Origin of the sequence: Citrobacter farmeri, from assembly GCF_019048065.1 — a bacterium.
In the GTDB taxonomy this organism is placed as follows: domain Bacteria; phylum Pseudomonadota; class Gammaproteobacteria; order Enterobacterales; family Enterobacteriaceae; genus Citrobacter_A; species Citrobacter_A farmeri.
Window position 1 is genome coordinate 57,672 of the sequence record NZ_CP077291.1, and the last position, 115,343, is coordinate 173,014.

Below are 115,343 nucleotides of genomic sequence, written 5' to 3' on the forward strand. Positions count from 1 at the left end.
TGCGGCGCATCCGGGGGAACCTTTCCCGGTCTCTGTTGCGCTGGGTGCTGACCCTGCCACCATTCTTGGCGCGGTGACGCCGGTACCGGATACTCTCTCAGAATATGCATTTGCTGGTCTGCTGCGCGGTACAAAAACCGAAGTGGTCAAATGCCTGTCTAACGATCTCGAAGTACCCGCCAGTGCGGAGATTGTGCTGGAAGGGTATATCGACCCGGGTGAAATGGCACCGGAAGGTCCATATGGTGACCATACGGGGTATTACAATGAAGTGGATAGCTTCCCGGTTTTTACCGTCACGCATATTACCCAGCGTGAAGATGCGATTTACCATTCGACCTACACCGGTCGTCCGCCGGATGAGCCCGCCGTGCTCGGCGTCGCGCTAAACGAAGTGTTCGTACCGATTCTGCAAAAACAGTTCCCGGAAATCGTCGATTTTTATCTGCCGCCGGAAGGATGCTCTTATCGCCTGGCCGTCGTCACAATCAAAAAACAGTACGCCGGTCATGCGAAACGCGTCATGATGGGGGTGTGGTCATTTTTACGCCAGTTTATGTACACCAAATTTGTTATCGTTTGTGATGATGACGTCAATGCACGTGACTGGAACGATGTGATTTGGGCGATCACCACCCGTATGGACCCGGCCAGGGATACGGTGCTGGTAGAAAATACGCCAATTGATTATCTGGATTTTGCCTCGCCGGTTTCCGGTCTGGGTTCAAAAATGGGGCTGGATGCCACGAACAAATGGCCAGGTGAAACCCAACGCGAATGGGGACGTCCAATTAAAAAAGATCCTGACGTTACCGCCCGTATCGATGCGATTTGGGATGAGCTGGCCATCTTTAATGACGGTAAAGGCGCCTGAGGCGCTCGTTTTGCCCTACAGACCCATAGAGGGAGCGCATGACAACCTTAAGCTGTAAAGTGACCTCGGTAGAAGCTATTACTGATACCGTATACCGTGTTCGTTTAGTACCCGACGCGGCATTTTCCTTTCGTGCCGGTCAATATTTGATGGTCGTGATGGACGAACGGGATAAACGCCCGTTCTCGATGGCTTCTACGCCGGATGATCAGGGTTTTATTGAGCTCCATATTGGCGCGTCAGAAATTAACCTCTATGCCAAAGCGGTGATGGATCGCATCCTAAAGGACCACGAGATAACGATAGATATTCCACACGGTGACGCATGGCTGCGTGACGATGAAGAGCGTCCGCTGATCCTGATCGCCGGAGGAACTGGCTTTTCCTACGCCCGTTCCATTCTGCTGACGGCGCTGGCGCGTAATCCCAATCGTGAGGTCACGATTTACTGGGGCGGCCGTGAAGAGAAGCACCTTTACGATCTCTCTGAACTTGAAGCGCTCTCTATCAACCATCCTAACCTGCGTGTTGAAGCGGTGGTGGAACAGCCTGAAGCCAGCTGGCGTGGGCGTACAGGAACGGTCTTAACGGCGGTGATGCAGGATCACGGTACGCTGGCTGAGCATGATATCTACATTGCGGGCCGCTTTGAGATGGCGAAAATCGCGCGTGACCTGTTCTGTAATGAGCGCAGCGCGCGGGAAGATCGCCTGTTTGGCGATGCGTTTGCATTTATCTAAGAAGAAAAGTGAAGAAGAAAAAACCCGCCCCTGACAGGCGGGAAGAACGGCAACTAAATCGTTATGCACTGATGTTCTCGTTGTAGGCCGGGTAAGCGAAGCGCCCCCGGCAAACATGCCGGATGACGACGCTGGCGCGTCTTATCCGGCCTACATGAACTTAAACTCGCTCAAACACCGTCGCGATACCCTGACCCAATCCGATACACATTGTCGCCAGACCGAACTGGACATCTTTGCGTTCCATCAGATTCAGCAGCGTGGTGCTGATACGCGCACCGGAGCAGCCCAGCGGGTGACCGAGCGCGATCGCACCGCCGTTAAGGTTGATCTTCTCGTCGATCTGCTCCATCAAACCCAGATCTTTAATGCACGGCAGGATCTGCGCGGCAAACGCTTCGTTCATCTCAAACAAACCGATATCGCTGGCGGAAAGTCCCGCTTTTTTCAGCGCCAGTTTTGATGCCGGAACCGGACCGTATCCCATGATGGAAGGATCGCAGCCTACCACCGCCATTGAGCGCACGCGGGCGCGCGGCTTCAGACCCAGCTCACGTGCACGACTTCCGCTCATCACCAGCATGGCGGCTGCACCATCGGAGAGTGCAGAAGACGTACCTGCCGTAACCGTACCGCTGACCGGATCAAACGCCGGACGCAAGGTGGACAGCGTTTCAACCGTGGTTTCCGGACGGATCACTTCGTCATAAGTAAACTGCTTCAGCACACCATCGGCGTCATGTCCCCCGGTCGGGATTATCTCATTTTTAAACGCGCCGGACTGCGTTGCGGCCCAGGCACGGGCGTGTGAACGTGCGGCAAAGGCATCCTGCATTTCACGACTGATACCGTGCATGCGGGAGAGCATCTCTGCTGTCAGCCCCATCATGCCCGCCGCTTTGGCGACGTTGCGGCTCAGACCTGGGTGGAAATCAACACCGTGGCTCATCGGCACATGACCCATATGTTCCACACCACCTACCAGACAGGCCTGCGCATCACCGGTCATGATCATCCGTGCGGCGTCATGCAATGCCTGCATAGAGGAGCCACACAAACGGTTGACGGTCACCGCCGGTACGGAGTGTGGGACTTCCGCCAGCAGCGCCGCGTTGCGGGCGATGTTAAAGCCCTGCTCCAGCGTCTGCTGCACGCAACCCCAGTAGATATCGTCCAGCGCAGCCGCTTCCAGCGCCGGATTTCGCGCCAGCAGGCTACGCATCAAATGCGCGGAGAGATCTTCCGCGCGCACGTTGCGAAATGCGCCCCCTTTCGAACGGCCCATCGGGGTACGGATCGCATCAACAATTACAACCTGTTCCATTGTGACTCCTTAAGCCGTTTTCAGGTCGCCAACCGGACGGGCAGGCTCAACCGAGGGATAATACGGTTCGTTATGACGCGCTTTATCACGCAGACCTTGCGGAACGTCGTATAACGGACCGAGGTGCTGATACTGTTGCGCCATATCGAGATACTTCGCGCTGCCGATCGTATCCAGCCAGCGGAACGCACCGCCGTGGAACGGAGGGAAGCCCAGACCGTAAACCAGCGCCATATCGGCCTCTGCCGGACTGGCGATAATGCCTTCTTCGAGACAGCGCACCACTTCGTTGACCATCGGGATCATCATGCGGGCGATAATCTCTTCTTCGCTGAAATCACGCTTCGCTTTACTGACGTCAGCCAGCAGGTCGTCAACGGTGGCGTCCTCTTCTTTCTTCGGTTTACCTTTGTTGTCTTCTTTATAGCGCCAGAAGCCCAGACCGTTCTTCTGACCAAAGCGGTTAGCGTCAAACAAGGCGTCGATCGCATCGCGATAATCTTTTTGCATTCGCTGTGGGAAGCCTGCGGCCATTACGGCCTGCGCGTGATGCGCGGTATCAATACCCACGACGTCAAGCAGGTATGCCGGGCCCATCGGCCAGCCGAACTGTTTTTCCATCACCTTGTCGACTTTGCGGAAGTCCGCTCCGTCGCGCAGTAACTGACTAAATCCGGCGAAGTAAGGGAACAGCACGCGGTTAACAAAGAAACCAGGGCAGTCGTTGACCACGATCGGCGTTTTGCCCATTTTGCTGGCCCAGGCGACCACTTTCGCGATGGTTTCATCGGAGCTTTTCTCGCCACGAATGATCTCAACCAGCGGCATCCGGTGAACCGGGTTAAAGAAGTGCATCCCGCAGAAATTTTCCGGACGTTTCAGCACGCTTGCCAGCTCGCTGATGGGAATGGTGGAGGTGTTCGATGCCAGCACGGTATCGGGGCGTACTTTGTCTTCCGTCTCCGCCAGTACCGCTTTTTTCACTTTTGGATTTTCAACGACCGCTTCGACCACCACGTCGACGCGCTCAAAACCGGCGTAGTCCAGCGTAGGATGAATGGTTGAAATCACACCCGCCATCTTCAGACCGTCAATTTTGTTGCGCTCAAGCTGTTTGTTCAGCAGCTTCGCGGCTTCGGTCATCCCGAGGGTCAGGGATTTGTCGTTGATATCTTTCATGATAACCGGCACGCCTTTCCATGCCGACTGATACGCGATACCGCCGCCCATAATGCCTGCGCCCAGCACTGCAGCCTGCTTTGGCGTCTCAACGTCTTTGGTCAGCTTCTTCGCTTTGCCTTTCACATACTGATCGTTAAGAAAGATACCGACCAGTGCGCGGGCTTCATTGGTATGCGCCAGCGGGACAAAGCTTTTGTTTTCCAGATTCAGCGCTTCTTCACGACCAAAGCGCGCAGCGGCTTCAATGGTTTTCACGGCGGTCATCGGCGCGGGATAATGTTTGCCTGCCGTTTGCGCGACCATGCCTTTAGCAATGGTGAAGCTCATGGCGGCTTCAATCTTGCTGAGCTTCAGCGGTTCCAGCTTTGGCTGACGCTTCGCTTTCCAGTCCAGATCGCCGTTGATGGCCTGACGTAATACCGCTTTTGCGCCCTCAATCAGCTTTTCTGCTTTCACTACGCCATCGACCAGACCGATTTTCAGCGCTTGCTCGGCCCCAACGTCTTTACCGGCAGCAATGATCTCCAGGGCGCTATCTGCGCCTAACATGCGCGGCATACGTACGGAACCGCCAAAGCCAGGCATAATGCCCAGCTTTGTTTCTGGCAGACCGATACGCAGATCCGGCGTCGCCAGACGGTAGTCGGTCGCCAGTACACATTCGCAGCCGCCGCCCAGCGCATAGCCGTTAACGGCAGAAAGGGTCGGGACCGGCAGATCTTCCAGACGGTTAAAGACGCTGTTGGCGAAATGCAGCCACTGGCTGAGCTGTTCTTCGGGAACGAGAAACAGCGACAGGAATTCGGTGATATCCGCACCGACAATAAAGGCCGCTTTGTTCGAACGCAGCAGCAGCCCTTTTAAATCTGTTTGTTTTTCCAGTACGTCCAGCGCCTGGCCGAGGCTGGCGACGGTCGCCGTGTCGAGTTTGTTCACTGAGCCTGGGGCATCGAACACCAGTTCGGCAATGCCATCTTCCAGCCAGTCGAGGTACAGGTTGTCGCCTTTGTAAAGCATGTCAGTCTCCTGAATCCGCAAGGTGATCTGGTCATACCAGATGAAGCGAAGTGTGTATTTTATGTTAATAAAATGCAAATGACTGATTAAAGAAATGCCGATCCGATCACACCTGGCAGAAATCACGCTCTCTTGAATCGATGTGCTAAGATGCGGAGACTTGAGGTCGAAAAAACAGAAGGATAGAAAATGGAATCACTGGCCGCACTCTATAAAAATCATATCGTTACCCTACAAGAACGGACGCGTGATGCGCTGGAACGCTTTAAGCTTGATGCCCTACTTATTCACTCCGGCGAGCTGGTTAATGTTTTCCTCGACGATCATCCTTACCCGTTTAAGGTCAATCCGCAGTTTAAAGCCTGGGTGCCGGTGACTCAGGTACCAAATTGTTGGTTGTTGGTTGATGGGGTGAACAAACCCAAACTGTGGTTCTACTTGCCGGTCGACTACTGGCACAACGTTGAGCCGTTGCCGACCTCCTTCTGGACTGAAGAAGTTGAAGTGATTGCTCTGCCGAAAGCGGATGGTATTGGCAGTCAACTGCCTGCCGCCCGCGGCAATATTGGTTATATCGGCCCGGTTCCGGAGCGTGCGTTGCAACTGGAGATCGCGGCCAACAACATCAACCCGAAAGGGGTGATCGACTACCTGCACTATTACCGCGCCTACAAAACGGACTACGAACTGGCCTGCATGCGTGAAGCGCAGAAAATGGCGGTGAACGGGCACCGCGCGGCGGAAGAGGCCTTCCGTTCGGGGATGAGCGAGTTTGACATCAACCTGGCTTATCTGACCGCAACCGGTCATCGCGACACCGATGTGCCGTACAGCAATATTGTGGCGCTGAACGAGCATGCCTCGGTTCTGCATTACACGAAACTGGATCATCAGGCACCGTCTGAAATCCGCAGCTTCCTGCTGGATGCCGGCGCGGAGTACAACGGTTATGCCGCAGACCTGACCCGTACCTGGTCGGCGAAAAGCGACAATGAGTATGCGCAGCTAGTGAAAGATGTGAATGACGAACAGTTGGCGTTGATTGCCACCATGAAAGCGGGCGTCAGCTATGTGGATTACCACGTTCAGTTCCATCAGCGTATTGCGAAACTGCTGCGTAAGCATCAGCTTGTCACCGACATGAGCGAAGAAGCAATGGTCGAAAACGATCTCACTGGACCGTTTATGCCGCACGGTATTGGCCATCCGCTGGGCCTGCAAGTGCATGATGTTGCTGGCTTTATGCAGGATGACTCCGGTACGCATCTCGCCGCGCCGTCTAAATATCCGTATCTGCGCTGCACCCGTGTGCTCCAGCCAGGTATGGTGCTGACGATTGAACCGGGCTTTTACTTCATCGAATCGTTGCTCGCGCCGTGGCGTGAAGGGCAGTTCAGTAAACACTTCAACTGGCAGAAAATTGAAGCGCTGAAACCGTTTGGCGGTATTCGTATTGAAGACAACGTGGTGATCCACGAAAACAACGTTGAGAATATGACGCGGGATCTAAAACTGGCGTAATGGACAGTTGGTTAATCCCTGCGGCGCCGGTCACTGTTGTTGAAGAGATCAAAAAAAGCCGCTTCATTACGCTGTTGGCGCATACCGATGGCGTTGGGGCGGCAAAAGCGTTTGTGGAATCAGTCAGAGCGGAGCACCCGGACGCCCGTCACCATTGCGTGGCGTGGGTGGCGGGAGCGCCAGATGATTCACAGCAACTGGGTTTTTCCGATGACGGTGAACCGGCGGGAACGGCTGGTAAGCCAATGCTGGCGCAGTTAATGGGCAGCGGCGTTGGGGAAATCACCGCCGTTGTGGTGCGCTACTATGGCGGGATCTTGCTCGGCACCGGCGGTCTGGTTAAAGCCTACGGCGGCGGCGTAAACCAGGCATTGCGTCAGTTAACGACGCAGCGCAAGACGCCATTAACCGAATATACTTTGCAGTGTGAGTACGCGCAGTTGGCTGGCGTTGAAGCACTTCTGGGTCAACATGACGGCAAAATCGTCACCAGTGATTACCAGGCATTCGTTCGGTTACGGGTGGCTCTTCCTTATGCGAAAGTGAATGAATTTTCAGCAAAGCTGGCGGATTTTAGTCGAGGTTCATTGCAATTGTTAGCGATTGAAGAATAATCCCCACCTCATTTTGAAGAACTAAGGAAGCGGCAGAGATGCATTTTCGCGCCATTACCCGAATCGTAGGACTACTGGTCATCTTATTTTCGGGCACGATGATCCTCCCGGGGCTGGTAGCGCTTATCTATCGTGATGGGGCGGGACGCGCATTTACGCAAACCTTTTTTGTTGCGCTGGTGATTGGCTCCATGCTGTGGTGGCCGAACCGTCGTGAAAAAGGTGAACTAAAATCCCGCGAGGGGTTTCTGATCGTTGTGCTGTTCTGGACCGTGCTGGGCAGTGTGGGGGCGTTGCCTTTCATCTTTTCTGAAAGCCCGAATCTCACGATTACCGATGCATTCTTCGAATCATTCTCCGGACTGACCACGACCGGTGCCACTACGCTGGTGGGGCTGGATTCGCTTCCACACGCGATCCTCTTTTATCGCCAGATGCTGCAATGGTTTGGCGGGATGGGGATTATTGTGTTGGCCGTCGCGATTCTGCCAATACTCGGCGTCGGTGGGATGCAGCTCTATCGCGCTGAAATGCCCGGCCCGCTGAAAGATAACAAGATGCGTCCGCGTATCGCCGAGACGGCAAAAACGCTGTGGCTGATCTACGTCCTGCTGACGGTGGCCTGCGCGCTGGCGCTATGGTTTGCCGGCATGCCAGCGTTTGATGCCATCGGGCACAGTTTTGCCACTATCGCGATCGGCGGATTTTCCACCCATGATGCCAGCGTGGGCTATTTTGACAGCCCAACGATTAACACCATCATCGCTATCTTCTTATTAATTTCTGGCTGTAACTATGGTCTGCACTTTTCGTTACTGAGTGGCCGCAGCCTGAAGGTTTACTGGCGTGACCCCGAATTTCGCATGTTCATTGGCGTCCAACTGACGCTGGTGGTCATCTGCACATTAGTGCTCTGGTTCCACAATATCTATAGCTCCGCGCTGACGACGCTCAACCAGGCCTTTTTCCAGGTCGTGTCGATGGCCACCACGGCCGGATTTACAACCGACAGTATTGCGCGCTGGCCGCTTTTCCTGCCAGTACTGCTGCTATGCTCCGCGTTTATCGGTGGCTGTGCGGGTTCAACGGGCGGGGGACTGAAGGTTATCCGTATCCTCTTGCTGTTCAAACAGGGGAACCGCGAGCTGAAGCGCCTGGTGCATCCCAATGCGGTCTATAGCATCAAACTGGGGAATCGCGCGCTGCCGGAGCGTATTCTGGAAGCGGTCTGGGGATTTTTCTCGGCGTATGCGCTGGTCTTTATTGTCAGTATGTTAGCGATTATCGCAACCGGTGTGGACGATTTCTCCGCCTTTGCTTCCGTGGTGGCGACGCTGAACAACCTTGGGCCTGGGCTGGGCGTCGTGGCGGATAACTTTGCCAGTATGAATCCGGTGGCGAAATGGATCCTGATTGCCAACATGCTGTTTGGTCGCCTGGAAGTCTTCACTTTGCTGGTACTTTTTACCCCGACTTTCTGGCGTGAATAATGGAGTAACACGTGAAAACACTGATTCTTTTCTCATCTCGTGATGGGCAGACCCGGGAAATCGCCGCTTATCTGGCGTCTGAGCTCAAAGAGCTTGGCATCTGCACGGATGTGGTCAATCTGCATCGTATCGAAGAGCCTGACTGGGAACGCTATGACCGTGTGGTCATTGGCGCATCCATTCGTTATGGACACTATCATTCCGCGTTTCTCGAGTTTGTAAAGAAACATGCGACACGACTGAATCATATGCCAAGTGCGTTTTACTCCGTCAACCTGGTAGCGCGTAAACCGGAAAAGCGGACGCCGCAAACCAACAGCTACGCGCGCAAGTTTTTAATGAACTCACAGTGGCGGCCAGACCGTTCTGCGGTTATCGCCGGGGCGCTGCTGTATCCACGCTATCGCTGGTATGACCGTATGATGATTCAACTCATTATGAAAATGTCGGGTGGTGAAACGGATACGCGTAAAGAAGTTATCTATACCGACTGGGAACAGGTCGCGAGTTTTGCCCGCGAAGTCGCTCAGTTAACCCCCGATTCGTTGGTTAAATAAACGTAAAGAATAAAAAATGCGCACTCGGCAAATTATTTTAAATTTCCCCTTGTCAGCCCGAAATAACTCCCTATAATGCGCCTCCACTGACACGGAACAACGGCATGCAAGCCGCCGGGTCAGCGGGGTTCAGCGATGAATGCCCACAGAGAAAAGCGAAATAAATGCTTGACTCTGAAGCGGGAAAGCGTATTATGCACACCCCGCGCCGCTGAGAAAAAGCGAAGCGGCACTGCTCTTTAACAATTTATCAGACAATCTGTGTGGGCACTCAAAGTGACATGGATTCTTAACGTCGCAAGACGAAAAATGAATACCAAGTCTCTGAGTGAACACGTAATTCATTACGAAGTTTAATTCACGAGCATCAAACTTAAATTGAAGAGTTTGATCATGGCTCAGATTGAACGCTGGCGGCAGGCCTAACACATGCAAGTCGAACGGTAACAGGAAGCAGCTTGCTGCTTCGCTGACGAGTGGCGGACGGGTGAGTAATGTCTGGGAAACTGCCCGATGGAGGGGGATAACTACTGGAAACGGTAGCTAATACCGCATAACGTCGCAAGACCAAAGAGGGGGACCTTCGGGCCTCTTGCCATCGGATGTGCCCAGATGGGATTAGCTTGTTGGTGAGGTAACGGCTCACCAAGGCGACGATCCCTAGCTGGTCTGAGAGGATGACCAGCCACACTGGAACTGAGACACGGTCCAGACTCCTACGGGAGGCAGCAGTGGGGAATATTGCACAATGGGCGCAAGCCTGATGCAGCCATGCCGCGTGTATGAAGAAGGCCTTCGGGTTGTAAAGTACTTTCAGCGGGGAGGAAGGGGTTAAGGTTAATAACCTTAGCCATTGACGTTACCCGCAGAAGAAGCACCGGCTAACTCCGTGCCAGCAGCCGCGGTAATACGGAGGGTGCAAGCGTTAATCGGAATTACTGGGCGTAAAGCGCACGCAGGCGGTCTGTCAAGTCGGATGTGAAATCCCCGGGCTCAACCTGGGAACTGCATTCGAAACTGGCAGGCTTGAGTCTCGTAGAGGGGGGTAGAATTCCAGGTGTAGCGGTGAAATGCGTAGAGATCTGGAGGAATACCGGTGGCGAAGGCGGCCCCCTGGACGAAGACTGACGCTCAGGTGCGAAAGCGTGGGGAGCAAACAGGATTAGATACCCTGGTAGTCCACGCCGTAAACGATGTCTATTTGGAGGTTGTGCCCTTGAGGCGTGGCTTCCGGAGCTAACGCGTTAAATAGACCGCCTGGGGAGTACGGCCGCAAGGTTAAAACTCAAATGAATTGACGGGGGCCCGCACAAGCGGTGGAGCATGTGGTTTAATTCGATGCAACGCGAAGAACCTTACCTGGTCTTGACATCCACAGAACTTGGCAGAGATGCCTTGGTGCCTTCGGGAACTGTGAGACAGGTGCTGCATGGCTGTCGTCAGCTCGTGTTGTGAAATGTTGGGTTAAGTCCCGCAACGAGCGCAACCCTTATCCTTTGTTGCCAGCGGTCCGGCCGGGAACTCAAAGGAGACTGCCAGTGATAAACTGGAGGAAGGTGGGGATGACGTCAAGTCATCATGGCCCTTACGACCAGGGCTACACACGTGCTACAATGGCATATACAAAGAGAAGCGACCTCGCGAGAGCAAGCGGACCTCATAAAGTATGTCGTAGTCCGGATTGGAGTCTGCAACTCGACTCCATGAAGTCGGAATCGCTAGTAATCGTGGATCAGAATGCCACGGTGAATACGTTCCCGGGCCTTGTACACACCGCCCGTCACACCATGGGAGTGGGTTGCAAAAGAAGTAGGTAGCTTAACCTTCGGGAGGGCGCTTACCACTTTGTGATTCATGACTGGGGTGAAGTCGTAACAAGGTAACCGTAGGGGAACCTGCGGTTGGATCACCTCCTTACCTTAAAGAACCTGCCTTTGTAGTGTCCACACAGATTGTCTGATGAAAAACGAGCAGTAAAACCTCTACAGGCTTGTAGCTCAGGTGGTTAGAGCGCACCCCTGATAAGGGTGAGGTCGGTGGTTCAAGTCCACTCAGGCCTACCAAATTCGCTCCCGTGCTTTGTTGTGGCAATGCTCGCATACTTCAGTATGCTTCGCCTCACCACGCCGCGCCCGGAAACGAATTAGGGACGAGGTTTTAACTACACTGTATGGGGCTATAGCTCAGCTGGGAGAGCGCCTGCTTTGCACGCAGGAGGTCTGCGGTTCGATCCCGCATAGCTCCACCATACTGTAGAACGTAATCAAGAAAACTTCAGAGTGTACCTGAAAGGGTTCACTGCGAAGTTTTGCTCTTTAAAAATCTGGATCAAGCTGAAAATTGAAACGACACATCTTTAATGGTGTGTTCGAGTCTCTCAAATTTTCGCAATCATGAAGTGAAACATCTTCGGGTTGTGAGGTTAAGCGACTAAGCGTACACGGTGGATGCCCTGGCAGTCAGAGGCGATGAAGGACGTGCTAATCTGCGAAAAGCGTCGGTAAGGTGATATGAACCGTTATAGCCGGCGATGTCCGAATGGGGAAACCCAGTGCAATCCGTTGCACTATCGTTAAGTGAATACATAGCTTAACGAGGCGAACCGGGGGAACTGAAACATCTAAGTACCCCGAGGAAAAGAAATCAACCGAGATTCCCCCAGTAGCGGCGAGCGAACGGGGAGCAGCCCAGAGCCTGAATCAGCATGTGTGGTAGTGGAACGGTCTGGAAAGGCCGGCGATACAGGGTGACAGCCCCGTACACAAAATTGCACGTGCTGTGAGCTCGATGAGTAGGGCGGGACACGTGGTATCCTGTCTGAATATGGGGGGACCATCCTCCAAGGCTAAATACTCCTGACTGACCGATAGTGAACCAGTACCGTGAGGGAAAGGCGAAAAGAACCCCGGCGAGGGGAGTGAAAAAGAACCTGAAACCGTGTACGTACAAGCAGTGGGAGCCTCTTTTATGGGGTGACTGCGTACCTTTTGTATAATGGGTCAGCGACTTATATTCTGTAGCAAGGTTAACCGAATAGGGGAGCCGAAGGGAAACCGAGTCTTAACTGGGCGTTAAGTTGCAGGGTATAGACCCGAAACCCGGTGATCTAGCCATGGGCAGGTTGAAGGTTGGGTAACACTAACTGGAGGACCGAACCGACTAATGTTGAAAAATTAGCGGATGACTTGTGGCTGGGGGTGAAAGGCCAATCAAACCGGGAGATAGCTGGTTCTCCCCGAAAGCTATTTAGGTAGCGCCTCGTGAACTCATCTTCGGGGGTAGAGCACTGTTTCGGCTAGGGGGTCATCCCGACTTACCAACCCGATGCAAACTGCGAATACCGAAGAATGTTATCACGGGAGACACACGGCGGGTGCTAACGTCCGTCGTGAAGAGGGAAACAACCCAGACCGCCAGCTAAGGTCCCAAAGTCATGGTTAAGTGGGAAACGATGTGGGAAGGCTCAGACAGCCAGGATGTTGGCTTAGAAGCAGCCATCATTTAAAGAAAGCGTAATAGCTCACTGGTCGAGTCGGCCTGCGCGGAAGATGTAACGGGGCTAAACCATGCACCGAAGCTGCGGCAGCGACACTATGTGTTGTTGGGTAGGGGAGCGTTCTGTAAGCCTGCGAAGGTGTGCTGTGAGGCATGCTGGAGGTATCAGAAGTGCGAATGCTGACATAAGTAACGATAAAGCGGGTGAAAAGCCCGCTCGCCGGAAGACCAAGGGTTCCTGTCCAACGTTAATCGGGGCAGGGTGAGTCGACCCCTAAGGCGAGGCCGAAAGGCGTAGTCGATGGGAAACAGGTTAATATTCCTGTACTTGGTGTTACTGCGAAGGGGGGACGGAGAAGGCTATGTTGGCCGGGCGACGGTTGTCCCGGTTTAAGCGTGTAGGTGTGTGTTCCAGGTAAATCCGGTTCACTTTAACACTGAGGCGTGATGACGAGGCACTACGGTGCTGAAGTAACAAATGCCCTGCTTCCAGGAAAAGCCTCTAAGCATCAGGTAACATCAAATCGTACCCCAAACCGACACAGGTGGTCAGGTAGAGAATACCAAGGCGCTTGAGAGAACTCGGGTGAAGGAACTAGGCAAAATGGTGCCGTAACTTCGGGAGAAGGCACGCTGATACGTAGGTGAAGCGATTTACTCGTGGAGCTGAAATCAGTCGAAGATACCAGCTGGCTGCAACTGTTTATTAAAAACACAGCACTGTGCAAACACGAAAGTGGACGTATACGGTGTGACGCCTGCCCGGTGCCGGAAGGTTAATTGATGGGGTTATCCGTAAGGAGAAGCTCTTGATCGAAGCCCCGGTAAACGGCGGCCGTAACTATAACGGTCCTAAGGTAGCGAAATTCCTTGTCGGGTAAGTTCCGACCTGCACGAATGGCGTAATGATGGCCAGGCTGTCTCCACCCGAGACTCAGTGAAATTGAACTCGCTGTGAAGATGCAGTGTACCCGCGGCAAGACGGAAAGACCCCGTGAACCTTTACTATAGCTTGACACTGAACACTGGTCCTTGATGTGTAGGATAGGTGGGAGGCTTTGAAGTGTGGACGCCAGTCTGCATGGAGCCGCCCTTGAAATACCACCCTTTAATGGCTGGTGTTCTAACGTAGGCCCGTTACCCGGGTTGCGGACAGTGTCTGGTGGGTAGTTTGACTGGGGCGGTCTCCTCCTAAAGAGTAACGGAGGAGCACGAAGGTTAGCTAATCCTGGTCGGACATCAGGAGGTTAGTGCAAAGGCATAAGCTAGCTTGACTGCGAGCGTGACGGCGCGAGCAGGTGCGAAAGCAGGTCTTAGTGATCCGGTGGTTCTGAATGGAAGGGCCATCGCTCAACGGATAAAAGGTACTCCGGGGATAACAGGCTGATACCGCCCAAGAGTTCATATCGACGGCGGTGTTTGGCACCTCGATGTCGGCTCATCACATCCTGGGGCTGAAGTAGGTCCCAAGGGTATGGCTGTTCGCCATTTAAAGTGGTACGCGAGCTGGGTTTAGAACGTCGTGAGACAGTTCGGTCCCTATCTGCCGTGGGCGCTGGAGAATTGAGGGGGGCTGCTCCTAGTACGAGAGGACCGGAGTGGACGCATCACTGGTGTTCGGGTTGTCATGCCAATGGCACTGCCCGGTAGCTAAATGCGGAAGAGATAAGTGCTGAAAGCATCTAAGCACGAAACTTGCCCCGAGATGAGTTCTCCCTGACCCTTAAAGGGTCCTGAAGGAACGTTGAAGACGACGACGTTGATAGGCCGGGTGTGTAAGCGCAGCGATGCGTTGAGCTAACCGGTACTAATGAACCGTGAGGCTTAACCTTACAACGCCGAAGATGTTTTGGCGTGAGAGACATCAATATCAGCTTGATAACAGATTATGTCACTTCGTGGAAACGGGGTGATGAAACAGAATTTGCCTGGCGGCAGTAGCGCGGTGGTCCCACCTGACCCCATGCCGAACTCAGAAGTGAAACGCCGTAGCGCCGATGGTAGTGTGGGGTCTCCCCATGTGAGAGTAGGGAACTGCCAGGCATCAAATCAAGCGAAAGGCCCGGTCGAAAGACCGGGCCTTTTTGCGTTTTGAACACGATGAATTGCAGGCGTGCTATCTGGCAGTGCAGGGGAAAACCCACTGGATAACGCTATCCCGCCATAATACAAGCCATACTGCGGCAGATGCGGTAAACTAACCGCGATTTTGCATCAGGAAAGCGTCTATGAATCACTCCCTTAAATCCTGGAATACCTTTGGTATCGATCAAAATGCCAATGAGATTGTTTGTGCCGAAAATGAACAACAGCTACTCAATGCCTGGCAATCGGCGAATGCGTTGCATCAGCCGGTACTGATACTGGGTGAAGGGAGTAATGTCCTGTTTCTTGAAACCTTCCGCGGAACGGTGATCGTCAACCGTATCAAAGGTATTGAGGTGACAGAACAACCAGATGCCTGGCACCTGCATGTCGGCGCGGGTGAAAACTGGCATCGCCTGGTACAACACACGCTACAGCTTGGCATGCCCGGTCTGGAAAACCTGGCGCTGATCCCCGGCTGTGTAGGTTCTTCACCGATCCAGAATATTGGTGCTTACGGTGTGGAGCTCCAGCGAGTTTGTGATTATGTTGACTGCATTGAGCTGGCGACAGGAAAACCGCAGCGAGTCAGTGCGGCAGAGTGTCGATTTGGCTATCGTGACAGTATCTTCAAACATGAATATCAGGATCGCTTCGCGATCGTTGCAGTGGGTCTACGCCTGACTAAGCATTGGCAGCCAGTGTTGACCTATGGTGACCTGACGCGTTTGGATCCGGCCACGGTAACGCCCCAGCAGGTGTTTGATTCAGTTTGCCATATGCGCATGACAAAACTGCCCGATCCAAAAGTGAACGGCAATGCGGGCAGCTTTTTTAAGAATCCCGTGGTGGCGGCTGATGCGGCACAGGCCTTACTGTCGCAATTCCCGAATGCCCCCCATTATCCTCAGCCCGATGGCTCAGTAAAACTGGCGGCCGGTTGGCTCATTGACCAGTGTCAGTTGAAGGGCTGCGGGATCGGAGGAGCAGCAGTGCATCGTCAACAGGCTCTGGTGCTGATCAATGCCGATAATGCGACAAGTGAAGATATTGTCCAGCTGGCGCACCTGGTTCGTACAAAAGTGGGCGAAAAATTTAACGTCTGGCTGGAGCCTGAAGTGCGTTTCATCGGGCAAACAGGCGAAGTCAATGCTGTGGAGATCATTGCATGAAGGATAATACGGTTCCTCTGACGCTTATCTCCTTGCTGGCCGATGGCGACTTTCATTCCGGCGAGCAACTGGGTGAAAAGTTGGGGATGAGTCGGGCAGCCATCAATAAACACATCCAGACCTTACGAGACTGGGGTGTCGACGTCTTTACTGTGCCAGGCAAAGGATACAGTTTGCCGGAACCGATTCAGTTACTGGATGCCAACCGTATTTACAGCCAGTTGGAGCGCGGTACGGTGGCTGTGCTTCCGGTTATCGACTCCACCAATCAATATCTGCTGGACCGTATCGATCTGTTACAGTCAGGTGATGCTTGCGTAGCAGAATATCAACAGGCAGGCCGTGGGCGTCGTGGACGTAAGTGGTTCTCGCCCTTTGGTGCAAACCTTTATCTTTCGATGTTCTGGCGTCTGGAGCAGGGACCGGCCGCAGCGATCGGTTTAAGTCTGGTGATCGGTATTGTGATGGCCGAGGTGCTGCGCGATCTGGGGGCTGATAAAGTACGGGTAAAGTGGCCTAACGATCTCTACCTGCTGGATCGTAAACTGGCGGGGATCCTGGTCGAATTAACGGGTAAGACGGGCGATGCTGCGCAGATCGTTATTGGTGCGGGCATTAACATGGCGATGCGTCGTGTGGAAGAAGGCGTAGTGAATCAGGGATGGATTACGCTGCAGGAAGCCGGGATTACGCTCGATCGTAACACATTGGCGGCAAGGCTCATTCGCGAATTACGTACCGCGCTGGAGTTATTTGAGCAGGAAGGACTGGCTCCTTATCTTTCCCGTTGGGAAAAACTGGATAACTTTATTAATCGTCAGGTGAAACTGATTATCGGCGAAAAAGAAATATACGGTATTTCTCGAGGGATCGACGCGCAGGGGGCATTACTCCTGGAACAGGATGGCATTATAAAACCGTGGGTTGGGGGAGAAATCTCCCTGAGAAGCGCAGAATAATGAAAAGGGAGCTTTTGCTCCCTTTTTTAATTATTTCCGCAGGCGAACCTGTTCGACGGCATGATTCGCACTCTTGGTCATGATAAGACTCGCGCGCTCACGCGTGGGTAAGATGTTCTGCTTTAAATTCAACCAGTTAATTTCTTTCCATAGTGAGGTGGCCGTATTGATTGCCTCCTCTTTTGTCAGTTTCGCATAGTTATGGAAATAAGAGTCGGGGTCGGTAAACGCACCCTCGCGGAATTTAAGAAAGCGATTGATATACCATGTCTGTAGTAATTCTTCCGGCGCATCAACATAAATAGAGAAGTCGACAAAGTCCGAAACAAATACATGATGTGGGTCGTGTGGATAGTCCATCCCACTTTGCAAAACATTGAGCCCTTCGAGAATTAATATATCAGGCTGGGCAACGGTTTTATCTCCGTCTGGGATCACATCATAAATCAGATGTGAATAGACCGGCGCGGTTACGTTTGGCACGCCGGATTTGAGGTCGGAGACAAACTTGACCAGACGGTGCATGTCATACGATTCCGGAAAGCCTTTCTTCTTCATTAACCCGCGGTCTTTTAATACCTGGTTTGGATGAAGAAAGCCATCGGTGGTGATTAGCTCAACGCGGCGATGCTCTGGCCAGCGACTCAGTAACGCCTGTAATACACGCGCCGTGGTACTTTTCCCTACCGCTACGCTGCCAGCAATACTGATGATATAAGGAATGCGCTCACCGTTAGTACCCAGAAACTGTTCGAGAACAGCCTGACGGCGCAGGTTCGAGTTGATATAGAAGTTAAGCAAACGCGACAGGGGTAAATAGATCTCTGCAACTTCTTCCAGCGATAAATCTTCATTAATCCCTTTTAATTGCGCGATCTCTTCTTCAGTGAGGGTCATCGGCACGGAATCACGAAGCGCAGCCCACTGGTTACGGTCAAACTGTAGGTAAGGCGTCATTAACGTTTGCTCTTTTATACTCATAAGCATGTTTCTGGCTGTCATTACACCATCAGGGCAGTGATAAAAAGCGCGTTTTCCCCGGCATGCAATGGCACGTCACATTTCAGTTAATTTGGACAATGGGCAGGAGGGTAACACCAGATGGGGGGGAATAATAAGAAAAAATCTCTTCCTGTTGCCATTACCTGAAAAGTAATGTGACAGATATTCCAGATGTGCAGATGAGGGTTTGACGCGTTGAAGTGCCAGTTGGCGCAGGTGGGAGGAAATGGGTTGCCAGATAATGTCGAAATTTTATGCTGGACTGACTGAAAATACGTCATTTATTGGTCGTATAGTGCAAAATGTGAGCGATAGAACATTTTATGCAATTTTTTAGTTGCATGAGCTCGCAGGTCTCCATAGAATGCGCGCTACTTGATGCCGACTTAGCTCAGTAGGTAGAGCAACTGACTTGTAATCAGTAGGTCACCAGTTCGATTCCGGTAGTCGGCACCATCAAGTCCGGTGGGGTTCCCGAGCGGCCAAAGGGAGCAGACTGTAAATCTGCCGTCACAGACTTCGAAGGTTCGAATCCTTCCCCCACCACCACTTTCTGGCAGCAATTGCTGTCTGGGCTGGTTAAGAAAATAATCGGCTCGAATGAGAAAAGAGACTTGTCTCTTTTTTTGTTACAGAAAGAACTGGGTAGCCGAGTTTCAGGATGCGGGCATCGTATAATGGCTATTACCTCAGCCTTCCAAGCTGATGATGCGGGTTCGATTCCCGCTGCCCGCTCCAAACGTGCTGATATGGCTCAGTTGGTAGAGCGCACCCTTGGTAAGGGTGAGGTCCCCAGTTCGACTCTGGGTATCAGCACCACTTCACTTCTCCTCCCCGTGTTTTCTCTGTAACGACTCAATGATTCAACAGTTCAGGCATATCGCCTGGTTGATGTGGTGATATCACCGATTTATCCGTGTCTTAGAGGGACAATCGATGTCTAAAGAAAAGTTTGAACGTACAAAACCGCACGTTAACGTCGGTACTATCGGCCACGTTGACCATGGTAAAACAACGCTGACCGCTGCCATCACTACCGTACTGGCTAAAACCTACGGCGGTGCTGCTCGCGCATTCGATCAGATCGATAACGCGCCGGAAGAAAAAGCTCGTGGTATCACCATCAACACTTCTCACGTTGAATATGACACCCCGACTCGCCACTACGCGCACGTAGACTGCCCGGGCCACGCCGACTATGTTAAAAACATGATCACCGGTGCTGCGCAGATGGACGGCGCGATCCTGGTTGTTGCTGCGACTGACGGCCCGATGCCGCAGACTCGTGAGCACATCCTGCTGGGTCGTCAGGTAGGCGTTCCGTACATCATCGTGTTCCTGAACAAATGCGACATGGTTGATGACGAAGAGCTGCTGGAACTGGTAGAGATGGAAGTTCGTGAACTGCTGTCTCAGTACGATTTCCCGGGCGACGACACGCCGATCGTTCGTGGTTCTGCTCTGAAAGCGCTGGAAGGCGACGCAGAGTGGGAAGCGAAAATCATCGAACTGGCAGGCTTCCTGGATTCTTACATCCCGGAACCAGAGCGTGCGATTGACAAGCCGTTCCTGCTGCCGATCGAAGACGTATTCTCCATCTCTGGTCGTGGTACCGTTGTTACCGGTCGTGTAGAGCGCGGTATCATCAAAGTGGGTGAAGAAGTTGAAATCGTTGGTATCAAAGAGACTGCCAAGTCTACCTGTACTGGCGTTGAAATGTTCCGCAAACTGCTGGACGAAGGCCGTGCTGGTGAGAACGTAGGTGTTCTGCTGCGTGGTATCAAACGTGAAGAAATCGAACGTGGTCAGGTACTGGCTAAGCCGGGCACCATCAAGCCACACACTATGTTCGAATCTGAAGTGTACATTCTGTCCAAAGACGAAGGCGGCCGTCATACTCCGTTCTTCAAAGGCTACCGTCCGCAGTTCTACTTCCGTACGACTGACGTGACTGGCACCATCGAACTGCCGGAAGGTGTTGAGATGGTTATGCCGGGCGACAACATCAAAATGGTTGTTACCCTGATCCACCCGATCGCGATGGACGACGGTCTGCGTTTCGCAATCCGTGAAGGCGGCCGTACTGTAGGCGCAGGCGTTGTTGCTAAAGTTCTCAGCTAATCGCTGATAACATTTGACGCAATGCGCATTAAAAGGGCATCATTTGATGCCCTTTTTGCACGCTTTCGAAGCAGAACCTGGCTCATCAGTGATTTTATTTGTCATAATCATTGCTGAGACAGGCTCTGAAGAGGGCGTAGAGCACGGAATGCCCCAATGCATTTCGGCACAAGGTTGACAGGTTAGCCTCGCATTCGCGGGGTGAAATTATTTGTAGAATACTTCTGACAGGTTGGTTTATGAGTGCGAATACCGAAGCTCAAGGGAGCGGGCGTGGCCTGGAAGCGATAAAGTGGGTCGTGGTTGTGGCATTGCTGATCGTGGCAATTGTTGGCAACTATCTTTATCGTGACATGATGCTGCCGCTGCGTGCGCTGGCCGTAGTAATTCTGATTGCTGCAGCGGGTGGTGTCGCGCTGTTGACGACAAAAGGTAAAGCTACCGTTGCTTTTGCCCGCGAAGCGCGTACTGAAGTACGTAAGGTCATTTGGCCGACTCGCCAGGAAACATTGCACACCACGCTGATTGTGGCTGCGGTTACCGCAGTAATGTCACTGATCCTGTGGGGACTGGATGGTATTCTGGTTCGCCTGGTTTCCTTTATCACTGGCCTGAGGTTCTGAGATGTCTGAAGCTCCTAAGAAGCGCTGGTACGTCGTTCAGGCGTTTTCCGGTTTTGAAGGCCGCGTAGCAACATCGCTGCGCGAGCATATCAAATTACACAATATGGAAGAGTTGTTTGGCGAAGTCATGGTGCCGACTGAAGAAGTGGTCGAAATCCGTGGTGGTCAGCGCCGTAAGAGCGAGCGTAAATTCTTCCCGGGTTACGTGCTGGTCCAGATGGTCATGAATGACGCGAGCTGGCACCTGGTGCGTAGCGTGCCGCGCGTGATGGGCTTTATTGGCGGTACATCTGACCGTCCGGCGCCGATCAGCGACAAAGAAGTCGATGCGATTATGAACCGCCTGCAGCAGGTCGGTGATAAGCCGCGTCCGAAAACGCTGTTTGAACCGGGTGAAATGGTGCGTGTCAACGATGGTCCGTTTGCTGACTTCAACGGTGTTGTTGAAGAAGTTGACTACGAGAAGTCTCGCCTGAAGGTGTCCGTCTCTATCTTCGGTCGTGCGACCCCGGTAGAACTGGACTTTGCCCAGGTAGAAAAAGCGTAAGTAGCGATCAAAAAAGCGGCGATTTAATCGTTGCACAAGGCGTGAGATTGGAATACAATTTCGCGCCTTTTGTTTTTATGGGCCTGGCCCGTAGAACGAATTTTTATATCACGGGGAGCCTCGCTGAGGCGTTATTACCCAACAGAGGAAATTGAGAATGGCTAAGAAAGTCCAAGCCTATGTCAAGCTGCAGGTTGCAGCTGGTATGGCAAACCCGAGTCCGCCGGTTGGTCCTGCTCTGGGTCAACAGGGTGTTAACATCATGGAATTCTGCAAAGCGTTCAACGCTAAGACTGATTCCATCGAGAAAGGTCTGCCGATTCCGGTTGTTATCACCGTTTACGCTGACCGTTCTTTCACCTTCATTACCAAAACGCCTCCGGCAGCAGTTCTGCTGAAGAAAGCGGCTGGTATTAAGTCTGGTTCCGGTAAGCCGAACAAAGACAAAGTGGGTAAAATTTCCCGCGCTCAGCTGCAGGAAATCGCGCAGACCAAAGCTGCCGACATGACTGGTGCCGACATTGAAGCGATGACTCGCTCCATTGAAGGTACTGCACGTTCCATGGGCCTGGTAGTGGAGGACTAAGAAATGGCTAAACTGACCAAGCGCATGCGTGTGATCCGTGAGAAAGTTGATGCGACCAAACAGTACGACATCAATGAAGCTATCTCTCTGCTGAAAGAACTGGCTACGGCTAAGTTCGTAGAAAGCGTAGACGTTGCCGTTAACCTCGGCATCGACGCGCGTAAATCTGACCAGAACGTACGTGGTGCAACTGTACTGCCGCACGGTACTGGCCGTTCCGTTCGCGTAGCCGTATTTACCCAGGGTGCAAACGCTGAAGCTGCTAAAGCTGCAGGTGCTGAACTGGTAGGTATGGAAGATCTGGCTGACCAGATCAAGAAAGGCGAAATGAACTTTGACGTTGTTATTGCTTCCCCGGATGCAATGCGCGTTGTTGGCCAGCTGGGCCAGGTTCTGGGTCCGCGTGGCCTGATGCCAAACCCGAAAGTGGGTACTGTAACTCCGAACGTTGCTGAAGCAGTTAAGAATGCTAAAGCGGGTCAGGTTCGTTACCGTAACGACAAAAACGGCATCATCCACACTACCATCGGTAAAGTGGATTTTGACGCTGACAAACTGAAAGAAAACCTGGAAGCTCTGCTGGTTGCGCTGAAGAAAGCAAAACCGACTCAGGCGAAAGGCGTGTACATCAAGAAAATCAGCATCTCCACCACCATGGGTGCTGGTGTTGCCGTTGATCAGGCTGGTCTGAGCGCATCTGCGAACTAAGATTAGCTTTACGTGGGCGGTGGATTTGTCTACAATTCTACCCCCACGTTTCTGTTGAAAGATACAGACACTATGCGAATCATTTGAATTGCAGCAACGCAGCAGCAGTTCGAAAGACGAAAACATAGAAAAGATTTGTTCGTTGGAGCCTGGCCTATCCAGGCCTCCGTCGAAGACCGCAGGTGTTTCGTAAGAGACTTAATCCCCTGCGTAGACGGTGACAGAACGCTAAGATTATTTTTGGATACTCTGGCTTGTTTCTGCTCACCGTATTAAGACGCTCTTTTCGTTGGAAAGAGTGAAGTGAGTTCCGGAACATGAGTTCCGGCAAACATCCAGGAGCAAAGCTAATGGCTTTAAATCTTCAAGACAAACAAGCGATTGTTGCTGAAGTCAGCGAAGTAGCCAAAGGCGCGCTGTCTGCAGTAGTTGCGGATTCCCGTGGCGTAACTGTAGATAAAATGACTGAACTGCGTAAAGCAGGTCGTGAAGCTGGCGTTTACATGCGTGTTGTTCGTAACACCCTGCTGCGCCGCGTCGTTGAAGGTACTCCGTTCGAGTGCCTGAAAGACACGTTTGTTGGTCCGACCCTGATTGCATACTCTATGGAACACCCGGGCGCTGCTGCTCGTCTGTTCAAAGAGTTCGCGAAAGCGAATGCAAAATTTGAGGTCAAAGCCGCTGCCTTTGAAGGCGAGCTGATCCCGGCGTCTCAGATCGACCGCCTGGCAACTCTGCCGACCTACGAAGAAGCAATTGCACGCCTGATGGCAACCATGAAAGAAGCTTCGGCTGGCAAACTGGTTCGTACTCTGGCTGCTGTACGCGATGCGAAAGAAGCTGCTTAATCGCAGTTATCTTTTTAAAGCATCTGCTTACGTATAAACTTATTCTGATATTCAGGAACAATTTAAATGTCTATCACTAAAGATCAAATCATTGAAGCAGTATCCGCTATGTCCGTAATGGACGTTGTAGAACTGATCTCTGCAATGGAAGAAAAATTCGGTGTTTCTGCTGCTGCTGCTGTAGCTGTAGCTGCTGGCCCGGTTGAAGCTGCTGAAGAAAAAACTGAATTCGACGTAATTCTGAAAGCTGCTGGCGCTAACAAAGTTGCTGTAATCAAAGCAGTACGTGGCGCAACTGGCCTGGGTCTGAAAGAAGCTAAAGACCTGGTAGAATCTGCTCCGGCTGCGCTGAAAGAAGGCGTAAGCAAAGATGACGCAGAAGCACTGAAAAAATCTCTGGAAGAAGCTGGCGCTGAAGTTGAAGTTAAATAAGCCAACCCTTCCGGTTGCAGCCTGAGAAATTAGGCTGATGGCTGGTGACTTTTTGGTCACCAGCCTTTTTGCGCTGTAAGGCGCCAGTAGCGTTTCACACTGTTTGACTACTGCTGTGCCTTTCAATGCTTGTTTCTATCGACGACTTAATATACTGCGACAGAGCATCCGTTCTGTGTAAATCGCAATGAAATGGTTTAAGCGTGATAGCAACAGGCATTGCGGAAAGTATTCGATTTTCCGGTCAACAAAATAGTGTTGCACAAACTGTCCGCTCAATGGACAGATGGGTCGACTTGTCAGCGAGCTGAGGAACCCTATGGTTTACTCCTATACCGAGAAAAAACGTATTCGTAAGGATTTTGGTAAACGTCCACAAGTTCTGGATGTGCCTTATCTCCTTTCTATCCAGCTTGACTCGTTTCAGAAGTTTATCGAGCAAGATCCTGAGGGGCAGTATGGTCTGGAAGCAGCCTTCCGTTCCGTATTCCCGATTCAGAGCTACAGCGGTAATTCCGAGCTGCAATACGTCAGCTACCGCCTTGGCGAACCGGTGTTTGACGTTCAGGAATGTCAGATCCGTGGCGTGACCTATTCCGCACCGCTGCGCGTAAAACTGCGTCTGGTGATCTACGAGCGCGAAGCGCCGGAAGGCACCGTTAAAGACATTAAAGAACAAGAAGTCTACATGGGCGAAATTCCGCTCATGACCGACAACGGTACCTTTGTCATCAACGGTACTGAGCGTGTTATCGTTTCTCAGCTGCACCGTAGTCCGGGCGTCTTCTTTGACTCCGACAAAGGTAAAACCCACTCTTCGGGTAAAGTGCTGTATAACGCGCGCATCATTCCTTACCGTGGTTCCTGGCTGGACTTCGAATTCGATCCGAAGGACAACCTGTTCGTACGTATCGACCGTCGCCGTAAACTGCCTGCGACCATCATTCTGCGTGCGCTGAACTACACCACAGAGCAGATCCTGGATCTGTTCTTTGAAAAAGTTATTTTCGAGATTCGCGACAACAAGTTGCAGATGGAGTTGGTGCCGGAACGCCTGCGTGGTGAAACCGCCTCCTTCGACATCGAAGCGAACGGCAAAATCTACGTTGAGAAAGGCCGTCGCATCACGGCGCGTCACATCCGCCAACTGGAAAAAGACGATATCAAACATATCGAAGTTCCGGTTGAGTACATTGCGGGCAAAGTGGCTGCGAAAGATTACGTTGACGAATCCACTGGCGAGCTGATCTGCCCGGCGAACATGGAGCTGAGCCTGGATCTGCTGGCGAAGCTGAGCCAGTCTGGCCACAAACGTATTGAAACTCTGTTCACCAACGATCTGGACCACGGCCCGTACATTTCTGAAACCGTACGCGTCGACCCAACCAACGATCGTCTGAGCGCGCTGGTAGAAATCTACCGCATGATGCGCCCGGGTGAACCGCCGACGCGTGAAGCCGCTGAAAGCCTGTTTGAGAACCTGTTCTTCTCTGAAGACCGTTATGACCTGTCTGCGGTCGGTCGTATGAAGTTCAACCGTTCTCTGCTGCGCGACGAAATCGAAGGTTCCGGTATCCTGAGCAAAGACGACATCATTGAAGTGATGAAGAAGCTCATCGATATCCGTAACGGTAAAGGTGAAGTGGATGATATCGACCACCTCGGCAACCGTCGTATCCGTTCCGTAGGCGAAATGGCGGAAAACCAATTCCGCGTTGGCCTGGTGCGTGTTGAGCGTGCGGTGAAAGAGCGTCTGTCTCTGGGCGATCTGGATACCCTGATGCCTCAGGACATGATCAACGCCAAACCGATTTCTGCGGCAGTGAAAGAGTTCTTCGGTTCCAGCCAGCTGTCTCAGTTTATGGACCAGAACAACCCGCTGTCTGAGATTACGCACAAACGTCGTATCTCTGCACTCGGCCCAGGCGGTTTGACGCGTGAACGTGCCGGCTTCGAAGTTCGAGACGTACACCCGACTCACTATGGTCGCGTATGTCCTATCGAAACGCCTGAAGGTCCGAACATCGGTCTGATCAACTCCCTGTCCGTGTACGCACAGACTAACGAATATGGCTTCCTCGAGACGCCGTACCGTCGCGTTGTTGATGGTGTTGTGACTGATGAGATTCATTACCTGTCTGCTATTGAAGAAGGTAACTTCGTTATCGCTCAGGCGAACTCCAACCTGGATGACGATGGCCACTTCGTAGAAGATCTGGTGACCTGCCGTAGTAAAGGCGAATCCAGCTTGTTCAGCCGTGATCAGGTTGACTACATGGACGTTTCCACCCAGCAGGTGGTTTCCGTCGGTGCGTCTCTGATCCCGTTCCTGGAACACGATGACGCCAACCGTGCATTGATGGGTGCGAACATGCAACGTCAGGCGGTTCCGACTCTGCGCGCTGATAAGCCGCTGGTAGGTACCGGTATGGAACGTGCTGTTGCCGTTGACTCCGGTGTAACTGCGGTGGCTAAACGTGGCGGTACCGTTCAGTACGTGGATGCGTCCCGTATCGTTATCAAAGTTAACGAAGACGAGATGTACCCGGGCGAAGCGGGTATCGACATCTACAACCTGACCAAATACACCCGTTCTAACCAGAACACCTGTATCAACCAGATGCCGTGTGTGTCTCTGGGTGAGCCGGTTGAACGTGGCGACGTGCTGGCTGATGGTCCGTCTACCGACCTCGGTGAACTGGCGCTCGGTCAGAACATGCGCGTGGCGTTCATGCCGTGGAATGGTTACAACTTCGAAGACTCCATCCTCGTCTCTGAGCGTGTTGTCCAGGAAGACCGTTTCACGACTATCCACATTCAGGAACTGGCGTGCGTGTCCCGTGATACCAAGCTGGGGCCGGAAGAGATTACCGCTGATATCCCGAACGTGGGTGAAGCTGCGCTCTCCAAACTGGATGAATCCGGTATCGTTTATATCGGTGCGGAAGTGACCGGTGGCGACATTCTGGTTGGTAAGGTAACGCCGAAAGGTGAAACCCAACTGACGCCAGAAGAGAAACTGCTGCGTGCGATCTTCGGTGAGAAAGCGTCTGATGTTAAAGACTCTTCTCTGCGCGTACCAAACGGTGTTTCCGGTACGGTTATCGACGTTCAGGTCTTTACTCGCGATGGCGTAGAAAAAGACAAACGTGCGCTGGAAATCGAAGAGATGCAACTGAAGCAGGCGAAGAAAGACCTGTCTGAAGAACTGCAGATCCTCGAAGCGGGCCTGTTTAGCCGTATCCACGCTGTGCTGGTTTCCGGTGGTGTTGAAGCTGAGAAGCTCGATAAACTGCCGCGTGACCGCTGGCTGGAACTTGGCCTGACCGACGAAGAGAAACAAAATCAGCTGGAACAACTGGCTGAGCAGTATGACGAACTGAAACACGAGTTCGAGAAAAAACTCGAAGCGAAACGCCGCAAAATCACTCAGGGCGACGATCTGGCACCGGGCGTGCTGAAGATTGTTAAGGTATATCTGGCGGTTAAACGCCGTATCCAGCCTGGTGACAAGATGGCAGGTCGTCACGGTAACAAGGGTGTTATTTCTAAGATCAACCCGATCGAAGATATGCCTTACGATGAAAACGGTACGCCGGTAGACATCGTACTGAACCCGCTGGGCGTACCGTCTCGTATGAACATCGGTCAGATTCTGGAAACCCACCTGGGTATGGCTGCGAAAGGTATCGGCGATAAGATCAACGCCATGCTGAAACAGCAGCAGGAAGTCGCGAAACTGCGTGATTTCATCCAGCGTGCGTACGATCTGGGTGCTGACGTTCGTCAGAAAGTTGACCTGAATACCTTCAGCGATGAAGAAGTTCTGCGTCTGGCTGAAAACCTGCGCAAAGGTATGCCAATCGCAACGCCGGTGTTCGACGGTGCGAAAGAAGCGGAAATTAAAGAGCTGCTGAAACTGGGTGACCTGCCGACTTCCGGTCAGATCACCCTGTTCGATGGCCGTACGGGTGAGCAGTTCGAGCGTCCGGTAACCGTAGGTTACATGTACATGCTGAAACTGAATCACCTGGTCGACGACAAGATGCACGCTCGTTCCACCGGTTCCTACAGCCTGGTTACTCAGCAGCCGCTGGGTGGTAAGGCGCAGTTCGGTGGTCAGCGCTTCGGGGAGATGGAAGTGTGGGCGCTGGAAGCATATGGCGCGGCATACACCCTGCAGGAAATGCTCACCGTTAAGTCTGATGACGTGAACGGCCGTACTAAGATGTATAAGAACATCGTAGACGGCAATCATCAGATGGAACCGGGCATGCCAGAATCCTTCAACGTACTGTTGAAAGAGATTCGTTCGCTGGGTATCAACATCGAACTGGAAGACGAGTAATTCTCGCTCAAACAGGTCACTGCTGCCGGGATAATACCCGGCAGCGGAATGTGCTAACTCCGACGGGAGCAAATCCGTGAAAGACTTATTAAAGTTTCTGAAAGCGCAAACTAAAACCGAAGAGTTTGATGCGATCAAAATTGCTCTGGCCTCGCCAGACATGATCCGTTCATGGTCTTTCGGTGAAGTTAAGAAGCCGGAAACCATTAACTACCGTACGTTCAAACCAGAGCGTGACGGCCTTTTCTGTGCCCGTATCTTTGGGCCGGTAAAAGACTACGAGTGCCTGTGCGGTAAGTACAAGCGCCTGAAACACCGTGGTGTGATCTGTGAGAAGTGCGGCGTTGAAGTGACCCAGACTAAAGTACGCCGTGAGCGTATGGGCCACATCGAGCTGGCATCCCCGACGGCGCACATCTGGTTCCTGAAATCACTGCCGTCCCGTATCGGTTTACTGCTTGATATGCCGCTGCGTGATATTGAACGTGTTCTGTACTTCGAATCCTATGTGGTTATCGAAGGCGGCATGACCAATCTGGAACGCCAGCAGATCCTGACTGAAGAACAGTATCTGGATGCGCTGGAAGAGTTCGGTGACGAATTTGACGCGAAGATGGGTGCGGAAGCTATCCAGGCCCTGCTGAAGAGCATGGATCTGGAGCAAGAGTGTGAAACTCTGCGTGAAGAGCTGAACGAAACCAACTCCGAAACCAAGCGTAAGAAGCTGACCAAGCGTATCAAACTGCTGGAAGCGTTCGTACAGTCTGGCAACAAGCCAGAGTGGATGATCCTGACCGTTCTGCCGGTTCTGCCGCCAGATCTGCGTCCGCTGGTTCCGCTGGATGGTGGTCGTTTCGCAACGTCGGATCTGAACGATCTGTATCGTCGCGTGATCAACCGTAACAACCGTCTGAAACGTCTGCTGGATCTGGCGGCTCCCGACATCATCGTACGTAACGAAAAACGTATGCTGCAGGAAGCGGTTGACGCTCTGCTGGATAACGGTCGTCGTGGTCGTGCGATCACCGGTTCTAACAAACGTCCTCTGAAATCTTTGGCCGATATGATCAAAGGTAAACAGGGTCGTTTCCGTCAGAACCTGCTCGGTAAGCGTGTTGACTACTCCGGTCGTTCTGTTATCACCGTAGGTCCATACCTGCGTCTGCATCAGTGCGGTCTGCCGAAGAAAATGGCACTGGAGCTGTTCAAACCGTTCATTTACGGCAAGCTGGAACTGCGAGGACTCGCCACCACCATCAAAGCCGCGAAGAAAATGGTTGAACGCGAAGAAGCTGTCGTTTGGGATATCCTGGACGAAGTGATCCGCGAACACCCGGTACTGTTGAACCGTGCACCAACCCTGCACCGTCTGGGTATCCAGGCCTTTGAACCGGTACTGATCGAAGGTAAAGCCATCCAGCTGCACCCGCTGGTTTGTGCGGCATATAACGCCGACTTCGATGGTGACCAGATGGCTGTTCACGTACCGTTGACGCTGGAAGCCCAGCTCGAAGCGCGTGCGCTGATGATGTCTACCAACAACATCCTGTCTCCTGCGAACGGTGAGCCAATCATTGTTCCTTCTCAGGACGTTGTATTGGGTCTGTACTACATGACCCGTGACTGTGTTAACGCCAAAGGCGAAGGCATGGTGCTGACTGGCCCGAAAGAAGCTGAGCGTATTTATCGCGCTGGCCTGGCCTCTCTGCATGCGCGCGTTAAAGTGCGTATCACTGAATACGAAAAAGATGCTAACGGCGAGTTCGTTGCGCACACCAGCCTGAAAGACACGACTATTGGCCGTGCCATTCTGTGGATGATCGTACCGAAAGGTCTGCCTTTCTCCATCGTCAACCAGGCGCTGGGCAAGAAGGCTATCTCCAAAATGCTGAACACTTGCTACCGTATTCTGGGCCTGAAACCGACCGTTATTTTTGCGGACCAGACGATGTACACCGGCTTTGCTTATGCAGCGCGTTCAGGTGCATCCGTTGGTATCGATGACATGGTCATCCCGGAGAAAAAACACGAGATCATCTCGGAAGCGGAAGCGGAAGTTGCTGAGATCCAGGAGCAGTTCCAGTCTGGTCTGGTAACCGCCGGCGAACGTTACAACAAAGTTATCGATATCTGGGCCGCGGCGAACGATCGTGTATCCAAAGCGATGATGGACAACCTGCAAACTGAAACCGTGATTAACCGTGACGGTCAGGAAGAGCAGCAGGTTTCCTTCAACAGCATTTACATGATGGCCGACTCCGGTGCGCGTGGTTCTGCTGCACAGATTCGTCAGCTTGCCGGTATGCGTGGTCTGATGGCGAAGCCGGATGGCTCCATCATCGAAACGCCTATCACCGCGAACTTCCGTGAAGGTCTGAACGTACTCCAGTACTTCATCTCCACGCACGGTGCGCGTAAAGGTCTGGCGGATACCGCACTGAAAACAGCGAACTCCGGTTACCTGACACGTCGTCTGGTTGACGTTGCACAGGACCTGGTCGTTACTGAAGACGACTGTGGCACCCTGGAAGGCATCACCATGACGCCGGTTATCGAAGGTGGCGATGTGAAAGAGCCGCTGCGCGATCGCGTTCTGGGTCGTGTAACTGCGGAAGATATTCTGAAGCCGGGTACGGCGGACATTCTGGTTCCACGCAACACGTTGCTGCACGAACAGTGGTGTGACCTGCTGGAAGCAAACTCCGTTGACTCTGTGAAAGTCCGCTCTGTTGTATCCTGTGACACCGACTTTGGTGTATGTGCGCACTGCTACGGTCGTGACCTGGCGCGTGGCCACATCATCAACAAAGGTGAAGCTATCGGCGTTATCGCGGCACAGTCCATCGGTGAGCCGGGTACACAGCTGACGATGCGTACGTTCCACATCGGTGGTGCGGCATCTCGTGCGGCTGCTGAATCCAGCATCCAGGTGAAAAACAAAGGTAGCATCCGTCTGAGCAATGCGAAGTCGGTTGTGAACTCCAGCGGTAAACTGGTGATCACCTCCCGTAACACTGAACTGAAACTGATCGACGAATTCGGTCGTACCAAAGAAAGCTATAAAGTGCCTTACGGTTCTGTGATGGCGAAAGGTGATGGCGAGCAGGTTGCCGGCGGTGAAACCGTAGCAAACTGGGATCCGCACACCATGCCGGTTATCACGGAAGTGAGTGGCTTTGTCCGCTTCACTGACATGATCGACGGCCAGACCATTACGCGTCAGACCGACGAGTTAACCGGTCTGTCTTCTCTGGTGGTTCTGGATTCCGCAGAACGTACTACCGGTGGTAAAGATCTGCGTCCTGCACTGAAAATCGTTGATGCTCAGGGTAACGACGTTCTGATCCCGGGTACCGATATGCCTGCGCAGTACTTCCTGCCGGGTAAAGCGATTGTTCAGCTGGAAGATGGCGTACAGATCAGTTCTGGTGACACCCTGGCGCGTGTTCCGCAGGAATCCGGCGGTACCAAGGATATCACCGGTGGTCTGCCGCGCGTTGCGGACCTGTTCGAAGCACGTCGTCCGAAAGAGCCGGCAATCCTGGCTGAAATCAGCGGTATCATTTCCTTCGGTAAAGAAACCAAAGGGAAACGTCGTCTGGTTATCACCCCGGTAGACGGTAGCGATCCGTACGAAGAGATGATTCCGAAATGGCGTCAGCTCAACGTATTCGAAGGTGAACGTGTAGAACGTGGTGATGTGGTTTCCGACGGTCCGGAAGCGCCGCACGACATTCTGCGTCTGCGTGGTGTTCATGCTGTGACGCGTTACATCGTTAACGAAGTTCAGGATGTATACCGTCTGCAGGGCGTTAAGATTAACGATAAACACATCGAAGTTATCGTTCGTCAGATGCTGCGTAAAGCCACCATCGAAAGCGCAGGTAGCTCCGACTTCCTGGAAGGCGAACAGGTTGAATACTCCCGCGTCAAGATCGCTAACCGCGAACTGGAAGCGAACGGCAAAGTGGGCGCAACGTTCTCCCGCGATCTGCTGGGTATCACCAAAGCGTCTCTGGCAACCGAATCGTTCATCTCTGCCGCATCGTTCCAGGAGACCACGCGTGTCCTGACCGAAGCAGCCGTTGCGGGTAAACGCGACGAACTGCGTGGCCTGAAAGAGAACGTAATCGTAGGTCGTCTGATCCCGGCGGGTACCGGTTATGCGTACCATCAGGATCGTATGCGTCGCCGTGCTGCGGGTGAACTCCCGGCTGCACCGCAGGTGACTGCAGAAGACGCCTCTGCCAGCCTGGCAGAACTGCTGAACGCAGGTCTGGGCGGTTCTGACAACGAGTAATCGTTGACTGCCCGGCGGTGAAAATTGCCGGGCAAAGGAAGCGTAGGTCGGGTAAGCGTAGCGCCACCCGACAACAAAAAACCCGCCTCGGCGGGTTTTTTTACGTCTGCATTATTTCAATTAAGCGGCGGCAACCTGCGATACAGTTCAATCATGTCACCTGCCAGATCCTGAATGACCATCGCGTTCATCAGATGGTCCTGCGAATGGACGGTGATCAGATTTACCGGCAGCTTACCGGTTCCCTCATCAATACCTATCAACTGCGTCTGGATTTTATGTGCCAGCTTGACGTAATCGCGCGACTCTTCCATCGCGTGTTCGGCACCGGTAAAGTCGCCCTTACGGGCCAGTTGCAGGGCGGTCAATGCCTGGCTTCGTGCCGCTCCGGCGTTAACCAGTAGTTCCATAATGATGGTTTCCAGCTCTTCCATGTTATGACTCCATCAGCTTCAGGGCTTTTTCCAGAACGGCATCCCCTTTCATCATGCCGTAATCCATCATGTCGATCACGGCGACTTTCTTACCGAGCGGATCAGCCAGCGCCTGCAATTTCGCTTGTTCATACTTGACCTGCGGGCCCAACAGGACGATATCCGCTGTGGCAATATTCTCTTTAAACTCAGCGACAGGTACGGCCTTGATCGTCACCTCGATCCCTTTCTTTTGAGCGGCATCTTTCATTCGTTGTACCAGCATGCTGGTGGACATACCGGCGGCACAGCATAAAACGATATTTTTCATAGTTCGCTCTCACGGTTCGTTGATACTTCATCTTTAGTCGGAGGCTGCGATGAGAACAACCGCCTTACCGTGAATGTGTGTAAAGCATCACAAAGAAATCTCACAAATAATGAAACCGGTTGCGGTTTTCCTCAAAATGAAGAAAAGCCCGTCGTAACGGGCGTTGTAGAGAAGGGGAAATTAGCGATTCGCGGCAATAATCCGGTTTTTTCCTGCCTGTTTGGCTTTGTATAGCGCTTCATCAACGCGCATGATTAGCTGTTCCTGCGCTTCCAGATTCCATTCTCCGAGTCCGGCGCTAAAGGTGACGTGCAGACCCTCTTCACGCCAGGAGCGCTTCGCAACCTCAATGCGCCAGCGCTCCAGCAGGGTATGGGCGTTGCTCAGTTGCTCACCCGGGAACAGCACGGCAAACTCCTCGCCGCCATAGCGATAAACGGAAACAGCGGCGGGTTGCATGATCTGAATCCCTTCGCGCGCAACGTTACGCAGGACGATGTCGCCATTCAGATGTCCCCAGGTATCGTTGATAGACTTAAAGTTATCAATATCCACCAGAGCCAGGGAGAACGGTTGGTGATCGTTTATCAGCGCGGCGATATCGCTGTCAAAAGCGCGGCGATTTTTGCAGCCGGTCAGGGCATCAATGGTCGCCTGTCGGACGTAAGCCAGTTCGCGTTCCTTATTGGACTCGATAGCTTTGCTCAGCATCGCTTCGAGGCGCGGTGCGCGTTTCACATCGCCGGTCTTAATGGCGTTGATGATATTCATCAGCACCATGCGTGAAGCGTGGCGTAGATAGAGACCAAACAGCGCAATGATGATCGCCGCAAGGGCAAATCCCCAGACGACAATGTTGGTCTCATGGCGTGTCAGGTCGACGAGCGTCGTATCTGAAACCCGATAAATCACAAACCAGTCCGGGTTGGTGAACGAATAGTAGTAGTACCAGTCCTGAGTATCCGGGTCGTAGAGGTGTCCTTCACCGCTGGTCATCCGGCTCATGGTTTTTTTACTGACGTATTGTTTAAACAGCGCGCCCGTATCGGGATGCAGCACTACTTTCCCGTCACGGTCGACCACAAAGAACTCCCCCTGGACGGGAGCTACCATCTGACGCAGTGCGTAACCCATTGACGTCAGATCAAGATGAAACGCAATCGTACCTTTCATTTTCCCTTCGGGAGAGATGACCGGTTTGTAGATCGTCACCGTTGGGTGGTGCGTAAAATAGTCAATATAGGGCGCGGTATAGTTGCTGAAGGTGCTGGCCTCAGCCTGCTCCATAAACCAGGGGCGCGATTTCACGTCGAACGTTTTGCTGCGTTCGGTGTTTTGCACCTGAGGCGCGCGCAGGTAATGGCCTTCTGTATCCACCAATGAGATCGAAGAGACTGACGGCATCAGCGTCTGTAACTGCATGATGGTTTTCAGCCCCTCTTCCGGGTCGAGCTTTACCGTGTCGTTCAGGTGGTCATTGCGAGAAAAGTAGGTCGCCGCCCGACCCAGAATATAATCATTTTCGCGCAGCAACGACTCGGTATAGTTCACCGCCAGGTTATGGGTGAAGTTCCGATTAATGCCGTGATAATCTTCAAGAAAATCATTCTTCTGCGTAAAGGTAATGAATATGGCGATCAACACAAAGCTGAGTATGATCCCCGTAAAGCTCACCAATATTGGAGTCGTGAATGAAAGTTTTCTGTTATGACCTGCCATTACTGTACTTATCCAGAAAGTGTAAATCCTGAAGAGAAGTGCGAAGTGAAGCCAGCAACGTGGCTCTGCATATCAGGAAAGAATGAGGCAATTATAATCTCGCTAAGATAATTCGAGATGATTTATCTTAAGAAGTGTACATCCCTGTGACTATTTTGGCTGAATTTGCAGTTTTATATTGCAGGTTGTGGAGAAGGCAGGGCGAAATGAGGAAGACACTTTTCGCCCTGGACAGCGCTACGGCTGACGGTGATACGTTAAAAAAGTGAAAGGCTAACGACAACCTCTCGTTTTCTTTCTTTCGTCGCGGCTCGTAAAAGGATTACCCGTTTGCATGACGGTTCATAGCCTTTGCGAAGCGCGCCCCAGGTATGCATCCCAGTCCTTCCACACCGGCTGTAACCCCTGCGCGAAGAGCGCGTCGGCGATGGTTTCAGGGCGACGATTATCATGCGGCGCAAATTGTTCCAGTTCAGGATGATCGTCTGCATATCCACCCGGCTGGGTTTTCGAGAACGCGCTGACGTTGTTAATCGCCAGCGGGATCACGTGGTCGCGAAACCAGGGCGATTCCCGTGTAGATAGCGACAGCTCAATCTCCGGTGTCAGCAGACGGAACGCGCAAATGGTTTGCACCAGTTGACGCTCATCCATGATCGAGGCGGGTTCAATTCCGCCAGCGCATGGACGCAGGCGCGGGAACGAAATCGAGTAGCGGCTCTGCCAGTAGTGTTGCTGAAGCCACAGCAAATGCTCAGCAACCATATAGCAATCCACTCGCCAGTTATCGGAAAGACCAATCAGCGCGCCGAGGCCGATCTTGTCGATACCTGCACGCCCCAGTCGGTCTGGGGTTTCCAGACGCCAGAAGAAATCCTGTTTCTTCCCCCTCAGATGGTGCTGCGCATACATTGCGTCGTGATACGTCTCCTGATAGACCATCACCCCATCGAGCCCCAGCGCTTTCAGTTCGGCATATTCCGCCTCGGCTAACGGCTGAACCTCCATTTGCAGCGACGAAAACTGCTGGCGAATGGTGGGCAAGTGGCGACGAAAATAGTCCATCCCGACCTTTGCCTGATGCTCGCCGGTGACCAACAGGAGATGTTCGAAGCCCAACTCGCGGATCGCCGCGCACTCCCGGACAATTTCCGTTTCATCCAGCGTTTTGCGCTTGATGCGGTTACTCATCGAAAAACCGCAGTAGGTACAGTCGTTAGCGCACAGATTGGAGAGATACAGCGGGACGTAAAAACTCACCGTATTGCCGAAGCGCTGGCGGGTGAGCGTCTGCGCCCGTTGTGCCAGCGGTTCAAGATATGCGCTCGCGGCAGGTGACAGCAGCGCCATCATATCGTCGCGGCTGGGGCGGGGCGCATTTAGCGCCCGCTCAACGTCAGCTGACGTTTTGCTGTTGATGCGCAGGCGGATGTCGTCCCAGTCGAGTTGCCGCCAGCGGTCGGTGAACGTTTTCATGCCGGAACCTCCAGAAAGCCGGTCAGCGGGCTGGTGGCCTGCGCCTGCCGGCTGCGGCTACCCGGTCCGGCCTGACGCGCCAGAAGACCGGCCTCCACTGCCAGACGGAAAGCGCGGGCCATCATCACCGGATCGTCCGCCACGGCAATCGCCGTATTCACCAGCACTGCATCCGCACCCATTTCCAGCGCCTGCGTAGCGTGGCTGGGCACGCCGATTCCGGCATCCACCACCACCGGAATGGTAGATTGCTGGATAATGATCTCCAGCATGGCCCGGGTTTCCAGTCCCTGGTTAGAGCCAATCGGCGCGCCGAGCGGCATGACGGCCGCACAGCCCACCTCTTCCAGCCGTTTGCACAGCACCGGATCCGCACCGCAATAGGGTAATACCACAAATCCTTGTTTTACCAGCGTGTCGGCGGCTTTCAGCGTTTCAATTGGGTCCGGCAGCAGCCAGCGCGCATCGGGGTGAATTTCCAGCTTCAGCCAATGGGTACCGAGCGCCTCGCGCGCAAGCTGTGCGGCAAAGATGGCTTCTTCCGCCGTTTTCGCCCCAGACGTGTTGGGCAACAGCGTGACGCCCGCGTCGATAAGCGGGGCCAGAATGGCGTCATTGTGCTGGCGCAAATCCACACGCTTCATGGCCAGTGTCACCAGTTGACTGCCGGAGGCGCGGATCGCGTCAATCATTAAGGCCGGTGACGCAAATTTACCCGTGCCGGTGAACAGATGTGAATCAAACGTTTTGTCTGCAATACGTAACATTTCAGCCCCCTGCAATAACCTGAAAAAGCAGGATCTGGTCGCCTTCCTGCACAATATGCTGCTCCCACTGCTCGCGGGGCAGAATCTGTTGATTCAGCGCCAGTGCGGCGCCGGGTTTTAACTGATTCAATTGGGTCAACAGCGTATGCACGGAGAGTCCCTCTGTGCACTGCATCGGCTCATCATTGAACTGGATTCGCATGTCGTCCTCCACATACCGGACACCCGCTGGCACGGTGTAACGCCAGACTGCGCCACTGGCTGGTTTTACCGTCAAACAGACGCAATTCGCTCCCGGGCGTGCCCACGCCGCTGAGGAGTTTGATGGCCTCCAGCGCCTGCAGAGTCCCCATCAACCCGACGACGGGGCCGACAATGCCCGCGGTACGGCAGTTACGTTCGGGTTCTACTTCGTCCGGCCATAAACAGCGGTAGCAGCCTTGCGTCCAGGGCGGCGTCAATACCATTAACTGGCCGCCAAAACCGACCGCGCTGGCGGTGATTAGCGGGGTATCGAGTGCCACGCATGCGGCGTTAATTTCCTGACGCGTCGCCATGTTGTCGGTGCAGTCGAGCACGACATCCGCTTGCGCCACCGCATGGCTGAGCGCCTCTCCACACAGACGCAGTGGTAGCGAGAGCAGGTCGATATCCGGGTTGAGCCGCGCCAGTCGCTGCTGTGCGACCTGCGATTTAGATCGGGCAATGTCATCCGTGGTGAACAGGATCTGCCGTTGCAGATTACTGAGATGGATGTCATCGTCGTCCGCCAGCACCAGCGTGCCGACACCGGCTCCCGCCAGATACAGCGCGGCCGGAGAGCCTAATCCCCCCAACCCGACGATCAGTACGCGGCTGGCGAGCAGCTTTTGCTGGCCATCAATGGCGATATCGTCCAGCAGGATCTGACGGCTATAACGCATAAAATCACGGTCATTCATCGCCTGCTCCTGCTATTGCCAGTAACTGCGCGGTTGCCGCGCGCCAGTCCGCAGCCTGGGTAATGGCGCTGACTACCGCAATGCTCCCTACGCCAGTCGCAAGTACCGCCGGTGCGCGGTCCAGACCGATCCCGCCGATGGCGACAGTAGGGTAATCGTGCAGACGGTTGATATGTCGCGCCAGCTGTTCCAGCCCCTGCGGCGCAGACGGCATCTGCTTGGTTTGCGTCGGGAAGACATGGCCCAGCGCAATGTAGGAGGGACGTGCCGCCAGCGCCACGTCGATCTCCATGTCATCGTGCGTCGAGACGCCCAGGCGTAACCCCGCCGCCTGAATCGCTTTCAGATCGGTGGTTTCCAGATCTTCCTGACCCAGATGCACGCCATAGGCACGGTGTTTAATCGCCAGCCGCCAGTAATCGTTAATAAACAGGCGAGCATTGACGTTTCGCCCCAGCTCGATGGCGGCAACCACGTCGGCTTCCACCTCTTCATCGCGCTTATCTTTGATGCGCAACTGAAGCGTGCGCACGCCAGCGTCAAGCAGACGCGCAATCCACGCCACGCTGTCGACAACCGGGTAGAGGCCTAAGCGAAACGGAACCGTTGGGAAATCAGGCTGATACATCAGGCTTCCTCCCGTTTGAGGTAGATTTCACCGCCTTTGGCGCGGAAATTTTCTGACATATCCGCCATCCCCACTTCGATAGTCTGGGCGGCGGCGTAGTCGCGAACCTCCTGGCTGATTTTCATCGAGCAGAATTTGGGGCCACACATAGAGCAGAAGTGCGCCACTTTGCCGGACTCCTGCGGCAGGGTTTCGTCGTGGTAGGCACGGGCAGTGAAGGGATCGAGTGCCAGATTAAACTGGTCTTCCCAGCGAAATTCGAAGCGCGCTTTAGACATTGCGTTATCACGGATTTGTGCACCCGGATGCCCCTTCGCCAGATCGGCGGCATGGGCGGCAATCTTGTAGGTTATCAGCCCCTGTTTCACATCCTCTTTGTTCGGCAGGCCAAGGTGCTCTTTCGGCGTGACGTAACAGAGCATCGCGCAGCCAAACCAGCCGATCATCGCCGCGCCAATCCCCGAGGTGAAGTGGTCGTAACCCGGTGCGATATCGGTGGTCAGCGGGCCTAAGGTGTAGAACGGTGCTTCGTGACAGTGCTCCAGCTCTTCGGTCATGTTGCGGCGTATCATCTGCATCGGCACGTGGCCTGGGCCTTCAATCATCACCTGCACATCATATTCCCAGGCAATCTTCGTCAGTTCACCCAACGTATGCAGTTCCGAGAACTGCGCCTCGTCGTTGGCATCCTGAATGGAGCCCGGGCGCAGGCCGTCACCGAGCGACAGAGAAACATCATACGCGGCGCAGATTTCGCAAATCTCGCGGAAGTGCTGGTAAAGGAAGTTCTCTTTGTGATGAGAAAGACACCATTTCGCCATGATGGATCCGCCGCGCGAGACAATCCCCGTCAGGCGTTTCGCGGTCATCGGCACATAGCGTAGCAGCACACCGGCATGGATGGTGAAGTAGTCTACTCCCTGTTCAGCCTGCTCCAGCAGCGTATCGCGGAAGGCTTCCCAGGTAAGATCTTCGGCGATCCCGTTGACCTTCTCCAGTGCCTGGTAGATCGGTACGGTGCCGATCGGCACCGGGCTGTTACGCAGGATCCACTCGCGGGTTTCGTGAATATAGCGACCGGTGGAGAGATCCATCACGGTGTCCGCTCCCCAGCGCGTTGACCACACCAGTTTCTCGACTTCTTCTTCGATAGAGGAGGTGACGGCAGAGTTACCGATGTTGGCATTCACTTTCACCAGGAAATTACGGCCAATAATCATCGGCTCCGATTCCGGGTGGTTGATGTTAGCGGGGATGATCGCCCGTCCGGCGGCCACTTCGTCACGCACAAATTCCGGTGTAATGTTTTCCGGCAAACGTGCGCCGAATCCCTCGCCCGGATGCTGCTGGCGTAACACTTCGCTGCGGATGCGCTCACGGCCCATGTTTTCACGGATGGCGATAAACTCCATTTCCGGAGTGACGATGCCCTGGCGGGCGTAGTGCAGTTGGGTGACACATTTGCCCACTTTGGCGCGTTTTGGCGTCAGCAAGCCGGTAAAGCGCAGTTCATCAAGGCCATCATCGGCCAGGCGCGCTTTGGTGTACGCCGAGCTCCGGTCGGTCAGTTCCTCGCTGTCTTCACGCGCCTCAATCCACGGTTGACGCAGCTTCACCAGACCCTGCTGAACGTTAATCGCCACCTCCGGGTCGCCGTAGGGGCCGGATGTGTCGTACACCGGAACCGCTTCGTTCTCTTCAAACTGCGGCTCTTCTTTGCTGCCGCCGATGAGCGTAGGGCTAAGCTGGATCTCACGCATCGGAATGCGGATATCCGCTTGCGAACCCGTAATATAGATCCGTTTTGAGTTCGGGAAAGCGGTGCCTTCCAGGGTGTCGATGAAGTGTTGTGCTTGCGCGCGCTGTTCGCGGCGGGACAATTTAGGTGTAGTTGCAGACATAGCTCATTCCAAAAAGTAAGGAGATGGCTTGTCAGACGACGGAGGAGTAATAGATGTGCGCCGCCCGTTAAGGCTTACGCATAAAGCAGAATTACTCTTGTTCCCTTCGCAGGTTTTAACCTGATCAGGTTCCGCGGATCCCGAATTAACGGTCTCAGCCTTTTCCACTTCAAGCTTTCGTGGAAAATAAGCACTCCGACAAGATAACGCCCCTCAGAAGAGGGGGACGTTTGTAAATTACGCGTTAGTAATGCAAAACTCAAGCAGGACGTTTGATGACGGCGTTCTCGTGCATGGCGTCAAAGACCAGCATAATCAGCTTATCTTCCAGCGCAAATCGGGCTTCCAGCGCTTCGCCGAGATCGGACAAAACCTGTTGAAACTCCAGGCAGTTATCGTGATCTATCGCCGTTTCCAGGCTGGAGTCATAATAGTCCATGATGCGTTGTGTATTCGCTTCCAGTAGCGGCCAAATTTTTGTCGCTTTTAAAAGCTGCCCGTTGCCTTCCAATTTGTGGAGAATACGTTCATAAATACTGAAGTGTCCGGTGGAGAGATAATCGACCAGGCTCTGACAAAAATCATCCAGCGCTTTTTCATTCAGCCGCATGTACGATTCTTTGCCAGGCTTAATGCCAACCAGATTGTAGTAAGCCACGAGCAGGTGCTTACGTATATGTAGCCAGCGATCAACCAGTTTGTTACTTCCTCTGACGCGCTCTGTCAGGTCTTCCAGCTGGTTTAGCATGATTGACTCCGCAAGTGTAGATTTTAAAACTGCTCACGCAGGAATTGTAAAAATAATGTTATCAACATGCCAGTGAAGCAAAGGTAGTGCAAGAGCTATGGATCGTATTATTGAAAAATTAGATCACGGCTGGTGGATCGTCAGTCATGAGCAAAAATTATGGTTGCCTCACGGCGAATTGCCACATGGTGACGCGACACATTTCGATCTTGTCGGGCAGCCTGCGCTGCATATCGGAGAGTGGGAAGGAGAGCCCGTCTGGCTGGTACAACAGCACCGGCGTCACGAGATGGGATCGGTTCGCCAGGTGCTCGATCAGGATGTGGGTCTGTTTCAACTGGCGGGTCGCGGTGTGCAACTGGCCGAGTTTTATCGTTCGCATAAGTTCTGCGGCTACTGCGGACACCCCATGCATCCGAGTAAAACGGAGTGGGCGATGCTCTGTACCCACTGTCGTGAACGTTACTATCCGCAAATCGCCCCCTGTATTATTGTCGCCATTCGCCGCGATGACTCGATCCTGCTTGCTCAACACGTTCGCCACCGCAACGGTGTGCATACTGTGCTCGCCGGATTCGTTGAAGTGGGCGAAACCCTGGAACAGGCGGTGGCGCGCGAAGTGATGGAAGAGAGCGGTATCAAAGTGAAAAACCTGCGCTATGTGACTTCGCAGCCCTGGCCTTTCCCGATGTCGCTGATGACTGCGTTTATGGCGGAGTACGACAGCGGCGAGATCGTCATCGACCCGAAAGAGCTGCTGGAGGCAAACTGGTATCGTTACGATAATTTACCGCTCCTGCCGCCGCCAGGCACCGTCGCACGGCGTCTCATCGAAGATACCGTGGCAATGTGTCGGGCTGAGTATGAGTGAATCACGTGATACACTGACGGCCTGACGCAATAAGGAACTGCAAAAATGACCGAACTGAAGAACGATCGTTATCTGCGTGCGCTGCTGCGCCAGCCCGTTGATGTCACCCCGGTATGGATGATGCGCCAGGCGGGCCGCTATTTACCGGAATATAAAGCCACCCGCGCAGAGGCGGGCGATTTTATGTCGCTGTGCAAAAATGCCGAGCTGGCCTGTGAAGTCACACTCCAGCCGCTGCGCCGTTATCCGCTTGATGCGGCGATCCTCTTCTCGGATATTCTGACTATTCCGGATGCGATGGGGCTGGGCCTCTATTTTGAAGCCGGTGAAGGCCCGCGTTTCACAGCCCCGGTGGCCTGTAAAGCCGATGTCGACAAACTGCCGGTTCCCGATCCGGAAGATGAACTGGGCTACGTGATGAATGCGGTACGTACGATTCGTCGCGAGCTGAAAGGCGACGTGCCGCTGATCGGTTTCTCCGGCAGTCCGTGGACGCTGGCGACCTACATGGTAGAAGGCGGAAGCAGCAAAGCCTTTACCGTGATTAAAAAGATGATGTATGCCGACCCGAAAACGCTGCATGCGCTGCTTGATAAGCTGGCGAAGAGCGTCACGTTGTATCTCAATGCCCAAATCAAAGCGGGTGCGCAGTCGGTGATGATTTTTGACACCTGGGGCGGTGTGCTGACCGGGCGCGATTATCAGCAGTTCTCGCTGTATTACATGCATAAAATCGTCGATGGCCTGCTGCGTGAAAACGACGGTCGCCGCGTGCCGGTAACGCTGTTTACCAAAGGTGGCGGACAATGGCTGGAAGCGATGGCGGAAACGGGTTGCGATGCACTCGGACTCGACTGGACCACCGACATTGCCGATGCGCGTCGTCGTGTCGGCCATAAAGTGGCCTTGCAGGGCAATATGGACCCGTCGATGCTCTATGCGCCTGCGGCGCGTATCGAAGAAGAGGTGGCGACGATCCTCTCTGGTTTTGGCCAGGGTGAGGGGCACGTTTTTAACCTCGGCCATGGTATTCATCAGGACGTGCCGCCTGAACATGCCGGCGTCTTTGTAGAGGCGGTGCACCGCTTATCTGCGCAGTATCATAAGTAGGGGGTCAGTATGGATCTCGCGTCGCTACGCGCTCAACAGCTTGAACTGGCCTCCTCGGTCATCCGTACAGATCGATTTGATCGCGATCCACCGGATCTTATCGCGGGTGCCGATGTCGGGTTTGAGCAGAATGGTGAGGTGACGCGAGCCGCGATGGTGTTGCTGAAATATCCCTCGCTGGAACTGGTTGAATATCAGGTGGCGCGCATCGCCACCACCATGCCCTATATCCCCGGCTTTCTCTCCTTTCGCGAGACGCCCGCGCTGCTTGCCGCGTGGGCGCAATTGTCGCAAAAACCTGATTTGCTGTTTGTGGATGGACACGGTATTTCCCACCCACGCCGTCTCGGCGTGGCCAGCCACTTTGGACTGCTGGTAGAGGTGCCGACCATTGGCGTGGCGAAAAAGCGTTTGTGCGGCAAGTTTGACCCCCTCGGTGCTGAACCTGGCGCGCTGGCACCGCTGATGGACAAAGGCGAACAGCTGGCGTGGGTCTGGCGCAGCAAAGCGCGCTGTAATCCACTGTTTATCGCCACAGGCCATCGCGTTGGGCTGGACAGCGCTCTGGCGTGGGTACAGCGCTGTATGAACGGCTATCGTCTGCCGGAGCCGACCCGCTGGGCGGATGCCGTAGCATCGGAACGTCCGGCGTTTATGCGATGGCAGGAAATTCAACCCTGATTGATGTACACTGCCGCTAATTTCTGATTCGAGAATTCATCATGTTACAAAACCCGATTCATCTGCGTCTGGAACGTCTGGAAAGCTGGCAGCATGTCACTTTTATGGCCTGCCTGTGTGAGCGCATGTACCCGAACTATGCCATGTTCTGCCACCAGACCGGGTTTGGCGACGGCCAGGTGTACCGTCGTATTCTGGACCTGATCTGGGAGACGTTGACGGTCAAAGACGCGAAAGTGAATTTTGACAGCCAACTGGAGAAGTTTGAAGAAGCGATCCCGGCTGCTGATGATTATGACCTGTACGGGGTTTATCCGGCCATTGATGCCTGCGTGGCGTTAAGTGAGTTGGTTCATTCTCGTTTGAGCGGTGAGACGCTGGAACACGCCATTGAAGTCAGCAAGACGTCCATTACTACGGTTGCAATGCTGGAAATGACCCAGGCTGGTCGAGAAATGAGCGATGAAGAGCTCAAAGATAACCCGGCCGTGGAACAAGAGTGGGATATTCAGTGGGAAATATTCCGACTTTTAGCGGACTGCGAAGAACGCGACATTGAGCTGATAAAAGGGCTCAGAGCAGACCTGCGTGAGGCTGGTGAGAGCAATATCGGTATAAATTTGCAGCAGTAAGACACGAAAACGTGATTTAACTTCTGAATTGTCGTACCTGAAGGCTTCCCTTCCGCCCCCCGTCTGGTCTACATTTGGAGGGCGAAAAAAAGTGGCTATCGGTGCGTGTATGCAGGAGAGTGCTTTTCTGGCATTTCCGTCGCACTCGATGCTTAGCAAGCGATAAACACATTGTAAGGATAACTTATGAATAAGACTCAACTGATTGATGTAATTGCAGACAAAGCAGAACTGTCCAAAACCCAGGCTAAAGCTGCTCTGGAATCCACTCTGGCTGCTATTACTGAGTCTCTGAAAGAAGGCGATGCTGTACAACTGGTTGGTTTCGGTACCTTCAAAGTGAACCACCGTGCTGAGCGCACTGGCCGCAACCCGCAGACCGGTAAAGAAATCAAAATCGCCGCAGCTAACGTACCGGCGTTTGTTTCTGGTAAAGCACTGAAAGACGCAGTTAAGTAAGACCGCGTGGCTGTGAACAGTTTTAATGAAGGGGCGGTTTCGCCCCTTTCGTCTGTCTGGCGTCGCATGTTGACGTTAGCAGGCGTACTGTTGCTGACGGCCTGTAGCCATAACACTTCTCTTCCGCCGTTTACGGCCAGCGGCTTTGCTGACAACCAGGGCGCGGTGCGTATCTGGCGTAAAGATGCCGCAGATGGCGTCCATTTGCTTTCGGTATTTAGCCCGTGGCGTAATGGCAGTACCACAACCAGCGAGTACCGCTGGCAGGGTGATACCCTTTCACTGATAGAACTCAATATTTTTGGCGAACCGCCGGAACATATCCGCGTGCGTTTTGACGATCGGGGCGAGCTGAGTTTTATGCAGCGCGAAGTCGATGGTCAAAAACAACAGTTGTCGAACGATCAAATCGAATTATACCGTTATCGTGCCGAGCAGATCCGCCAGACCAGCGATGCATTGCGTCAGGGACGGGTGGTATTGCGCCAGGGACGCTGGCATGCGGCTGAACATGCGGTTACCACCTGCGAAGGTGAGACGATGAAGCCGGATTTAGACGCCCGGGCGATGAGTCATATTGAGCGCCGCCAGAGTCGTTCATCTGTTGATGTCAGCGTGGCATGGCTGGAGGCGCCCGAAGGGTCACAGCTTCTGCTGGTGGCAAATTCCGACTTCTGTCACTGGCAACCAAAAGAAAAAACGTTTTGAATGCCTGATGGCGCTACGCTTATCAGGCCTACAGCGTGTCTGGCGTAGGCCGGATAAGGCAAAGCCGTCATCCGGCCATCAGCGATTACCAGCGCCCCATCCCCATGTGGCCGCCACCGCCACCACATCCGCCGTAGCCCATCCCCATACCGCCAGGGACACCGGCCTGAGCCATTGCGACATCCCGTTTCACTCGTTGTTCATCCAGTGACTGTCTTAAGGATTCCATCTCTTTCGCCACCGCACTGATTTTGGCGGTATCCGGCGGATTAGTTGCTAACAGCGCATTGTACTCATAGCGTTTGGACATCAGTTGCTGGCGCAGGGCGTTAGTCTGGGTGTAAAAGTCATTATGGATTTTTTGCGCGGCAGCCTGCTGCTCTGCGCTCAGTCCACTGCCATTCTGTTGCCACATGCCGCCGCCGTTCCCCCAGTGATGCCGTGCCAGTGCGGGGCTGGAGCCCAACACCATCAAAGAAAGGGCGATCAACGCCAGGCCTGCTTTCGTGTTCCGTTTCATCATTTTTCCTCCTGTGGGTGGTCTTATCTTCCGTATTGCATCTTCCGTGCCAGACCGATTTTTCCCATCCGGCGCGGGCTCTGGCGACACGCGGGGCAGCAAGACGAGTAAAAATGACCCACCGGTAAGATGCAGCGAGTCATTTTTACCCGTCAGCGTCGGCAGTTTGCGTAACAAGACCGGGATACGGGCCGCGAAAAGTGGCATGATTTCTGCTGAAACAACGAAGGGATTGAGCCACAGAGAGCAGATGCGAATGATGCGAGGACATAAGGATACGGTAGCCCGATGGTTGAGCGGGGTGCTCCCCGCCGTCATCCTGACTCTGGTTGGGTTATTTGCCGTGATGGTGATCCGCGATTACGGGCGTGAAAGTGAGGCGGCGCGTCAGACGCTGCTGGAAAAGGGCAGCGTGCTCATCCGCGCGCTGGAGTCGGGGACGCGCGTCGGAATGGGCATGCGGATGCATCATGCCCAGCAGCAAACGCTACTCGAAGAGATGGCGGGGCAGCCTGGCGTACTGTGGTTTGCTGTGACGGATGCTCAGGGCAACGTCGTGATGCACAGCGATCCTGCGCAGGTCGGGAGAACGCTCTACTCGCCAGCAGAAATGCAAACATTAAATCCGGGAGAAGAGACACGCTGGCGTCCGGTTAACGCGACGGATACGCAGGGGGAACCCGTTCCGGCGCTGGAGATTTATCGTCAGTTCCAGCCGCTGTTTTTCCCTGGCCGGCACGGTATGCGCGCGATGTCGCGTGGGAATGGCGGAATGTCTGACTCTGCCCAACAATCTATTTTTATCGCCTTTGATGCCAGCGATTTGGCCGTGACGCAGGCGCGTGAGTGCCGCAATACGCTGATTATGCTTTTCGCGCTGACCACCGTGCTACTGGCGACCCTTATGACGTTTTTCTGGTACCGGCGATACCTGCGTTCTCGCCAGCTTTTGCAGGATGAGATGAACCGCAAAGAGAAGCTGGTGGCGCTCGGGCATCTGGCGGCAGGCGTCGCACATGAGATTCGTAATCCGTTGTCATCTATCAAAGGGCTGGCAAAGTACTTTGCTGAACGCGCGCCAGCGGGCGGTGAAGCGCATGAGCTGGCGCAGGTGATGGCGAAAGAGGCCGACCGTTTAAACCGAGTGGTAAGCGAGTTGCTGGAACTGGTGAAGCCAGCGCATTTATCCCTGCAGCCCGTGGATCTCAATGCGGTGATCGCTCACTCTCTCCAGTTAATTAGCCAGGACGCGCAGAATCGGGCGATCGATCTGCAATTTGCGCCTGACTCTGCGCTACCGCTCATTCAGGCCGATCCGGACAGGCTGACGCAGGTACTGCTGAATCTTTATCTGAATGCAATTCATGCCATCGGGAATCAGGGGACCATTCGTGTTGAGGCAAGCACAAGCGGAACCGATCGCGTTAAAATCGCCGTTGTAGACAGTGGGAAAGGGATTGCGCCAGAACAGTTGGCCGCCATTTTTACCCCTTACTACACAACCAAAGCGGACGGTACGGGACTGGGGTTGGCGGTGGTACAGAACATCATTGAACAGCATGGCGGGACGATTCAGGTGGATAGTCCGGCAGGTAAGGGCGCAACGTTCACCCTCTGGCTCCCGGTGACGTTAACACGTAAGGATTCACAAGGATGATTCGCGCAAAGATCGACATTCTGGTGGTGGATGACGATGTCAGCCACTGCACCATTTTACAGGCATTACTGCGGGGATGGGGTTATGACGTCGCGCTGGTGTACAGCGGTCGAGCCGCACTCGAGCAGGTACGTGAACACGTCTTTGACCTCGTGCTGTGTGACGTGCGCATGGCAGAGATGGACGGCATCGAGACGCTGAAAGAGATCAAGGCGCTGAACCCGGCCATTCCGGTACTGATCATGACCGCATTTTCCAGCGTGGAGACGGCAGTAGAGGCGCTGAAGACCGGCGCGCTGGATTATTTGATCAAACCGCTGGATTTTGACCATCTACAAACGACACTGGAAAACGCGCTGGCGCATTCGCGAGAGCCCGCCAGCGAGTTGCCCTCCGTTTCCGCCTCGCAGTTTGGAATGGTTGGCAAAAGCCCGGCGATGCAACAACTGCTCAGTGAGATTGCGATGGTCGCCCCTTCGGATGCGACAGTGCTGATTCATGGTGACTCCGGCACCGGGAAAGAGCTGGTGGCGCGCGCGTTGCATGCGAGCAGTGCACGGAGCGACAAACCGCTGGTGACACTGAACTGCGCGGCACTCAACGAGTCGTTGCTGGAATCTGAGCTGTTCGGCCATGAAAAAGGGGCATTTACCGGTGCCGACAAACGCCGGGAAGGACGCTTTGTCGAAGCCAACGGCGGCACATTGTTTCTTGATGAAATTGGCGATATCTCGCCGATGATGCAGGTGCGGTTACTCCGGGCGATTCAGGAACGCGAAGTGCAGCGCGTGGGCAGCAATCAGACGCTCTCGGTTGATGTTCGTCTGATTGCCGCGACCCATCGAGATCTGGCGGAAGAGGTGCAGGCCGGTCGATTTCGTCAGGATCTCTACTACCGCCTGAACGTCGTGACGATTGAAACACCGGCGCTGCGTCAACGGCGGGAAGATATCCCTCTGCTGGCGGACCACTTTCTTCAGCGCTTTGCTAAACGCAATCGTAAGGCAGTCAAAGGGTTTACCCCGCGAGCCATGGATCTGCTGATTCACTACGACTGGCCGGGGAATATCCGCGAACTGGAAAATGCAATTGAGCGCTCGGTGGTCCTGCTGACCGGGGAGTATATTTCTGAGCGCGAGTTGCCGCTGGCGATTGCGAATCAGCCGCTGCCATTCGTGGCGGATCGGGCCATTCAGCCGTTGGTGGAAGTCGAAAAAGAGGTGATTCTGGCGGCGCTGGAGAAAACGGGCGGCAACAAAACAGAAGCCGCCCGTCAGTTAGGGATTACGCGAAAGACATTACTGGCGAAACTCTTGCGTTAGTTCTGTTCACGCTCGATGGCGCGCCAGCCGATGTCTTTGCGACAGAAACTGTCATCCCAGTGGATATCAGTCATTAAGGCATAGGCGCGTTTCTGCGCATCGGCCACGGTGTCACCCAGCGCGGTAACGCACAGCACGCGACCACCGCTGGTAACGACCTGCTCGTCATCGGCCAGTTTGGTCCCTGCATGGAACACTTTACCATCTGCCACATCCTCCAACGGCAGACCGTGGATCACGTCACCGGTGCGATAATCGCCAGGATAACCGCCCGCCGCCATCACGACGCCGAGCGAGGCGCGTTCATCCCACTCGGATTTTTGCTCATCCAGTTTGCCTTCGCAGGCGGCCAGGCAGAGCTCAACCAGGTCGGACTTCATGCGCAGCATGATGGGCTGCGTTTCAGGATCGCCAAAACGGCAGTTGAATTCGATTACCTTTGGATTGCCCTGCTTGTCGATCATCAAACCGGCATACAGGAAACCGGTATAGGTGTTACCTTCTGCCGCCATACCCTTCACGGTAGGCCAGATAATGCGTTCCATCGTGCGCTGGTGGACGACATCCGTCACCACTGGTGCCGGAGAGTAGGCGCCCATACCGCCGGTGTTCAGCCCGGTGTCGCCATCACCTACGCGCTTATGATCCTGACTGGTCGCCATTGGCAAGACGTGCTCACCGTCGACCATCACGATAAAGCTGGCTTCTTCGCCATCAAGAAACTCTTCAATCACGATACGATGACCCGCATCGCCAAACGCGTTGCCTGCCAGCATGTCCTGTACGGCGGCTTCGGCTTCTTCCAGCGTCATTGCGACGATCACGCCTTTACCGGCTGCCAGACCGTCAGCTTTAATGACGATCGGGGCACCTTTCTCACGCAGGTAGGCGAGGGCCGGTTCGACTTCGGTAAAGTTCTGGTATTCGGCCGTCGGGATCTGGTGGCGAGCAAGGAAATCTTTGGTGAACGCTTTGGAGCCTTCCAGTTGTGCGGCACCAGCGGTTGGACCGAAGATGTTCAGGCCAGCGGCACGGAAGGTATCAACCACGCCTTTCACCAGCGGCGCTTCCGGGCCTACGATCGTCAGGTCAATCTTTTCACTCTGGGCAAAGCTCAGCAGCGCCGGAATATCGGTCGCGCTAATAGCGACATTTTGCAGCGTCGGTTCCAGCGCGGTACCGGCGTTACCCGGCGCAACAAACACAGTTGTTACTTTCGGTGACTGAGCGGCTTTCCATGCCAGAGCGTGCTCGCGCCCGCCGTTTCCGATAACTAATACTTTCATGTCTCGCTCCATTAATGGCGGAAGTGGCGCATGTCGGTGAAGATCATTGCAATACCGTGTTCATCAGCGGCAGCAATCACTTCATCATCACGGATAGAACCGCCAGGCTGGATCACGCAGCTCACACCGACGGCGGCGGCAGCATCAATACCATCGCGGAAAGGGAAGAAGGCATCGGAGGCCATGGCGGAACCTTTCACTTCCAGGCCTTCATCAGCGGCTTTGATCCCGGCGATTTTGGCGGAGTAGACGCGGCTCATCTGGCCTGCGCCAATGCCGATGGTCATGTTCTCTTTGGCGTAAACAATGGCGTTGGATTTAACGAACTTCGCGACTTTCCAGCAGAACAGCGCGTCACGCAGTTCCTGTTCGGTCGGCTGGCGCTTAGTGACCACGCGCATTTCACCGGCAGTGACCATCCCCAGATCGCGGTCCTGAACCAACAGACCCCCGTTAACACGTTTGAAATCCAGACCCGGCACGCGCTGCGCCCATTGGCCGCAGGTCAGAACGCGAACGTTCTGCTTGGCGGCGGTGATTTTAAGCGCATCTTCGCTGGCGGACGGGACGATAATCACCTCGACAAACTGACGGGAAATAATGGCCTGCGCGGTTTCCGCATCCAGTTCGCGGTTGAAGGCAATAATGCCGCCAAAGGCAGAGGTCGGATCCGTTTTATACGCACGGTCGTATGCATCGAGAATCGAGGTGCTTACCGCTACGCCGCAGGGGTTAGCATGCTTCACAATCACGCAGGCGGGTTCGGCGAACTCTTTGACACACTCCAGCGCTGCGTCGGTATCAGCGATGTTGTTATAAGACAGCGCTTTACCCTGTACCTGGGTCGCGGTAGCAACGGATGCTTCTTTAACATCTTCTTCTATATAGAAGGCAGCCTGCTGGTGGCTGTTCTCGCCATAACGCATATCCTGCTTCTTAATGAAGTTCAGGTTCAGCGTGCGCGGGAAACGACCTGCGGCTTCTTTGCTTTCGCCGTGATAGGCCGGAACCATGCTGCCAAAGTAGTTGGCGATCATGCTGTCGTAAGCGGCGGTGTGTTCGAAGGCTTTAATTGCGAGGTCGAAACGGGTGTCGAGGGTCAGTGAGCCTTCGTTAGCATCCATCTCGTTAATAATGGCGTTGTAGTCGCTGCTCTTCACCACAATGGCGACATCTTTATGGTTCTTCGCGGCGGAGCGCACCATGGTCGGCCCGCCAATATCGATATTCTCTACCGCATCTTCCAGTGAGCAGCCTTCACGGGCAACGGTCTGGGCGAACGGATAAAGGTTAACAACCACCATATCGATTGGCGCGATACCGTGCTGTTCCATAATCCCGTCATCCTGGCCGCGACGACCGAGGATGCCGCCGTGTACCTTAGGATGCAGGGTCTTCACGCGTCCATCCATCATTTCCGGGAAACCGGTGTAATCGGAAACTTCGGTCACCGGCAGACCTTTCTCTGCTAACAGACGGGCAGTGCCCCCTGTCGACAGTAGCTCCACACCACGTGCGGAAAGTGCCTGGGCGAATTCGACGATACCGGCTTTGTCAGAAACACTGAGCAGAGCGCGGCGGACTGGACGACGTTGTTGCATGGTAAATCCCCTGGATTTGACGATTACAGAGAGCGTTAGCTGAATTTTTCGTGAAAAACTTAGCTAACGCCCCTTACGGGGCATCCTTTCTTTTGCGGGGGCATTGTAACGAAAACGTTTGCGCAACGCTCGCGAATTTTTCTTTTTCGATTCTGGCGCTAATTTTCTCTCTATAACGATCCCATGCAGGAGGAAAGATCGGGCAAATGATCCCTGTGATTGTGGATAAGTCTGTGTGTAAAAGGGTATAAGGCGGGGTTTTGCTGGGGAATGCAGCAGTCAGTCATTTTTCTGATATTTTTCTATTGCGGATACTCGGGAACTCCCTATAATGCGCCTCCATCGACACGGCGGATGTGAATCACTTCACACAAACAGCCGGTTCGGTTGAAGAGAAAAATCCTGAAAATCAGGGTTGACTCTGAAAGAGGAAAGCGTAATATACGCCACCTCGCGACAGAGCGCTGAAGCGCGTCGCAACTGCTCTTTAACAATTTATCAGACAATCTGTGTGGGCACTCAAAGTGACATGGATTCTTAACGTCGCAAGACGAAAAATGAATACCAAGTCTCTGAGTGAACACGTAATTCATTACGAAGTTTAATTCACGAGCATCAAACTTAAATTGAAGAGTTTGATCATGGCTCAGATTGAACGCTGGCGGCAGGCCTAACACATGCAAGTCGAACGGTAACAGGAAGCAGCTTGCTGCTTCGCTGACGAGTGGCGGACGGGTGAGTAATGTCTGGGAAACTGCCCGATGGAGGGGGATAACTACTGGAAACGGTAGCTAATACCGCATAATGTCGCAAGACCAAAGAGGGGGACCTTCGGGCCTCTTGCCATCGGATGTGCCCAGATGGGATTAGCTTGTTGGTGAGGTAACGGCTCACCAAGGCGACGATCCCTAGCTGGTCTGAGAGGATGACCAGCCACACTGGAACTGAGACACGGTCCAGACTCCTACGGGAGGCAGCAGTGGGGAATATTGCACAATGGGCGCAAGCCTGATGCAGCCATGCCGCGTGTATGAAGAAGGCCTTCGGGTTGTAAAGTACTTTCAGCGGGGAGGAAGGGGATGTGGTTAATAACCGCATTCATTGACGTTACCCGCAGAAGAAGCACCGGCTAACTCCGTGCCAGCAGCCGCGGTAATACGGAGGGTGCAAGCGTTAATCGGAATTACTGGGCGTAAAGCGCACGCAGGCGGTCTGTCAAGTCGGATGTGAAATCCCCGGGCTCAACCTGGGAACTGCATTCGAAACTGGCAGGCTTGAGTCTCGTAGAGGGGGGTAGAATTCCAGGTGTAGCGGTGAAATGCGTAGAGATCTGGAGGAATACCGGTGGCGAAGGCGGCCCCCTGGACGAAGACTGACGCTCAGGTGCGAAAGCGTGGGGAGCAAACAGGATTAGATACCCTGGTAGTCCACGCCGTAAACGATGTCTATTTGGAGGTTGTGCCCTTGAGGCGTGGCTTCCGGAGCTAACGCGTTAAATAGACCGCCTGGGGAGTACGGCCGCAAGGTTAAAACTCAAATGAATTGACGGGGGCCCGCACAAGCGGTGGAGCATGTGGTTTAATTCGATGCAACGCGAAGAACCTTACCTGGTCTTGACATCCACAGAACTTGGCAGAGATGCCTTGGTGCCTTCGGGAACTGTGAGACAGGTGCTGCATGGCTGTCGTCAGCTCGTGTTGTGAAATGTTGGGTTAAGTCCCGCAACGAGCGCAACCCTTATCCTTTGTTGCCAGCGATTCGGTCGGGAACTCAAAGGAGACTGCCAGTGATAAACTGGAGGAAGGTGGGGATGACGTCAAGTCATCATGGCCCTTACGACCAGGGCTACACACGTGCTACAATGGCATATACAAAGAGAAGCGACCTCGCGAGAGCAAGCGGACCTCATAAAGTATGTCGTAGTCCGGATTGGAGTCTGCAACTCGACTCCATGAAGTCGGAATCGCTAGTAATCGTGGATCAGAATGCCACGGTGAATACGTTCCCGGGCCTTGTACACACCGCCCGTCACACCATGGGAGTGGGTTGCAAAAGAAGTAGGTAGCTTAACCTTCGGGAGGGCGCTTACCACTTTGTGATTCATGACTGGGGTGAAGTCGTAACAAGGTAACCGTAGGGGAACCTGCGGTTGGATCACCTCCTTACCTTAAAGAACCTGCCTTTGTAGTGTCCACACAGATTGTCTGATGAAAAGTAAAAAGCAAGGCGTTTACGCGTTGGGAGTGAGGCTGAACAGAATAAGGCCGCTCGCTTTCTATTAATGAAAGCTCACCCTACACGAAAATATCACGCAGCGCGTGATAAGCAATTTTCGTGTCCCCTTCGTCTAGAGGCCCAGGACACCGCCCTTTCACGGCGGTAACAGGGGTTCGAATCCCCTAGGGGACGCCACTTGCGCGGGAATGTGTGAAAGGCGTTGCCACCGATATCTCAAAACTGACTTCAGAGTCATGTTTGAGATATTTGCTCTTTAAAAATCTGGATCAAGCTGAAAATTGAAACGACACACAGTTAATGTGTGTTCGAGTCTCTCAAATTTTCGCAATCAGAAGTGAAACATCTTCGGGTTGTGAGGTTAAGCGACTAAGCGTACACGGTGGATGCCCTGGCAGTCAGAGGCGATGAAGGACGTGCTAATCTGCGAAAAGCGTCGGTAAGGTGATATGAACCGTTATAACCGGCGATGTCCGAATGGGGAAACCCAGTGCAATCCGTTGCACTATCGTTAAGTGAATACATAGCTTAACGAGGCGAACCGGGGGAACTGAAACATCTAAGTACCCCGAGGAAAAGAAATCAACCGAGATTCCCCCAGTAGCGGCGAGCGAACGGGGAGCAGCCCAGAGCCTGAATCAGCATGTGTGGTAGTGGAACGGTCTGGAAAGGCCGGCGATACAGGGTGACAGCCCCGTACACAAAATTGCACGTGCTGTGAGCTCGATGAGTAGGGCGGGACACGTGGTATCCTGTCTGAATATGGGGGGACCATCCTCCAAGGCTAAATACTCCTGACTGACCGATAGTGAACCAGTACCGTGAGGGAAAGGCGAAAAGAACCCCGGCGAGGGGAGTGAAAAAGAACCTGAAACCGTGTACGTACAAGCAGTGGGAGCCTCTTTTATGGGGTGACTGCGTACCTTTTGTATAATGGGTCAGCGACTTATATTCTGTAGCAAGGTTAACCGAATAGGGGAGCCGAAGGGAAACCGAGTCTTAACTGGGCGTTAAGTTGCAGGGTATAGACCCGAAACCCGGTGATCTAGCCATGGGCAGGTTGAAGGTTGGGTAACACTAACTGGAGGACCGAACCGACTAATGTTGAAAAATTAGCGGATGACTTGTGGCTGGGGGTGAAAGGCCAATCAAACCGGGAGATAGCTGGTTCTCCCCGAAAGCTATTTAGGTAGCGCCTCGTGAATTCATCTTCGGGGGTAGAGCACTGTTTCGGCTAGGGGGTCATCCCGACTTACCAACCCGATGCAAACTGCGAATACCGAAGAATGTTATCACGGGAGACACACGGCGGGTGCTAACGTCCGTCGTGAAGAGGGAAACAACCCAGACCGCCAGCTAAGGTCCCAAAGTCATGGTTAAGTGGGAAACGATGTGGGAAGGCTCAGACAGCCAGGATGTTGGCTTAGAAGCAGCCATCATTTAAAGAAAGCGTAATAGCTCACTGGTCGAGTCGGCCTGCGCGGAAGATGTAACGGGGCTAAACCATGCACCGAAGCTGCGGCAGCGACACTATGTGTTGTTGGGTAGGGGAGCGTTCTGTAAGCCTGTGAAGGTGTGCTGTGAGGCATGCTGGAGGTATCAGAAGTGCGAATGCTGACATAAGTAACGATAAAGCGGGTGAAAAGCCCGCTCGCCGGAAGACCAAGGGTTCCTGTCCAACGTTAATCGGGGCAGGGTGAGTCGACCCCTAAGGCGAGGCCGAAAGGCGTAGTCGATGGGAAACAGGTTAATATTCCTGTACTTGGTGTTACTGCGAAGGGGGGACGGAGAAGGCTATGTTGGCCGGGCGACGGTTGTCCCGGTTTAAGCGTGTAGGTGTGTGTTCCAGGTAAATCCGGTTCACTTTAACACTGAGGCGTGATGACGAGGCACTACGGTGCTGAAGTAACAAATGCCCTGCTTCCAGGAAAAGCCTCTAAGCATCAGGTAACATCAAATCGTACCCCAAACCGACACAGGTGGTCAGGTAGAGAATACCAAGGCGCTTGAGAGAACTCGGGTGAAGGAACTAGGCAAAATGGTGCCGTAACTTCGGGAGAAGGCACGCTGATACGTAGGTGAAGCGATTTACTCGTGGAGCTGAAATCAGTCGAAGATACCAGCTGGCTGCAACTGTTTATTAAAAACACAGCACTGTGCAAACACGAAAGTGGACGTATACGGTGTGACGCCTGCCCGGTGCCGGAAGGTTAATTGATGGGGTTATCCGTAAGGAGAAGCTCTTGATCGAAGCCCCGGTAAACGGCGGCCGTAACTATAACGGTCCTAAGGTAGCGAAATTCCTTGTCGGGTAAGTTCCGACCTGCACGAATGGCGTAATGATGGCCAGGCTGTCTCCACCCGAGACTCAGTGAAATTGAACTCGCTGTGAAGATGCAGTGTACCCGCGGCAAGACGGAAAGACCCCGTGAACCTTTACTATAGCTTGACACTGAACACTGGTCCTTGATGTGTAGGATAGGTGGGAGGCTTTGAAGTGTGGACGCCAGTCTGCATGGAGCCGCCCTTGAAATACCACCCTTTAATGGCTGGTGTTCTAACGTAGGCCCGTTACCCGGGTTGCGGACAGTGTCTGGTGGGTAGTTTGACTGGGGCGGTCTCCTCCTAAAGAGTAACGGAGGAGCACGAAGGTTAGCTAATCCTGGTCGGACATCAGGAGGTTAGTGCAAAGGCATAAGCTAGCTTGACTGCGAGCGTGACGGCGCGAGCAGGTGCGAAAGCAGGTCTTAGTGATCCGGTGGTTCTGAATGGAAGGGCCATCGCTCAACGGATAAAAGGTACTCCGGGGATAACAGGCTGATACCGCCCAAGAGTTCATATCGACGGCGGTGTTTGGCACCTCGATGTCGGCTCATCACATCCTGGGGCTGAAGTAGGTCCCAAGGGTATGGCTGTTCGCCATTTAAAGTGGTACGCGAGCTGGGTTTAGAACGTCGTGAGACAGTTCGGTCCCTATCTGCCGTGGGCGCTGGAGAATTGAGGGGGGCTGCTCCTAGTACGAGAGGACCGGAGTGGACGCATCACTGGTGTTCGGGTTGTCATGCCAATGGCACTGCCCGGTAGCTAAATGCGGAAGAGATAAGTGCTGAAAGCATCTAAGCACGAAACTTGCCCCGAGATGAGTTCTCCCTGACCCTTAAAGGGTCCTGAAGGAACGTTGAAGACGACGACGTTGATAGGCCGGGTGTGTAAGCGCAGCGATGCGTTGAGCTAACCGGTACTAATGAACCGTGAGGCTTAACCTTACAACGCCGAAGATGTTTTGGCGTGAGAGACATCAATATCAGCTTGATAACAGATTATGTCACTTTGTGGAAACGGGGTGATGAAACAGAATTTGCCTGGCGGCAGTAGCGCGGTGGTCCCACCTGACCCCATGCCGAACTCAGAAGTGAAACGCCGTAGCGCCGATGGTAGTGTGGGGTCTCCCCATGTGAGAGTAGGGAACTGCCAGGCATCAAATCAAGCGAAAGGCCCGGTCGAAAGACCGGGCCTTTTTGCGTTTTGAACACGATGAATTGCAGGCGTGCTATCTGGCAGAGCAGGGTACCGAGGCCGGTTTATTGTGTCTTCAGCCAACGCAAAATGAATACTGAAATCTGCTGTATATCATTGATATCTAATTGCGGAATATCCACACTGAGTTGAACATCACTGGCGATTGCAATAACGTGCTCATCGATGGTCAGCTCCTCCACACTGCGACCGTATCCTTGTCGAAACAATAAGATCTTCGCGACGGCTTCGTGCTTAAATCCCTCAACCAGCACCATATCCAGTGTGGAAGTATCCATCCTGCTGACCAGGTACGCTAAATCCAGTTCGGGTGCTTCTGGCGTCTCGGTCATCAATGCCCAACGTTGTTGGCTGGCGACCAGCGTTTGCGCTGCTCCCGCTTTACGCAGTTCGTAACTATCTTTTCCCGGCTTATCCACGTCCATATCATGATGTGTATGCTTAATAAGACCCGGACGGATCCCTGCAGCGCACAGGGCCGGGATTAGCTTCCTGAGCAGCGTCGTTTTTCCCGTTCCACTCCACGCGGCGATAGCCAGTAAAGGGATCATTGTTTTTCCTGCCATTTATCAAGCTCCTCAAGGGTATTCACATTCACAAACGCTTCCTTGCAGTCGCTGAAATCAACGGCATGTCCACCAGCCTGACGCATAAAAACCATCACCCGTCGCTCACCAGACTGCAGATAGGTCTGCAAAAACGGTTGCACCGAGCGGTGAACCAGCGCAATGGTGGGATGATCCCGTTCTCCATCGTGCACCCACACCACCGGTGCCTGATCGCGACTGGTACGTAATCGGGCAACCAGCGTCTGCGGGATAAAAGGGGTGTCACAGGGGCAAAACAGAAACCAGTCTCCGTTTTCCTGTTGGAAAACAGAAAGCATACCCGCCAGCGGACCGGGAAAATCCGCTATTACATCCGAAATGACTTTCAGGCCGCCTGAGCGATAAATCTCCTGATGCCGATTGGCATTCACAACCACCGTATTCAGTTGCGATAACAGCGTATCGGCGACATGTTTCCACAGCGGTTTCCCTTGAAGCTCAAGCAAGCCTTTATCAATGCCCCCCATTCGCCTGGCCTTTCCGCCAGCCAGTACAACCCCTGTTATTGCACTATCCTGATTCACTGATATCGCCTCTTTTATTGTGGGATTGACCCTGCTAACGTGTCTGTCTCAAGAGTAAGGAGCACGACCATGAAATGTAAACGCCTGAATGAAGTTATTGAACTCCTCCAGCCAGCCTGGCAAAAAGAGCCCGACCTTAACCTGATGCAATTTTTGCAGAAACTGGCGAAAGAGTCAGGTTTTGACGGTGAACTGGCGGATTTAACCGACGACATTCTGATCTATCACCTGAAAATGCGCGACTCTGCAAAAGACGCAGTAATTCCCGGTATCCAGAAAGACTACGAGGAAGATTTCAAAACGGCGCTGCTGCGCGCCCGTGGCGTAATTAAAGAGTAAAAGCTTGTAAGCGGGGCCACCGAAGTTGTTATGAAATGATATCCTGAATCATTCGACGTATTTTCCGGATGATGGGATGAACAACAACGCTTTCAATTTCCAGACATTACACCCGGATACCATCATGGATGCGCTGTTTGAGCAGGGGATCCGGGTGGATTCTGGTCTTACCCCGCTTAACAGCTACGAAAACCGTGTTTACCAGTTTCAGGATGAAGATCGCCTGCGTTTTGTCGTCAAATTTTATCGCCCTGAGCGCTGGTCGGTTGACCAGATCCTGGAAGAGCACCAGTTTGCGATTGAACTGCTCGAAGATGACGTCCCGGTTGCCGCGCCGCTGGCTTTTAATGGTCAGACGCTGTTATCGCATCAAGGCTTCCACTACGCGATTTTCCCAAGCGTAGGCGGTCGGCAATTCGAAGCGGACAATATCGATCAAATGGAAGCGGTGGGCCGTTATCTGGGGCGTCTGCATCAGACCGGTCGTAAGCAGCCATTTACCTGGCGACCGACCATTGGGCTGGACGAATACCTCGTTGAGCCGCGTAAACTCTTCGAGCATGCTCAACTCATTCCGTCGGCACAAAAGGCCGCCTTCCTGAAGGCGACGGATGCGCTAATTGTCGCCGTCACTGAGCGGTGGCATACGAATTTTGACAGCCTGCGTCTACATGGTGATTGTCACGCCGGAAATATCCTCTGGCGCGAGGGGCCGCTGTTCGTCGATTTAGATGATTCCCGCAACGGTCCTGCCATTCAGGATCTGTGGATGCTTCTTAATGGTGATAAAGCTGAGCAGCGTATGCAGCTTGAGACGATTATTGAAGCTTATGAAGAAGTTAATGAGTTCGAAACTTCCGAAATTGAACTGATTGAACCTTTACGTGCTATGCGTTTGGTTTATTATCTTGCCTGGCTGATGCGTCGTTGGGACGATCCTGCGTTTCCTAAAAACTTCCCGTGGTTAACCGGGGAAGATTACTGGCAACGACAGACCGCGACATTTATCGAGCAGGCAAAAGTTCTGCAAGAACCCCCATTACAATTAACACCTATGTATTAATCGGAGACGTAATCATGAAAAAGATTTGGCTGGCGCTGGCTGGTATGGTTTTAGCTTTTAGCGCATCGGCTGCGCAATTCGAGGATGGTAAGCAGTATACCACCCTGGAAAAGCCCGTTGCCGGTGAACCGCAGGTGCTGGAGTTTTTCTCATTCTATTGCCCACATTGCTACCAGTTTGAAGAAGTCCTTCATGTTTCTGAGAACGTGAAGAAAAAACTTCCTGAAGGCGTCAAAATGACCAAATACCACGTTGAGTTCCTGGGGCCGTTGGGCAAGGATCTGACGCAGGCGTGGGCCGTCGCGATGGCACTGGGCGTAGAAGATAAAGTGACAGTGCCGATGTTTGAAGGCGTACAGAAAACCCAGACGGTGCAGAGCGTTGCGGATATTCGTAAAGTATTCGTGGATGCTGGCATTAAAGGCGAAGATTACGATGCCGCGTGGAACAGCTTTGTCGTGAAATCACTGGTTGCGCAGCAGGAGAAAGCCGCTGCCGATCTGCAGTTGCAGGGCGTTCCGGCAATGTTTGTTAATGGCAAATATCAGGTGAATCCGCAGGGCATGGATACCAGCAGCATGGATATCTTTGTTCAGCAATATGCGGACACGGTGAAATACCTTGTCGGTAAGAAATAAAAGCAACGCCGGTCACTGACCGGCGTTTTTGTTTGTTGCTTTAATCTCTTCTATTAGCGCATCTTTTTCGTTCCACAGCGTGTTCAGCCACAGCTGGAAACGACGCTTAAATCCTTTATCGTTAACGTAGTCGCCGTGGAGTTCTTCCTTAATGGGTTGCATATCCACGCGAACCACAATGCGCGTCAGTTTCCCGCTTAGCATATGGAAGAATGGCGTGCGGTCATTTTCTGGATAGCACAGCGTAACGTTAAGTAATTTATCGAATTGCGAACCTAACACGTTCAGCGCCATTGCGATGCCTGCGGCTTTTGGCGGCAACAGATGTTTATATGGCGAGCGAGTCTGCTGACGTTTCTCTTCGGTAAAGCGAGAGCCTTCGACGAAATTGACGATTGTGGTGGGATGTGCGCGAAATTTTTCACAGGACCGGCGGGTGGTCTCAACATCCTTACCCCGACGTTCTGGATGGCGCAGGAGATAGGCTCGCGAGTAACGTTTCATAAACGGCATATCCAGCGCCCAGCAGGCGAGACCGATAAAGGGCACCCAGGCCAGTTGTTGTTTGAGGAAATACTTATTCATGGGAATGTGTTTACGGAAGAGTACACACAGCACCACGATATCCGCCCAACTGTGGTGATTACACACCAGCAGATACCAGTTTTTCTTGCTTAGCCCTTCCAGACCTTGTACATCCCATTTCAGCCATGGGTTGAAATGCAGCAGCAGGGCAAGGCCTTCACACCAGCAGTACATCATGAAATTACAAAACAGGGATACCTTGCGCCAGACGAAAGGAACGGGTAGCAGGAGCTTTACCAGGCCGGCAAGAATGATGGGTACAGAGCACAAAATGGTGACCACAATGGTCGATGTGATGCTCAGCAATAGAGTGACTGCAGCGAGCAGTCTCATCATGATTAAATTATTCAAAGGATTAGCCATCAACAGTACGCTAAAGTCGCGCAAGGGGGCTGATTTTATCAGAAAATGACTCAAATGACGGTTCTTCGCGACAGAGAAAAATAGGCAATATCTATCCACATTCCGTAATTCAATGAAAATATAAAGGGTTTATGTTATTATTTTTATAAGTAATTGAAATTTAACAATATAATAAATGATAACGAAAGCATTGCTTTGAAATTAATACGATGAATATTAATTATACACAAAGTTATCCACAGGCGGCTTTGCGAGCGATCCAGAAGATCTACAAAAGAATTACGACAAATGCGGTGAAAAACTCATGTTTTCGTCCCGTCTGTGGCATCCTTTATCCATAATCTGATAAACAGGCACGGACATTATGGTTCAGATCCCAGAAAACCCACTTATCCTTGTAGATGGCTCTTCTTATCTCTATCGCGCATACCATGCGTTTCCGCCGCTGACCAATAGCGCAGGTGAACCGACAGGCGCGATGTACGGTGTCCTCAATATGCTGCGCAGTCTGATCCTCCAGTATCAGCCAACACATGCCGCAGTGGTATTTGATGCCAAGGGTAAAACTTTCCGTGACGAATTATTCGAGCATTACAAATCACATCGCCCACCAATGCCGGACGATCTGCGGGCGCAGATCGAACCGCTGCATGCGATGGTGAAAGCGATGGGGCTGCCGCTTCTGGCCGTATCCGGTGTGGAAGCGGACGATGTAATCGGCACCCTGGCGCGTGAAGCAGAAAAAATGGGACGGCCGGTGCTGATTAGTACCGGTGATAAAGATATGGCCCAGTTGGTCACTCCAAACATCACACTCATCAATACCATGACCAATACCATTCTTGGTCCGGATGAGGTAGTGACAAAATATGGCGTGCCACCCGAACTGATCATCGACTTTCTGGCGCTAATGGGCGATTCCTCCGATAACATTCCCGGTGTGCCAGGCGTTGGGGAAAAGACCGCTCAGGCACTGTTACAGGGACTGGGGAGTCTGGATACGCTTTACGCTGAGTCAGATAAAATTGCCGGGTTGACGTTCCGTGGTGCGAAAACCATGGCGGGCAAACTTGAGCAAAATAAAGAGGTTGCCTATCTCTCCTATAAACTGGCGACGATCAAAACAGACGTTGAGCTGGAACTGACCTGCGAACAGTTGGAAGTGCAACAGCCACAGGCTGACGAACTGGTCGGGCTGTTTAAAAAGTATGAGTTCAAACGCTGGACCGCTGATGTTGAAGCTGGCAAGTGGCTACAGGCGAAAGGGGCGAAACCGGCAGCAAAACCGCAGGAGACGATCGTCGTTGATGAAACCGTGGAAGAAGCCGCAGCCGTGCTTTCCTACGATAACTACGTGACCATTCTCGATGAATCGACGCTGGAAACGTGGATTGCGAAGCTGAAAAAAGCGCCGGTGTTTGCCTTCGATACCGAAACCGACAGTCTGGATAACATCTCAGCCAATCTGGTAGGGCTTTCATTCGCCATTGAACCGGGCGTAGCGGCTTATGTACCCGTGGCGCATGACTATCTGGATGCACCGGATCAAATCTCCCGTGACCGCGCGCTGGCGATGCTCAAACCGCTGCTGGAAGATGAAAACGCGCGTAAGGTCGGACAAAACCTGAAGTACGATCGCGGCATTCTGGCGAATTATGGCATTGAATTGCGGGGTATTGCTTTTGATACCATGCTCGAATCGTACATTCTGAATAGTGTTGCCGGACGCCACGATATGGACAGCCTGTCCGATCGCTGGCTGAAGCACAAAACCATCACCTTCGAAGAAATTGCGGGTAAAGGGAAGAACCAACTGACCTTTAATCAGATTGCGCTGGAAGAGGCCGGGCGTTACGCGGCAGAAGATGCCGATGTTACCTTGCAACTGCATTTGAAAATGTGGCCAGAATTGCAGCAGCACAAAGGACCGTTGAATGTCTTTGAAAACATCGAAATGCCGCTGGTTCCGGTGTTATCTCGTGTAGAGCGTAACGGTGTGAAGATCGACCCTGCGGTACTGCATAAGCACTCCGAGGAGATCACCCTGCGTCTGGCGGAGCTGGAACAGAAGGCTCATGATATCGCAGGAGAAGTGTTTAACCTCTCTTCAACCAAGCAGTTGCAGACGATCCTGTTCGAAAAGCAGGGCATTAAGCCACTGAAGAAAACGCCGGGCGGCGCGCCATCGACGTCTGAAGAGGTGCTGGAAGAGTTGGCGCTGGATTACCCATTACCTAAAGTGATTCTTGAGTATCGTGGCCTGGCGAAGCTGAAATCGACCTACACTGATAAACTGCCGCTGATGATTAACCCGAAAACCGGGCGTGTGCATACGTCATATCATCAGGCCGTGACCGCGACGGGCCGCCTGTCATCAACCGACCCAAACCTGCAAAACATACCGGTACGTAACGAGGAAGGACGTCGTATCCGTCAGGCATTTATCCCGCCGAAGGATTACCTGATTGTTTCTGCGGACTATTCGCAGATTGAGCTGCGAATTATGGCGCACTTGTCACGCGACAAAGGCCTGCTGACGGCGTTTGCCGAAGGGAAAGATATTCACCGCGCCACCGCCGCAGAAGTATTTGGTCTGGCGCTGGAGACCGTGACCAGTGAGCAGCGTCGCAGCGCGAAGGCGATCAACTTTGGCCTGATCTACGGCATGAGCGCATTCGGACTGGCGCGCCAGTTAAACATTCCGCGCAAAGAAGCGCAGAAGTATATGGACCTCTATTTCGAACGCTATCCGGGCGTTCTGGAGTATATGGAACGTACGCGTGCGCAGGCGAAAGAGCAGGGTTATGTTGAAACACTGGAAGGCCGCCGCCTCTATCTTCCGGATATCAAATCCAGCAACGGCGCGCGTCGTGCCGGCGCTGAGCGTGCGGCGATTAACGCCCCAATGCAGGGAACTGCAGCCGATATCATCAAGCGGGCGATGATCGCGGTTGATGGCTGGCTGGAAACGGAAAAACCACGCGTGCGTATGATTATGCAGGTGCACGATGAACTGGTGTTTGAAGTACACAAAGACGACCTGGACGCGGCAGCGAAAAAGATCCATCAGTTGATGGAAAACTGCACGCGCATTGATGTGCCGCTGTTAGTGGAAGTCGGGAGTGGTGAGAACTGGGATCAGGCGCACTAAGTGGTCGCTGGATAACGCGCTTTTTTCGTAATTAAGCAACATAAGCACGCTCGTTTTGTGATGGACATTGGAATTACCTATGTAAAGAATGAAAAAAAATTACAAAAAGTGCTTTCTGAGCTGCTCAAAAAAGAGTAAAGTTATTCGCGTAGGGTACAGAGGTAAGATGTTCTATCTTTCAGACCTTTTACTTCACGTAATCGGATTTGGCTGAATATTTTAGCCGCCCCAGTCAGTTTCTGACTGGGGCGTTTTTTATGGGCGAAAGAAAAATATGGCCGGCGTGCCAGACCGGATAAGACGCACCGCGTCGTTATCCGGTGTCGCGCAGAATTACTCCCCGCTCTGGTTCTCTTCAACCGGTGCCAGTTCGTTAAACCAGCTGTCCAGTTTCTGCCGTAATTTATCCACACCTTGCTTTTTCAGCGATGAAAAGGTCTCAACCTGGACATCGCCGTTAAAAGCTAACACCGCTTCACGGACCATATTCAACTGGGCCTTACGCGCGCCACTCGCCAGTTTGTCGGCTTTCGTCAGCAGCACCAGCACCTGGATGTTGCTCTCAACGGCCCACTGGACCATCTGCTGGTCGAGATCTTTAAGCGGGTGACGAATATCCATCAACACTACCAGTCCCTGCAAGCTCTGGCGTTTTTCCAGATACTCACCCAGTGCGCGTTGCCACTTGCGCTTCATCTCTTCCGGCACTTCGGCGTAACCATAACCGGGTAGGTCAACAAGTCGTTTGCCGTCTACCACTTCAAACAGGTTAATAAGTTGAGTACGGCCAGGCGTTTTTGAGGTCCGCGCCAGGCTCTTCTGATTGGTCAGCGTGTTCAGCGCGCTGGACTTACCTGCGTTGGAACGGCCAGCAAATGCCACTTCGATTCCAGTATCGGAAGGTAAATGGCGAATATCAGGCGCGCTCATTACAAAGTGCGTCTGTTGATAATTCAGGTTAATCAAAGCGGTCGTCTCCGTCAGTCAAAGCTTTGTCGCGATTATACCTGAACAGGAGCAAAAGACGGATTTTTCGACATGAGGTTGTTGTGAGTAAAAACCTTGCTCGTTGTAAGACATTGCCGATCGTTCTTATACGAAATTTAAGAGTAATTGCAGGGCAAATAATTAAATAAATCAACTAAATCATGGTATTAAAAGCATGTAATATTCTGAAAATGCCAGAACTGAGCGGCCAGTGACTTGTTACTTTACTTCAAAAGAGTAGAGTAGCCCTCATAGCGAGGATAGCTGTACAGGAAGACGACTCAGGATGAGGGTCAGGAGCGCCAGGAGGCGAAGACACAGGATTGTCAGGATGACAGGCGTTCGGAGACGTTAGTATACGGAAACGGAAAAGACACGGAATGTTCCAGGCTGAAGGAAAAACAGGGTGTGTTGACAGCCGACAGGGAATGTAGGACCCGTTCAGGGTTGTGAGTAAGGTGAAAAGGCGACAGAGCAATCTGTCGCCTTTTTTCTTTATTTCTGCTAGATTCCGGCGCAATTATATACTGAATAAAACAGCCAAAGACGAATCACTATGAAATCCACTTCTACACCACGCGGCAAAGGCCCTGCGAAGGCTCGCCGTAAAACCCGTGAAGAGCTGAACCAGGAAGCTCGTGACCGCAAGCGTCAGAAAAAACACCGTGGACACGCGGCGGGTAGCCGTGCGGCCGGTGGCGATGCAGCGTCAGGCGGCAAAAACAAGAATCAACAGAAAGATCCGCGCATCGGCAGTAAAACCCCTATTCCATTAGGCGTGACCGAAAAGGTCACCAAACAGCACAAACCGAAGAGTGAGAAACCTATGCTTTCACCGCAGGCTGAGTTGGATTTACTGGAAACGGATGAGCGCCTGGATGCGCTGTTAGAACGTCTGGAAGCAGGCGAAACCCTGAGCGCGGAAGACCAGTCCTGGGTGGATGCCAAACTGGATCGCATCGATGAACTGATGCAGAAGCTGGGCCTCTCCTACGATGACGACGAAGAAGAAGAAGATGATGAGAAGCAGGAAGATATGATGCGCCTGCTGCGGGGCGGTAACTAACGGTTTACACCGTGGGCCTGCCCGTCCTGCTTATAACCCTTCCGGTTATATGTTATCTGGTGTGGTTATTCGTTAAACTACAGCGGTTGTCGCGGCGACAGAAGTGGCTGCGCAGCCGGCTTAGCACTCGAAATGGAGTGAGGCCGGTACGCCGTACCCGCCAGAGACGCCATCGGAAGGAGTGAGCATGTCTGAACAACAAATAGACTGGGATTTGGCCCTGATCCAGAAATATAACTATTCCGGGCCACGCTATACCTCGTACCCGACCGCACTGGAATTTTCAGATGCGTTTGGTGAACCGGCATTTTTACAAGCCGTAGCGCGCTATCCTGAGCGTCCACTCTCGCTTTACGTCCATATCCCGTTTTGCCACAAGCTCTGCTACTTCTGTGGCTGCAATAAGATTGTGACCCGCCAGCAGCATAAGGCCGATCAGTATCTGGATGCCCTGGAACAGGAAATCCTTCATCGTGCGCCGCTGTTTGACGGGCGCCAGGTTAGCCAACTGCACTGGGGCGGCGGTACGCCAACCTACCTGAATAAAGCGCAAATCAGCCGCCTGATGACGTTGCTGCGAAATAATTTCCACTTCAATGCGGATGCGGAGATTTCGATCGAAGTCGATCCCCGTGAGATTGAACTGGATGTGCTCGATCATTTACGCGCAGAAGGCTTTAATCGTCTCAGCATGGGTGTGCAGGACTTCAATAAAGAGGTCCAGCGACTGGTTAACCGTGAGCAGGATGAAGCGTTTATCTTTGCGCTGCTCAATCATGCGCGTGACATTGGTTTTACTTCGACCAATATCGATCTGATCTACGGTTTACCCAAACAGACACCGGAAAGTTTCGCATTTACTCTGAAGCGGGTGGCGGAATTAAGCCCCGACCGTCTGAGCGTGTTTAACTATGCGCATTTGCCGACGCTGTTTGCCGCACAGCGCAAAATTAAAGATGCCGATCTGCCCAGCGCACAGCAGAAGCTGGATATTTTGCAGGAAACCATCACCTTGCTGACAGAGACCGGTTATCAGTTTATCGGCATGGATCACTTTGCTCGCCCGGATGACGAGCTGGCGATTGCCCAGCGCGAAGGTGTACTCCATCGTAATTTCCAGGGGTACACCACCCAGGGGGACACCGATCTGTTGGGGATGGGCGTTTCTGCCATCAGTATGATTGGCGATTGCTACGCGCAGAACCAGAAAGAGTTGAAACTCTACTATCAGCAGGTGGATGAACAGGGGAATGCCTTGTGGCGCGGCATTGCGCTCACCCGCGATGACTGTATTCGTCGTGATGTTATCAAGTCGCTGATCTGCAACTTCCGCCTCGACTATGCGGTGGTTGAACAGCAGTGGGATCTTAACTTCGCGGATTACTTTGCCGAAGACCTGAAGCTGTTGTCGCCGTTGGCGAAAGACGGGCTGGTGGATGTGACAGAGAAGGGCATTCAGGTCACGCCGAAAGGCCGCCTGCTGATTCGCAATATTTGTATGTGCTTTGATGCTTATCTGCGCCAGAAAGCGCGGATGCAGCAGTTTTCGCGAGTGATTTAATCTGTTGCCGGATGGCGCTTCGCTTATCCGGCCTACAACTTGTAGAGCCATTAAGCATTAGCGCCATCCGGCACAGTATTAGCTGAACAGCCCAACCAGCGCGGCGCACAGTACTGCGGCGACCGCAGTTTGTGGCGTATGGCTGTCGACCGCTCCGCTTGATAGCAGATTTATAATCGATTCCAGCATAGTAAATCCCCCGTTTGCCGGGCACGATCATACTGAACTCATCGGAACAGTAAAGCGCAAAATAACGGCAATTTGCGCTCAATTATTAATCTTTACACAAGCGTGTGACGTTACTCCATTCCCAGCTCTTTTAACTTACGCGTCAGGGTATTACGCCCCCATCCGAGCAAGCGTGCCGCTTCCTGTTTATGGCCCTGTGTATGACGTAGCGCGGTTGTCAGCAACGTGCGTTCCATTTCAGGCTGTGCCTCTGACAACAGGTTTTGATGACCGGAACGCAGTGCCCGATCCGCCCACTGCGCCAACAGCGTGGCCCAACTGTCAGGCTGGAGATGAGACGGGCTTTCCGGCGCGGTGGCTTCGAACAGTTCAGCAGGGAGATCCTGAATCAACACCTCTTGTCCGGCGGCCATCACGGTTAACCAGCGACAGGTGTTTTCCAGTTGGCGAACGTTGCCAGGCCACGCCAGACGCGTCAGTGCGGCTTCAGTTTCCGGGTGCAATAACTTGGCTTCTACGCCCAGTTCGCGAGCCGCAACTTGCAGGAAATGGCGGGCCAGGCGCGGAATATCCTCCCGACGCTCGCGCAGTGGCGGCAGGTGTACGCGGATGACGTTCAGACGGTGGAACAGATCCTCACGAAATTTTCCTTCCTGGACGCGTAACTCGAGGTTCTGGTGGGTTGCCGCGATAATTCGCACGTCCACCTTCACCGGCGCATACCCGCCAACGCGGTAAAACTGACCGTCAGCCAGCACGCGCAACAGGCGTGTTTGCACATCCAGCGGCATGTCACCTATCTCATCAAGAAAGAGTGTGCCGCCATCGGCCTGTTCGAAGCGTCCCTGACGAATGGTATTTGCCCCGGTAAAAGCCCCTTTTTCATGACCAAACAGCTCGGACTCGATCAAATCTTTGGGTATCGCAGCCATGTTCAGTGCGATAAACGGCGCTTTGGCGCGTGGACTGTGGCGATGCAGGGCATGCGCAACCAGTTCTTTACCCGTCCCGGATTCCCCGTTGATTAACACGCTGATGGAGGAACGAGAGAGCCGCCCGATAATACGAAACACATCCTGCATGGCCGGCGCTTCACCGATGATGTCGGTTGTCGGGCCGTTGAGTTGAATATTGCGCGGCTGCTGCTGTTCCTGATAATGGCTGATGGCGCGCTCAACCAGCGCCACCGCTTCATCGATATCAAAGGGTTTCGGCAGATAATCAAACGCCCCTTGTTGATAGGCGCTGACGGCGGCATCCAGGTCGGAATGCGCGGTCATGATGATGACCGGAAGCATCGGATGACGCTGTTTAATTTGTTTTAATAGCGCCAGCCCGTCCATTCCCGGCATCCGAATATCGGACAACAGTACGTCCGGCGTTTTGCTTGCCAGCGCGCCCAACACATCGTTACCGTTTTCAAAGGTCGTACAACTCAGACCTGCTCCGGCGAGAGCACGTTCAAGCACCCAACGGATGGAACTATCGTCATCGACTACCCAGACTATCCCTCGTTGCATAAGCACCTCTATTTCCGAATCGGCAGATAAACCGAGAACTCGGTATGACCTGGCCAACTGGTAAATTCAATTTTGCCGGAATGCTGATCGATCAAATTGCGGGCGATAGATAATCCTAACCCGGTGCCGCCTTCGCGGCCGCTGACCATGGGATAAAACAGCGTATCCTGTAAGTGGGAAGGGATCCCCGGCCCGTTGTCTTCAACGTCAATACGCGCCGCCAGGCGATAGCGCTCGCCGTGCAGCGTGAGCTGGAAAGCGGTGCGGGTACGCAGCACAATCTCTCCGCCGTCGGGCCCCAGCGCCTGTAACGCATTGCGGACAATGTTCAACAACACCTGCTCGATTTGTTCCGGGTCGTGCGGCAGTTCCGGCAAGCTGGGATCGTAATCACGGACCAACGTGACGTTGGTCGGTAACTCCATAGAAACCAGTGCTACCACGCGCTCTGCCACCTTATGAATGCTTTCCGTGACATGCGTTCCTGGCATCTGCGGGCCTAATAACCTGTCGACCAGATTACGCAGTCGATCAGCCTGTTCAATAATGACTTTGGTGTATTCCAGCAGCGCCGGATCGGGCAGGGCTTTGCTTAATAGCTGTGCTGCGCCGCGTAAGCCACCGAGCGGGTTTTTAATCTCGTGCGCCAGTCCACGTACCAGATCGCGTGCGGCGACCTGCTGAGCGTGCTGTAGCTGCTCCTGGCTCAGACGGCGTTGGTTATCCATCGGTGCCATTTCAAGCAGGATCTGACCGTCCGGCAAACGCTGCGCGGTGAGAGACAGAATGTGTGAACGCCCGTCAATCACCAGCGTGACTTCATTGTCGGTAAAACCTTGCCCCGCCTCTAAGCTTTCGCGCATCAGCTCGATATTCAAAGAAAAATAGCTCAGGAGTTCAGGAAGCGGTGTACCAAACAGTTTGCGGGAGCTTTGGGCGAGTAACTGCTGCGCGGCCGGGTTGGCGTAATGCACCGCCAGCTCATCGTCGACCAGTAAGATGCTGTTGATTAAAGAATTGAGGATCTGCCCAGCATCGGGCAGCGTGCCTGTTGCCATATAGCAGTCTCCTGAATAGTGTGCACCAATTTAGTGCATTATAGCTTTTTATGTAGAAAAAGCGCGAAGGATCAGGTTGTTGACGGTGAAAAAAGCCCATCGTGTGATGGGCTAAAAGTTTCCACGGCAACTAAAATTCTCCGTATCTTTCTTACCGCAGCGGTGTTGGCTGCTCTCAGTCACCCGAATCACTTAGTGGACTAAGCTCATCGGGATTCCATCGATTGCCGCCTTGCTGCAATAAGAAATCTACGGGAATTACAACTAATTATCATTAAACGCTGTAGTACAGCTCAAACTCTACCGGGTGCGGCGTCATGCGTACGCGGTCGTTTTCTTCAATACGCAGCGCGATGTAAGCATCGATGGCTTCATCAGTGAACACGCCACCTGCTTTCAGGAACTCGCGGTCCAGATTCAGCTCGTTCAGTGCTTCTTCCAGAGAGCCTGCAACCTGTGGGATCTCTTTTGCTTCTTCCGGCGGCAGGTCGTACAGGTTTTTGTCCATCGCTTCGCCCGGGTGGATTTTGTTCTTAATACCGTCAAGACCAGCCATCAGCAGGGCTGCAAAGCACAGGTACGGGTTCGCTGCCGGATCCGGGAAGCGGACTTCGATACGACGTGCTTTCGGAGAAGCCACCACCGGAATACGGATAGAAGCAGAACGGTTACGGGCAGAATAAGCCAGCATGACCGGAGCTTCGTAACCTGGGACCAGACGCTTGTATGAGTTGGTGGTCGGGTTCGCCAGGGCGTTAATCGCTTTAGCGTGTTTGATCACGCCGCCAATGTAGTACAGCGCCTGTTCAGACAGACCAGCATATTTGTCACCAGAGAACAGGTTGGTGCCGTTTTTGGACAGAGACATGTGGCAGTGCATGCCGGAACCGTTATCGCCGAACATCGGTTTTGGCATGAAGGTCGCGGTTTTACCGAAGCGATGAGCGACGTTGTGCACCACATATTTGTAGATCTGAATTTCGTCCGCTTTTTTGGTCATGGTGTTGAAGCGAGTCGCCACTTCGTTCTGACCTGCGGTTGCCACTTCATGGTGGTGGGCTTCAACAACCAGGCCCATCTGCTCCATTACCAGACACATTTCAGAACGGATGTCCTGAGCGGAGTCTACTGGCGGAACCGGGAAGTAGCCGCCTTTCACTGCCGGACGGTGACCTTTGTTACCACCTTCGTACTGAGTGGAGGAGTTCCACGCGCCTTCGATGTCATCGATAGCCACGTGAGAACCGGAGATTGACGCGCCGAAACGGATGTCGTCAAACAGGAAAAATTCTGGTTCTGGCCCAAACAGAACGGTATCCGCGATACCGGTGGAGCGCAGATACTCTTCAGCACGCTTGGCGATAGAACGCGGGTCGCGGTCATAGCCCTGCAGAGTGCCGGGTTCCAGGATATCACAACGGATGATCAGCGTAGAATCAGCGAAGAACGGGTCGATAACTGCGGTAGAGGCATCCGGCATCAGCACCATGTCGGATTCGTTGATGCCTTTCCAGCCACCAATCGAAGAGCCGTCAAACATTTTGCCTTCTTCAAAGAATTCGGCATTTACCTGATGAGCAGGAATTGTGACGTGCTGTTCTTTACCTTTGGTATCAGTGAAGCGCAAATCAACAAACTTCACTTCGTGCTCATTCAGCATCGTCAAAACGTGTTCAGCGGACATACTTAACTCTCCAGATTGGTCATAGTCGTCGTGGTAACGAGGTGTTCAATTCTTTAATCATTGGCCGTGTCGCCGTAAAAAAGATAAAGCGAAATCTGTGCCAACTTTTAAATTGCCCCTAAAAGGCGTTATCATGCGCACCATCGTGCAAAAGGGTTGCACCATGTTGTGTATGTTGCACCAGTATAGTGCTTTAATGTGAACATTGAGCACCATATTGGTGCAATGAACCGTGTATAACCCTTTTAACGCTCCGTGAAAGCGATCACAAAGAAACTCTGCAATACTTGTTTGCGGAGGATGTTTGTGATCCTGTTTTGTAGTGCGATTAATCCGTGTACAATAACGCGCTATTTCTAATGCCTGAGGCAAAGTTGTGATCGAAAATTTGCGTAACATCGCCATCATCGCGCACGTTGACCATGGTAAAACTACCCTGGTTGATAAGCTGCTGCAGCAATCCGGTACGTTCGACTCTCGTGCCGAAACTCAAGAGCGTGTGATGGACTCCAACGATTTGGAGAAAGAGCGTGGGATTACCATCCTCGCGAAAAACACCGCTATCAAATGGAATGATTACCGTATCAACATCGTTGATACCCCTGGGCACGCAGACTTCGGTGGTGAAGTTGAGCGTGTCATGTCCATGGTTGACTCTGTGCTGCTGGTGGTTGACGCATTTGACGGCCCGATGCCGCAGACGCGCTTCGTAACCAAAAAAGCCTTTGCGCATGGCCTGAAGCCCATCGTGGTCATCAACAAAGTAGACCGTCCTGGCGCGCGTCCGGACTGGGTTGTCGATCAGGTATTTGACCTGTTTGTGAACCTCGACGCGACCGACGAACAGCTGGACTTCCCGATCATCTACGCTTCCGCGCTGAACGGTATTGCCGGTCTGGATCACGAAGATATGGCGGAAGACATGACCCCGCTGTATCAGGCGATTGTCGACCACGTACCTGCGCCGGACGTTGACCTTGATGGTCCGTTCCAGATGCAGATCTCTCAGCTGGACTACAACAACTACGTTGGCGTTATCGGTATCGGTCGCATCAAACGCGGTAAAGTGAAGCCGAACCAGCAGATCACTATCGTGGATAGCGAAGGCAAAACCCGTAACGGTAAAGTCGGTAAAGTGCTGACTCACCTGGGTCTGGAGCGTATCGACAGCGATCTGGCTGAAGCGGGCGACATCATCGCGATCACTGGTCTGGGCGAACTGAACATCTCTGACACCATCTGCGATCCGCAGAATGTGGAAGCCCTGCCGGCGCTGTCTGTTGATGAACCGACCGTTACCATGTTCTTCAACGTCAACACCTCTCCGTTCTGTGGTAAAGAAGGTAAATACGTTACCTCTCGTCAGATCCTTGATCGCCTGAATAAAGAGCTGGTGCATAACGTTGCGCTGCGTGTTGAAGAAACGGAAGATGCGGACGCGTTCCGTGTATCCGGTCGCGGTGAGCTGCACCTGTCAGTTCTGATCGAAAACATGCGTCGTGAAGGTTTCGAAATGGCGGTTTCCCGTCCGAAAGTTATCTTCCGCGAAATCGACGGCCGTAAACAAGAGCCGTTCGAAAACGTTACGCTGGACGTTGAAGAGCAGCACCAGGGTTCTGTCATGCAGGCACTGGGCGAACGTAAAGGCGACCTGAAAAACATGAATCCAGATGGCAAAGGCCGCGTACGTCTCGACTACGTGATCCCAAGCCGTGGTCTGATCGGCTTCCGTTCAGAATTCATGACCATGACCTCCGGTACGGGTCTGCTGTACTCCACCTTCAGCCATTACGACGACGTACGTCCGGGTGAAGTGGGTCAGCGTCAGAACGGTGTACTGATCTCTAACGGTCAGGGTAAAGCGGTTGCGTTTGCACTGTTCAGCCTGCAGGACCGCGGTAAGCTGTTCCTGGGTCACGGTGCCGAAGTGTACGAAGGCCAGATCATCGGTATTCACAGCCGTTCCAACGACCTGACCGTAAACTGCCTGACCGGTAAGAAGCTGACCAACATGCGTGCTTCCGGTACTGACGAAGCAACGGTTCTGGTTCCGCCGGTTAAGATGACCCTGGAGCAAGCGCTGGAGTTCATCGATGACGACGAACTGGTAGAAGTGACTCCGCAGTCTATCCGTATTCGTAAACGTCACCTGACGGAAAACGATCGCCGCCGCGCGAACCGTGGTCCGAAAGAAGATTAATTCATAATCTTGTGATGAAAAAGCCGCTGATATCAGCGGCTTTTTTTTACTTCAATGTAATCAGAAGAAATATTTCACCCCAACGCGAATCTGGTTTTGTTCGCGGTGATAGGGTTCCACGTTACGGTCCAGCCAGCGCAGTTCGAAGTAGGGTAACCAGTTCTGGTTGATCCGATAACGGAAGGTATTGGTAATTTCCCAGTGATGATCCTTGCCATTGCTGCTATTAAAATCATTCACCCGCATAAAATAGTGGGGTTCAAAGGTATACGAGAACTTATCGGTAATAATAAAGTTCCAATAGTTGCCGATCTCATAGGTATCGTTATTATCCCGCTCCCCGTTTAAATCAACCGAGCTGTAATTATTATGGTTGTAGCGGTTACGCACGGTCAGGTTAAACCACGGAGTAAACTTGTAATTGACGTCCAGATAGACCGCGCCGCTGGAACCTATGCTCTTGTCGGTAATCAACCCGCCGGGTTGGATCGTTAATTTATCCGTGGGTTTGAATAACGGGTACCACCCCTCGATCTCGTTATAGCCGTGCTTTAACTCGTCTTCGCGCTGGAGCGTATAAGTGTTAGTGAGCATAAGGCCAGCCCCCATATCGAAGTTATAGCCGACGCGTAACATGATCTCTTGCTGGTCAGAGGCCAGATTATAGGCTTCCCGGTTTTCGACATAAGCACCGGCAAAAACAGAGGTTGATATCACTGAAGATAACAGAATGATTGAGTTTAACGTTTTCATCATAAATCCATTTTTTAAGCGTAGGGAAGCCGCCATCCATCAGGACGGATATAGCGGCAAGATTTATTTATAGATTTACAGTAGCGATGTTTTTATTGTTATTAGTTACACCAGGGATATTGTTATTCTTTTTTCGTTGATTAATTTCCTCGATAATAAAGGCGAAACGCGCTTCATTGAGTTTATAAAAGAAACCCATGGTCAATGCGGCAATCATCGCCAGACCACAGGGCCAGAGAAATATTAACTGGCGTAATCCCAGTAAGGTGGCATCGCTTTGTGCGATATTTGGCACATAGCCAATCTGGGTCAACATAATTCCGGGCAGGAATCCCGCCAGCGCAGCGGAAATTTTTCGCGAAAAGGTATATCCCGTGTAGACGGAACCTTCCGCACGAATCCCCGTTTTCCATTCGCCGTAGTCCACGGTATCCGGCACCAGTGCCCAGTTCAGGCTGTTGACAAAAGCGGTGCCGAAGAAGGCAATACAGGAGAAGATGATAAAGGTGAAGGAACTGTCACCCCAGAAATAATTCAAGATATCGCCAAGCGCCCATAACATCATGCCTGCTAAGTACACCTGCTTTTTACCGAAGCATTTAACCGTCCAGGGGACAAGAATGACGCCAATCAACACACATCCCATGCTGAAGAATCCCATCCATGACAATAGATGCGGATCGTTCAGAACATATTGTGTGTAATAAACCTGAATGGCTAATTTGATATTAAATGCGGCCAGCGTGCATAAGTTCGCGATACAGAGCACGAGCAGTGGCGGATTATGAAAAATGGCGAAGAATGATTTAAAGATACCCATCTTATGTTCTGTTGAAACCGTTTCCCGGTAATGTTCCTTAACGCCTTTAAAGCACAGCATCATGAACCCGAATCCGCAGGCAGAAAAAATGAAGGCGGCACAAACATAACCGAAGGCTGAAGAGGAAAAGAGCGCTTGCAGAGGAATAAATGCCACCGTGCAAACTAATAAACCTATGGTCGCGCCTCCCTGCCGAAAAGCAGCGAGTTGCGCTCGCTCGTTTGAGTTTTTAGTCATCGCCGGGATCATCGCGCCATAGGAGCAGTTCATCAGACTATAGAACAGGCCAAATAACATAAACAAACCCGTCGCGAGTGCTGTTTTGATTGGCAGACTAAATGTCGTGGTAATAAATTGTACCGTCGCAATGATCGCTGAAGGGATTGCCGCATACAGGATAAAGGGGCGGAATTTTCCCATTGGTCCAATATTTCTGCGTGAATCAAGCAGGAATCCGGTGAGCATGTCGGTGAATGCGGTGAAGAATTTTGCCACCAGAAAGATAATTCCACCGTACCAGGCGGGCATTCCCAATTCATCAGTATAAAATTTCAGCAGATATAATGTGCCGACGCTCAGCATGAGATTGGAGCCAATATCACCCACGCCGTAGGCCAGTTTTTCTCGCAAACTCAGTTTCAGGGTTAGTGGATCATGGTCAGACATAATCAATCCTCGTGAAGTCTCGCAAGTTGCCATTCATTTTCACTCTGCAATGGCGCGTTTACGGGCTTCAATCTCTTCAACGATACGGATGTACATCTTTTCGTTAAGATTGTAGAAACAACCCATTGCAATGATGGTCACGACTGCCAGCGCACAGGGATAAATAAAGATCAGCTGTCGCAGGCCCTCGACCGTTCCTGCCGATTGCACCACGTTAGGTACATAGCCGATTTGGGTCAGCATCCATCCCGGGAAGAAACCCGCCAGCGCTTGCGAGACTTTACGGAAGAAGGTGAAGCCGGTGTAGACCGTCCCTTCAGAACGTACGCCGGTACGCCATTCGCCGTATTCCACCGTATCGGAGACCAGCGCCCAGTTCAGGCTGTTTACAAACGCAGAGCCGAAGAACGCCAGGCAGGAGAAGGCGACAAAGCTGACCGACCCTCCGCCGAAGAAGTAGTTGAGCAGATCCCCTGCGACCCAGATCAGCAGGCCGCCGATATAGACCTTTTTCTTGCCAAAGCGGCGGACCATCCCCGGCATTAAAAAGACGCCGATGAAAATACATCCCATGCTGAAAAACCCCATCCATGACAGCAAAATCGGATCGTTCAGCACGTACTGGGTGTAATAGACCTGGATCGCCAGCTTGACGTTGAACGCGCCGAGCGTACAGAGGTTGGCAATACACAGAATGAACAGCGGGCGGTTACCGGCGATGGCGCGAAATGATTGCAATAGTCCGGGTTTCTGTGCCGCGTCGGCGGGTTTGACGTCGACATAGCGCTCTTTTACCCCGGCGTAGCACCACCACATGAAAAACAGCCCGAACAGAGAGAACAGCGTCGCGGCGAAGATATAACCCAGCTGCGAGTTGCCTTCGATCAGGTTCATCACTGGCACAAAACCGACGGTGCATAGCAACAGGCCAAGCGTCGCGCCACCCTGTCGCCAGGCGGCAAGCGAGGCGCGTTCGTCCGGGTTTTTGGTAATGGCAGGGACCATTGCACCGTAGGAGCAGTTCATCATGCTGAAGAACAGCCCGTAGAGCATGAACAGAACGGTCGCCATGACCGTTTTACCGGTGATTTCAAACGGTGTACCGACAAAGTTAGCGATAGCCAGCAGGGTCACCGGAAACGCAGCGTACATCACGAAAGGGCGGAATTTACCTTTTGGACCAATTTTACGCCGTGAATCGAGCATAATACCGGTTCCCATATCGGTAAACGCGGTAAAAAACTTGGCGATAAGGAAAATGATGCCACCATATGTGCCCGGCAAACCGAGGACATCGGTATAAAACTTAAGTAAATAGAGAGTACCGATATCCAGAAGGATATTGGAGCCTAAATCACCTATCCCGTAGGCGAGTTTTTCCTTAAAAGGCAAGCGTAGGGTTGCCGGATTGGTTATGTTTTGACTCATGATCATCCCTCATTTGCCCGTGAGTCTTCCTCACGGGCAAGCCTTATTAGATGTGGCGTAAAGAAGCAAACAGCGACGCCCACTCACTTTTCGCGCGATAAAAGACCGGAGGCTTACCCAGCGGCGCGTCCACGGTTACCTCGCCTCCCCGGTGGGTTTCACCCGTCCAGAGGTTCACCCAGTTGTCCTCCGGCAGATATAGCGTCCAGTCGTTGCGACCCTGCTCATGTACCGGAGCGACCAGCAGATCCTGTCCCAGCAGGTACTGGTATTTCAGGGTGTAGGTGTGCGCATCGTCTTCGTAATGCAGGAACAGCGGACGCATAACTGGCAGGCCGGTTGCGGCGTTTTGCGCGACGGCTTGTTTGAGATACGGCTTCAGGGTGGTGAAGATGGTCGTCATTCTGGCGAAATGGGCGAGGGTTTCGTCATCGCCGTCAAACTGCCAGTTATCACCGGGACGGTTACCTTCATGGGTACGCATCATCGGCGTGAAGGCGCTGAAATCACACCAGCGCAGCAATAGCTCTTTGCTGCGTTTCATCTCAAACAGCGTGGTGTAACCCCCGATGTCGCTGTGGTGCAGGCCGTGGCCGGTCATGGCCAGCGAGAGCGCAGCGGGGACGACGGAAGCAAGACCATCATCCAGACTCCAGTCCACGTTCTGATCGCCAGCCCACATCATGGTGGAGTACTTCTGACTGCCGGTATAACCCGCACGCATGAAGAACAGGATTTCGCCAAGCTTGCCGGTTTCCTCGAGCGCCTCGTAGTTACATTTTGCCCACAGTGCAGGCCAGGCGTTATGCATGATCTCAGCGCTGACGCCGTTATGCAGAACCGTGTCGGTCGGCAGGTACTCGCCAAAGTCCGCCATCCAGCCGCCGCAGCCGAGTTCGATCATGTTTTTCTTGATGACGTCTTTGAACCAGTCATAGGCCGCCGGGTTGGTTAAATCGACCACACCGCCGTAAAACTCACCAAATTCAACGAGGTAATCCTCACCTGCCGCATTCTTTGCCAGATAGCCGTGCTTTGCCGCTTCAGCGCACAGCTCTTTATCGCTGGCGACATACGGATTGATATACGAAAGGAATTGCACGCCTTCGGCATTCCACTGTTTGATACGGCTGTCCAGTTGTGGGTAGTTGTCGCTGTTCCACTTCCAGTTCCACATCACGCGCTTGCCAAATGAGGTCATGCGGATCCCGGACCAGTCCTGCGCCCAGATGCCGTTTACCTTCACGCCCGCACGACGCATCGTATCCAGCTTCTTCTGGCAGACCTCAGTGCCGCCCTGAATGCCCAGCGTGACGCCATCATAAATCCAGTCCGGCAGTTCTGGCTGGCGACCCAGCAGCGCGGTCAGTTTTTCCAGCAGCGCGATATAGCTGTCGGCGCATTCAAAACGCAGGGTGGTTTTATCCTCCCACAACGCCAGTTCGTGATAATCCGGCGCGCTGAAGTCAAAATTCATGTAGCAGCTATTATCAACGTGGCAGTAGTACTTCTGCGTACTGACAAACGTGGGCTGTGGGAAGAAGGTCCAGTAGTAGTCGCCGCCAGCATTCTCTTTGCAGTCGGCCTGCCAGGTGACATAGCTGGTTTTGTTACGGCCCACCCCTTGCTCACTGGTCCACAGTGGGAACGGTTTGCCGCGCAAATCGAAATAAGAAAACTGTTCGCCGCAGCCGTAGATATGGTCGTCCGGGTTAGCCGCCAGCCGTAGCCAGATGCGGTTATGGTTGCGATCGTCATTGTGCAGATCCAACTGCAGACGACCTGCCTCATCGACAGAAATAAGCAGCGTCGCATTGACGGTATCACCACGGCTAAAGCGTATCCGCCAGCCGTCGGCTGATTCGCTGACCGTGGCATCGGTCAGCGCAATTTTCTCGTTAAGCTTATCTTTAATACTGAAGTTACCGCGAAACATGTCGATATCAGCGACGCCAGCACCGACCCACAAACAGGGGGTTTCTGCGCTGTGGCGTAAGATCACACGCTGCCGATAACGTAATGCAAAACCATCAATAATTTTTTCGACCTGGACAAAGGATAAATGTAGGGTTTGCGTACTCATATAAAACACTCCATGAATTTGGGAACGCGAGCACAGTAATGGATTATGGTTTGCTATTTTTCATTCTCTTTACATCGTTACGCGCGACCGTCAGGTAGCGCGTAAAAAGATAACTCGTATTATTTTTCGGCATCCGCTTTGCGGATCTCCGCTATTTTTTTACCCAGCAATAAATGTAATACCGCCAGCAGGACAAAAGGTGGCAGGAGGGCAGTGAGCGCGGAAATACCCATTGCCCCTTTAATTAGCATGGCACCTGAAGCGATCAACAATAAAAATACCAGAGTACGGAATACTTTTACTGAAATACGTTTATGCACATACTGTCCCACCAGTGAACCGAGGATCATGGTAGGAATACAGAAAATGACCAGTTTAAACGTTGAGATTGTCAATATTCCACTGGTTGCCAGACCGCCAACCACGGCAATATTATTCGCCGTAAAGAACGCATTCAACGTACCCCGAAAAGCAGCCGGGCCTAAATTACGTAACATGCCGTACATCACAACCGGCGGTCCATTTGTGGAGAAGGCGGCCCCCAGCGCACCCGCGACAGCACCCAACGGCGCAGCAATCCAGCGCCGGTCATAAACGGGCAGGCGAGGAATAAACATGCTGTAGAATGAGTAGAGGATCAGAAACCCACCCAGTCCAATTTTCATGATGTGATCGGGCAGGTAAGACAGCGCGTACAGGCCAACCGGGATCCCAAGAAATGAGAAACCGATCAGTACCGCCGCCGAACGCCAGTCGGTCTCTTTACGTGATAGCCAGGTGGCATAAATGGCCGTCGCCGTACCGACAATAACGGAAAGCGGAGTCGCCATTTTAACCGGCAGCATCAGAGTGATGAGCGGCATGGTAGTTAATCCGCCACCAAAACCTGCACATATCCCCACAAAGGTATAAAGAAACATTAATGCAATGACAGTATAGACAACCTGGTTATCTAGCATCACGCCATCGGGAGTAAATAAAGTAAAGAAATCCATCGTCATTCCTTCATTATCAAATAAAGCTTCAAAATGTGACCCCGTTTTTTTAATTCCGGAGCGGTGAGCTTTTTACATTAAATGCGTTATTACCCTGCTGTTTTTCCTCGAATATTAAAAAATAACTGATGTTGTTCTTCTGGTTTGAGTAATATTAAATCTGTTCCAGAGTTAAACGCATTTGGCGGGCAACTCATCGGTTCGACCGCTAATCCCTGACGGTTTAATTTTTCACCACTGTAAACCTGTAACCACGGCTGATCGGAAAATAGACTGACAGACAGTGCCTGTTGTTGATGAATCATCTGCATTTCCCACGGACTACCGTGAGTTCTGAAGGTATGATCGATTTTTTTATCACCGACGGTACGCAGGATGGAATAGTCCAAATCCATTTCTTCAACGGGATATAACGTCGTGGGGTTCGCCTGGGTATCGACGGCAAAAACCTGCTTCGCCGGAAGGTGCAGCATACAGTCATCAACAGGCGCTAAGTTGCAGGTTAAATAGGGGTGGATCCCGACGCCGTAGGGTGCAGGTTGTTTACCCCTGTTTTTACTGACGATGGTGACCGAAAGCCCCGTCTCAGCATCCAGTGAGTAGATAACCTGAGACATCAACGTGAAGGGGTAACCATAGCTGGGCGGTAAAAACAGCGTCAGAGTGGCCCTTGTCGCCGTCAACGCCTCAATCTGCCAATCGCGCCAGGCGAGCAGGCCGTGAATGGCGGCCTGAGAACTGTGCTCATTGATCGGTAACTGGTAGTCCTGCCCCTCATACTGATAGCAACCGTTGGCAATACGATTAGGCCAGGGGATTAACACCTTGCCCAGATGAGCCAGCGGCATCTCTTCTGGGTTATGCGGTATGACCAGATGTTTGCCCTGCCAGGTCAGTTCGGCAAGACCTGCACCGACAGAAACAATCTGCGCCCGGTAATCACCCGCAGCGAGTAAAATCGTATTCCCACTACTTTGCATATATATCACCTGTCTATGAGAACCCCTTCGTGAACAACGGCACAGGCAACGTTCGCATGTTGCTATGCCGTATTTCTCAGGTGGATTTATTTCGCATTAATATCCAACAGGCCCGCCGCAACGGCAGGTGCCAGGCCTGGCGCTAACGGGATGCGCGGAATGACCAGACAGTGCAACAGGTGATAAATATCCTGCTTACCATCCCACACCCGTGTGGTGACCTTGTTGTCCGCATCCAGTTCCTGCCACCAGGAGCCATTGTCGTAATCCATCAGGTATTTAATGCAGTAGTCCCACCATGTCTGATACCAGGTTTCGTACTGGCGATCGCCCGTTACCGTATACAGCGCATAGGCAGTGCCCATCGCTTCCACAATGGGCCAGCGCACACGTTCACGAACAATGGGTTTGCCATCCCAGCCAACGGTGTACACGATGCCGTCAGCTCCATCGGGTGCCCAGGCATCGCGAATGGTGGCGTGGAAGAGACCTTTCGCGTCTTCCAGCAACCAGGCAGGAGGCTGTTCGCATCGTGCTTCTAGCGCGGCGTGGATATGCAGCATCAGGCGGCCCCATTCAATCCAGTGGCCTGGGGTGCCGCCATAGGCACGGAAACGGTGGGCAGGGTTGTCTTTGTTGTAATCGCGGACCGGGTTCCAGTTCACGTCGAAATGCTCATTGACGCGGTATTCCCCTTTGCGGGCGACATCGTGAATGATGACCGAGGCAATGCGGATAGCGCGATCCAACCATTTTTTGTCATGGGTGACGTCGTAAACAATCAGGAAGGCTTCGACGGCGTGCATATTGGCATTACCGCCGCGATAGTCTTCGGTTTTGCTGAACGCTTCATCCCAGGATTCCAGACACATTTGCTCTTCTTCGCTCCAGAAGTATTTCTCAATAACTTCAATGGCGTAATCGAGCAGTTTCCTGGCCTCAGGGTGTCCGGTGGTGACCGCGCTGGCAGCGCCCAGTAGCGCAAAAAAGTGTTGGTATCCCTGCTTGGACGCATCCACAACGCCTTCGTCATTCACACAGGCGTACCAGCCACCGTATTTTTTGTCCCGCAGCGCGCCGTTCATGGCGTTGATGCCGTGATCGACCAGGGCGTAGGCGCCCGGTCTGCCCATCGCGGCGGCAACGGAATAGACGTGCAGCATGCGTGCGGTGATCCACAGATGCGTGCCCATCTCTTCTTTGATTTGTCCCTTGTTACCCAGCCAGCCGAATCCGGTGGGTACCGCCGCATTCTTACCAAAATTGAAGATGCGGTCAGTTTCTTGTTCCAGCCAGCGGTTGTGGCTCATGGTGTTAAACCATTTCATGCTTTGCTCCTCGTATCGTATTAACGGCGGCGGGCCATCATTTCATCGACAATTTCACCTAAGCGTTGCAATTTAGGTGCAGAAACATCTCGCAGCATCAGCTCGCTGTCCGGCAAACCAATCACCGACGACCACACCGCACGACCGGCCAGGAAGCCGGAAGCGCCTGCGCTCATCGCGACGCTGACCGCACGTGGAAACAGCTTTTCGTCAACGCCGGAAGAGAGAATGACCCACGGCATGTTGATGTGTTCGTTCAGGTGCTGAGAGGCGCTGAGCAGGGCTTGCTGTGTGCCTTTACCGTGCAGCGGCATTTCAACCTTGTAGAGATCGGCACCGCTGTCGCCCAATTCTTTAGCGGCATCGATAATCGCCTGTTCGCGATCGAAGTTATCTCCGCGACGGGGCGGACGGACTACCGGTTCGATGATGCTCAACAGGCCATTGGCATGGCACAACGCATTAAACTCTTTCACCATTTCAAGACGTTGCTGCGCGTCTTCATCACTGCGCCAGAGCACCAGCAGCTTTAAGGCTTTCGCACCATCCTGCTTGACGGCCTGCGGATTGATGCTTTTATCAATCACCACGCTGTCGACGGGAATGCCGTTGCCCGGGATGAAGGCGTCGGCGGCGACAATCATGCCGCAGCTTTTGGCGACGGCTTTTTGCTCCACTGCCTGGCGGTAACAGAACTGTTGGTCCAGCAGGATCGCGGAGGCATACGGCGAGAGAATTTTTGCAGCATTGACTTTGAAATCCGTGAGATGTTGATCGGTGACCGGCGTTGGCGCGCCTGCTGCGGCAAACATCAGGCGCATCGCTTCACGCTGGTCAACGGCCAGCATGGCGAAACCGCCGGAAGGTCGGGTGATATCTTTCAGGGTGTACGTGGTCATTCTTCAGTCCTTTTACCTGTCAATGGTGGTTTTTCAGTCCGGCAGTCGTGCGAACCTGTTCGAGAATGGCGGTCCAGTCTTCCCGCCCACGGCCAGCGGCTCGCGCCTGGTTATAAACTTCCCTGGACGCCGCGCCGAGCGGCACAGGAACGTGCAGTTGATTGGCGACATCCAGCGCGATACCAAGATCTTTATGGGCCAGGTCGATCATGAAGGCCGGGGAAAGATCGCCCTTCAGCACTTTGTTCGGCCACGAGGTGGTGAAGTGGCCTTTTCCGGCAGGCGTCCCGCTCATGACCTGTAGCGCTACATCGAAGGAGAGGCCCAGCGCTTCACACAGCACGGCGGCTTCGGCTGACAGGGCATTTAGCGCGATGCTCATGTAGTTGTTAATCAACTTCACGCGGATCCCCATTCCCGGACCGCCGGCGTTAATCAACTCATTCCCCATCGCCATCAGCACCGGCGTGGCGCGCTCGACCTGGTCCGGCGTGCCGCCTGCCAGCAATAGCAATGTGCCAGCAACGGCGTGATCGGAGGTCCGTCCGACCGGTACATCCATCATGGCGAAGCCTTTGGCATGCAGTTCGGCAATCAATTTGTCGGTCTGCAAGGGATGGATGGTTGACATATCGATCACCAGCGCCTGTGGGGAAAGGCTTTCGCAAACACCCTCTTCACCCAACAACACGCGGCGTACCAGATCGCCGTTGGGCAGCATCGTGATGACAAACTCAGCGCCTTCTGCAGCCTGTGCCGGAGAGCGAGCCGGTTGCGCCCCTTTTTCGACCAGGCGCTGTACGGCATCGGCGTTAACGTCAAAAACGCTGAGTTGGTGACCCTGCTTGAGTAAATTGCTCGCCATTGGGGCGCCCATCTGCCCTAATCCGATAAATGCGATTACTGCCATATCGTTCTCCTGAGATGCTGATGTCATTTTTTGTCATTTATGAATGATGTTTCTTGTCTGTTTTTGATCGTATTTGTAATTTATGGTCAAAAAATTGACAGCCGTCACTTTTTAAACATTTAGTGAAATTAAAATACCCTCATCCCAACATGCTTAAGGAACGACCATGATTCGTATCGCTTGTATAGGTATTACCGTGCTGGATCGCATCTATTACGTAGAAACGTTACCGACAGAAGGGGGTAAATATGTGGCGCATCGCTATACCGAGGTTGGCGGGGGGCCTGCTGCGACTGCCGCAGTGGCGGCGGCGAAGTTAGGTGCGCAGGTAGACTTTATTGGCCGCGTGGGCGATGACGACACCGGAAACCGTCTGCTGTCGGAGCTGGAATCCCTGGGGGTTAATACCCGCTACACCCGGCGCTATGCCGGCGCGAAGTCGTCACAGTCGGCCATTACGGTCGACGCTCACGGGGAACGAATTATCGTCAATTTTCCGAGCCCCGATCTGCTGGCGGAGGCAGATTGGCTTAACGACATCGACTTTTCTCAGTGGGATGTGGTGCTGGCGGACGTTCGCTGGCATGAAGGGGCAAAGCAGGCGTTTACGCTGGCGCGTCAGGCAGGCGTGAAAACGCTGCTGGATGGCGATGTGACGCCGCAGGACATCAGCGAGCTGGTGGCTTTAAGCGATCATGCTGCGTTTTCGGCACCGGGTTTGGCGCGTCTGACCGGCATCAGTGAGACCGCCAGTGCGTTGAAACAGTCGCAAACGCTCACAAATGGTCATGTCTACGTCACGCAGGGTCGCGAAGGGTGCTACTGGATAGAAAATGGCATGCTGCAACACCAGGCTGGTTTTGCGGTGGATGTCGTGGATACGACCGGGGCAGGCGATGTTTTCCACGGTGCGCTGGCATTTAGCCTTGCGTCTGGAAACGAACTAAAAGAGGCTGTCAGGTTTGCCAGCGGCGTTGCGGCGCTAAAATGCACCCGACCCGGTGGGCGCGCAGGTATCCCTGACTGTGATCAAACCCGATCTTTTCTGTCACTTTTTGTATAAAATGCAGGGCAATGGTTTTTCGAGGAATTTTCATGAGTTTTACCGAACTGACCGGTAACCCACGGCACGATCAGCTGCTGTCGCTCATAGGCGAGCGTGGGTATATGAACATTGATGAACTGGCGGATTTACTGGATGTCTCCACCCAAACGGTGCGTCGCGATATTCGTAAATTAAGCGAACAGGGATTGATCACCCGTCATCACGGTGGGGCAGGCCGCGCGTCCAGCGTCGTTAATACTGCCTTTGAGCAACGTGAAGTCTCGTGGACGCAAGAGAAGAAAGCCATCGCGGAAGCGGTGGCTGACTATATTCCCGATGGTTCAACGGTGTTCATCACCATTGGCACCACCGTGGAGCAGGTGGCACGGGCATTGTTGAACCACAATCATCTGCGCATTATCACCAACAGCTTACGGGTTGCGCATATTCTCTATAACAATCCCCGTTTCGAAGTGATGGTACCCGGTGGAACGCTGCGGCCACATAACAGCGGTATTATCGGCCCTTCTGCGACCGCGTTTGTCGGCGATTTCCGTGCGGACTATCTCGTCACCAGCGTGGGGGCGATTGAAAGCGATGGGGCAATGTTAGAATTTGACGTCAATGAAGCCAGCGTGGTGAAGACCATGATGGCCCATTCAAGGCATATTCTGCTTGCTGCCGACCATACGAAATACCACGCCTCAGCGGCAGTTGAGATTGGCAATATCTCTTCTGTTACCGCATTGTTTACCGATGAACTTCCCGGTCCGGCTCTCCACACGCTTCTCCAGTCTAATCAGGTGGAGATTGTCCAGGTGAGTCCAGACCAGGATGATGTGGTTTCTGCGTAACAAACTCTTTTTAAATAAACCGCCGTTTCAGGCGGTTCTTATCACAAAAAATAGAAATAGCTAAACATCCTGGCATTATGTGTAAAATTCCTAAAGCCTGCGAAATTTATCAAAACGAGCCTTTAATGCTTTTTGATTTATAAAGCTTTTTTGCCTTTGATACCTGTTCAATTATTCTTTGTAAAAAATATCCAGGAATAGTGCGAATAAGTTGATGACCCTCTGTTAATTTGCCTTTTTCGTCAGTTGAAGCCCCCGTTGACATAATATTTGAATAACTGTATTAATCGCGCAAAGGAAAATAATATTAATTTTAAGGTAAGTGAATCTTTAAGGTTTTAAAGATGAACGGACCCGTTTCGCCTTTTAATTAAATTATTTTTTGCCGCGTCTTTTATGCTCTTATCCGAAAAAAGAGTGGTACGGAAAAGGTATTCCTATGAAAACACAAAAAATGAAATGCAAGCCACCCTCACCAGGGAAATTGGCACTCTGTATCGCCAGTGCGTTAGCGCTTGGCGGTGTCAGCGGGCAAGTCGCTGCGGCATGCAGTTACACCACCACAGCACAGCTCTTTTGCGATAACACCACGATCTATCACTACGGCAATCCACTTGGTGGCGATGGCCGGGATTACACTGGATTTGATGAAGTGCGTATCGATACGACTTCAGAAGGGACTACCGCCGGGCTAACAGGCTGGGGCGTCTATATTGATAATATTGGTTATAAGTTCAAAAACCTGGTTATCAATACAACAGGCACTGCAGCAGATGGCATCCATTCTAAAAACGCAGGTGGTAAGCTGGTTGCCGATAATATTTACATCACAGCAACAGGGAGTAGCGCTGATGGTATAAACATCGGTCGTGAACTCCAGGCGGATTATTCAATCGTTGAAGTCAATGGTGATGTGACTGTTGATGCTGAAAATGGAATGGGGTTACGTGCTAACGCATCGGCGAATAAAGACAATGCCCAGTCATCCATAATCATTCATGGGAATACGGATATTGTTACTCGCGGTCCCGGAGCTGCGAATACAGGTTATGGTATTTATGCAGGTAGAGATCCTGCGCAATACACAGGAACTGCAAGAGGAAATGCGGATATTACGCTCAATGGCACGACGTCAGTCACGACGTCAGGTCGAAGTGCACATGCCGTGTATGTGGGACGTAAAGGAACCATAAACCTGAATAACGTTGATTTAAAAACCTCTGGTGTCACTGCGCACGGCGTTTATGCGTCTTCATCTACTGAGTCCGCAACGGTGAACCTGGGTGGCGACACGAAAATTCAGGTGACTGACAGTGGTGCTTTTGCCATTTACGCGTATGGTTCGCAGGCCATCATTCGTTCATGGGATTACGCTACCGATACGGCTGACTCAGGTGTGTACGACATTGAAGGCAATTTACGTGCTTATTATGGCGGCACCATGGATCTGCATATGGAGGATGGAAGCCGCTTTGTAGGCAAAGCTGATTCTTCACAAGAGAATAGTAACGCGAACTACCACGGCTCGCTGGATTTGAGTATGAAGGGTGCCAGCAGCGAATGGAAGATGACCGGAAACTCCGTCGTTTCTAACCTGACGCTGGATCAAGCCACGCTGCGCTACAGCCCTGACGGCGTGTCTCGTGACGATGCGGGAACGTTCAAAACATTGACTGTGATAGGAAACTACATCGGGACCAACGCGTTGTTAGTGCTGAACACCGTACTGGAAGGTGACGGTTCATTAACTGACATGCTGAAAGTGAATGGCGATACCTCCGGCAACACCAAAGTGGGTATCAACAATATTGGTGGTGTTGGTGAACTGACCGTCGATGGGATTAAAATCGTCGAGGTTGCCGGGAACTCTGACGGTACCTTTACGAAATCAGGGCGTATCGTTGCCGGCGCGTATGACTATGACGTGGTGAAAAAAGCCAGTGACTGGTACCTGACCAGCGAACTGTCACCGGTGGACCCGCCGCCCGTTGATCCACCACCTGTCGATCCAGAACCTGAGCCCGATCCGGATCCCGCGCAGCCAGATCCAGAGGATCCCCCAGGACCGCCAGCGCCGCCATCCACAGAGCATCAGTATCGCCCTGAGTTTGGGAGCTACCTGGCGAACAACTATGCGGCCAATACCCTGTTTATCACCCGTCTGCACGACCGTCTGGGTGAGACGCAGTACACCGACATGCTGACCGGCGAAGAAAAAGTCACCACCATGTGGATGCGTAATGTCGGTGGCCATAATCGCTTCACCGACGGCAGCGGACAGCTGAAAACCACCGCTAACCGTTATGTTCTGCAGTTAGGCGGCGACCTGGCGCAGTGGAGTAGCGACGGCCTTGATCGCTGGCATCTGGGCGCCATGGCGGGTTATGCCAACCAGAAAAGTAAAACCCATAACAGCTACACGGGCTATGCGTCCCGTGGACAGGTAGACGGTTACAGCGTGGGTCTGTACGCCACCTGGTATGCAAACGAAGCGGATAAGACCGGGACGTATCTGGACAGTTGGGTGCTGTATAACTGGTTTGATAACACCGTGCGCGGCGATCATCTGGCCAGCGAAAACTACAAATCCGACGGTATCACGGCGTCTGTTGAAGGGGGTTATAGCTTCCTGGTAGGGGAAAGTGAAAATAAAACCTACTGGATCCAACCGAAAGCGCAGGTTATCTGGATGGACGTGCAGGCCGATTCACACCGCGAACACAACGGGACTCAGGTGAAAGACAAGACTGACGGTAACCTGATGACGCGCCTTGGTGTCCGTGCTTACCTGAAAGGTCATGCGGAGAAAGATGCCGATAAAGGTCGTGATTTCCAACCGTTTATTGAAGCGAACTGGATCCACAACACCAATAACCAGACCGTACAGATGGGCTCCATTAAGGATGAAATCAGCGGGACGCGTAACATTGGTGAGCTGAAAGTGGGCATCGAGGGGCAAATCAATCCTCGTCTGCAAGTGTGGGGTAACGTTGCGCAGCAGGTAGGTGACAACAGCTATAGCGATACTTCCGCGATGCTCGGGGTGAAATACAGCTTCTAAGAAACCGATAAATATCACACCAGAACAAGGCGATGCTGTAAGGGCATCGCCTTTTTTTCCGTCATCTTTCCCTGACGAGCACATAGTCAAAACGCCCCTTTCCCGCTACAGTTATTCATCCACGGCAAGTAAGGAGAGGGACATGCTCTATATCTTTGATTTAGGTAATGTGATTGTCGATATCGACTTCAACCGCGTATTAGGTACCTGGAGCGATCTGAGCCGTGTGCCGCTGGCGTCGTTAAAGCAAAGTTTTACGATGGGTGAGGCCTTTCACCAGCACGAACGGGGAGAAATCACCGACGAAGCGTTTGCCGAGGCCATATGCCATGAGATGGATTTGCCGCTGAGCTACGAACAGTTTTCTCACGGCTGGCAGGCCGTTTTTGTCGCGCTGCGACCTGAGGTTATCGACATCATGCAGAAATTGCGCGAGCAGGGCCATCGTGTGGTTGTCCTGTCAAATACCAACCGGCTGCATACAACGTTTTGGCCAGATGAATATCCGGAGATTCACCGGGCGGCGGACCATATTTATCTGTCGCAGGATCTGGGGATGCGAAAGCCGGAGGTGCGGATTTATCAGCATGTCCTACAGCAAGAGGGTTTTTCAGCGAGCGACACCGTCTTTTTTGACGACAACGTCGATAATATAGAAGGAGCCAACCAGTTGGGGATAACCAGCATTCTGGTAACCGATAAAACCGTCATTCCTGACTATTTCGCGAAGCTGTTATGCTAAAAACGGTACATCAAAAAGCCAGGCATCATACCCGACCGCTTTGGGCCTGGCTGAAACTCCTCTACAAGCGCATTGATGAGGACAACATGACGACGCTGGCAGGGAATCTTGCCTATGTCTCGTTGCTTTCATTAGTGCCGCTGATCGCCGTTGTGTTTGCGCTTTTCGCCGCTTTTCCGATGTTTTCCGATGTCAGTGTCCAACTGCGTCACTTTATCTTTGCTAACTTCATCCCGGCAACCGGCGATGTGATCCAACGTTACATTGAGCAGTTCGTTGCCAACTCCAATAAAATGACGGCGGTAGGGGCTTGCGGGTTAATCGTTACTGCACTGTTGTTGATGTATGCCATTGATAGCGCACTGAATACAATCTGGCGCAGTACGCGCACGCGGCCAAAAGTGTACTCCTTTGCCGTGTACTGGATGATTTTGACGCTGGGACCATTGCTGGCAGGGGCCAGCCTGGCGATCAGTTCGTATCTCCTCTCATTGCGCTGGGCCAGCGATCTCAATACGGTAATCGATAATGTACTGCGCCTTTTTCCGCTGATCCTCTCCTGGCTCTCGTTCTGGCTCCTCTACAGCGTGGTGCCAACCACGCGCGTACCGAATCGTGATGCGATTGTCGGCGCCTTTGTCGCCGCCGTACTGTTCGAAGCAGGAAAGAAAGGTTTCGCGCTTTATATCACCATGTTCCCGTCATATCAGCTTATTTACGGCGTGCTGGCGGTGGTACCCATTTTGTTTGTCTGGGTGTACTGGACGTGGTGTATCGTCTTGCTTGGCGCGGAAATAACTGTCACTCTCGGGGAATACCGCAAACTCAAACAAGCCGCAGAACAAGAAGAAGCAGACCAACCATGATTGCATTAATTCAGCGCGTAACCCGTGCCAGCGTCACCGTGGAGGACGAAGTGACGGGTGAAATTGGCTCAGGACTTTTAGTGTTGTTGGGTGTCGAAAAGGATGACGACGAGCAGAAAGCGAATCGCCTGTGCGAACGCGTGCTCGGCTACCGTATTTTTAGCGATGCCGAAGGCAAGATGAACCTGAACGTGCAGCAGGCGGGCGGGAGCGTGCTGGTGGTTTCACAATTTACGCTGGCGGCGGATACCGAACGCGGTATGCGTCCGGGGTTTTCTAAAGGGGCGACGCCGGACCGGGCGGAAGCCCTGTACGACTATTTCGTCGAACGCTGCCGCCAACAGGAAATGAACACGCAGACCGGACGCTTCGCTGCGGATATGCAGGTTGCGCTGGTGAATGATGGCCCCGTGACGTTCTGGTTACAGGTATGAATCAGCTTCCGGCGTGGCCGCGGGTAACAAGAGAGAGTACAGCTATGTATCACCTTCGAGTACCGCAAACAGAAGAAGAATTAGAGCGTTACTATCAGTTTCGCTGGGAGATGCTGCGTAAGCCGCTGCATCAGCCGAAGGGGTCCGAGCGTGATGCCTGGGACGCGATGGCGCATCACCAGATGGTGGTGGATGAAGAGGGCAATCTGGTGGCCGTCGGGCGTTTGTACATCAATGCCGATAATGAGGCTTCTATTCGTTTCATGGCCGTCGATCCGACCGTGCAGGAGAAGGGGTTGGGTACGCTGATGGCGATGACGCTGGAGTCCGTCGCGCGCCAGGAAGGGGTCAAACGGGTGACCTGTAGCGCACGGGAAGATGCGGTCGAATTCTTCGCCAAACTGGGGTTTGTCAATCAGGGAGAAATCACCACGCCGCAAACCACGCCGGTTCGCCACTTTTTAATGATCAAACCGGTTGCCTCGCTTGATGACATTTTGCATCGCGGCGACTGGTGCGGACAACTACAGCAGGCGTGGTATGAACACATCCCGCTGAGCGAGAAGATGGGTGTGCGCATTCAGCAGTACACCGGGCAGAAATTTATTACCACGATGCCAGAGACGGGCAATCAAAATCCGCACCACACGCTGTTTGCCGGGAGCCTGTTTTCACTGGCCACGCTGACCGGTTGGGGGCTTATCTGGCTGATGTTGCGCGAGCGCCATCTGGGGGGAACGATTATTCTCGCCGATGCCCATATCCGCTATAGCAAACCTATTAGCGGCAGACCTGCTGCGGTTGCCGATCTTGGCTCTTTGAGCGGCGATCTTGACCGCCTGGCGCGAGGGAAAAAGGCGCGTGTTCAACTGCAGGTAGAACTGCTGGGCGACGACACCCCTGGCGCCATTTTCGAAGGTATCTACATTGTCCTGCCCGCCAGGCCGTTTGGCCCCTATGAAGAGGGCGGAAACGAGGAAGAGTAGGGGGTCTACCCCCTCTCTATCTGATACCAGTTTTTGTGTGCTGAATCCCAATCCGCCAGGCAATATCCTGCATTGCGCTACGTGCTGCATGGCTGACGCCAGCTAGCTGGAAAAACCCATGAATCACACCGAGATAGCGTTGGCAGGTACAATCGACGCCTTGTAAGGTAAGTCGGTGATACAAAAGTTCACCTTCGTCGCGCAGCGGATCAAATTCAGCGGTGATGATATGCGTGGGCGGTAAGCCGCTGAGGTCATCTCGCCATAGTGGGCTGGCCTCGGGATGCTGGCGTTCAGTATGAGGCAAATACATCTCATACCCGGTAAGCAGCGTATCGCGGGTAATGATGTAGTCCAGACCGTTGCGGGTATAGCTCTCACATCTGGCGGTCGCGTCGAGCATCGGGTAGATCAGCACCAGTTGTGCGGGCTGCCATTGTTTCGCCGCCTTCAGGCGTAATGCGGTCACCAGCGCCAGGTGACCGCCCGCACTGTCCCCGGCAAGTGTGATGCGCTGGCGTTCTATGCCAAGTTGTTCTGCATATTGCCAGATCAGGTTAGCTCCTTTTTCAGCATCATCATGCGCCGCAGGGAACGTTTGTTCTGGGGCAAGGCGGTACTGTACGGCAATAACCCGACAACCGCTGGTATACGCCAGTTGCCGCAACTGATTATCGTGGGTAGCGAACCCGCCGCTCACGAAACAGCCGCCGTGGTAGTAGACAACGCAGGGCAGAAAGCCCGACGCGTGGCGCGGCGATACAATGCGCAACGTCATCCCCTCCAGCTCAACATCGCTGACCTCTACGCGCGTTTCAGTCTCTCCGGCCAGCACGGTACTGGCGATATAGCCCGCCCTCCGGTCATCAATATTTTGCTGACGAGCTGAAGGTCGTCCCGCCGCGATAAATTCTTCGACCAGTTGTGCGATACCGTTTTCAAGCGCCATTTTCTTAATCCCTTAAATCTGTATGAATATACAGTGTTATACCCTGGTTTTTCGGGAAAGAGAATGGGGGATTTTGGTCAGGGTGAAATTCTGGAAAGCGCCTCGCAAAAGGGAAAGTCACCGCGGAGATCGCTTTTTTCCTGCATGCCGACGGTGTATGTTGTTTGAAAATTATTCGCCACTGATATACTGGAGGTATATGTGAGCACAATGGCTGGAATGGACATGGGCAGAATATTACTCGACTTATCCGATGAGGCGATCAAACGCCTTGACGATCTCAAGCAGCTGCGGAATCTGCCGCGTGCGGAGTTGCTGCGCGAAGCAGTGGAACAGTACCTTGAAAGGCAAGGCCAGGCTGAAACCATGATTTCCAATGCGCTAGGGATCTGGCAAGGCTGTGAGGAAGATGGCGTTGAGTATCAGAAGACGTTGCGCGAGGAATGGTAATGCACAAGAAACCCGTGCTGTTCGATACCAATATCCTGATTGATTTATTTAGCGGTCACCAGGAAGCGCAGCGAGCACTGGAAGCGTTTCCGCCGCAGAATGCTATCAGCCTGATCACCTGGATGGAAGTGATGGTGGGAGCAAAAAAATATCATCAGGAATATCGTACGCGCGTGGCGTTGAGTGCGTTCAATATCATCGGTGTTTCACCGGAAATTGCTGAGCGAAGCGTGAATCTCAGGCAGGAATATAAGATGAAACTTCCGGACGCGATCATTCTGGCTACTGCGCAGATTCATCGGTTTGCGCTTGTGACGCGCAATACCAGAGATTTTGCGGGGATCCCTGGCGTCATCACACCTTATCAGTTGCAGACCGGACGGTAAGCACCGCCCGGCATCATACGTTGAAAGCGTTTACTCCCCTTCACCCGGGAACAGGAACGGGTTGATGGAACTGCGGGCGAAGCCTTCTTGTTCCATGCGCGCGTCCAGTACCAGCGAGGCGAGGTCATCGGCGACAGCTTCCACTTTTGGGTCTTTTTCCTGATAGAGGATCTTCAGGTAAGTTCCGCAGTCACCACAGCTTTCGGCTTTGATCGCCGCCTGCTCATTGTCCAGTGACCAGTAGTGCAGATCGCGACTTTGCTCGCAGTTACTGCATTTAACACGAACCACATGCCACTCAGTTTCGCAGAGGTTGCAGTGCAGATAGCGCAGCCCCTGGGTCGTGCCAATTTGCACCATGCTTGAGACGGGCATTGAGCCGCACACCGGGCAATACTGGCGTTGTTCGCCGTATTCTGCGCGGGCTTTACCTGGGATCAGGCTGGCCATTTGCGCCCAGTACAGCGACAGCGCGGCCCAGATAAACGGAGCCTTATCACTGCTGACAGAGGTGAAATCAGAGGCAAACAGGGCGCTGGCCATCTGCTCCAGTTCCTGTTCGGAGGCTTTTTCCAGATTCTCGATCACCGCCAACGCGGGGCCGCTCATCTCGGGTTTCAGCTCGGCGATCAGTGAGTGCAGCAGTTTCTGCCAGTGCTTATCGCGCGGCAGAACGTGGATATCCAGAGGTGGCTTACCCTGATCGTTGGCTTCTTTGATACGGGCGGTCAGATCCATCTGCAATGGATGGTCATACAGCACCACTTCCTGCGCGTGGGCAATTAGCGCGGCAAAGCGCAGATAATCCCCCAGAGGGTTGTTCTCAGCCAGTTCGCGCAGACGCTCGGCACGGCGGTTGTACAGATTTTTGAGCCGGGGGAATAATAACGGTGGAATCATATCCGTCGCGCGTTTCTCGCTCTTTTCCAGCTCATCTTGCGGGATGATACGAATGCTCATTCAGTCACTTCCTGGTTAGGCAGATTTAGCTATGTGTAATCCGCTCTGTGAATTGGCGGGCATTTCGCGCCCGCTCTGGTGAATGTCATTAATGATAACCGCAATCGGCCTGCAGGTTATACCTGTGACATCGCAATGTGTGCGTTACGATACCTGATATCGATACCCCAGACCATGCACCGTTCGGATTAGCTGCGGGTGATTGGCATCCCGTTCGATGACTTTGCGTAGCCGGGAAATGTGCTGATCCAGCGTGCGGCTATTGGGCAAATAGTCGTATCCCCATGCCGCATCGAACAACATATCGCGCGTAACCACCTGATTTTGATGACGCTCCAGGCAGCTTAAAATCCGTACTTCCCGCAGTGTCAGTTCCAGCTTTTGTTCGCCACGCCAGGCGCACAGCTCATTCGGGAACACCGTAAGGTCACCAAATACAAAGCTGAGGTTAGGCTGCGTGGCGTGACGGTTCAAACAGCGACGGGCGATGGTTTTTATCCGCGCCCGCAGTTCATGAATACCAAACGGTTTGCTGATGTAGTCATCCGCTCCCAGTTCCAGCCCTACAACCCGGTCAATTTCCTCGTCTTTGGCAGAGAGAAACACGATGGGAATGTGTTCGTTTTGACGGCGAATTTCCCGGCAGACCGTGTAGCCATCCATTTCGGGCATCATGATGTCTAACAGTACGAAGTCCGGTTTGTCCCGATGATAACTCTCCAGCGCCGCGCGTCCGTCTGGTGCGGCAATGAGCGAGTAACCTTCGCGAGACAGCACATCCACCAGACCCTGGCGGATGTGAGCATCATCTTCTGCAATCAGTATCTTCATGTTCTCATCCCTGAGGTAGCGTAAGGGTAAAACGGACGCCGGGCTCTTGTGCCGTTACCTGAATCTTACCGTGCAGGCGTTGTGCCAGTTGGCAAGCGATAGTTAATCCAATACCGGTGCCCGAAACGCCTTCGGTAATGGCGGATTTGACCCGATAAAACGGGCGGAATATCAGGGGCATTTCGTTCTCCGCAATACCAGGGCCATAGTCGCGAACAGCGATCTCCACGTTTCCTGCGACGCTTTCAACAGTCAGATCGACGCGCTGACCCTGCGAAGCATATTTCTCGGCATTGCTCAAAAAATTGCTGACAATTTGCGTGATCACGTCGCGATCGCTATGCAATATCAGTTTCTCGGGGCAGGCCAGTTGAATCGTCATCCCTTTTGCCTGCAACGCGGGCGTAAAGATCTGCGTGATTTCTGCCATCAGGCTTGGGATATCGACCGCCTGAAGATGCAGTTTCGGCGCGCGCGTAAAGGTCAGGATATTCTGGATAAGTCGCGATAACCGCTGACCTTCCTGGGTGATCACATCCACATAGCGTCGCTCGTGCGTTTGTTCATCATCCAGTCCTTCACGCAGCAGTTCGGCATAGAGCGTGATGTTGGTCAGCGGTGTTTTCAGTTCGTGTGACACCTGGCTGACAAAATCGACCTGTTGGCGTGCCTGACGCGCCGCACGGGTATATTCCCGCCATAACGAGAAACCCAGCAGTGCGACGGCGAGCAGAAGCAGGACGATTAACGCGCCACCCCACAGCCAGATGTGCCAGAGCGGCGCGTTAACACCGTAAGCGCTGACCTGCCATGTTGTGAGCGGATACTCCAGCGTGCGGGAGTCCAGTAAGGTGAGCCGACGCAAATCCGCCTGCGCGTTCTGATAAAGCTGACGGCCGTTTTCCGTCACCCGGACAATCTGTTGCGGGTCTTCCAGATTCACCTGAATGCCGTTCGCCATATCCATCATCAATTGTACCCAGGAGAGGCGAAAGCCGACGATCGCCTCGTCTTTCTGCCGCCAGTAAATCAACAGAGGTTCCTGCGTCTCAAAACTAATAAACCAGCCGGCCTGCGGCGTGTCCTGTTCGCTGTGCGTCATGTGGCTGGCAAGTTGGCTGGGATCGTTGACCAGCGGGCTGAGCAGGCGTACCCACTCTTTATCCTCGTTGCTTAACGGCTGATGCTCATCGGGATAGAGGAGATGATTCTTCCGCAGGATAAAAACGTTGGCAATGTCGCTGTCGTTCTCTTTCAGTGTGCTGAGGGTGGCGACATCAGCAGGGTCGATAAAATCGCCGATCGCATGCAGGCGCGAAGCTTTTTGCTGCAGGATATTTTCGATACCCGTGGCAACGCTGGCCGTTTGCGATTTCGCCAGGACCTCAGCCTGGTACTGGCGCAACAAGATTTCATGTTCCAGGGTGCGAATGCCCAGGTAAGCAAGCAGAATAAAAAACATCAGCGTGATGACGAGATAAATCGGCTTGCGTCTGAGCATCCAGCACTCCTTGTGGATCAGTTCGATTTCGAACTCTGATTTTTGGTTTTATAGCTCTGTTCTTTCAGCGACTTGCGCGAAGCTTCTTTGCTTTCACTTTCCATTTTATCCAGCAATTTAAGGTTTTCCTCTGCGCTTTCCTGCGCTTTCATTCTGGCAGCCGGTGCGCTAAGGGGTAACGCACTGAGCGTACTGGAGTTTTCACGCAGGATCGCTTTTGCTTCGTCCATTTTGCCTTCATCCATGAGCTGTACCGCCTGCTCATTCTGGATGGCGGATTTCTGAATGGCGGAATCGACGACCACATCTTCCACCTGCGCTTTCTGAACATCGCTGGCAGAGGCGGTATAGCTGACGGCCATCTTGTCATCCCAGCGCTCTTTCTGCCCGGTGGCAAGGTTGTTATAGCTGACGTTGACCTCGGCGAGCGGTTTGCGCTGTGCGGCCTGGCCTTTCGCCGGCAGCACCTCCAGCATGACATATTTCTCCTGGTTGGCGTAAAGCTGGTTCAGTTTTACGGTAACCGTGTTGTCGCGGATTTCACCCTCACGCCCCAGCAGGCGCAACGGCTTAACGTTGTCGGCGACGTTAATTTGCACCACCACATCCTGAGCGACGACGGACATCACATCGCCAAACTCATGGGCAAATGCCTTCTCCAGCGCATCGGTGTTTTGCACGAACACGTGGTTGCCATCGCTGTACTGGGCGATCGCCGCCATCAGATCTTCATTGTAGCCTTCACCGATGCCCATCGTCGTGATAGCAATCCCTTTGCGGGCGGCAATTTTACCCAGTTCCGCCAGTTCGCTGGTGGAGGAGGGACCAACGTTCGCCTGACCATCAGACAGCAGGATGATGCGGTTAACATGGTCTTTATCGAGGAATTTACTGGTTTCTTTGATGCCGCGACTGACCCCGGCAAACAGCGCGGTACCGCCGCGTGCGGTCAGTCGTTCACGGATATGGCTGATAAGTTTCGCTTTATTGCTGACTTTGGCCGCAGGCACAATGACATCCACGACGTCGTCATAAATCACTACCGAGAGTGTGTCCTCGGCGCTTAAGGTATTCACTGCCATCACGGCGGCTTCTGTTGCCTGTTCAATGCGGTCGCCACCCATGGAACCGGAGCGGTCAATCACCAGCGCGAGGTTGATTGGACTGCGTTTGGTGGCGTTGAGGGGGAAGCCTGTCAGTGAGATTTTCAGGTAGTTTTTGTCCTGGCTATTTTCCAGCACCAACGGAGAAGCCAGTTCAGATTTAATGGCTACTTTTGGCGCAGGCTGCTGTGCCGACGTCGTTGTCGCAAGCAGTCCTAATGTCAGAACTGCGAAGAGGTGTTTAAGATTCACGGTACGTCTCCTTGTCTTAAGAATCGACTCCATTCTTGTGCGACCCCAACGCCGATTGGTCTGTTATCTGTATAAAGTTGTCAAAAAGTTGTCAAAACCGCACGATACCCATAAAAAAAGCGCCGGATACAAAGGCATCCGGCGCCACGTTTTTGACTCGCGAACAGAGCCGCCTCTGCTTACAGTTGGGTCTTATCCTGCTTCTCGCGAACTTCACGGTACCAGCGCGGGTGATGTTTCTTCGCCCAGGAGCGAGTTACCCAGCCTTCCACCATCGCAGTAATGGTGCCTTTTACCCACAGCGCGGCGTAAATATGCACCATGATAACCACAATCAGCGCGACGGCGGCAAATGAATGCAGCATTAACGCGAAGCGGATCACCGGAATGGAGAACGCTGGCGCAAAGTACGGACGCCAGATGATCACACCGCTCACCAGCAGCAGTACCAGGAAGATAATCGCCGCCCAGAACACGCATTTCTGACCGAAGTTATACCGCCCGGTGTCGCCCACCTCTTCATTGACGACAATCTTGCGGATATTCTTCGCCCAGAAGATGTCGTCCCGGTTGATCAGGTTGTGGTGCCAGTACCGGAAGAACATGATGATGAACGAGGCAAACATGATGACGCCCACAAACGGGTGCAGAATACGCGCCAGCTGTGGTGTCCCCATGATTTGCATCAGCCAGTTGAAGGACGGGAAGAAAAAGCCCAGTCCGCTCACCGCCGCCAGCACGAAGCAGAAGGCGGTGACCCAGTGGTTGATGCGTTCCGGCGCCGTGTAGCGCACGATGGTGTCACGTTTTTTCATTTGCGCACCTCATCGTCTTTCTCTTCATGCAGGTTGTTCTCTTCCTCATCCGCACGGTTCGGACCGACACCGACGTAATGGAAGATGCTGGCCGCAAAGGTCGCGGCAAAGCCGACCGCAGCAAGAGGCTTCCAGATCCCTTTCCAGAATTTCACGGTGGCGCTGATTTCCGGGTTCTCCGGCAGACCGTGGTACAGATTCGGTTTGTCAGCATGGTGCAGCACATACATCACGTGCGTCCCACCAACGCCCGCCGGATCGTACAGGCCCGCATTGTCGTAACCACGGGTTTTCAGTTCCGCCACGCGCTCGCCTGCCAGCGTTTTCATATCCTCTTTGGTGCCAAAGTGGATCGCACCCGTTGGGCAGGTTTTCACGCAGGCCGGCTCCTGGCCGACATTCACGCGGTCAACGCACAGCGTACATTTATAGACGCGGTTGTCTTCCGGGTTCAGTCGCGGCACGTCGAATGGGCAACCGGCGATACAGTAACCGCAGCCGATGCACTGCTCAGACTGGAAGTCGACAATCCCGTTGGCATACTGAATGATAGCCCCTTCTGCCGGACATGCTTTCAGGCAGCCCGGATCGGCGCAGTGCATACAGCCGTCCTTGCGGATCAGCCATTCCAGTTTGTCGTTCTGCTCTACTTCCGAGAAGCGCATCACCGTCCAGGATTTGGCGGTTAAATCCGCCGGGTTGTCATACACCCCGACGTTGCTACCGATTTCATCGCGGATGTCGTTCCACTCTGAACAGGCCACCTGACAGGCTTTACAGCCGATACAGGTAGTGACGTCGATGAGCTTCGCCACCTCTTCCTGATGTTCCCGCGCACGCGGCGCGGGGGTGAAACCGTTAGTCGCGGAACGACGGATAATGTCTTGCGATTGATAAGCCATAAGTCGTCTCCGTTACACCTTTTCCACGTTCACCAGGAAGGACTTAAATTCCGGCGTTTGTGAGTTTGCATCGCCCACCGACGGTGTCAGGGTGTTCGCAATGAACCCTTTCTTCGCCACGCCTTCATAGCCCCAGTGAATGGGAATACCGATAGTATCGATATCCTTACCATCTGCCTTCAGCGTGCGAATACGCTTGGTCACCACTGCTTTGGCCTTGATGTAGCCGCGGTTAGAGGAGACTTTAACGGTATCGCCATGCGCGATGCCGAGCTTATTCGCCAGCGTTTCCCCGATCTCCACAAACTGTTCTGGCTGTGCGATAGCGTTAAGCAGCGCATGCTTGGTCCAGTAGTGGAAGTGCTCGGTCAGACGATACGTGGTCCCGACGTACGGGAACTTATCGGCTTTACCCAGCGCTTCGGCGTCGCCCTTAAAGATACGGGCGGCAGGGTTAGAGATAACGTTCGGATGCAGCGGGTTGGTCCCCAGCGGCGTTTCAAACGGTTCGTAGTGTTCCGGGAACGGCCCTTCTGCCATCTTGTCGAGAGCAAACAGGCGACCCATCCCTTCAGGCTGCATGATGAACGGTCCGACATCGCTGCCTGGTGCGGCGGCGCTGTAGTCCGGAATATCCATCCCGCTCCACTTCGCGCCATCCCATTTCAGGATTTGGCGCTTCGGATCCCACGGATTGCCCTGCGGGTCAGCGGAAGCACGGTTGTACAGGATGCGGCGGTTCAGCGGCCATGCCCATGCCCAGCCCAGCGTATTGCCGAGACCGGATGGATCGGCGTTATCGCGCCGCGCCATCTGGTTGCCTTCCGGCGTCCAGCTACCGGCGAAAATCCAGCAGCCGCTGGAGGTGGTGCCGTCGTCACGCAGTTGGGCAAACGAGCTGAGCTGTTGGCCTTTTTTCACGATCACTGCGCCCGTTGCCGGGTCGATGAGATCGGCCAGCGCTTTGCCGTTGCTCTCCATCGCCACTTCTTCCGATGCCGGTTCATGTGGCGTGGCGTAGTTCCAGGTCATGCTCAGCACCTGTTCAGGGTTGGCACCGCTCTGTTCAGCATACATTTTACGCAGGCGCAGGAAGATCCCGGCCAGGATTTCACCGTCGGTAACCGCGATCCCCGGGGCGTCAGCGCCTTTCCAGTGCCACTGCAGCCAGCGACCGGAGTTAACGATTGAACCGTTTTCTTCGGCGAAGCAGGTGGATGGCAGACGGAACACCTCGGTCTGGATTTTCGATGGATCCACATCGTTCGACTCACCGTGGTTTTGCCAGAAGGTGGAGGTCTCCGTGTTAAGCGGATCGATAGTCACCAGGAACTTCAGTTTAGACAGTGAGGCAATCGTCTTGTTTTTATTCGGGAATGACGCGACCGGGTTGAAGCCCTGGCAGATGTAGCCATTGACCTTACCCTCTTTCATCATCTCGAAGTATTGCAATACGTCGTACCCTTTGTCCCACTTCGGCAGCCAGTCAAAGCCCCAGTTATTTTCCGCCGTTGCTTTGTCACCATAGAAGGCCTTCATCAACGAGACGAAGAATTTCGGGTAGTTGCCCCAGTAGTTGACCTGATCTTTCAGCAGCGGTTTCGGCGTGTTGGCGGTCAGATACGTTTGCAGATCCGGCTGTTTTTCATTTGGCAGCGTCAGGTAGCCCGGCAGACTTTGCGACAGCAGGCCCAGGTCCGTCAGCCCCTGAATGTTGGAGTGGCCACGCAGGGCGTTAACGCCGCCGCCTGCCATCCCCATGTTGCCGAGCAGCAACTGAATCATCGCCATGGTGCGGATGTTTTGCGAACCAATGGAGTGCTGCGTCCAGCCCAATGCATACAGGAACGAGGCGGTTTTATCTTTCGCGCTGGTCTCTGCAATGTACTCGCACACTTTCAGGAAGTCGGCTTTTGGCGTACCGCAGATGTTTTCCACCATGTCCGGCGTGTAGCGGGAGACGTGCTGTTTCAGCAGGTTCCAGACACAGCGCGGGTGTTGCAGCGTGGTATCGCGTTTCGCAAAGCCGTTTTCGTCCAGCTCATAGTTCCAACTGGTTTTGTCGTACTTGCGTGCATCCGCGTCATAGCCAGTAAACAGACCATCATCGAAGCCAAAATCTTCACGCACGATCAGGCTGGCGTTGGTATAGGCTTCGGTGTATTCGCGGTTATATTTTTCGTTAGTTAGCAGGTACAGGATGACGCCTGACAGGAAGGCAATGTCAGTACCAGAACGAATAGGTGTGTAGAAATCGGCTACCGACGCCGTACGCGTAAAGCGAGGATCGATCACAATCAGCTTCGCGCCGTTGTGAATTTTCGCTTCCATCGCCCAGCGGAACCCGACCGGGTGTGCTTCAGCGGCATTGCCGCCCATCACCACGATGAGGTTGGCGTTCTTGATGTCGACCCAGTGGTTGGTCATCGCACCGCGACCAAATGTTGGAGCAAGACTTGCTACCGTTGGTCCGTGTCAGACACGCGCCTGGTTGTCGACCGCGAGCATACCGAGCGCGCGGGTAAATTTTTGCGTTAAAAAGCCGGTTTCATTACTGGACGCGGAAGCACACAGCATCCCGGTAGAAAGCCAGCGGTTAACGGTAACGCCTTCGGCGTTTTGCGCAATGTAGTTGGCATCGCGGTCTTCTTTCATCAGCTTAGCGATGCGGTCAAATGCCTCATCCCAGCTGATCTGCTGCCATTTATCCGAGCCTGGCGCGCGGTACTCAGGGAATTTCAGGCGGCTTTCGGAGTGGATAAAGTCCACCAGACCGGCCCCTTTCGGGCAGAGCGCACCACGATTGACCGGATGGTCCGGGTCACCTTCGATATGGAAGATAGACGCTTTGGCGTTTTTTGCACCGTCACCGAGGCTGTACATCAATAGCCCACAACCAACGGAACAGTAAGTGCAGGTATTACGGGTTTCGCGGGTGCGCAGCAGTTTATATTGCCGTGTTTCCGCGAGCGCTACGCCGGGCGCAAAGCCCAGTGCCGCCGCCGTGGTGCCTGCCATACCGCCAGCGCAGATCTTAAAGAACTGCCTTCTGCTGACCTGCATGGTTTGCTCCTTTTCGACATTGTCACATCCCTTTCACATTCATATTGGTGAGCGCGTGGGGTGTGGTTGTTATTTTTCTTTGCGGACGGGACCGCAAAGGTCCAGAATTGGGTCAATTCCCCCCATCCAGGAGGGGCTTGTGACAGAATACCACAATGTTGGTATGTGTGTTCTTCTACGGTTAAAAGAAAGTGAATAAGATACATCCAAAAGAAGTTAAAAATGTGATAAATGTCACGAGTTCTCGGCTGATTAACCTCTGGAGACGTGAGGATTTACAACATCCTCAGCCGGATGAGGTAGCCGAAGAGGTGCCCGTTGCGCTGGTCTATAACGGCATTTCTCATGTTGTGATGATGGCTTCGCCGAAAGATCTGGAACACTTTGCGGTCGGTTTTTCCCTCTCCGAGGGGATTATTGACAGCCCGCGCGAGATCTATGGCATGGATGTTGTCCCTTCCTGTAACGGCCTTGAAGTCCAGATCGAACTTTCCAGTCGCCGTTTTATGGGGCTGAAAGAGCGTCGTCGCGCGCTGGCCGGACGCACCGGCTGTGGCGTATGCGGCGTTGAGCAACTCAACGACATTGGCAAACCCGTACAGCCGCTGCCCTTCACCCAGACCTTTAACCTCGCCAGGCTTGATCAGGCGTTAAGGCATCTGAAGGATTTTCAGCCCGTGGGACAACTCACCGGATGTACGCATGCTGCGGCGTGGGTGATGCCATCAGGCGAACTGGCGGGCGGGCATGAAGATGTTGGTCGACATGTTGCGCTGGATAAACTGCTGGGGCGACGTGCTGCGCAGGGAGAAAGCTGGCTGCCGGGAGCGGCGCTGGTCTCCAGTCGTGCGAGCTATGAGATGGTGCAGAAGTCCGCAATGTGCGGTGTAGAGATCCTGTTTGCTGTTTCTGCCGCCACCACGCTGGCGGTTGAAGTCGCCGAGCGCTGCAATCTGACGCTGGTGGGGTTCTGTAAGCCGGGCAAGGCAACCATTTATACTCATCCACAGCGTTTAATCGCTGAGTGATTTATGTTCATTTAATTTGAATAAGATGGGCAAATCCTTCCGCTTTTAGTTGTCTGAGTAACGGCCTATTATTTATCACATCAAGGCACAGCGCCTTACTCAAACAACTAATTTAAAGGGTTTATATCATGAAAAGCATCAAAACTTTTGTCGCAGTTATCGCTCTCGCTACCTCTTTCGGCTCTTTCGCTGCCCAGTCCGTGACAGCGACCGGTTCTACTCTGGAAAGCACTGAAGCAAAAATCGCTGCGCAGGCTGAACAAGCGGGTGCCAGCTCCTATAAAATCACTCAGGCTTACACCGGTAACCGCGTGCACATGACGGCGGAACTGCTGAAATAAGTTCATCTTCATCGTCGAAAGAGCGCCCTTGAGGCGCTTTTTTTGTCTCTGCTATTCCCTTCCAGTCCCTTTTTTTCCCTCCAAAGTCACTAACTGAAAATAAAAATGGGGTCTCAATCACATTTTTATCTTTTTATAAAATACGTCTGCTAAAGGAAAAACAGTTCGAAGATAAGGGATTTTCCTCTCTGCATTAACTCAATGATATCTAAATAAATAAAAAAATAAGTGTTAACTCCGTCGCTAATTTTAAATGTGATTAATGTCACAAAAAACGCCTTATTATGATGGCTGTCAATAGTACTCTCTAACAAATTTATCAGCATTGTGTGATCTTTATTGCAAATATGAGTCTTGAAGTCAGGGAAGAATGTTTCCACGGGCGCTGCGGAGGAAACACAATGAAAATTGGTATTGTCATTAGTGGTGGAGACGTTGCTGGAATCAATAATTTTATATTCCAGATTGCCAGACTCGCGGATGCAAAAATTACGTTATTCAATGGTGGTATTCCCGGGTTGCTGGAGAAAAATCACCATGACGTGACATGGCGAGATTTGGTTGATTTTTCTATCGCGGCGATACCGATCATTACCTCGGGAAGAACAACCCGTAAGTTGCAGCGTAGCGAATATGAAACGATCGCCAAAAAACTCAAGTCGCTGCACATTGATGTGCTGATTATGGCTGGCGGCGACGGTAGTTTACAGTTTCTCAATACCCTGAGCGAGTTTGATATTAATTGTTTTGGCGTAGGGATGACTATCGATAATGATGTTTATGGCAGCCATTATACGATTGGTTTTTCGACTGCCTGCGAACAGATTATTAAGGAGGTTTCGCGTTTAAGAAACACGGGCAGAGCGCTACCCGGTCGCGTATTTATGGTGGAATTATTGGGCGGGTATTGTGGTGAATTAACCCTGCAATCCGCCATTAAATGTAATGCGGATATTGCCCTGATTCCGGAGTCCCAGATGCCGCTTGAAACCATAGCGGAACGGGTGAAGCAGAAACTGATCGTCCAGAACAGCGTGATTATTCTGTGCTCAGAAGGCTACACCAGGGAATACTCTCCCGGTTTTCAGGGAGCGATTGATACAATGATTAAGCAACTCGAGCCGCGTATTGGTGAGCGAATCCGTAAAACGATTGTCGGTTACGGTTTACGTAATGGCGATCCGACCTGTGAAGAAATTTATCAGGGTACCATTATGGCGAGCGAAGTGGTTCGGTGTATCCAGTCAGGGATGAAAAATAAAGCGATTATTATAAATCAAAGCAATAAACCTATTCCGATTGATCTCATAAGTATGAAAAAACGTCTGGTTGATACAGAAGGACATCATTACAAACTTGCCAAACAACTCAATATTATTTGAGGAGACCTTACATGCTGAAAATTCTTTGCGTATGTGGCTGCGGCCTCGGTTCAAGTTTTGCTATTGAAATGACGGCGAAAGCGGTTTTAAAGAAACTGGAAATTCCTGCTCATATCGAACATACCACGGTATCCGAAGCAGGGGCGTTTAAATCCGACATGATCCTGACGCAAAAAACCTTTGCTGACATCTTAACGGCCGATGCCAGTGAAGAGGAAATTAAACGGGTCGTGGTTCTGAATAAGCTCACAGACAAAGACGAAATTGAAGCCAAGATCGTCGCGTTTTTAAAAGAGCGGAATCTGAAGGTAGCCCATTATGAATAGCTTCGTTGAATTCATCGTTAAAGATTTGCTCGGTCAGGCATCGATATTAATTGCTTTTATCGCGATGCTCGGGCTTATCCTGCAAAAGAAATCACCGGGAAAAACCGCAGAAGGTACGTTTAAAACATTGCTCGGTTTTTTAATTATGATGGCCGGGATAAACATTATTGTCGCCACGCTGACCTTCCTGAACGACATTTTTACTCAGGGATTTGGCATGAAAGGCTACATTACCGATGTGGCCGCCATTGCTGGATTGGCTAACCGCGAGTTGGGATCGGAAGTGGCATTGACCCTGATGGTGATTTTTGCCGTCAATATCATCATCGCGCGTCTGACACCGCTGAAATACATCTTCCTGACCGGACAGGCGTTATTGTGGATGGCGACCATTGGCGCGGTCATTGGCTATAAATCGGGTCTGACCGGGCTTCCGCTGATTCTGACCGGCGGTATTTTTGGTGGCATTATGGCGGTTCTGATGCCTGCGCTGGCGCAACCGGTGGTCAGACGTATTACCGGCTCGGATGATGTGGCGCTGGGACACTTTTGCACCATTGGCTACCTGGTTCAGGCGGCGGTGGCTAAAGTGGTGGGCAAAGGGTCTCGATCCACGGAAGACCTCGAATTACCTGATAACTTCAAGTTCTTACAGGATACCTACCTCGCAATGGCGGTCGTGATGGTGCCGATGTACCTCATTCCGGCGCTGGCGGCGGGTCCGGAATATATCGCCCAGTTCTCTGGCGGTGTTAACTACCTGATGTATGCCTTCATGCAGTCCATTCAGTTTGTGGCTGGCGTCTTCGTGCTTTACAGCGGCGTGCGGTTATTGCTCAACGAACTGGTACCGGCGTTTCGCGGTATCGCCATGCGTATCGTCCCGGATGCGAAGCCCGCGCTGGATTGCCCGGTTCTGTTCCCTTATGCGCCCAACGCGGTGATTGTTGGATTCCTGGCAACAACCGTCGGTTCCATCATCGGCATGCTGGTGTTCCCGATGTTTGGTCTGGCGATGATTCTGCCGGGTCTGCTAACCAACTTCTTTGCCGGTGGTACGGCGGGGGTCTTTGGGAATGCGCTGGGCGGTCGTCGCGGGGCGATGATCGGCGGCGTGGTTCACGGTTTGTTCATCACCTTCTTGCCTGCGATTCTGGTGCCGATGCTGGAAACCTACGGTTTCACCGGCGTCACGTTCAGCGATTCAGACGTCATCAGCTCTGGCCTCGTCTTAGGCCACGCCTTCCAGAGTAACTGGCTCTTTGTTGCGTTGTTCATTGTTTTTGTTGCCGCACTGGCATGGTTCGTAAACGGTAAATCCGCTAAGCCAAAAGGGGAAAATGTTCATGAGTCTGTATAACTTCAACGAGATCCTTAAAATCGGCCAGGAAAGAAATTTCAAAGCGATTGGATCTTTTAACCTGCACTGTATTGAAATGCTGCCCGCGTTTTTTAAAGCGGCGCAAAAAACGAATAGCCCGTTGATGATTCAGATTTCAACCGGGACGGCGGAATATCTGGGCTATCGCCTGTTAGTGGATGCGGTGCGTTCGCTGGCGGAGAGCGAGAATGTTCCGACCTGCCTGCATCTGGATCATTGCTCTGATATCAGCGCCATTGAGACGGCGATGAACGCTGGATTCTCCTCGGTCATGTATGACGGCTCGCACCTGGGACTGGAAGAGAATATCGGTAATACCCGTATCGTGGTGGAGATGGCGCGGCCACGAAATATTACGGTAGAAGGCGAGCTCGGCGCTATCGGCGGCTCAGAGGATGGTAAAGCGGTGGCAGCAGAAGATATCTGCTTTACGACAGTAGAAGATGCCAAACGCTTTGTTGATGAGACGCAGGTCGACATGCTGGCGGTGTCGGTAGGTACGGTGCATGGCCTGTATACCGGCAAGGCGCAGATTCAACATCAGCGGCTGAAAGAGATCAGCGCCGCGACCGGTGTTCCGCTGGTATTACACGGTGGAACGGGGGTGAGTGATGACGACATGCGTCTGGCGGTCACCGAAGGCATTAATAAAGTGAATGTCGGTACGGAAATGAACGTGCAGTGGGTCGACCAGTGTAAAAACACGTTTGAGAAAGGCAAGGTGAATGACAGCGTACGTAAGTTTTTAATTCCGGCAAATAATGCGGTAACCCAGGTATTAATGGAAAAGATCGCGTTATTTAAATAATCCCGTTATTAATGAATGATATTTTGTTGCCCTGTTGTCCATCAGGGCGGGGGATCGCTATGTTTGAATCTTTGAAATCGTTATGGAAAAAAGAAACACGCCCGCCGGAAGATTATGATGAACAATCCCGTGTTCTGGCGGGAGAAATCGCCAGGCTGGAAGATGAACTACAGGGCAACCCAGGTAATGGCGAAATACAGAAAGCATTAATGCTTACCTATAACCGGGCGCTGTCGGTTTATGCCAAAAGCCAAACACATCGCCAGGAAATTGATTCGCTTTTTGTGCGTATAGATGAGTTACGTAATGTTATTCGCCGGAATATTTAGAGCCGGATGCATTAAGCTCTTAGGGAGTCGTCATGACGATAAAAGAATTACTTATCGAGGCCGATGCGATTCAGGTTGGCGTAGCGGAAACGGACTGGCAGAAGGTGATTCAACTGGCGGCCAGTCCATTGGTCGCAAAAGGGTATATTTCAGCGGAATACGGTCAGGCGGTTATCGACAACACCCTCAGTCATGGGGCGTATTATGTGTTTGATGAAGGTGTCGCGATCCCCCATGCCCGTCCTGAGTGTGGGGTGAAGCGTAACTGTTTTAGCATGGTGTTGCTGGATAAGCCGATTCAGTTTGCCGACAGTGAAGCCGCTGACATTGTCATTATGTTTGGCGCGCAGGACAGTAATGCGCATATTGAAGAGGGCATTCGTGCCATTGTCGCGTTACTCGATAACGATGAACGCATGGCGAAGTTGCGGGCGGCAAGTTCCCGTGAAGAGGTGGTTGCGCTGCTATGAAACGACACCTCTCGCCAGACTGTAAAACAGTCATTTTAATCAACGGGATCCCCGCTTCAGGCAAAAGTACGATTACCCGTCAGCTCTCCGAGACATTCAGTCTGCCGCTGCTGACGATTGATGGGATCAAAGAGCCGTTTATGGCGCGCTTTACGGATATCGACCGGCCTTTCAACCGGCAGTTGGGCTGTGCGGCTTATGAGGTGATCTGGTCTATTATTGGCCACTCTCCGGCAAGCGTTGTCTGGCTGGTTGATGCCTGGTTTGGCTTTCAGCCTCGCGAGACGTTGCAGCAGCTATTGCAGCAGGCTGGCGTTGAGAAGGTGGTGGAGGTGTGGAATCACATCACGCCCGAGCTGGCGGTAACGCGCTACGCCACGCGGCTACAGGCGCGTAAGCCGGGTCACCCTGGTGAGGAGTATCTGCCAGAACTGGCGCAACTGGCAGAACGCGCTGAGCCAATGCGGCTCGGGCCGGTATTAACGGTAGACCAGGAGAAAACGCTGGATATTGGCTCTGTTATCACCTGGATAGACAAACAGATAACGAAAACCTGAACGACAAATTGTCGTTAACACGTCAAGGGCGCCCGCGGGCGCTTTTTTAGTGTATTCCCGCTATCCGCAGCAATGCTGTAACCACGGCAGCGGCGATAATCACTACGATCAATGGCATTTTTCGCCAGGCGAGGAAGACTGCGAATGCGACGCCGAGGACGCGCGCCATGCCGGCAAAGTGCTCACCTTCATAAAAAGTGGTGGCCAGCGCGACGGAAAACAGCAGCACTGTAGCCGCATCGGATAACAGCGCCTGAGAGCGTTCAGAGAGTGCCAGGCGGCTGCCGAGTTTGGCGCCGCCAAGGCGCATCAAATAGGTTCCTGCCGATAAAATGGCGATACCGACGATGAACAGCGTCATGTTGCCCATTATTTTTTCCTCGTCAGTAAACCCAGCAGAGAGAGCAGAACCGGCAGTCCGACCGGGGTAAAAGGAACGGCGGCGAGCGACACGACGGCACCGCTCAGGCCACGAATCAAGGTGGTGCGGTTTTTAAACGCCGGGACAACGAGCGCCAGCAGGATGGCCGGAAACACGGCGTCCAGCCCGATAGTTTCCGGGGCGGGCAGCAACTGACCCACTACCGTACCCAGTAAGGTTCCCAGCGGCCACAGAATGGCGACGCCGAGGCCACACAGCCAGTAGGCGGCTTTTCGCTGCTCCGGGGTTTTCTGCGACAGACCGAACACCACACTTTCATCATTCATAATATGACAGCCGAAAAAGCTCGCCGCGCGGGTGCCGACCAGATCGCGTACCGTCACGCCAAACGGGACATGACGGGCATTAACCAATAAGCCCGCAGCGGCGGCGGCTAACGGATTGCCGCCGCTGGCGACAATGCCAATAAACATAAATTCGGATGCCCCCGCCAGCACAAAAATAGAGAGTACAAACGGTACCCAAACCGGGAAGCCGTAAGCCATCGCCAGTGAACCGTAGGACATCCCCACTACGCCCACAGCCAGGCAAACCAGAAAGATTGCTTTTATCGTGTCTGCCTTCAGACAGGAGAAGAAGTGCGCCATGATTTAGCCATATCGAACGAATTTCCATTATAATGAACGCAACACAGGTGTTTTACAAGATGAACGATTCGTTCGATATAAAAAACATGGAGTCGTGTATGACACAACCCATCAGCGTGATCGCCAAAAGTCTGGTTCGCGAACGTCAGCGGACAGGGTTGTCGCTGGCAGAAATCGCCCGCCGGGCTGGGATCGCCAAGTCGACGCTTTCCCAACTGGAAGCGGGAAATGGTAATCCTAGCCTGGAAACCCTCTGGTCGCTTTGCGTGGCGCTGGATATTCCCTTTGCGCGACTGCTGGAGCCGCAGGCGCAAAAAACGCAGGTGATCCGATGCGGTGAAGGGACAAAAGTGGTGGCCGAACAGGCGCACTATCAGGCGATTTTACTGGCCGCCTGCCCGCCGGGCGCACGGCGCGATATCTATCTGCTATTGACCCAGCCAGGTGCCGACCGTATTTCTCAACCGCATCCACAGGGCTCGATCGAACATATTATTGTGACGAAGGGAAAAGCGCTGGTTGGACTGACGGAAGCGCCAGAGGTGTTAGGTGAGGGCGACTATATTTGTTATCCCGCCGATCAGGAGCATATTTTTAAAGCGCTGGAAGCGGATACCCAGGCGATTCTGGTGGCCGAGCAAAGCTTAGCGAACCTGGAATTTCATCGGTATGGTATGCAAAAGGCACCCTCGAATGATTACTTCTGATTATTTGTTCTCTTAATTCATATTTAATTGTTTTTATGATATTTCGTTTATTTTAGCCCTTTTGTTATATTCCTCACGAACTGAAAGCTTTCTGCGTTTACACAAAGAAAGCTGCGTGCTAGTAATTAATGGCCTGTAGTGTCGTAACAGTTGATTGTTATTTTTGTCAATTGCTACCGTTGTGAAATATAAAAATAATACATATTACTTTGTTATTCATTCTGCATATTTCTAAAGGAAATATGCTGTTCATTATTTATTTAAAGGAACGCGAATAAATGAATAAATCGACGTTGGCTTTAGCAATAGGTCTATTATTAATAGCGAATAATAGTTTTGCTAAAACGCAAAAAATGACACTGGAACAACGACTCGAACAGCTGGAAGCGCGACTGGAAGCGGCAGAAAACCGGGCAGCGAAGGCGGAAAATCAGGTTCAGCAATTACAGATCCAGCAGGCAACTGAAATCCGTGAAATTAAAGCGGCGCAGGGCAACACGCCAGTAAACGGCCAGGCCTCAGCGGAAGAGACGAAAAAGAATGCCGCGTCACCGAATCTGCTGCTTTCCGGTTATGGGGATCTGAAAATCTATGGTGATGTTGAATTCAACATGGATGCGGAAAGTAATCATGGCCTGCTGGCAATGACCAATGCCAATGTTGGTAGCGATCCGACTAACGAACAGTGGAATATCAATGGCCGAATTTTGCTGGGCTTTGATGGCATGCGTAAGCTGGATAATGGTTATTACGCCGGATTCTCTGCCCAACCGTTAGGTGATATGAAGGGCATGGTGAATATCGATGATGCCGTTTTCTTCTTTGGTAAAGAAAATGACTGGAAAGTGAAGGTCGGACGCTTCGAAGCCTACGATATGTTCCCACTGAATCAGGATACTTTTGTTGAGCATTCGGGGAATACCGCCAACGATCTGTATGACGACGGCAGCGGTTATATCTACATGATGAAAGAAGGCCGTGGTCGTTCTGATGCCGGTGGCAACTTCCTTGTCAGCAAGCAGGTGGATAATTGGTACTTTGAGTTAAACACCCTGCTGGAAGAAGGGACTTCACTCTATAACGATGATGAATTTCACGGTCGGAAAATGGATCAACAGAAAAATGTTGCCTACTTGCGTCCGGTTATTTCATGGTCACAGGATGCGTTCTCTGTTGCTGCAGCGATGGAATCGAACGTGGTCAATAACGCTTATGGCTACACCAACTCAAACGGTAAATTTGTCGATCAGTCCGATCGTACCGGCTACGGTATGACGATGACATGGAACGGTTTAAAGG

95 protein-coding genes, 7 tRNA genes, 6 rRNA genes, 3 pseudogenes and 1 riboswitch (2 of these 112 cut by a window edge) are annotated in these 115,343 nt (G+C 52.9%); of the genes and pseudogenes, 67 read left to right on the plus strand and 44 right to left on the minus strand.

Annotated elements, in window-relative coordinates:
* Both ubiD and fre read left to right on the plus strand, forming a co-directional pair.
* Positions 1-874 carry the 3' portion of a 4-hydroxy-3-polyprenylbenzoate decarboxylase gene (gene ubiD, locus I6L53_RS00300; protein ID WP_072015789.1) on the plus strand. 620 nt of this gene lie to the left of the window's left edge, so 874 of the gene's 1,494 nt are visible here — the last part of the coding sequence; the start codon falls outside the window, past its left edge; it ends in the stop codon at positions 872-874.
* A gap of 38 nt (positions 875-912) precedes the next feature.
* Complete coding sequence (gene fre / locus I6L53_RS00305) at positions 913-1,614, plus strand: NAD(P)H-flavin reductase (RefSeq protein ID WP_042326180.1); 702 nt, start codon at positions 913-915, stop codon at positions 1,612-1,614.
* Between the two features lie 160 nt (positions 1,615-1,774).
* Here the strand turns inward: fre and fadA are convergent, their stop codons facing one another.
* Together fadA and fadB are read right to left on the minus strand one after the other, a co-directional pair.
* Positions 1,775-2,938 (minus strand): acetyl-CoA C-acyltransferase FadA, encoded by a 1,164-nt coding sequence (gene fadA / locus I6L53_RS00310; protein WP_042326182.1) that lies wholly within the window; start codon positions 2,936-2,938, stop codon positions 1,775-1,777.
* 9 nt (positions 2,939-2,947) lie between these two features.
* Entirely contained in the window at positions 2,948-5,137 is a 2,190-nt protein-coding gene (fadB, locus tag I6L53_RS00315; RefSeq protein WP_042326183.1) for a fatty acid oxidation complex subunit alpha FadB, read from the minus strand.
* Positions 5,138-5,326: 189 nt separating this feature from the next.
* On the opposite strand from fadB, the gene pepQ reads away from it, so the two are divergent.
* The 11 genes from pepQ to birA all read left to right on the plus strand — a co-directional run bounded on the left by pepQ (position 5,327) and on the right by birA (position 17,030).
* Positions 5,327-6,658: a Xaa-Pro dipeptidase gene (gene pepQ / locus I6L53_RS00320; RefSeq protein ID WP_042326186.1), complete on the plus strand. Its 1,332-nt coding sequence runs from the start codon at positions 5,327-5,329 to the stop codon at positions 6,656-6,658.
* Positions 6,658-7,272, plus strand: coding sequence for an IMPACT family protein (locus I6L53_RS00325; protein WP_042326187.1), 615 nt, complete (start codon positions 6,658-6,660; stop codon positions 7,270-7,272). Before pepQ ends, I6L53_RS00325 begins: the two co-directional genes overlap by 1 nt.
* A 38-nt stretch (positions 7,273-7,310) precedes the next feature.
* The gene (gene trkH, locus I6L53_RS00330; RefSeq protein WP_042326189.1) at positions 7,311-8,762 is read left to right on the plus strand and encodes a Trk system potassium transporter TrkH; all 1,452 of its coding nucleotides are present in this window, start codon (positions 7,311-7,313) and stop codon (positions 8,760-8,762) included.
* An 11-nt stretch (positions 8,763-8,773) separates the two neighbouring features.
* Positions 8,774-9,319: a menaquinone-dependent protoporphyrinogen IX dehydrogenase gene (gene hemG / locus I6L53_RS00335; protein WP_042326191.1), complete on the plus strand. Its 546-nt coding sequence runs from the start codon at positions 8,774-8,776 to the stop codon at positions 9,317-9,319.
* Positions 9,320-9,694: 375 nt separating this feature from the next.
* A 16S ribosomal RNA gene (locus I6L53_RS00340) occupies positions 9,695-11,236 on the plus strand.
* 69 nt (positions 11,237-11,305) lie between these two features.
* Positions 11,306-11,382: transfer RNA gene (locus I6L53_RS00345), tRNA-Ile, on the plus strand.
* A gap of 109 nt (positions 11,383-11,491) precedes the next feature.
* Positions 11,492-11,567 (plus strand) — tRNA-Ala (locus I6L53_RS00350).
* Positions 11,568-11,739: 172 nt separating this feature from the next.
* Positions 11,740-14,646 (plus strand): 23S ribosomal RNA (locus tag I6L53_RS00355).
* A 95-nt stretch (positions 14,647-14,741) separates the two neighbouring features.
* Positions 14,742-14,857 (plus strand): 5S ribosomal RNA (gene rrf, locus I6L53_RS00360).
* The 16S, 23S and 5S rRNA genes sit together here with 2 tRNA genes alongside, the layout of an rRNA operon.
* Before the next feature lie 185 nt (positions 14,858-15,042).
* Positions 15,043-16,071: a UDP-N-acetylmuramate dehydrogenase gene (murB, locus tag I6L53_RS00365; protein ID WP_042324906.1), complete on the plus strand. Its 1,029-nt coding sequence runs from the start codon at positions 15,043-15,045 to the stop codon at positions 16,069-16,071.
* On the plus strand, positions 16,068-17,030 hold the full coding sequence (gene birA / locus I6L53_RS00370) for a bifunctional biotin--[acetyl-CoA-carboxylase] ligase/biotin operon repressor BirA (RefSeq protein WP_042324908.1): 963 nt from the start codon (positions 16,068-16,070) through the stop codon (positions 17,028-17,030). The genes murB and birA overlap by 4 nt, the downstream gene beginning before the upstream one ends.
* A gap of 30 nt (positions 17,031-17,060) precedes the next feature.
* Here birA and coaA read toward each other — a convergent pair whose 3' ends face one another.
* Both coaA and I6L53_RS23570 read right to left on the minus strand, forming a co-directional pair.
* Positions 17,061-18,011 (minus strand): type I pantothenate kinase, encoded by a 951-nt coding sequence (coaA, locus tag I6L53_RS00375; RefSeq protein ID WP_072015765.1) that lies wholly within the window; start codon positions 18,009-18,011, stop codon positions 17,061-17,063.
* A 301-nt stretch (positions 18,012-18,312) separates the two neighbouring features.
* Positions 18,313-18,393: pseudogene (locus tag I6L53_RS23570) on the minus strand (hypothetical protein); the annotation flags it as partial.
* Between the two features lie 19 nt (positions 18,394-18,412).
* On the opposite strand from I6L53_RS23570, the gene I6L53_RS00380 reads away from it, so the two are divergent.
* The 13 genes from I6L53_RS00380 (at position 18,413) to rpoC (ending at position 32,545) form a co-directional block, all read left to right on the plus strand.
* Positions 18,413-18,488 (plus strand) — tRNA-Thr (locus I6L53_RS00380).
* Positions 18,489-18,496: 8 nt separating this feature from the next.
* A tRNA-Tyr gene (locus I6L53_RS00385) sits at positions 18,497-18,581 on the plus strand.
* Positions 18,582-18,695: 114 nt separating this feature from the next.
* Positions 18,696-18,770 (plus strand) — tRNA-Gly (locus I6L53_RS00390).
* Between the two features lie 5 nt (positions 18,771-18,775).
* Positions 18,776-18,851, plus strand: a tRNA-Thr gene (locus I6L53_RS00395).
* 117 nt (positions 18,852-18,968) lie between these two features.
* A complete protein-coding gene (tuf, locus tag I6L53_RS00400; protein WP_042998968.1) occupies positions 18,969-20,153 on the plus strand; it encodes an elongation factor Tu in 1,185 nt (394 codons plus the stop codon).
* 239 nt (positions 20,154-20,392) lie between these two features.
* Positions 20,393-20,776 carry a preprotein translocase subunit SecE gene (gene secE, locus I6L53_RS00405; protein WP_042326240.1) on the plus strand — a complete coding sequence of 128 codons (384 nt, stop codon included), beginning with the start codon at positions 20,393-20,395 and terminating at the stop codon, positions 20,774-20,776.
* 1 nt (position 20,777) lies between these two features.
* Positions 20,778-21,323 carry a transcription termination/antitermination protein NusG gene (nusG, locus tag I6L53_RS00410; RefSeq protein ID WP_003862341.1) on the plus strand — a complete coding sequence of 182 codons (546 nt, stop codon included), beginning with the start codon at positions 20,778-20,780 and terminating at the stop codon, positions 21,321-21,323.
* A gap of 157 nt (positions 21,324-21,480) precedes the next feature.
* Entirely contained in the window at positions 21,481-21,909 is a 429-nt protein-coding gene (gene rplK / locus I6L53_RS00415) for a 50S ribosomal protein L11 (RefSeq protein WP_012133815.1), read from the plus strand.
* Positions 21,910-21,912: 3 nt separating this feature from the next.
* Complete coding sequence (gene rplA, locus I6L53_RS00420) at positions 21,913-22,617, plus strand: 50S ribosomal protein L1 (protein ID WP_042326238.1); 705 nt, start codon at positions 21,913-21,915, stop codon at positions 22,615-22,617.
* A gap of 350 nt (positions 22,618-22,967) precedes the next feature.
* On the plus strand, positions 22,968-23,465 hold the full coding sequence (gene rplJ, locus I6L53_RS00425) for a 50S ribosomal protein L10 (protein WP_004097644.1): 498 nt from the start codon (positions 22,968-22,970) through the stop codon (positions 23,463-23,465).
* 66 nt (positions 23,466-23,531) lie between these two features.
* Positions 23,532-23,897, plus strand: coding sequence for a 50S ribosomal protein L7/L12 (gene rplL, locus I6L53_RS00430; RefSeq protein WP_012133812.1), 366 nt, complete (start codon positions 23,532-23,534; stop codon positions 23,895-23,897).
* A 319-nt stretch (positions 23,898-24,216) separates the two neighbouring features.
* Entirely contained in the window at positions 24,217-28,245 is a 4,029-nt protein-coding gene (gene rpoB / locus I6L53_RS00435) for a DNA-directed RNA polymerase subunit beta (protein WP_042326236.1), read from the plus strand.
* A 76-nt stretch (positions 28,246-28,321) separates the two neighbouring features.
* Entirely contained in the window at positions 28,322-32,545 is a 4,224-nt protein-coding gene (gene rpoC, locus I6L53_RS00440) for a DNA-directed RNA polymerase subunit beta' (protein WP_042326234.1), read from the plus strand.
* A 116-nt stretch (positions 32,546-32,661) separates the two neighbouring features.
* Here rpoC and I6L53_RS00445 read toward each other — a convergent pair whose 3' ends face one another.
* The 10 genes from I6L53_RS00445 to I6L53_RS00490 all read right to left on the minus strand — a co-directional run bounded on the left by I6L53_RS00445 (position 32,662) and on the right by I6L53_RS00490 (position 41,469).
* Complete coding sequence (locus I6L53_RS00445) at positions 32,662-32,979, minus strand: PTS lactose/cellobiose transporter subunit IIA (protein WP_042326231.1); 318 nt, start codon at positions 32,977-32,979, stop codon at positions 32,662-32,664.
* 1 nt (position 32,980) lies between these two features.
* Positions 32,981-33,289 carry a PTS sugar transporter subunit IIB gene (locus I6L53_RS00450; RefSeq protein WP_042326229.1) on the minus strand — a complete coding sequence of 103 codons (309 nt, stop codon included), beginning with the start codon at positions 33,287-33,289 and terminating at the stop codon, positions 32,981-32,983.
* A 180-nt stretch (positions 33,290-33,469) separates the two neighbouring features.
* Positions 33,470-35,008: a sensor domain-containing diguanylate cyclase gene (locus I6L53_RS00455; protein ID WP_042326227.1), complete on the minus strand. Its 1,539-nt coding sequence runs from the start codon at positions 35,006-35,008 to the stop codon at positions 33,470-33,472.
* Positions 35,009-35,350: 342 nt separating this feature from the next.
* Entirely contained in the window at positions 35,351-36,484 is a 1,134-nt protein-coding gene (gene thiH / locus I6L53_RS00460; RefSeq protein ID WP_042326225.1) for a 2-iminoacetate synthase ThiH, read from the minus strand.
* Complete coding sequence (gene thiG / locus I6L53_RS00465; protein WP_042326223.1) at positions 36,481-37,251, minus strand: thiazole synthase; 771 nt, start codon at positions 37,249-37,251, stop codon at positions 36,481-36,483. Before thiG ends, thiH begins: the two co-directional genes overlap by 4 nt.
* Position 37,252: 1 nt before the next feature.
* Positions 37,253-37,453 (minus strand): sulfur carrier protein ThiS, encoded by a 201-nt coding sequence (thiS, locus tag I6L53_RS00470; RefSeq protein WP_042326221.1) that lies wholly within the window; start codon positions 37,451-37,453, stop codon positions 37,253-37,255.
* Entirely contained in the window at positions 37,434-38,192 is a 759-nt protein-coding gene (locus I6L53_RS00475) for a HesA/MoeB/ThiF family protein (RefSeq protein ID WP_042326219.1), read from the minus strand. Before I6L53_RS00475 ends, thiS begins: the two co-directional genes overlap by 20 nt.
* Positions 38,185-38,820 carry a thiamine phosphate synthase gene (thiE, locus tag I6L53_RS00480; protein ID WP_042326217.1) on the minus strand — a complete coding sequence of 212 codons (636 nt, stop codon included), beginning with the start codon at positions 38,818-38,820 and terminating at the stop codon, positions 38,185-38,187. The genes I6L53_RS00475 and thiE overlap by 8 nt, the downstream gene beginning before the upstream one ends.
* Positions 38,820-40,721: a phosphomethylpyrimidine synthase ThiC gene (thiC, locus tag I6L53_RS00485; RefSeq protein WP_042326215.1), complete on the minus strand. Its 1,902-nt coding sequence runs from the start codon at positions 40,719-40,721 to the stop codon at positions 38,820-38,822. Before thiC ends, thiE begins: the two co-directional genes overlap by 1 nt.
* Before the next feature lie 84 nt (positions 40,722-40,805).
* Positions 40,806-40,929, minus strand: a riboswitch (TPP riboswitch).
* Positions 40,930-40,980: 51 nt separating this feature from the next.
* A complete protein-coding gene (locus tag I6L53_RS00490; protein WP_042326213.1) occupies positions 40,981-41,469 on the minus strand; it encodes an Rsd/AlgQ family anti-sigma factor in 489 nt (162 codons plus the stop codon).
* A gap of 97 nt (positions 41,470-41,566) precedes the next feature.
* On the opposite strand from I6L53_RS00490, the gene nudC reads away from it, so the two are divergent.
* The 6 genes from nudC (at position 41,567) to I6L53_RS00520 (ending at position 45,930) form a co-directional block, all read left to right on the plus strand.
* The gene (nudC, locus tag I6L53_RS00495; RefSeq protein ID WP_042326212.1) at positions 41,567-42,340 is read left to right on the plus strand and encodes an NAD(+) diphosphatase; all 774 of its coding nucleotides are present in this window, start codon (positions 41,567-41,569) and stop codon (positions 42,338-42,340) included.
* Between the two features lie 45 nt (positions 42,341-42,385).
* Positions 42,386-43,450 carry a uroporphyrinogen decarboxylase gene (gene hemE, locus I6L53_RS00500; protein WP_042326208.1) on the plus strand — a complete coding sequence of 355 codons (1,065 nt, stop codon included), beginning with the start codon at positions 42,386-42,388 and terminating at the stop codon, positions 43,448-43,450.
* Positions 43,451-43,459: 9 nt separating this feature from the next.
* Positions 43,460-44,131 carry a deoxyribonuclease V gene (gene nfi, locus I6L53_RS00505; RefSeq protein ID WP_042326207.1) on the plus strand — a complete coding sequence of 224 codons (672 nt, stop codon included), beginning with the start codon at positions 43,460-43,462 and terminating at the stop codon, positions 44,129-44,131.
* 41 nt (positions 44,132-44,172) lie between these two features.
* Positions 44,173-44,763: a YjaG family protein gene (locus I6L53_RS00510; protein ID WP_042326205.1), complete on the plus strand. Its 591-nt coding sequence runs from the start codon at positions 44,173-44,175 to the stop codon at positions 44,761-44,763.
* Positions 44,764-44,949: 186 nt separating this feature from the next.
* Positions 44,950-45,222 carry a nucleoid-associated protein HU-alpha gene (gene hupA / locus I6L53_RS00515; protein WP_001044509.1) on the plus strand — a complete coding sequence of 91 codons (273 nt, stop codon included), beginning with the start codon at positions 44,950-44,952 and terminating at the stop codon, positions 45,220-45,222.
* 12 nt (positions 45,223-45,234) lie between these two features.
* A complete protein-coding gene (locus I6L53_RS00520) occupies positions 45,235-45,930 on the plus strand; it encodes a DUF1481 domain-containing protein (protein WP_042326246.1) in 696 nt (231 codons plus the stop codon).
* An 85-nt stretch (positions 45,931-46,015) separates the two neighbouring features.
* On the opposite strand, the gene zraP is transcribed toward I6L53_RS00520, so the two are convergent.
* A complete protein-coding gene (gene zraP / locus I6L53_RS00525; protein WP_042326244.1) occupies positions 46,016-46,450 on the minus strand; it encodes a zinc resistance sensor/chaperone ZraP in 435 nt (144 codons plus the stop codon).
* Positions 46,451-46,700: 250 nt separating this feature from the next.
* On the opposite strand from zraP, the gene zraS reads away from it, so the two are divergent.
* Together zraS and zraR are read left to right on the plus strand one after the other, a co-directional pair.
* On the plus strand, positions 46,701-48,107 hold the full coding sequence (gene zraS / locus I6L53_RS00530; protein WP_042326203.1) for a two-component system sensor histidine kinase ZraS: 1,407 nt from the start codon (positions 46,701-46,703) through the stop codon (positions 48,105-48,107).
* Positions 48,104-49,429, plus strand: coding sequence for a sigma-54-dependent response regulator transcription factor ZraR (gene zraR / locus I6L53_RS00535; protein WP_042326202.1), 1,326 nt, complete (start codon positions 48,104-48,106; stop codon positions 49,427-49,429). Before zraS ends, zraR begins: the two co-directional genes overlap by 4 nt.
* Here zraR and purD read toward each other — a convergent pair.
* Positions 49,426-50,715: a phosphoribosylamine--glycine ligase gene (purD, locus tag I6L53_RS00540; RefSeq protein ID WP_042326200.1), complete on the minus strand. Its 1,290-nt coding sequence runs from the start codon at positions 50,713-50,715 to the stop codon at positions 49,426-49,428. The two genes, zraR and purD, sit on opposite strands and share 4 nt — an antisense overlap.
* Before the next feature lie 11 nt (positions 50,716-50,726).
* Positions 50,727-52,316 carry a bifunctional phosphoribosylaminoimidazolecarboxamide formyltransferase/IMP cyclohydrolase gene (purH, locus tag I6L53_RS00545; protein WP_042326199.1) on the minus strand — a complete coding sequence of 530 codons (1,590 nt, stop codon included), beginning with the start codon at positions 52,314-52,316 and terminating at the stop codon, positions 50,727-50,729.
* 623 nt (positions 52,317-52,939) lie between these two features.
* Here purH and I6L53_RS00550 point away from each other — a divergent pair.
* From I6L53_RS00550 to rrf (I6L53_RS00565), 4 genes are all read left to right on the plus strand, one after another.
* Positions 52,940-54,481, plus strand: a 16S ribosomal RNA gene (locus I6L53_RS00550).
* A gap of 171 nt (positions 54,482-54,652) precedes the next feature.
* Positions 54,653-54,728 (plus strand) — tRNA-Glu (locus I6L53_RS00555).
* A gap of 182 nt (positions 54,729-54,910) precedes the next feature.
* Positions 54,911-57,817: ribosomal RNA gene (locus I6L53_RS00560) — 23S ribosomal RNA — on the plus strand.
* A 95-nt stretch (positions 57,818-57,912) separates the two neighbouring features.
* Positions 57,913-58,028: ribosomal RNA gene (gene rrf / locus I6L53_RS00565) — 5S ribosomal RNA — on the plus strand.
* A 104-nt stretch (positions 58,029-58,132) separates the two neighbouring features.
* On the opposite strand, the gene mobB is transcribed toward rrf (I6L53_RS00565), so the two are convergent.
* Together mobB and mobA are read right to left on the minus strand one after the other, a co-directional pair.
* On the minus strand, positions 58,133-58,639 hold the full coding sequence (gene mobB, locus I6L53_RS00570) for a molybdopterin-guanine dinucleotide biosynthesis protein MobB (protein ID WP_084196675.1): 507 nt from the start codon (positions 58,637-58,639) through the stop codon (positions 58,133-58,135).
* Positions 58,636-59,163: a molybdenum cofactor guanylyltransferase MobA gene (gene mobA / locus I6L53_RS00575; protein ID WP_042325403.1), complete on the minus strand. Its 528-nt coding sequence runs from the start codon at positions 59,161-59,163 to the stop codon at positions 58,636-58,638. Before mobA ends, mobB begins: the two co-directional genes overlap by 4 nt.
* A 126-nt stretch (positions 59,164-59,289) precedes the next feature.
* Here mobA and I6L53_RS00580 point away from each other — a divergent pair, with 126 nt between their 5' ends.
* The 3 genes from I6L53_RS00580 to dsbA all read left to right on the plus strand — a co-directional run bounded on the left by I6L53_RS00580 (position 59,290) and on the right by dsbA (position 61,260).
* Positions 59,290-59,559, plus strand: a complete 270-nt coding sequence (locus tag I6L53_RS00580; protein ID WP_042325406.1) for a YihD family protein — start codon at positions 59,290-59,292, stop codon at positions 59,557-59,559.
* A gap of 76 nt (positions 59,560-59,635) precedes the next feature.
* Positions 59,636-60,622: a serine/threonine protein kinase gene (locus I6L53_RS00585; protein WP_042325408.1), complete on the plus strand. Its 987-nt coding sequence runs from the start codon at positions 59,636-59,638 to the stop codon at positions 60,620-60,622.
* A gap of 14 nt (positions 60,623-60,636) precedes the next feature.
* On the plus strand, positions 60,637-61,260 hold the full coding sequence (gene dsbA / locus I6L53_RS00590) for a thiol:disulfide interchange protein DsbA (RefSeq protein WP_042325410.1): 624 nt from the start codon (positions 60,637-60,639) through the stop codon (positions 61,258-61,260).
* Between the two features lie 12 nt (positions 61,261-61,272).
* Here the strand turns inward: dsbA and I6L53_RS00595 are convergent, their stop codons facing one another.
* Entirely contained in the window at positions 61,273-62,208 is a 936-nt protein-coding gene (locus tag I6L53_RS00595) for an acyltransferase (RefSeq protein WP_042325667.1), read from the minus strand.
* A gap of 364 nt (positions 62,209-62,572) precedes the next feature.
* Between I6L53_RS00595 and polA the strand changes: the two genes are divergently transcribed.
* Positions 62,573-65,359, plus strand: a complete 2,787-nt coding sequence (polA, locus tag I6L53_RS00600) for a DNA polymerase I (protein ID WP_042325412.1) — start codon at positions 62,573-62,575, stop codon at positions 65,357-65,359.
* Positions 65,360-65,525: 166 nt separating this feature from the next.
* Entirely contained in the window at positions 65,526-65,573 is a 48-nt protein-coding gene (spfP, locus tag I6L53_RS23890) for a small protein SpfP (RefSeq protein WP_071892919.1), read from the plus strand.
* Between the two features lie 119 nt (positions 65,574-65,692).
* Here spfP and yihA read toward each other — a convergent pair whose 3' ends face one another.
* Positions 65,693-66,325, minus strand: a complete 633-nt coding sequence (gene yihA, locus I6L53_RS00605) for a ribosome biogenesis GTP-binding protein YihA/YsxC (protein ID WP_042325414.1) — start codon at positions 66,323-66,325, stop codon at positions 65,693-65,695.
* A 272-nt stretch (positions 66,326-66,597) separates the two neighbouring features.
* Between yihA and I6L53_RS23710 the strand changes: the two are divergent.
* The 3 genes and pseudogenes from I6L53_RS23710 (at position 66,598) to hemN (ending at position 68,973) form a co-directional block, all read left to right on the plus strand.
* Positions 66,598-66,799, plus strand: a pseudogene (locus tag I6L53_RS23710) (hypothetical protein).
* 103 nt (positions 66,800-66,902) lie between these two features.
* Positions 66,903-67,412, plus strand: coding sequence for a Der GTPase-activating protein YihI (gene yihI, locus I6L53_RS00610; protein WP_042325417.1), 510 nt, complete (start codon positions 66,903-66,905; stop codon positions 67,410-67,412).
* A gap of 187 nt (positions 67,413-67,599) precedes the next feature.
* The gene (hemN, locus tag I6L53_RS00615; RefSeq protein WP_042325418.1) at positions 67,600-68,973 is read left to right on the plus strand and encodes an oxygen-independent coproporphyrinogen III oxidase; all 1,374 of its coding nucleotides are present in this window, start codon (positions 67,600-67,602) and stop codon (positions 68,971-68,973) included.
* A 78-nt stretch (positions 68,974-69,051) separates the two neighbouring features.
* Here the strand turns inward: hemN and I6L53_RS00620 are convergent, their stop codons facing one another.
* From I6L53_RS00620 to glnA, 4 genes are all read right to left on the minus strand, one after another.
* Positions 69,052-69,162 (minus strand): YshB family small membrane protein, encoded by a 111-nt coding sequence (locus I6L53_RS00620; protein ID WP_090050632.1) that lies wholly within the window; start codon positions 69,160-69,162, stop codon positions 69,052-69,054.
* A gap of 110 nt (positions 69,163-69,272) precedes the next feature.
* Positions 69,273-70,682: a nitrogen regulation protein NR(I) gene (glnG, locus tag I6L53_RS00625; protein ID WP_042325420.1), complete on the minus strand. Its 1,410-nt coding sequence runs from the start codon at positions 70,680-70,682 to the stop codon at positions 69,273-69,275.
* A gap of 8 nt (positions 70,683-70,690) precedes the next feature.
* On the minus strand, positions 70,691-71,740 hold the full coding sequence (gene glnL / locus I6L53_RS00630; protein ID WP_042325423.1) for a nitrogen regulation protein NR(II): 1,050 nt from the start codon (positions 71,738-71,740) through the stop codon (positions 70,691-70,693).
* A gap of 274 nt (positions 71,741-72,014) precedes the next feature.
* Complete coding sequence (glnA, locus tag I6L53_RS00635; RefSeq protein WP_042325425.1) at positions 72,015-73,424, minus strand: glutamate--ammonia ligase; 1,410 nt, start codon at positions 73,422-73,424, stop codon at positions 72,015-72,017.
* Between the two features lie 376 nt (positions 73,425-73,800).
* On the opposite strand from glnA, the gene typA reads away from it, so the two are divergent.
* Positions 73,801-75,624 carry a ribosome-dependent GTPase TypA gene (typA, locus tag I6L53_RS00640; protein ID WP_042325427.1) on the plus strand — a complete coding sequence of 608 codons (1,824 nt, stop codon included), beginning with the start codon at positions 73,801-73,803 and terminating at the stop codon, positions 75,622-75,624.
* Between the two features lie 60 nt (positions 75,625-75,684).
* Here the strand turns inward: typA and ompL are convergent, their stop codons facing one another.
* The 9 genes from ompL to yihU all read right to left on the minus strand — a co-directional run bounded on the left by ompL (position 75,685) and on the right by yihU (position 86,486).
* Positions 75,685-76,377 carry a porin OmpL gene (ompL, locus tag I6L53_RS00645; RefSeq protein ID WP_042325429.1) on the minus strand — a complete coding sequence of 231 codons (693 nt, stop codon included), beginning with the start codon at positions 76,375-76,377 and terminating at the stop codon, positions 75,685-75,687.
* Between the two features lie 67 nt (positions 76,378-76,444).
* Positions 76,445-77,863, minus strand: a complete 1,419-nt coding sequence (locus I6L53_RS00650; protein ID WP_042325431.1) for an MFS transporter — start codon at positions 77,861-77,863, stop codon at positions 76,445-76,447.
* A gap of 39 nt (positions 77,864-77,902) precedes the next feature.
* Positions 77,903-79,291 carry an MFS transporter gene (locus I6L53_RS00655; protein WP_042325433.1) on the minus strand — a complete coding sequence of 463 codons (1,389 nt, stop codon included), beginning with the start codon at positions 79,289-79,291 and terminating at the stop codon, positions 77,903-77,905.
* A 46-nt stretch (positions 79,292-79,337) separates the two neighbouring features.
* Positions 79,338-81,374: an alpha-glucosidase gene (locus tag I6L53_RS00660; RefSeq protein ID WP_042325435.1), complete on the minus strand. Its 2,037-nt coding sequence runs from the start codon at positions 81,372-81,374 to the stop codon at positions 79,338-79,340.
* A gap of 119 nt (positions 81,375-81,493) precedes the next feature.
* Positions 81,494-82,369 (minus strand): sulfite exporter TauE/SafE family protein, encoded by an 876-nt coding sequence (locus tag I6L53_RS00665; protein WP_042325436.1) that lies wholly within the window; start codon positions 82,367-82,369, stop codon positions 81,494-81,496.
* Positions 82,370-82,458: 89 nt separating this feature from the next.
* The gene (locus I6L53_RS00670; RefSeq protein WP_042325439.1) at positions 82,459-83,349 is read right to left on the minus strand and encodes an aldose-1-epimerase; all 891 of its coding nucleotides are present in this window, start codon (positions 83,347-83,349) and stop codon (positions 82,459-82,461) included.
* An 86-nt stretch (positions 83,350-83,435) separates the two neighbouring features.
* Positions 83,436-84,677 (minus strand): sulfoquinovose isomerase, encoded by a 1,242-nt coding sequence (gene yihS / locus I6L53_RS00675; protein ID WP_042325441.1) that lies wholly within the window; start codon positions 84,675-84,677, stop codon positions 83,436-83,438.
* A gap of 20 nt (positions 84,678-84,697) precedes the next feature.
* Positions 84,698-85,576, minus strand: a complete 879-nt coding sequence (gene yihT, locus I6L53_RS00680) for a sulfofructosephosphate aldolase (protein WP_042325443.1) — start codon at positions 85,574-85,576, stop codon at positions 84,698-84,700.
* Positions 85,577-85,595: 19 nt separating this feature from the next.
* On the minus strand, positions 85,596-86,486 hold the full coding sequence (gene yihU, locus I6L53_RS00685; protein ID WP_042325445.1) for a sulfolactaldehyde 3-reductase: 891 nt from the start codon (positions 86,484-86,486) through the stop codon (positions 85,596-85,598).
* Positions 86,487-86,652: 166 nt separating this feature from the next.
* On the opposite strand from yihU, the gene I6L53_RS00690 reads away from it, so the two are divergent.
* The 7 genes from I6L53_RS00690 to fabY all read left to right on the plus strand — a co-directional run bounded on the left by I6L53_RS00690 (position 86,653) and on the right by fabY (position 94,474).
* Positions 86,653-87,549 carry a sugar kinase gene (locus I6L53_RS00690; RefSeq protein ID WP_042325446.1) on the plus strand — a complete coding sequence of 299 codons (897 nt, stop codon included), beginning with the start codon at positions 86,653-86,655 and terminating at the stop codon, positions 87,547-87,549.
* Positions 87,550-87,581: 32 nt separating this feature from the next.
* On the plus strand, positions 87,582-88,385 hold the full coding sequence (locus I6L53_RS00695; RefSeq protein ID WP_042325448.1) for a DeoR/GlpR family DNA-binding transcription regulator: 804 nt from the start codon (positions 87,582-87,584) through the stop codon (positions 88,383-88,385).
* Positions 88,386-88,824: 439 nt separating this feature from the next.
* The gene (locus tag I6L53_RS00700; RefSeq protein ID WP_084196677.1) at positions 88,825-91,446 is read left to right on the plus strand and encodes an autotransporter outer membrane beta-barrel domain-containing protein; all 2,622 of its coding nucleotides are present in this window, start codon (positions 88,825-88,827) and stop codon (positions 91,444-91,446) included.
* A gap of 142 nt (positions 91,447-91,588) precedes the next feature.
* Entirely contained in the window at positions 91,589-92,188 is a 600-nt protein-coding gene (gene yihX, locus I6L53_RS00705; protein WP_042325450.1) for a glucose-1-phosphatase, read from the plus strand.
* Positions 92,182-93,054, plus strand: a complete 873-nt coding sequence (locus tag I6L53_RS00710) for a virulence factor BrkB family protein (RefSeq protein ID WP_042325452.1) — start codon at positions 92,182-92,184, stop codon at positions 93,052-93,054. The genes yihX and I6L53_RS00710 overlap by 7 nt, the downstream gene beginning before the upstream one ends.
* Complete coding sequence (gene dtd / locus I6L53_RS00715) at positions 93,051-93,488, plus strand: D-aminoacyl-tRNA deacylase (protein ID WP_042325454.1); 438 nt, start codon at positions 93,051-93,053, stop codon at positions 93,486-93,488. Before I6L53_RS00710 ends, dtd begins: the two co-directional genes overlap by 4 nt.
* 44 nt (positions 93,489-93,532) lie before the next feature.
* Positions 93,533-94,474, plus strand: a complete 942-nt coding sequence (fabY, locus tag I6L53_RS00720; RefSeq protein WP_042325456.1) for a fatty acid biosynthesis protein FabY — start codon at positions 93,533-93,535, stop codon at positions 94,472-94,474.
* 16 nt (positions 94,475-94,490) lie between these two features.
* Here the strand turns inward: fabY and I6L53_RS00725 are convergent, their stop codons facing one another.
* Positions 94,491-95,423 (minus strand): alpha/beta hydrolase, encoded by a 933-nt coding sequence (locus I6L53_RS00725; RefSeq protein ID WP_042325458.1) that lies wholly within the window; start codon positions 95,421-95,423, stop codon positions 94,491-94,493.
* A 210-nt stretch (positions 95,424-95,633) separates the two neighbouring features.
* Here I6L53_RS00725 and I6L53_RS00730 point away from each other — a divergent pair, with 210 nt between their 5' ends.
* Both I6L53_RS00730 and I6L53_RS00735 read left to right on the plus strand, forming a co-directional pair.
* Positions 95,634-95,873 carry a ribbon-helix-helix domain-containing protein gene (locus I6L53_RS00730; RefSeq protein WP_225935005.1) on the plus strand — a complete coding sequence of 80 codons (240 nt, stop codon included), beginning with the start codon at positions 95,634-95,636 and terminating at the stop codon, positions 95,871-95,873.
* The gene (locus I6L53_RS00735; RefSeq protein WP_042325461.1) at positions 95,873-96,259 is read left to right on the plus strand and encodes a type II toxin-antitoxin system VapC family toxin; all 387 of its coding nucleotides are present in this window, start codon (positions 95,873-95,875) and stop codon (positions 96,257-96,259) included. The genes I6L53_RS00730 and I6L53_RS00735 overlap by 1 nt, the downstream gene beginning before the upstream one ends.
* A gap of 30 nt (positions 96,260-96,289) precedes the next feature.
* On the opposite strand, the gene fdhE is transcribed toward I6L53_RS00735, so the two are convergent.
* From fdhE to fdnG, 7 genes are all read right to left on the minus strand, one after another.
* On the minus strand, positions 96,290-97,219 hold the full coding sequence (gene fdhE / locus I6L53_RS00740; RefSeq protein ID WP_042325463.1) for a formate dehydrogenase accessory protein FdhE: 930 nt from the start codon (positions 97,217-97,219) through the stop codon (positions 96,290-96,292).
* A gap of 144 nt (positions 97,220-97,363) precedes the next feature.
* Positions 97,364-98,050, minus strand: a complete 687-nt coding sequence (locus I6L53_RS00745; RefSeq protein WP_042325465.1) for a response regulator transcription factor — start codon at positions 98,048-98,050, stop codon at positions 97,364-97,366.
* A 4-nt stretch (positions 98,051-98,054) separates the two neighbouring features.
* The gene (locus I6L53_RS00750; protein ID WP_042325467.1) at positions 98,055-99,551 is read right to left on the minus strand and encodes a sensor histidine kinase; all 1,497 of its coding nucleotides are present in this window, start codon (positions 99,549-99,551) and stop codon (positions 98,055-98,057) included.
* Between the two features lie 17 nt (positions 99,552-99,568).
* Positions 99,569-100,906 carry a vWA domain-containing protein gene (locus tag I6L53_RS00755; RefSeq protein WP_072015778.1) on the minus strand — a complete coding sequence of 446 codons (1,338 nt, stop codon included), beginning with the start codon at positions 100,904-100,906 and terminating at the stop codon, positions 99,569-99,571.
* A gap of 179 nt (positions 100,907-101,085) precedes the next feature.
* A complete protein-coding gene (gene fdoI, locus I6L53_RS00760; RefSeq protein ID WP_042325471.1) occupies positions 101,086-101,721 on the minus strand; it encodes a formate dehydrogenase cytochrome b556 subunit in 636 nt (211 codons plus the stop codon).
* Positions 101,718-102,623 carry a formate dehydrogenase O subunit beta gene (gene fdoH / locus I6L53_RS00765; protein WP_042325474.1) on the minus strand — a complete coding sequence of 302 codons (906 nt, stop codon included), beginning with the start codon at positions 102,621-102,623 and terminating at the stop codon, positions 101,718-101,720. The genes fdoI and fdoH overlap by 4 nt, the downstream gene beginning before the upstream one ends.
* A 12-nt stretch (positions 102,624-102,635) precedes the next feature.
* Positions 102,636-105,686: a formate dehydrogenase-N subunit alpha gene (fdnG, locus tag I6L53_RS00770; protein WP_084196679.1), complete on the minus strand. Its 3,051-nt coding sequence runs from the start codon at positions 105,684-105,686 to the stop codon at positions 102,636-102,638.
* Between the two features lie 191 nt (positions 105,687-105,877).
* On the opposite strand from fdnG, the gene fdhD reads away from it, so the two are divergent.
* The 9 genes from fdhD (at position 105,878) to I6L53_RS00815 (ending at position 112,308) form a co-directional block, all read left to right on the plus strand.
* Positions 105,878-106,714: a formate dehydrogenase accessory sulfurtransferase FdhD gene (gene fdhD, locus I6L53_RS00775; RefSeq protein WP_042325479.1), complete on the plus strand. Its 837-nt coding sequence runs from the start codon at positions 105,878-105,880 to the stop codon at positions 106,712-106,714.
* Positions 106,715-106,842: 128 nt separating this feature from the next.
* Positions 106,843-107,055 (plus strand): YdgH/BhsA/McbA family protein, encoded by a 213-nt coding sequence (locus I6L53_RS00780; protein WP_042325482.1) that lies wholly within the window; start codon positions 106,843-106,845, stop codon positions 107,053-107,055.
* A 401-nt stretch (positions 107,056-107,456) separates the two neighbouring features.
* Positions 107,457-108,437: a 6-phosphofructokinase gene (locus I6L53_RS00785; protein ID WP_042325483.1), complete on the plus strand. Its 981-nt coding sequence runs from the start codon at positions 107,457-107,459 to the stop codon at positions 108,435-108,437.
* An 11-nt stretch (positions 108,438-108,448) separates the two neighbouring features.
* Positions 108,449-108,763 carry a PTS sugar transporter subunit IIB gene (locus tag I6L53_RS00790; protein ID WP_042325486.1) on the plus strand — a complete coding sequence of 105 codons (315 nt, stop codon included), beginning with the start codon at positions 108,449-108,451 and terminating at the stop codon, positions 108,761-108,763.
* A complete protein-coding gene (locus I6L53_RS00795) occupies positions 108,756-110,123 on the plus strand; it encodes a PTS sugar transporter subunit IIC (RefSeq protein ID WP_042325488.1) in 1,368 nt (455 codons plus the stop codon). Before I6L53_RS00790 ends, I6L53_RS00795 begins: the two co-directional genes overlap by 8 nt.
* On the plus strand, positions 110,110-110,952 hold the full coding sequence (locus I6L53_RS00800) for a class II fructose-bisphosphate aldolase (RefSeq protein ID WP_042325490.1): 843 nt from the start codon (positions 110,110-110,112) through the stop codon (positions 110,950-110,952). Before I6L53_RS00795 ends, I6L53_RS00800 begins: the two co-directional genes overlap by 14 nt.
* Before the next feature lie 59 nt (positions 110,953-111,011).
* Complete coding sequence (locus I6L53_RS00805; RefSeq protein ID WP_042325492.1) at positions 111,012-111,281, plus strand: hypothetical protein; 270 nt, start codon at positions 111,012-111,014, stop codon at positions 111,279-111,281.
* 32 nt (positions 111,282-111,313) lie between these two features.
* A complete protein-coding gene (locus I6L53_RS00810; protein ID WP_042325494.1) occupies positions 111,314-111,751 on the plus strand; it encodes a PTS sugar transporter subunit IIA in 438 nt (145 codons plus the stop codon).
* Complete coding sequence (locus I6L53_RS00815) at positions 111,748-112,308, plus strand: P-loop nucleotide/nucleoside kinase family protein (protein ID WP_042325497.1); 561 nt, start codon at positions 111,748-111,750, stop codon at positions 112,306-112,308. Before I6L53_RS00810 ends, I6L53_RS00815 begins: the two co-directional genes overlap by 4 nt.
* 46 nt (positions 112,309-112,354) lie before the next feature.
* Here I6L53_RS00815 and I6L53_RS00820 read toward each other — a convergent pair whose 3' ends face one another.
* Positions 112,355-112,678 carry an AzlD domain-containing protein gene (locus I6L53_RS00820; protein ID WP_042325498.1) on the minus strand — a complete coding sequence of 108 codons (324 nt, stop codon included), beginning with the start codon at positions 112,676-112,678 and terminating at the stop codon, positions 112,355-112,357.
* Positions 112,678-113,337 carry an AzlC family ABC transporter permease gene (locus tag I6L53_RS00825; protein ID WP_042325501.1) on the minus strand — a complete coding sequence of 220 codons (660 nt, stop codon included), beginning with the start codon at positions 113,335-113,337 and terminating at the stop codon, positions 112,678-112,680. The genes I6L53_RS00820 and I6L53_RS00825 overlap by 1 nt, the downstream gene beginning before the upstream one ends.
* 98 nt (positions 113,338-113,435) lie before the next feature.
* On the opposite strand from I6L53_RS00825, the pseudogene I6L53_RS00830 reads away from it, so the two are divergent.
* A pseudogene (locus tag I6L53_RS00830) lies at positions 113,436-113,981 on the plus strand (helix-turn-helix domain-containing protein); the annotation flags it as partial.
* Positions 113,982-114,322: 341 nt separating this feature from the next.
* Positions 114,323-115,343, plus strand: the 5' portion of a protein-coding gene (locus I6L53_RS00835) for a carbohydrate porin (RefSeq protein WP_042325503.1). It continues 371 nt past the right edge of the window; the window shows 1,021 of its 1,392 coding nt (coding positions 1-1,021); it begins with the start codon at positions 114,323-114,325; its stop codon lies off the right edge, out of view.

Excerpts from the sequence above, each read along its gene's own strand:
- fre (WP_042326180.1), top strand. The coding sequence starts at position 913 with ATGACAACCTTAAGCTGTAAAGTGACCTCGGTAGAAGCTATTACTGAT.
- fadA (WP_042326182.1), bottom strand. The coding sequence starts at position 2,938 with ATGGAACAGGTTGTAATTGTTGATGCGATCCGTACCCCGATGGGCCGT.
- fadB (WP_042326183.1), bottom strand. The coding sequence starts at position 5,137 with ATGCTTTACAAAGGCGACAACCTGTACCTCGACTGGCTGGAAGATGGC.
- pepQ (WP_042326186.1), top strand. The coding sequence starts at position 5,327 with ATGGAATCACTGGCCGCACTCTATAAAAATCATATCGTTACCCTACAA.
- I6L53_RS00325 (WP_042326187.1), top strand. The coding sequence starts at position 6,658 with ATGGACAGTTGGTTAATCCCTGCGGCGCCGGTCACTGTTGTTGAAGAG.
- trkH (WP_042326189.1), top strand. The coding sequence starts at position 7,311 with ATGCATTTTCGCGCCATTACCCGAATCGTAGGACTACTGGTCATCTTA.
- murB (WP_042324906.1), top strand. The coding sequence starts at position 15,043 with ATGAATCACTCCCTTAAATCCTGGAATACCTTTGGTATCGATCAAAAT.
- birA (WP_042324908.1), top strand. The coding sequence starts at position 16,068 with ATGAAGGATAATACGGTTCCTCTGACGCTTATCTCCTTGCTGGCCGAT.
- coaA (WP_072015765.1), bottom strand. The coding sequence starts at position 18,011 with ATGAGTATAAAAGAGCAAACGTTAATGACGCCTTACCTACAGTTTGAC.
- tuf (WP_042998968.1), top strand. The coding sequence starts at position 18,969 with ATGTCTAAAGAAAAGTTTGAACGTACAAAACCGCACGTTAACGTCGGT.
- secE (WP_042326240.1), top strand. The coding sequence starts at position 20,393 with ATGAGTGCGAATACCGAAGCTCAAGGGAGCGGGCGTGGCCTGGAAGCG.
- nusG (WP_003862341.1), top strand. The coding sequence starts at position 20,778 with ATGTCTGAAGCTCCTAAGAAGCGCTGGTACGTCGTTCAGGCGTTTTCC.
- rplK (WP_012133815.1), top strand. The coding sequence starts at position 21,481 with ATGGCTAAGAAAGTCCAAGCCTATGTCAAGCTGCAGGTTGCAGCTGGT.
- rplA (WP_042326238.1), top strand. The coding sequence starts at position 21,913 with ATGGCTAAACTGACCAAGCGCATGCGTGTGATCCGTGAGAAAGTTGAT.
- rplJ (WP_004097644.1), top strand. The coding sequence starts at position 22,968 with ATGGCTTTAAATCTTCAAGACAAACAAGCGATTGTTGCTGAAGTCAGC.
- rplL (WP_012133812.1), top strand. The coding sequence starts at position 23,532 with ATGTCTATCACTAAAGATCAAATCATTGAAGCAGTATCCGCTATGTCC.
- rpoB (WP_042326236.1), top strand. The coding sequence starts at position 24,217 with ATGGTTTACTCCTATACCGAGAAAAAACGTATTCGTAAGGATTTTGGT.
- I6L53_RS00445 (WP_042326231.1), bottom strand. The coding sequence starts at position 32,979 with ATGGAAGAGCTGGAAACCATCATTATGGAACTACTGGTTAACGCCGGA.
- I6L53_RS00450 (WP_042326229.1), bottom strand. The coding sequence starts at position 33,289 with ATGAAAAATATCGTTTTATGCTGTGCCGCCGGTATGTCCACCAGCATG.
- I6L53_RS00455 (WP_042326227.1), bottom strand. The coding sequence starts at position 35,008 with ATGGCAGGTCATAACAGAAAACTTTCATTCACGACTCCAATATTGGTG.
- thiH (WP_042326225.1), bottom strand. The coding sequence starts at position 36,484 with ATGAAAACGTTCACCGACCGCTGGCGGCAACTCGACTGGGACGACATC.
- thiG (WP_042326223.1), bottom strand. The coding sequence starts at position 37,251 with ATGTTACGTATTGCAGACAAAACGTTTGATTCACATCTGTTCACCGGC.
- thiS (WP_042326221.1), bottom strand. The coding sequence starts at position 37,453 with ATGCGAATCCAGTTCAATGATGAGCCGATGCAGTGCACAGAGGGACTC.
- I6L53_RS00475 (WP_042326219.1), bottom strand. The coding sequence starts at position 38,192 with ATGAATGACCGTGATTTTATGCGTTATAGCCGTCAGATCCTGCTGGAC.
- thiE (WP_042326217.1), bottom strand. The coding sequence starts at position 38,820 with ATGTATCAGCCTGATTTCCCAACGGTTCCGTTTCGCTTAGGCCTCTAC.
- thiC (WP_042326215.1), bottom strand. The coding sequence starts at position 40,721 with ATGTCTGCAACTACACCTAAATTGTCCCGCCGCGAACAGCGCGCGCAA.
- I6L53_RS00490 (WP_042326213.1), bottom strand. The coding sequence starts at position 41,469 with ATGCTAAACCAGCTGGAAGACCTGACAGAGCGCGTCAGAGGAAGTAAC.
- nudC (WP_042326212.1), top strand. The coding sequence starts at position 41,567 with ATGGATCGTATTATTGAAAAATTAGATCACGGCTGGTGGATCGTCAGT.
- hemE (WP_042326208.1), top strand. The coding sequence starts at position 42,386 with ATGACCGAACTGAAGAACGATCGTTATCTGCGTGCGCTGCTGCGCCAG.
- nfi (WP_042326207.1), top strand. The coding sequence starts at position 43,460 with ATGGATCTCGCGTCGCTACGCGCTCAACAGCTTGAACTGGCCTCCTCG.
- I6L53_RS00510 (WP_042326205.1), top strand. The coding sequence starts at position 44,173 with ATGTTACAAAACCCGATTCATCTGCGTCTGGAACGTCTGGAAAGCTGG.
- hupA (WP_001044509.1), top strand. The coding sequence starts at position 44,950 with ATGAATAAGACTCAACTGATTGATGTAATTGCAGACAAAGCAGAACTG.
- zraP (WP_042326244.1), bottom strand. The coding sequence starts at position 46,450 with ATGAAACGGAACACGAAAGCAGGCCTGGCGTTGATCGCCCTTTCTTTG.
- zraS (WP_042326203.1), top strand. The coding sequence starts at position 46,701 with ATGCGAATGATGCGAGGACATAAGGATACGGTAGCCCGATGGTTGAGC.
- zraR (WP_042326202.1), top strand. The coding sequence starts at position 48,104 with ATGATTCGCGCAAAGATCGACATTCTGGTGGTGGATGACGATGTCAGC.
- purD (WP_042326200.1), bottom strand. The coding sequence starts at position 50,715 with ATGAAAGTATTAGTTATCGGAAACGGCGGGCGCGAGCACGCTCTGGCA.
- purH (WP_042326199.1), bottom strand. The coding sequence starts at position 52,316 with ATGCAACAACGTCGTCCAGTCCGCCGCGCTCTGCTCAGTGTTTCTGAC.
- mobB (WP_084196675.1), bottom strand. The coding sequence starts at position 58,639 with ATGATCCCTTTACTGGCTATCGCCGCGTGGAGTGGAACGGGAAAAACG.
- mobA (WP_042325403.1), bottom strand. The coding sequence starts at position 59,163 with ATGGGGGGCATTGATAAAGGCTTGCTTGAGCTTCAAGGGAAACCGCTG.
- I6L53_RS00580 (WP_042325406.1), top strand. The coding sequence starts at position 59,290 with ATGAAATGTAAACGCCTGAATGAAGTTATTGAACTCCTCCAGCCAGCC.
- I6L53_RS00585 (WP_042325408.1), top strand. The coding sequence starts at position 59,636 with ATGAACAACAACGCTTTCAATTTCCAGACATTACACCCGGATACCATC.
- dsbA (WP_042325410.1), top strand. The coding sequence starts at position 60,637 with ATGAAAAAGATTTGGCTGGCGCTGGCTGGTATGGTTTTAGCTTTTAGC.
- I6L53_RS00595 (WP_042325667.1), bottom strand. The coding sequence starts at position 62,208 with ATGGCTAATCCTTTGAATAATTTAATCATGATGAGACTGCTCGCTGCA.
- polA (WP_042325412.1), top strand. The coding sequence starts at position 62,573 with ATGGTTCAGATCCCAGAAAACCCACTTATCCTTGTAGATGGCTCTTCT.
- yihI (WP_042325417.1), top strand. The coding sequence starts at position 66,903 with ATGAAATCCACTTCTACACCACGCGGCAAAGGCCCTGCGAAGGCTCGC.
- hemN (WP_042325418.1), top strand. The coding sequence starts at position 67,600 with ATGTCTGAACAACAAATAGACTGGGATTTGGCCCTGATCCAGAAATAT.
- I6L53_RS00620 (WP_090050632.1), bottom strand. The coding sequence starts at position 69,162 with ATGCTGGAATCGATTATAAATCTGCTATCAAGCGGAGCGGTCGACAGC.
- glnG (WP_042325420.1), bottom strand. The coding sequence starts at position 70,682 with ATGCAACGAGGGATAGTCTGGGTAGTCGATGACGATAGTTCCATCCGT.
- glnL (WP_042325423.1), bottom strand. The coding sequence starts at position 71,740 with ATGGCAACAGGCACGCTGCCCGATGCTGGGCAGATCCTCAATTCTTTA.
- glnA (WP_042325425.1), bottom strand. The coding sequence starts at position 73,424 with ATGTCCGCTGAACACGTTTTGACGATGCTGAATGAGCACGAAGTGAAG.
- ompL (WP_042325429.1), bottom strand. The coding sequence starts at position 76,377 with ATGAAAACGTTAAACTCAATCATTCTGTTATCTTCAGTGATATCAACC.
- I6L53_RS00650 (WP_042325431.1), bottom strand. The coding sequence starts at position 77,863 with ATGTCTGACCATGATCCACTAACCCTGAAACTGAGTTTGCGAGAAAAA.
- I6L53_RS00655 (WP_042325433.1), bottom strand. The coding sequence starts at position 79,291 with ATGAGTCAAAACATAACCAATCCGGCAACCCTACGCTTGCCTTTTAAG.
- I6L53_RS00660 (WP_042325435.1), bottom strand. The coding sequence starts at position 81,374 with ATGAGTACGCAAACCCTACATTTATCCTTTGTCCAGGTCGAAAAAATT.
- I6L53_RS00665 (WP_042325436.1), bottom strand. The coding sequence starts at position 82,369 with ATGGATTTCTTTACTTTATTTACTCCCGATGGCGTGATGCTAGATAAC.
- I6L53_RS00670 (WP_042325439.1), bottom strand. The coding sequence starts at position 83,349 with ATGCAAAGTAGTGGGAATACGATTTTACTCGCTGCGGGTGATTACCGG.
- yihS (WP_042325441.1), bottom strand. The coding sequence starts at position 84,677 with ATGAAATGGTTTAACACCATGAGCCACAACCGCTGGCTGGAACAAGAA.
- yihT (WP_042325443.1), bottom strand. The coding sequence starts at position 85,576 with ATGACCACGTACACCCTGAAAGATATCACCCGACCTTCCGGCGGTTTC.
- yihU (WP_042325445.1), bottom strand. The coding sequence starts at position 86,486 with ATGGCAGTAATCGCATTTATCGGATTAGGGCAGATGGGCGCCCCAATG.
- I6L53_RS00690 (WP_042325446.1), top strand. The coding sequence starts at position 86,653 with ATGATTCGTATCGCTTGTATAGGTATTACCGTGCTGGATCGCATCTAT.
- I6L53_RS00695 (WP_042325448.1), top strand. The coding sequence starts at position 87,582 with ATGAGTTTTACCGAACTGACCGGTAACCCACGGCACGATCAGCTGCTG.
- I6L53_RS00700 (WP_084196677.1), top strand. The coding sequence starts at position 88,825 with ATGAAAACACAAAAAATGAAATGCAAGCCACCCTCACCAGGGAAATTG.
- yihX (WP_042325450.1), top strand. The coding sequence starts at position 91,589 with ATGCTCTATATCTTTGATTTAGGTAATGTGATTGTCGATATCGACTTC.
- I6L53_RS00710 (WP_042325452.1), top strand. The coding sequence starts at position 92,182 with ATGCTAAAAACGGTACATCAAAAAGCCAGGCATCATACCCGACCGCTT.
- dtd (WP_042325454.1), top strand. The coding sequence starts at position 93,051 with ATGATTGCATTAATTCAGCGCGTAACCCGTGCCAGCGTCACCGTGGAG.
- fabY (WP_042325456.1), top strand. The coding sequence starts at position 93,533 with ATGTATCACCTTCGAGTACCGCAAACAGAAGAAGAATTAGAGCGTTAC.
- I6L53_RS00725 (WP_042325458.1), bottom strand. The coding sequence starts at position 95,423 with ATGGCGCTTGAAAACGGTATCGCACAACTGGTCGAAGAATTTATCGCG.
- I6L53_RS00730 (WP_225935005.1), top strand. The coding sequence starts at position 95,634 with ATGGCTGGAATGGACATGGGCAGAATATTACTCGACTTATCCGATGAG.
- I6L53_RS00735 (WP_042325461.1), top strand. The coding sequence starts at position 95,873 with ATGCACAAGAAACCCGTGCTGTTCGATACCAATATCCTGATTGATTTA.
- fdhE (WP_042325463.1), bottom strand. The coding sequence starts at position 97,219 with ATGAGCATTCGTATCATCCCGCAAGATGAGCTGGAAAAGAGCGAGAAA.
- I6L53_RS00745 (WP_042325465.1), bottom strand. The coding sequence starts at position 98,050 with ATGAAGATACTGATTGCAGAAGATGATGCTCACATCCGCCAGGGTCTG.
- I6L53_RS00750 (WP_042325467.1), bottom strand. The coding sequence starts at position 99,551 with ATGCTCAGACGCAAGCCGATTTATCTCGTCATCACGCTGATGTTTTTT.
- fdoI (WP_042325471.1), bottom strand. The coding sequence starts at position 101,721 with ATGAAAAAACGTGACACCATCGTGCGCTACACGGCGCCGGAACGCATC.
- fdoH (WP_042325474.1), bottom strand. The coding sequence starts at position 102,623 with ATGGCTTATCAATCGCAAGACATTATCCGTCGTTCCGCGACTAACGGT.
- I6L53_RS00780 (WP_042325482.1), top strand. The coding sequence starts at position 106,843 with ATGAAAAGCATCAAAACTTTTGTCGCAGTTATCGCTCTCGCTACCTCT.
- I6L53_RS00785 (WP_042325483.1), top strand. The coding sequence starts at position 107,457 with ATGAAAATTGGTATTGTCATTAGTGGTGGAGACGTTGCTGGAATCAAT.
- I6L53_RS00790 (WP_042325486.1), top strand. The coding sequence starts at position 108,449 with ATGCTGAAAATTCTTTGCGTATGTGGCTGCGGCCTCGGTTCAAGTTTT.
- I6L53_RS00795 (WP_042325488.1), top strand. The coding sequence starts at position 108,756 with ATGAATAGCTTCGTTGAATTCATCGTTAAAGATTTGCTCGGTCAGGCA.
- I6L53_RS00800 (WP_042325490.1), top strand. The coding sequence starts at position 110,110 with ATGAGTCTGTATAACTTCAACGAGATCCTTAAAATCGGCCAGGAAAGA.
- I6L53_RS00805 (WP_042325492.1), top strand. The coding sequence starts at position 111,012 with ATGTTTGAATCTTTGAAATCGTTATGGAAAAAAGAAACACGCCCGCCG.
- I6L53_RS00810 (WP_042325494.1), top strand. The coding sequence starts at position 111,314 with ATGACGATAAAAGAATTACTTATCGAGGCCGATGCGATTCAGGTTGGC.
- I6L53_RS00815 (WP_042325497.1), top strand. The coding sequence starts at position 111,748 with ATGAAACGACACCTCTCGCCAGACTGTAAAACAGTCATTTTAATCAAC.
- I6L53_RS00820 (WP_042325498.1), bottom strand. The coding sequence starts at position 112,678 with ATGGGCAACATGACGCTGTTCATCGTCGGTATCGCCATTTTATCGGCA.
- I6L53_RS00825 (WP_042325501.1), bottom strand. The coding sequence starts at position 113,337 with ATGGCGCACTTCTTCTCCTGTCTGAAGGCAGACACGATAAAAGCAATC.